The 114340-nt window shown below is 71.6% G+C and carries 99 protein-coding genes and 1 pseudogene (2 of these 100 running past the window's edge); 41 read left to right on the forward strand and 59 right to left on the reverse strand.

Annotation, left to right across the window (positions count from 1 at the left end; genetic code table 11):
• The 4 genes from ACZ4VA_RS29865 to ACZ4VA_RS29880 all read right to left on the reverse strand — a co-directional run.
• A protein-coding gene (locus ACZ4VA_RS29865; RefSeq protein ID WP_355781897.1) for an ABC transporter permease crosses the window boundary here: on the reverse strand, positions 1-71 show its start. The gene continues 862 nt to the left of window position 1, outside the view; the window shows 71 of its 933 coding nt (coding positions 1-71); the start codon lies at positions 69-71; the stop codon falls past the left edge of the window.
• 150 nt (positions 72-221) lie between these two features.
• Positions 222-1847: a peptide ABC transporter substrate-binding protein gene (locus tag ACZ4VA_RS29870; RefSeq protein ID WP_355781900.1), complete on the reverse strand. Its 1626-nt coding sequence runs from the start codon at positions 1845-1847 to the stop codon at positions 222-224.
• Positions 1848-2612: 765 nt separating this feature from the next.
• Positions 2613-4529 (reverse strand): translational GTPase TypA, encoded by a 1917-nt coding sequence (gene typA / locus ACZ4VA_RS29875; RefSeq protein ID WP_355781903.1) that lies wholly within the window; start codon positions 4527-4529, stop codon positions 2613-2615.
• 160 nt (positions 4530-4689) lie between these two features.
• Positions 4690-6930, reverse strand: coding sequence for an ABC transporter family substrate-binding protein (locus tag ACZ4VA_RS29880; RefSeq protein WP_355781906.1), 2241 nt, complete (start codon positions 6928-6930; stop codon positions 4690-4692).
• A gap of 736 nt (positions 6931-7666) precedes the next feature.
• On the opposite strand from ACZ4VA_RS29880, the gene ACZ4VA_RS29885 reads away from it, so the two are divergent.
• The 4 genes from ACZ4VA_RS29885 to ACZ4VA_RS29900 are packed head-to-tail and all read left to right on the forward strand — an operon-like array spanning position 7667 to position 11504.
• Positions 7667-7954 (forward strand): hypothetical protein, encoded by a 288-nt coding sequence (locus ACZ4VA_RS29885; protein ID WP_355789206.1) that lies wholly within the window; start codon positions 7667-7669, stop codon positions 7952-7954.
• A gap of 18 nt (positions 7955-7972) precedes the next feature.
• Positions 7973-8794: a hypothetical protein gene (locus tag ACZ4VA_RS29890; protein ID WP_355789209.1), complete on the forward strand. Its 822-nt coding sequence runs from the start codon at positions 7973-7975 to the stop codon at positions 8792-8794.
• Positions 8794-10737, forward strand: coding sequence for a fumarate reductase/succinate dehydrogenase flavoprotein subunit (locus ACZ4VA_RS29895; protein WP_468083141.1), 1944 nt, complete (start codon positions 8794-8796; stop codon positions 10735-10737). The genes ACZ4VA_RS29890 and ACZ4VA_RS29895 overlap by 1 nt, the downstream gene beginning before the upstream one ends.
• Entirely contained in the window at positions 10734-11504 is a 771-nt protein-coding gene (locus ACZ4VA_RS29900; protein ID WP_468083143.1) for a succinate dehydrogenase/fumarate reductase iron-sulfur subunit, read from the forward strand. Before ACZ4VA_RS29895 ends, ACZ4VA_RS29900 begins: the two co-directional genes overlap by 4 nt.
• 19 nt (positions 11505-11523) lie before the next feature.
• Here the strand turns inward: ACZ4VA_RS29900 and ACZ4VA_RS29905 are convergent, their stop codons facing one another.
• Entirely contained in the window at positions 11524-12774 is a 1251-nt protein-coding gene (locus ACZ4VA_RS29905) for a glycoside hydrolase family 18 protein (RefSeq protein WP_468083145.1), read from the reverse strand.
• Between the two features lie 390 nt (positions 12775-13164).
• Between ACZ4VA_RS29905 and ACZ4VA_RS29910 the strand changes: the two genes are divergently transcribed.
• Positions 13165-13527: a hypothetical protein gene (locus ACZ4VA_RS29910; RefSeq protein ID WP_356171776.1), complete on the forward strand. Its 363-nt coding sequence runs from the start codon at positions 13165-13167 to the stop codon at positions 13525-13527.
• 3 nt (positions 13528-13530) lie between these two features.
• Here the strand turns inward: ACZ4VA_RS29910 and ACZ4VA_RS29915 are convergent, their stop codons facing one another.
• From ACZ4VA_RS29915 to ACZ4VA_RS29940, 6 genes are all read right to left on the reverse strand, one after another.
• The gene (locus ACZ4VA_RS29915) at positions 13531-16143 is read right to left on the reverse strand and encodes a SpoIIE family protein phosphatase (protein ID WP_355787632.1); all 2613 of its coding nucleotides are present in this window, start codon (positions 16141-16143) and stop codon (positions 13531-13533) included.
• Between the two features lie 307 nt (positions 16144-16450).
• Positions 16451-16882 carry an ATP-binding protein gene (locus tag ACZ4VA_RS29920; RefSeq protein WP_355787635.1) on the reverse strand — a complete coding sequence of 144 codons (432 nt, stop codon included), beginning with the start codon at positions 16880-16882 and terminating at the stop codon, positions 16451-16453.
• A 173-nt stretch (positions 16883-17055) separates the two neighbouring features.
• Positions 17056-17463 carry a (deoxy)nucleoside triphosphate pyrophosphohydrolase gene (locus ACZ4VA_RS29925; protein ID WP_355787638.1) on the reverse strand — a complete coding sequence of 136 codons (408 nt, stop codon included), beginning with the start codon at positions 17461-17463 and terminating at the stop codon, positions 17056-17058.
• A gap of 200 nt (positions 17464-17663) precedes the next feature.
• Positions 17664-17846: an SPOR domain-containing protein gene (locus tag ACZ4VA_RS29930; protein ID WP_355787641.1), complete on the reverse strand. Its 183-nt coding sequence runs from the start codon at positions 17844-17846 to the stop codon at positions 17664-17666.
• 643 nt (positions 17847-18489) lie between these two features.
• Positions 18490-19242: a GntR family transcriptional regulator gene (locus ACZ4VA_RS29935; RefSeq protein WP_355787643.1), complete on the reverse strand. Its 753-nt coding sequence runs from the start codon at positions 19240-19242 to the stop codon at positions 18490-18492.
• A gap of 147 nt (positions 19243-19389) precedes the next feature.
• Positions 19390-20565 (reverse strand): DUF4190 domain-containing protein, encoded by a 1176-nt coding sequence (locus ACZ4VA_RS29940; RefSeq protein ID WP_356171771.1) that lies wholly within the window; start codon positions 20563-20565, stop codon positions 19390-19392.
• 91 nt (positions 20566-20656) lie between these two features.
• Between ACZ4VA_RS29940 and ACZ4VA_RS29945 the strand changes: the two genes are divergently transcribed.
• On the forward strand, positions 20657-21856 hold the full coding sequence (locus ACZ4VA_RS29945; RefSeq protein ID WP_468083247.1) for a serpin family protein: 1200 nt from the start codon (positions 20657-20659) through the stop codon (positions 21854-21856).
• 13 nt (positions 21857-21869) lie between these two features.
• On the opposite strand, the gene ACZ4VA_RS29950 is transcribed toward ACZ4VA_RS29945, so the two are convergent.
• On the reverse strand, positions 21870-23432 hold the full coding sequence (locus ACZ4VA_RS29950; RefSeq protein ID WP_355791126.1) for a S8 family peptidase: 1563 nt from the start codon (positions 23430-23432) through the stop codon (positions 21870-21872).
• Positions 23433-23646: 214 nt separating this feature from the next.
• Between ACZ4VA_RS29950 and ACZ4VA_RS29955 the strand changes: the two genes are divergently transcribed.
• Positions 23647-24753: a pyridoxal-phosphate dependent enzyme gene (locus tag ACZ4VA_RS29955; protein WP_355791129.1), complete on the forward strand. Its 1107-nt coding sequence runs from the start codon at positions 23647-23649 to the stop codon at positions 24751-24753.
• 350 nt (positions 24754-25103) lie between these two features.
• On the opposite strand, the gene ACZ4VA_RS29960 is transcribed toward ACZ4VA_RS29955, so the two are convergent.
• Positions 25104-25544: a MarR family winged helix-turn-helix transcriptional regulator gene (locus tag ACZ4VA_RS29960; protein WP_468083151.1), complete on the reverse strand. Its 441-nt coding sequence runs from the start codon at positions 25542-25544 to the stop codon at positions 25104-25106.
• 135 nt (positions 25545-25679) lie between these two features.
• Between ACZ4VA_RS29960 and ACZ4VA_RS29965 the strand changes: the two genes are divergently transcribed.
• Positions 25680-26681 carry an SMP-30/gluconolactonase/LRE family protein gene (locus ACZ4VA_RS29965; RefSeq protein WP_388904229.1) on the forward strand — a complete coding sequence of 334 codons (1002 nt, stop codon included), beginning with the start codon at positions 25680-25682 and terminating at the stop codon, positions 26679-26681.
• A gap of 8 nt (positions 26682-26689) precedes the next feature.
• Here the strand turns inward: ACZ4VA_RS29965 and ACZ4VA_RS29970 are convergent, their stop codons facing one another.
• Positions 26690-29113: a DEAD/DEAH box helicase gene (locus ACZ4VA_RS29970; protein WP_355784603.1), complete on the reverse strand. Its 2424-nt coding sequence runs from the start codon at positions 29111-29113 to the stop codon at positions 26690-26692.
• 323 nt (positions 29114-29436) lie between these two features.
• Between ACZ4VA_RS29970 and ACZ4VA_RS29975 the strand changes: the two genes are divergently transcribed.
• The 3 genes from ACZ4VA_RS29975 to ACZ4VA_RS29985 all read left to right on the forward strand — a co-directional run bounded on the left by ACZ4VA_RS29975 (position 29437) and on the right by ACZ4VA_RS29985 (position 31301).
• Complete coding sequence (locus tag ACZ4VA_RS29975; protein ID WP_355784605.1) at positions 29437-29823, forward strand: CPCC family cysteine-rich protein; 387 nt, start codon at positions 29437-29439, stop codon at positions 29821-29823.
• A complete protein-coding gene (locus tag ACZ4VA_RS29980) occupies positions 29820-30572 on the forward strand; it encodes a HEAT repeat domain-containing protein (protein ID WP_355784608.1) in 753 nt (250 codons plus the stop codon). The genes ACZ4VA_RS29975 and ACZ4VA_RS29980 overlap by 4 nt, the downstream gene beginning before the upstream one ends.
• Positions 30573-30719: 147 nt before the next feature.
• On the forward strand, positions 30720-31301 hold the full coding sequence (locus ACZ4VA_RS29985) for a Uma2 family endonuclease (RefSeq protein ID WP_355784611.1): 582 nt from the start codon (positions 30720-30722) through the stop codon (positions 31299-31301).
• A gap of 108 nt (positions 31302-31409) precedes the next feature.
• Here ACZ4VA_RS29985 and ychF read toward each other — a convergent pair whose 3' ends face one another.
• Complete coding sequence (gene ychF / locus ACZ4VA_RS29990) at positions 31410-32498, reverse strand: redox-regulated ATPase YchF (RefSeq protein ID WP_355784614.1); 1089 nt, start codon at positions 32496-32498, stop codon at positions 31410-31412.
• A gap of 176 nt (positions 32499-32674) precedes the next feature.
• Between ychF and ACZ4VA_RS29995 the strand changes: the two genes are divergently transcribed.
• Positions 32675-33346: a DUF6542 domain-containing protein gene (locus tag ACZ4VA_RS29995; RefSeq protein WP_389390531.1), complete on the forward strand. Its 672-nt coding sequence runs from the start codon at positions 32675-32677 to the stop codon at positions 33344-33346.
• Between the two features lie 455 nt (positions 33347-33801).
• On the opposite strand, the gene ppgK is transcribed toward ACZ4VA_RS29995, so the two are convergent.
• Positions 33802-34548: a polyphosphate--glucose phosphotransferase gene (gene ppgK / locus ACZ4VA_RS30000; protein ID WP_452925119.1), complete on the reverse strand. Its 747-nt coding sequence runs from the start codon at positions 34546-34548 to the stop codon at positions 33802-33804.
• A gap of 61 nt (positions 34549-34609) precedes the next feature.
• Complete coding sequence (locus ACZ4VA_RS30005) at positions 34610-35614, reverse strand: 4-hydroxy-3-methylbut-2-enyl diphosphate reductase (protein WP_355789348.1); 1005 nt, start codon at positions 35612-35614, stop codon at positions 34610-34612.
• Between the two features lie 98 nt (positions 35615-35712).
• On the opposite strand from ACZ4VA_RS30005, the gene ACZ4VA_RS30010 reads away from it, so the two are divergent.
• The 4 genes from ACZ4VA_RS30010 to ACZ4VA_RS30025 all read left to right on the forward strand — a co-directional run bounded on the left by ACZ4VA_RS30010 (position 35713) and on the right by ACZ4VA_RS30025 (position 39342).
• Positions 35713-37092, forward strand: coding sequence for an APC family permease (locus tag ACZ4VA_RS30010; protein WP_468083157.1), 1380 nt, complete (start codon positions 35713-35715; stop codon positions 37090-37092).
• 70 nt (positions 37093-37162) lie between these two features.
• Positions 37163-38371 (forward strand): exodeoxyribonuclease VII large subunit, encoded by a 1209-nt coding sequence (gene xseA / locus ACZ4VA_RS30015; protein ID WP_355780912.1) that lies wholly within the window; start codon positions 37163-37165, stop codon positions 38369-38371.
• A gap of 9 nt (positions 38372-38380) precedes the next feature.
• Complete coding sequence (locus tag ACZ4VA_RS30020; RefSeq protein WP_389390533.1) at positions 38381-38614, forward strand: exodeoxyribonuclease VII small subunit; 234 nt, start codon at positions 38381-38383, stop codon at positions 38612-38614.
• A 137-nt stretch (positions 38615-38751) separates the two neighbouring features.
• Positions 38752-39342 carry a malonic semialdehyde reductase gene (locus ACZ4VA_RS30025; RefSeq protein ID WP_355780917.1) on the forward strand — a complete coding sequence of 197 codons (591 nt, stop codon included), beginning with the start codon at positions 38752-38754 and terminating at the stop codon, positions 39340-39342.
• Positions 39343-39414: 72 nt separating this feature from the next.
• Here the strand turns inward: ACZ4VA_RS30025 and ACZ4VA_RS30030 are convergent, their stop codons facing one another.
• Positions 39415-39933 carry a DUF4245 domain-containing protein gene (locus tag ACZ4VA_RS30030; RefSeq protein WP_355780918.1) on the reverse strand — a complete coding sequence of 173 codons (519 nt, stop codon included), beginning with the start codon at positions 39931-39933 and terminating at the stop codon, positions 39415-39417.
• A 126-nt stretch (positions 39934-40059) separates the two neighbouring features.
• On the opposite strand from ACZ4VA_RS30030, the gene glpX reads away from it, so the two are divergent.
• Positions 40060-41091 carry a class II fructose-bisphosphatase gene (gene glpX / locus ACZ4VA_RS30035; protein ID WP_355780921.1) on the forward strand — a complete coding sequence of 344 codons (1032 nt, stop codon included), beginning with the start codon at positions 40060-40062 and terminating at the stop codon, positions 41089-41091.
• Between the two features lie 96 nt (positions 41092-41187).
• Here the strand turns inward: glpX and ACZ4VA_RS30040 are convergent, their stop codons facing one another.
• Together ACZ4VA_RS30040 and ACZ4VA_RS30045 are read right to left on the reverse strand one after the other, a co-directional pair.
• Complete coding sequence (locus ACZ4VA_RS30040; RefSeq protein WP_355780924.1) at positions 41188-41565, reverse strand: WhiB family transcriptional regulator; 378 nt, start codon at positions 41563-41565, stop codon at positions 41188-41190.
• A 196-nt stretch (positions 41566-41761) separates the two neighbouring features.
• The gene (locus ACZ4VA_RS30045) at positions 41762-42490 is read right to left on the reverse strand and encodes a DUF1707 SHOCT-like domain-containing protein (protein ID WP_388904241.1); all 729 of its coding nucleotides are present in this window, start codon (positions 42488-42490) and stop codon (positions 41762-41764) included.
• A 197-nt stretch (positions 42491-42687) separates the two neighbouring features.
• Here ACZ4VA_RS30045 and ACZ4VA_RS30050 point away from each other — a divergent pair, with 197 nt between their 5' ends.
• The 4 genes from ACZ4VA_RS30050 to ACZ4VA_RS30065 all read left to right on the forward strand — a co-directional run bounded on the left by ACZ4VA_RS30050 (position 42688) and on the right by ACZ4VA_RS30065 (position 49125).
• Complete coding sequence (locus ACZ4VA_RS30050) at positions 42688-44355, forward strand: fumarate hydratase (protein WP_355780927.1); 1668 nt, start codon at positions 42688-42690, stop codon at positions 44353-44355.
• 98 nt (positions 44356-44453) lie between these two features.
• Positions 44454-45839, forward strand: coding sequence for a class II fumarate hydratase (locus ACZ4VA_RS30055; RefSeq protein ID WP_356171740.1), 1386 nt, complete (start codon positions 44454-44456; stop codon positions 45837-45839).
• A gap of 71 nt (positions 45840-45910) precedes the next feature.
• The gene (gene fomD / locus ACZ4VA_RS30060) at positions 45911-46600 is read left to right on the forward strand and encodes a cytidylyl-2-hydroxypropylphosphonate hydrolase (protein WP_355780933.1); all 690 of its coding nucleotides are present in this window, start codon (positions 45911-45913) and stop codon (positions 46598-46600) included.
• A gap of 356 nt (positions 46601-46956) precedes the next feature.
• A complete protein-coding gene (locus tag ACZ4VA_RS30065; RefSeq protein ID WP_468083163.1) occupies positions 46957-49125 on the forward strand; it encodes a SpoIIE family protein phosphatase in 2169 nt (722 codons plus the stop codon).
• A gap of 81 nt (positions 49126-49206) precedes the next feature.
• Here ACZ4VA_RS30065 and ACZ4VA_RS30070 read toward each other — a convergent pair whose 3' ends face one another.
• The gene (locus tag ACZ4VA_RS30070; RefSeq protein ID WP_468083165.1) at positions 49207-51489 is read right to left on the reverse strand and encodes a transglycosylase domain-containing protein; all 2283 of its coding nucleotides are present in this window, start codon (positions 51487-51489) and stop codon (positions 49207-49209) included.
• A gap of 312 nt (positions 51490-51801) precedes the next feature.
• Here ACZ4VA_RS30070 and ACZ4VA_RS30075 point away from each other — a divergent pair, with 312 nt between their 5' ends.
• Together ACZ4VA_RS30075 and ACZ4VA_RS30080 are read left to right on the forward strand one after the other, a co-directional pair.
• The gene (locus ACZ4VA_RS30075; protein WP_356171139.1) at positions 51802-52749 is read left to right on the forward strand and encodes an SPFH domain-containing protein; all 948 of its coding nucleotides are present in this window, start codon (positions 51802-51804) and stop codon (positions 52747-52749) included.
• Positions 52746-53012, forward strand: a complete 267-nt coding sequence (locus ACZ4VA_RS30080; RefSeq protein WP_356171136.1) for a type II toxin-antitoxin system antitoxin — start codon at positions 52746-52748, stop codon at positions 53010-53012. Before ACZ4VA_RS30075 ends, ACZ4VA_RS30080 begins: the two co-directional genes overlap by 4 nt.
• 143 nt (positions 53013-53155) lie before the next feature.
• On the opposite strand, the gene ACZ4VA_RS30085 is transcribed toward ACZ4VA_RS30080, so the two are convergent.
• Positions 53156-54460: a phospholipase D-like domain-containing protein gene (locus ACZ4VA_RS30085; protein WP_355779636.1), complete on the reverse strand. Its 1305-nt coding sequence runs from the start codon at positions 54458-54460 to the stop codon at positions 53156-53158.
• Positions 54461-55204: 744 nt separating this feature from the next.
• Between ACZ4VA_RS30085 and ACZ4VA_RS30090 the strand changes: the two genes are divergently transcribed.
• From ACZ4VA_RS30090 to ACZ4VA_RS30100, 3 genes are read left to right on the forward strand one after another with little or no spacing between them, the layout of a single operon-like run.
• Positions 55205-55729, forward strand: coding sequence for a PadR family transcriptional regulator (locus tag ACZ4VA_RS30090; protein ID WP_355779633.1), 525 nt, complete (start codon positions 55205-55207; stop codon positions 55727-55729).
• Positions 55726-56415 carry an ABC transporter ATP-binding protein gene (locus tag ACZ4VA_RS30095; RefSeq protein ID WP_355779630.1) on the forward strand — a complete coding sequence of 230 codons (690 nt, stop codon included), beginning with the start codon at positions 55726-55728 and terminating at the stop codon, positions 56413-56415. Before ACZ4VA_RS30090 ends, ACZ4VA_RS30095 begins: the two co-directional genes overlap by 4 nt.
• Entirely contained in the window at positions 56412-58751 is a 2340-nt protein-coding gene (locus tag ACZ4VA_RS30100) for an ABC transporter permease (RefSeq protein ID WP_468083169.1), read from the forward strand. Before ACZ4VA_RS30095 ends, ACZ4VA_RS30100 begins: the two co-directional genes overlap by 4 nt.
• Positions 58752-58773: 22 nt before the next feature.
• On the opposite strand, the gene ACZ4VA_RS30105 is transcribed toward ACZ4VA_RS30100, so the two are convergent.
• Positions 58774-59670 carry a LysR substrate-binding domain-containing protein gene (locus ACZ4VA_RS30105; RefSeq protein ID WP_356171165.1) on the reverse strand — a complete coding sequence of 299 codons (897 nt, stop codon included), beginning with the start codon at positions 59668-59670 and terminating at the stop codon, positions 58774-58776.
• A 305-nt stretch (positions 59671-59975) separates the two neighbouring features.
• On the opposite strand from ACZ4VA_RS30105, the gene ACZ4VA_RS30110 reads away from it, so the two are divergent.
• Both ACZ4VA_RS30110 and ACZ4VA_RS30115 read left to right on the forward strand, forming a co-directional pair.
• Positions 59976-60530, forward strand: a complete 555-nt coding sequence (locus ACZ4VA_RS30110; RefSeq protein WP_355792165.1) for a peroxiredoxin — start codon at positions 59976-59978, stop codon at positions 60528-60530.
• Positions 60531-60535: 5 nt separating this feature from the next.
• The gene (locus ACZ4VA_RS30115; protein WP_356171121.1) at positions 60536-61069 is read left to right on the forward strand and encodes an alkyl hydroperoxide reductase; all 534 of its coding nucleotides are present in this window, start codon (positions 60536-60538) and stop codon (positions 61067-61069) included.
• A gap of 26 nt (positions 61070-61095) precedes the next feature.
• Here the strand turns inward: ACZ4VA_RS30115 and ACZ4VA_RS30120 are convergent.
• The 4 genes and pseudogenes from ACZ4VA_RS30120 to ACZ4VA_RS30135 form a co-directional block, all read right to left on the reverse strand.
• A pseudogene (locus ACZ4VA_RS30120) lies at positions 61096-62555 on the reverse strand (AI-2E family transporter).
• 148 nt (positions 62556-62703) lie between these two features.
• Entirely contained in the window at positions 62704-63402 is a 699-nt protein-coding gene (locus ACZ4VA_RS30125; RefSeq protein WP_452922221.1) for an aggregation-promoting factor C-terminal-like domain-containing protein, read from the reverse strand.
• 427 nt (positions 63403-63829) lie between these two features.
• Positions 63830-65155, reverse strand: coding sequence for a PhoH family protein (locus ACZ4VA_RS30130; RefSeq protein ID WP_356171114.1), 1326 nt, complete (start codon positions 65153-65155; stop codon positions 63830-63832).
• Positions 65156-65452: 297 nt separating this feature from the next.
• Positions 65453-66226 (reverse strand): isoprenyl transferase, encoded by a 774-nt coding sequence (locus ACZ4VA_RS30135; protein WP_389390539.1) that lies wholly within the window; start codon positions 66224-66226, stop codon positions 65453-65455.
• A 599-nt stretch (positions 66227-66825) separates the two neighbouring features.
• On the opposite strand from ACZ4VA_RS30135, the gene ACZ4VA_RS30140 reads away from it, so the two are divergent.
• Positions 66826-67179, forward strand: a complete 354-nt coding sequence (locus ACZ4VA_RS30140; protein WP_356171110.1) for a DUF192 domain-containing protein — start codon at positions 66826-66828, stop codon at positions 67177-67179.
• Between the two features lie 223 nt (positions 67180-67402).
• Here ACZ4VA_RS30140 and ACZ4VA_RS30145 read toward each other — a convergent pair whose 3' ends face one another.
• Entirely contained in the window at positions 67403-68173 is a 771-nt protein-coding gene (locus tag ACZ4VA_RS30145) for a class I SAM-dependent methyltransferase (RefSeq protein WP_356238193.1), read from the reverse strand.
• Positions 68174-68304: 131 nt separating this feature from the next.
• On the opposite strand from ACZ4VA_RS30145, the gene ACZ4VA_RS30150 reads away from it, so the two are divergent.
• On the forward strand, positions 68305-68817 hold the full coding sequence (locus ACZ4VA_RS30150) for a DinB family protein (RefSeq protein ID WP_355784534.1): 513 nt from the start codon (positions 68305-68307) through the stop codon (positions 68815-68817).
• Positions 68818-68866: 49 nt separating this feature from the next.
• On the opposite strand, the gene ACZ4VA_RS30155 is transcribed toward ACZ4VA_RS30150, so the two are convergent.
• The 14 genes from ACZ4VA_RS30155 to ACZ4VA_RS30220 all read right to left on the reverse strand — a co-directional run bounded on the left by ACZ4VA_RS30155 (position 68867) and on the right by ACZ4VA_RS30220 (position 81429).
• The gene (locus ACZ4VA_RS30155) at positions 68867-69739 is read right to left on the reverse strand and encodes an LLM class flavin-dependent oxidoreductase (protein ID WP_355784537.1); all 873 of its coding nucleotides are present in this window, start codon (positions 69737-69739) and stop codon (positions 68867-68869) included.
• A gap of 121 nt (positions 69740-69860) precedes the next feature.
• Positions 69861-70505 carry an OmpA family protein gene (locus tag ACZ4VA_RS30160; protein WP_355784540.1) on the reverse strand — a complete coding sequence of 215 codons (645 nt, stop codon included), beginning with the start codon at positions 70503-70505 and terminating at the stop codon, positions 69861-69863.
• A gap of 3 nt (positions 70506-70508) precedes the next feature.
• Positions 70509-71108: a hypothetical protein gene (locus ACZ4VA_RS30165; RefSeq protein WP_468083175.1), complete on the reverse strand. Its 600-nt coding sequence runs from the start codon at positions 71106-71108 to the stop codon at positions 70509-70511.
• A 15-nt stretch (positions 71109-71123) separates the two neighbouring features.
• Positions 71124-71732: a pilus assembly protein TadG-related protein gene (locus tag ACZ4VA_RS30170; RefSeq protein WP_468083249.1), complete on the reverse strand. Its 609-nt coding sequence runs from the start codon at positions 71730-71732 to the stop codon at positions 71124-71126.
• The gene (locus ACZ4VA_RS30175; protein WP_468083251.1) at positions 71729-71929 is read right to left on the reverse strand and encodes a hypothetical protein; all 201 of its coding nucleotides are present in this window, start codon (positions 71927-71929) and stop codon (positions 71729-71731) included. The genes ACZ4VA_RS30170 and ACZ4VA_RS30175 overlap by 4 nt, the downstream gene beginning before the upstream one ends.
• A 102-nt stretch (positions 71930-72031) precedes the next feature.
• Positions 72032-72763, reverse strand: a complete 732-nt coding sequence (locus tag ACZ4VA_RS30180; protein WP_468083177.1) for a response regulator — start codon at positions 72761-72763, stop codon at positions 72032-72034.
• A complete protein-coding gene (locus tag ACZ4VA_RS30185; RefSeq protein WP_468083179.1) occupies positions 72756-74189 on the reverse strand; it encodes a sensor histidine kinase in 1434 nt (477 codons plus the stop codon). The genes ACZ4VA_RS30180 and ACZ4VA_RS30185 overlap by 8 nt, the downstream gene beginning before the upstream one ends.
• Positions 74189-75079, reverse strand: coding sequence for a DUF5936 domain-containing protein (locus tag ACZ4VA_RS30190; protein WP_355785711.1), 891 nt, complete (start codon positions 75077-75079; stop codon positions 74189-74191). The genes ACZ4VA_RS30185 and ACZ4VA_RS30190 overlap by 1 nt, the downstream gene beginning before the upstream one ends.
• A 13-nt stretch (positions 75080-75092) precedes the next feature.
• On the reverse strand, positions 75093-76034 hold the full coding sequence (locus tag ACZ4VA_RS30195) for a type II secretion system F family protein (protein WP_355785709.1): 942 nt from the start codon (positions 76032-76034) through the stop codon (positions 75093-75095).
• 28 nt (positions 76035-76062) lie between these two features.
• Entirely contained in the window at positions 76063-77406 is a 1344-nt protein-coding gene (locus ACZ4VA_RS30200; RefSeq protein ID WP_356171095.1) for a CpaF family protein, read from the reverse strand.
• An 18-nt stretch (positions 77407-77424) separates the two neighbouring features.
• Positions 77425-77748: a TadE/TadG family type IV pilus assembly protein gene (locus tag ACZ4VA_RS30205; RefSeq protein ID WP_356171156.1), complete on the reverse strand. Its 324-nt coding sequence runs from the start codon at positions 77746-77748 to the stop codon at positions 77425-77427.
• A gap of 335 nt (positions 77749-78083) precedes the next feature.
• Positions 78084-79697, reverse strand: coding sequence for an AAA family ATPase (locus tag ACZ4VA_RS30210; RefSeq protein WP_468083182.1), 1614 nt, complete (start codon positions 79695-79697; stop codon positions 78084-78086).
• A gap of 54 nt (positions 79698-79751) precedes the next feature.
• The gene (gene cpaB / locus ACZ4VA_RS30215; protein WP_355788285.1) at positions 79752-80465 is read right to left on the reverse strand and encodes a Flp pilus assembly protein CpaB; all 714 of its coding nucleotides are present in this window, start codon (positions 80463-80465) and stop codon (positions 79752-79754) included.
• 88 nt (positions 80466-80553) lie between these two features.
• Positions 80554-81429: a hypothetical protein gene (locus ACZ4VA_RS30220; RefSeq protein WP_355788282.1), complete on the reverse strand. Its 876-nt coding sequence runs from the start codon at positions 81427-81429 to the stop codon at positions 80554-80556.
• Positions 81430-81811: 382 nt separating this feature from the next.
• Here ACZ4VA_RS30220 and ACZ4VA_RS30225 point away from each other — a divergent pair, with 382 nt between their 5' ends.
• Entirely contained in the window at positions 81812-83503 is a 1692-nt protein-coding gene (locus tag ACZ4VA_RS30225; RefSeq protein ID WP_356171090.1) for a chitinase, read from the forward strand.
• 66 nt (positions 83504-83569) lie between these two features.
• Here ACZ4VA_RS30225 and ACZ4VA_RS30230 read toward each other — a convergent pair whose 3' ends face one another.
• The 3 genes from ACZ4VA_RS30230 to ACZ4VA_RS30240 all read right to left on the reverse strand — a co-directional run bounded on the left by ACZ4VA_RS30230 (position 83570) and on the right by ACZ4VA_RS30240 (position 85426).
• Entirely contained in the window at positions 83570-84139 is a 570-nt protein-coding gene (locus ACZ4VA_RS30230) for a hypothetical protein (RefSeq protein WP_356171087.1), read from the reverse strand.
• Positions 84140-84194: 55 nt separating this feature from the next.
• Positions 84195-84764 (reverse strand): hypothetical protein, encoded by a 570-nt coding sequence (locus ACZ4VA_RS30235; protein ID WP_468083186.1) that lies wholly within the window; start codon positions 84762-84764, stop codon positions 84195-84197.
• A 101-nt stretch (positions 84765-84865) separates the two neighbouring features.
• Positions 84866-85426 (reverse strand): ATP-binding protein, encoded by a 561-nt coding sequence (locus ACZ4VA_RS30240; RefSeq protein ID WP_468083188.1) that lies wholly within the window; start codon positions 85424-85426, stop codon positions 84866-84868.
• 265 nt (positions 85427-85691) lie between these two features.
• Between ACZ4VA_RS30240 and ACZ4VA_RS30245 the strand changes: the two genes are divergently transcribed.
• Positions 85692-86543 carry a helix-turn-helix domain-containing protein gene (locus tag ACZ4VA_RS30245; RefSeq protein WP_355783545.1) on the forward strand — a complete coding sequence of 284 codons (852 nt, stop codon included), beginning with the start codon at positions 85692-85694 and terminating at the stop codon, positions 86541-86543.
• 11 nt (positions 86544-86554) lie between these two features.
• Positions 86555-86746, forward strand: coding sequence for a hypothetical protein (locus ACZ4VA_RS30250; RefSeq protein ID WP_355783548.1), 192 nt, complete (start codon positions 86555-86557; stop codon positions 86744-86746).
• A 15-nt stretch (positions 86747-86761) separates the two neighbouring features.
• On the opposite strand, the gene ACZ4VA_RS30255 is transcribed toward ACZ4VA_RS30250, so the two are convergent.
• A complete protein-coding gene (locus tag ACZ4VA_RS30255) occupies positions 86762-88132 on the reverse strand; it encodes an Nramp family divalent metal transporter (protein WP_468083190.1) in 1371 nt (456 codons plus the stop codon).
• A gap of 387 nt (positions 88133-88519) precedes the next feature.
• Here ACZ4VA_RS30255 and ACZ4VA_RS30260 point away from each other — a divergent pair, with 387 nt between their 5' ends.
• A complete protein-coding gene (locus ACZ4VA_RS30260; protein ID WP_355783554.1) occupies positions 88520-89872 on the forward strand; it encodes a M14 family metallopeptidase in 1353 nt (450 codons plus the stop codon).
• Between the two features lie 7 nt (positions 89873-89879).
• Here the strand turns inward: ACZ4VA_RS30260 and ACZ4VA_RS30265 are convergent, their stop codons facing one another.
• From ACZ4VA_RS30265 to ACZ4VA_RS30285, 5 genes are all read right to left on the reverse strand, one after another.
• Positions 89880-90437, reverse strand: coding sequence for a hypothetical protein (locus ACZ4VA_RS30265; RefSeq protein ID WP_355783557.1), 558 nt, complete (start codon positions 90435-90437; stop codon positions 89880-89882).
• Between the two features lie 64 nt (positions 90438-90501).
• Positions 90502-91986 carry a GntP family permease gene (locus ACZ4VA_RS30270; RefSeq protein WP_355783559.1) on the reverse strand — a complete coding sequence of 495 codons (1485 nt, stop codon included), beginning with the start codon at positions 91984-91986 and terminating at the stop codon, positions 90502-90504.
• A gap of 120 nt (positions 91987-92106) precedes the next feature.
• Positions 92107-92517: a RidA family protein gene (locus ACZ4VA_RS30275; protein ID WP_355783562.1), complete on the reverse strand. Its 411-nt coding sequence runs from the start codon at positions 92515-92517 to the stop codon at positions 92107-92109.
• Positions 92514-93275, reverse strand: coding sequence for an IclR family transcriptional regulator (locus ACZ4VA_RS30280; protein ID WP_355783565.1), 762 nt, complete (start codon positions 93273-93275; stop codon positions 92514-92516). The genes ACZ4VA_RS30275 and ACZ4VA_RS30280 overlap by 4 nt, the downstream gene beginning before the upstream one ends.
• Positions 93272-94342, reverse strand: coding sequence for a sugar kinase (locus ACZ4VA_RS30285; protein ID WP_356238185.1), 1071 nt, complete (start codon positions 94340-94342; stop codon positions 93272-93274). Before ACZ4VA_RS30285 ends, ACZ4VA_RS30280 begins: the two co-directional genes overlap by 4 nt.
• A 134-nt stretch (positions 94343-94476) precedes the next feature.
• Between ACZ4VA_RS30285 and ACZ4VA_RS30290 the strand changes: the two genes are divergently transcribed.
• Positions 94477-95793 carry an amino acid deaminase gene (locus tag ACZ4VA_RS30290; RefSeq protein ID WP_356238184.1) on the forward strand — a complete coding sequence of 439 codons (1317 nt, stop codon included), beginning with the start codon at positions 94477-94479 and terminating at the stop codon, positions 95791-95793.
• 522 nt (positions 95794-96315) lie between these two features.
• Entirely contained in the window at positions 96316-97935 is a 1620-nt protein-coding gene (locus tag ACZ4VA_RS30295; RefSeq protein WP_355793995.1) for an N-acyl-D-amino-acid deacylase family protein, read from the forward strand.
• A 16-nt stretch (positions 97936-97951) separates the two neighbouring features.
• Here the strand turns inward: ACZ4VA_RS30295 and ACZ4VA_RS30300 are convergent, their stop codons facing one another.
• Positions 97952-98836, reverse strand: a complete 885-nt coding sequence (locus ACZ4VA_RS30300) for a S1 family peptidase (protein ID WP_356171067.1) — start codon at positions 98834-98836, stop codon at positions 97952-97954.
• A 156-nt stretch (positions 98837-98992) separates the two neighbouring features.
• Positions 98993-99721, reverse strand: a complete 729-nt coding sequence (locus tag ACZ4VA_RS30305; protein ID WP_468083195.1) for a hypothetical protein — start codon at positions 99719-99721, stop codon at positions 98993-98995.
• A 124-nt stretch (positions 99722-99845) separates the two neighbouring features.
• Between ACZ4VA_RS30305 and ACZ4VA_RS30310 the strand changes: the two genes are divergently transcribed.
• Entirely contained in the window at positions 99846-101057 is a 1212-nt protein-coding gene (locus ACZ4VA_RS30310) for a pyridoxal phosphate-dependent aminotransferase (RefSeq protein ID WP_355793016.1), read from the forward strand.
• A gap of 101 nt (positions 101058-101158) precedes the next feature.
• A complete protein-coding gene (locus ACZ4VA_RS30315) occupies positions 101159-101581 on the forward strand; it encodes an SCO4983 family protein (protein ID WP_355793018.1) in 423 nt (140 codons plus the stop codon).
• Between the two features lie 76 nt (positions 101582-101657).
• On the opposite strand, the gene ACZ4VA_RS30320 is transcribed toward ACZ4VA_RS30315, so the two are convergent.
• Both ACZ4VA_RS30320 and ACZ4VA_RS30325 read right to left on the reverse strand, forming a co-directional pair.
• Positions 101658-103355, reverse strand: coding sequence for a YncE family protein (locus ACZ4VA_RS30320; protein ID WP_468083198.1), 1698 nt, complete (start codon positions 103353-103355; stop codon positions 101658-101660).
• A gap of 313 nt (positions 103356-103668) precedes the next feature.
• Positions 103669-105501, reverse strand: a complete 1833-nt coding sequence (locus ACZ4VA_RS30325) for a phosphoenolpyruvate carboxykinase (GTP) (RefSeq protein WP_356171057.1) — start codon at positions 105499-105501, stop codon at positions 103669-103671.
• A 328-nt stretch (positions 105502-105829) separates the two neighbouring features.
• Here ACZ4VA_RS30325 and trhA point away from each other — a divergent pair, with 328 nt between their 5' ends.
• The 3 genes from trhA to ACZ4VA_RS30340 all read left to right on the forward strand — a co-directional run bounded on the left by trhA (position 105830) and on the right by ACZ4VA_RS30340 (position 108043).
• Positions 105830-106534 (forward strand): PAQR family membrane homeostasis protein TrhA, encoded by a 705-nt coding sequence (gene trhA, locus ACZ4VA_RS30330; protein WP_355784627.1) that lies wholly within the window; start codon positions 105830-105832, stop codon positions 106532-106534.
• A 127-nt stretch (positions 106535-106661) separates the two neighbouring features.
• On the forward strand, positions 106662-107270 hold the full coding sequence (locus ACZ4VA_RS30335) for a TetR/AcrR family transcriptional regulator (RefSeq protein WP_468083201.1): 609 nt from the start codon (positions 106662-106664) through the stop codon (positions 107268-107270).
• A gap of 44 nt (positions 107271-107314) precedes the next feature.
• Positions 107315-108043: a Mut7-C RNAse domain-containing protein gene (locus ACZ4VA_RS30340; RefSeq protein WP_468083203.1), complete on the forward strand. Its 729-nt coding sequence runs from the start codon at positions 107315-107317 to the stop codon at positions 108041-108043.
• A gap of 220 nt (positions 108044-108263) precedes the next feature.
• Here ACZ4VA_RS30340 and ACZ4VA_RS30345 read toward each other — a convergent pair whose 3' ends face one another.
• The 4 genes in view from ACZ4VA_RS30345 to ACZ4VA_RS30360 are tightly spaced (each overlapping or abutting the next) and all read right to left on the reverse strand, a layout consistent with a single transcriptional unit that may run on beyond the window.
• A complete protein-coding gene (locus tag ACZ4VA_RS30345; protein ID WP_468083205.1) occupies positions 108264-110675 on the reverse strand; it encodes a galactose oxidase-like domain-containing protein in 2412 nt (803 codons plus the stop codon).
• Positions 110672-111886 carry a glycosyltransferase gene (locus ACZ4VA_RS30350; RefSeq protein WP_468083207.1) on the reverse strand — a complete coding sequence of 405 codons (1215 nt, stop codon included), beginning with the start codon at positions 111884-111886 and terminating at the stop codon, positions 110672-110674. The genes ACZ4VA_RS30345 and ACZ4VA_RS30350 overlap by 4 nt, the downstream gene beginning before the upstream one ends.
• Positions 111883-113520, reverse strand: a complete 1638-nt coding sequence (locus tag ACZ4VA_RS30355) for an ArnT family glycosyltransferase (protein ID WP_355782616.1) — start codon at positions 113518-113520, stop codon at positions 111883-111885. The genes ACZ4VA_RS30350 and ACZ4VA_RS30355 overlap by 4 nt, the downstream gene beginning before the upstream one ends.
• Positions 113517-114340: the 3' portion of a glycosyltransferase gene (locus ACZ4VA_RS30360; protein WP_355782619.1), read on the reverse strand. 439 nt of this gene lie beyond the right edge of the window; the window shows 824 of its 1263 coding nt (coding positions 440-1263); its start codon lies beyond the right edge, outside the window — the gene reads right to left on this strand; it ends in the stop codon at positions 113517-113519. The genes ACZ4VA_RS30355 and ACZ4VA_RS30360 overlap by 4 nt, the downstream gene beginning before the upstream one ends.

Consider the following 114340-nt stretch of genomic DNA (forward strand, 5'->3'; position numbering starts at 1 on the left):
AAGATCAGCAGGGTTGTCCCGAAGAACACCGGGATCATCTGGAGCAGTCGTCGTGCGACGTAGCGCCCCATCGTGCCTCCATGTCGGTTACAGCGGCAGCCGACGGGCCCTTTCCTCGCGCACCCGTGACTGATGCGTGTGGAAAGGGCCCCCCAGCCGCTGCCGCATGCCGGGCACGGCGCACGAGGCGGCGCCGTACCCGGTTCGCGGACTGATTGCGGTTACTTCTTGACCTGAACGCCGGTCAGGATCGGGTCGCCGTCCTGGGCGTACTCGACGCCGGTGACCTTGTCCGAGTAGCCCGCGTTGACCTTGTAGTACCAGAGCGGAATGCTCGGCATGTACTCCGGGAGCTGCTTCTCGATCTCCTGGTACTTCTTCTCCGAGTCCTCGAGCGACGAGGCGCTGTCAGCGGCAGCGATCTCCTCGTCGATCTTCTTGTTGGAGAAGCCGCTCTGGTTGCCGTCCGACTTGGAGCCGAAGAGGTCCCGGATGAAGTTGGCGTTCATCGGGAAGTCCAGCACCCAGCCACTGCGGTACATGGACTTGACCTCCTGCCCGTCACGGGCGTTGAGGTCGGCCTGGAAGTCGGCCTTGGAGTCGCCCACGCACTTGACGCCCGTGGCCTTGGTGATGGAGTTGCAGACCGCCTCCACCCACTCCTTGTGACCGCCGTCCGCGTTGTACTGGATGGAGATCTTGTTGCCCGGGACGCCGCCACCCTCCTTGATGAGGGACTTGGCCTTGGCGGCGTCGTACTTGAAGACGTCGCCGCCGGCGTTCGGCTCGTAGCCGAGGACGCCCTTGGCGACCCAGCCGGTGGCCGGCTCACGGGTGCCCTGGAGCACGGTCTTCGTGATGGTGTCGCGGTCGATCGCCATCGACAGGCCCTGCAGGACCTTGGGGTCGATGTCCTTCCACTGCTTGGTGTAGAAGGCCGGGGCGATGGTCTGGATCGCGGAGTAGGCCTTGTCCACGGCACGGTCGCCGAGGTCCGTCTTGTAGACGGGCAGGTCCTTGGGCGCGATCTGACGCAGGACGTCGACGTTGCCGGACTTCAGGTCCTCGTAGGCCGTCTCGAGGTTGGTGTAGTTCTTGAAGACCACACCGCCGTTCTTGGCCTTGTCGGGACCCTGGTAGTCCGCGTACTTGGCAACTTCGATCTGCTTCTTGTGCTGCCAGCTGACGAACTTGTAGGGGCCGTTGCCGACCGGCTTCTCGCCCGCGGCCTTCGGGTCCTTGAAGAAGGACTCCGGGAGCGGCGAGAAGGTCTCGTAGCCGAGCTTGTACACGTAGTACGGGATCGGCTTCGAGAGCGTGATGGTGAAGGTGCTGTCGTCGACGACCTTCAGGCCGGACATGCTGTCGGCCTTCGGGGAGCCCTTGGCCGGGGCGACGTCGTCGTAGCCCTTGATGTCCGAGAACCAGAAGCTGTTGGTCTGCTTGTTCTTGATGTTCGCAGACCAGTTCCAGGACTTCACGTAGGAGTCCGCGGTCACCGGGGTGCCGTCGTGGAACTTCCAGCCGGCCTTCAGCTTGACCGTGTAGGTCTTGTTGTCCTTGGTGTCCACCGACTCGGCGTTCACCATGACGATGTTGCCCTTCTCGTCGTAATCGACGAGCTGAGAGAACAGGGCATTGATGACGATGCTGCCGTTGGACTCCATGGTGTTGGCAGGCTGCAGCGGGTTCTGCGGCTCGCCCACCTCGACCGAGAACTTACCGTTCGGGTCGACCGCGGCCTTGTTTTCCTTGCCGCTGTCACCATCGCTACCACCACAGGCGGTCGCGCCCAGCGCCACAACCGCGGCTATCGCGACCCACTTGGCGCTCTTGGCACCGCGCATGGGTTCCTCCTCATGAGTCCATTGGTTCACCGCAAAAGGGAGCACCGGTCACACCACCGACACGTTGGACGGACAAGGTGTTCGTGCTCCCCCGCGCTCGTGAGGTCGGCGCCGGCTGCAGCGCGTGACCCGTTGACCGAGCTCTACGCGCCTAACTATCTGCCATGGGCCAGGAGCCGACCACACTCCCAAGGTCTCGGTTCGATCACACCTGCCGCCTACTTCTTCCAAAATCCGGACAAAGGGTTTGCTGAAAGATCCCTGCGAAACGGACTTGTTACACATCTATCGGTGGCAGGTGTCCGTATTCCGGACGCATGGGCTCGAAAAACCGGTTGCGGCTAACCTGGCCGCTGTGCGTGGGGGGCCATCGGCGTGCCCGCACGCCGCGATCGGCGGTGACCCTGTGCCCGTCACGCGGCCAACGCGCCTGTACGGCCGGGCCGTTCGGTGAACGGGCGATCACGTCCGCGGGAGCGAGCGGCGCCTGATGTGCGCCGTCCGCCCGGACGAGATGCATGTGGTCTGCAGGGTAGTGCGAAGCGGCCGCCTTCAGGGCTTTCTCGCCCACAATGAAGGGTTTTCCCTATCCCTTCTCCAGCCCCCCTCCGTCCCGGCTCGGCTCCCCCAGGTCCCCGCGTCCACCGCGGTCCCGGCTGCGCGGCCGGCACGGCGTGACGTTGCCCACGGCGCCGGGGGCCTCCCGCAACGGCATCGGGCACCCCGCCGAGGCGGGGTGCCCGAGATCTGCTGCCGGGGGCCGGATCAGCCGTGCTTGGCCCGGCTCGCCGAACGGGCGCGCTCACGCGCGTCCAGGTTCACCTTGCGGATGCGGACGGCCTCCGGGGTCACCTCGACGCACTCGTCGTCGCGGCAGAACTCCAGGGACTGCTCCAGGGAGAGCTTGCGCGGCGGGACGATCGCCTCGAAGGAGTCGGCGGCGGCCGAGCGCATGTTGGTGAGCTTCTTCTCCTTGGTGATGTTGACGTCCATGTCGTCGGCGCGGGAGTTCTCGCCGACGATCATGCCCTCGTACACCTCGGTGCCGGGCTCCACGAAGAGGACACCGCGCTCCTGGAGGTTCGTCATCGCGAACGCGGTGACGGCGCCGGAGCGGTCGGCGACCAGCGAACCGTTGTTACGGGTCGTCAGCGGGCCGAACCACGGCTCGTGGCCCTCGTGGATCGAGTGCGCGATGCCCGTGCCGCGCGTACCGGTCAGGAACTCGGTACGGAAGCCGATGAGGCCGCGGGAGGGGACGACGAACTCCAGGCGGACCCAGCCGGACCCGTGGTTCGACATGTTGTCCATCCGGCCCTTGCGGACGCCCATGAGCTGCGTGACCGCGCCCATGTGCTCCTCGGGGACGTCGATCGTCATGCGCTCGACGGGCTCGTGCACCTTGCCGTCGATGACCTGGGTGACCACCTGCGGCTTGCCGATCGTCAGCTCGAAGCCCTCACGGCGCATCTGCTCGACGAGGATCGCCAGCGCCAGCTCACCGCGGCCCTGGACCTCCCAGGCGTCGGGGCGCTCGGTGTCGAGCACGCGCAGCGAGACGTTACCGATCAGCTCGCGGTCCAGACGGTCCTTGACCTGGCGGGCGGTGACCTTGCGGTCCTTGACCGCGGCCTTGTTGTCCGCGCCCTTGCCGGTGGCGCCACGGCCGACCAGCGGCGAGGTGTTCGTGCCGATGGTCATCGAGATGGCCGGCTCGTCGACCGTGATGAGCGGCAGCGCGATCGGGTTCTCGGGGTCGGCGAGGGTCTCGCCGATCATGATGTCCGGGATACCGGCGACGGCGCAGATGTCACCGGGGCCGGCCTTCTCCGCGGGCTTGCGGGTGAGCGCCTCGGTCATCAGCAGCTCGGTGATGCGCACGTTGGACATCGTGCCGTCGCGCTTGATCCACGTGACGGTCTGGCCCTTGCGCAGCTCGCCCTGCTCGACGCGGAGCAGCGCGATACGGCCGAGGAAGTTGTCGGCGTCCAGGTTCGTGACGTGGGCCTGGAGGGGGGCCTCCTCGTCGTACTGCGGAGCCGGGACGTGCGAGAGGATCGTGGAGAAGAAGGGCTCCAGGCTGTCGCTGTCCGCCGGGACGGTGCCGTCCTCCGGCTTGGTCAGCGAGGCGACGCCGTCACGCGCGCAGGCGTAGACGATCGGGAACTCGATCTGCTCCTCGTCCGCGTCCAGGTCCAGGAACAGGTCGTACGTCTCGTTGACGACCTCGTCGATCCGGGAGTCGGGACGGTCCGTCTTGTTGATGCAGAGGATGACGGGCATCCGGGCCTGCAGGGCCTTGCGAAGCACGAAGCGCGTCTGCGGCAGCGGGCCCTCGGAGGCGTCGACCAGCAGCACGACCGCGTCGACCATCGACAGGCCGCGCTCGACCTCACCGCCGAAGTCGGCGTGGCCGGGGGTGTCGATGATGTTGATGGTGATGACGTCGCCGCCATCCTTCGGGTGGTACTTGACCGCCGTGTTCTTGGCCAGGATCGTGATGCCCTTCTCACGCTCCAGGTCGTTCGAGTCCATCATGCGGTCGTCGAGCGACTCGGCGGCGTGCGCGGCGAAGGCACCGGCCTGCTTGAGCATGGCGTCGACCAGAGTGGTCTTGCCGTGGTCGACGTGGGCGACGATGGCGACGTTGCGGATGTCGTGACGCGTTGCAGTCACAGCCATATTGAGGCGCTTCTCCCGGGGTGAGTGGACGGCCTCCGCTGCGCGGGGCCTGCCGGGCTGAACACGCCACGGCCTTACCCCATGGTACGTGGCCCTGACGGAGGAGGCCTCCGCAGGGCCACGGGGGCCCGGCCCGCGCGACGCCCGGCGCCGCCCGGAATCAGCCCTTCGACGGGCCGGCCTGGGGCTTCGCGCCCTTCTTCAGGAACCCCATGTCCTCGTAGACCGGCGTCTGGAAACCGAACGCCCCGGCGTTGGCCAGGTTCACGCGGGCGGCCGTCAGCTGCGGGCGCTGATAGAGAGGAATCGATCCTGCGGCAGCCCAGATACGGGCGTCCGCCTTGCGCACCAGGGCACGCGACTCACCCTCGTCGAGCTCCGCGATGGCCTGGTCGAAGAGCTGGTCGACCTGGTCGGTGCCGACCCGCGTGTAGTTCTGCTCGACGTTGAGCGAACCGTCGGCGGCCGGGACCGGCTTGGCGTAGATGGGCCGGGCGTCGGTGGCCGGGAAGGCGGAGGCGGGCCACGAGTAGAGCGCCAGGTCGTACTGGCCCGACGCGATGTGGTCCTTGAAGTAGCTGTCGTCGGAGACCTTGGAGATCTCCGTGCCGATGCCGACGCGGTCCAGCATCCGGGCGATCCGCTCGCCGACGGCACGCAGCGACTCCGAGCCGGGACCGGAGGGCAGCACGAAGCGCAGGGTCAGTGGCTTGCCGTCCTTGGCCAGCGCGCCGGCCGCGGCGCCCGCCGGGGCGGCCGTCCCCTTGGGCGCGTACGCCCCCGGTGCACCGCCCTGCTTGCCGTGCTCGCGCAGGTACCGGCCGTCCAGACGCCGTGCGGCCTGGTCGTCCGCGTTCCGCCGCTTGTCCATGCCGTGCTTCTTCGCGTGGCTCCCGGCATCCTTCTTCTGCTCCCGGTCGGCCTCGGACAGCACGCCCCGCGGCTTGTCGTCCCTGCCGACGATGTACGTGCCGTCGTCGCCGGAGCCCGCCTCGTCCTCGGGCTTCTTCACCTCGGACCCGGCCGCCTTCTCCGGCTTGCGCTGCTCCTTCACCGGGCCGCCGGGCACCCAGCCCGCGTCGGCGAGCAGCGCCCGGGCCTCCGCGGTGTCCTGGCCGCCGAGGGTGCCGCTGTTGTCGGCGTAGGCGAGCTGACCGGAGAGCGCGAGGTGGCTGCCGACCGGGACGGCGGGCAGGCCGAGCGGCTTGAGGACCACCCGGGCGAGCTCCTCGCGGTCGAGGGCGCGGGCCACGGCACGCCGGACGCGCTCGTCGGCGAGCGGGCCGTCGGAGCCGTTGAGGGCGAGCTGGGTGAACGAGGGTTCGAGCGACTTGCGGACCTCGAACCCGCGCAGGGCCGCCTGCCGTCCGGCGTACTTGGCGACCGCCTTGCGCTGCTTCTTGCGGGCGAGGACCTCCTCGTGGGCGGCCTCCTCGTCCGAGCCGTGGGCGACGGCCCAGGAGCGCAGCGCCTTGGCGGGGGTCACCGCGGCGGCCGGGCCCTGATGCGGGGGGCTGCCGGGGGCGGCGGCCCGGGTGATCCGCCCGGCCTCCTCGGGGTCGATCTCGGCGAGGTCGACCTTCTCGGAGTTCAGGGCGGCGGCGCGCTGGTCGCGCGGCACGGCGCGCAGCACCAGCTCGGAGAGCTTGGTGGGGCGGCCCCACCAGCGCGGGTTGCGGGTGAGGGTGACGTCGCCGTCCTCGCGGTCGATCTTCCCCAGCGCGAAGGGGCCGGCGGTCACCTTCAGCTTGCGGCGGGCGCCGTCGTTGAAGGTGTCGGGGGTCCCCATGACGTCCTTGGGGTACAGCGGGGAGAAGAGCGACTTCCAGTCGGCGTAGGGGCGGCTGAAGGTCACGCGGACCTCCAGGTTGTTGGCGCCGCGCTCGATCTTCTGGATGCGGTCGTAGCCCGCGTTGCGGGCCGTCCAGTACGCGGTGTCCTTGCCGGACAGGGCCCGCCACTGGGCGGTGAAGTCGGCGGCGCCGATCTCGCGGCCGTTGCTCCAGACCGCCTGCTGGTTGAGCTTGTAGAGGACGACCTGCTTGGGCTCGCGCTCGACGATCTTGGCCGACTCCAGGAAGTCGGCGTTCCGTGCGGGGCGGCCCATGGCGTCGGTCCGGTACATGGAGGGCAGGACGGCGCCCGCGATCCGTGAGGTCGCCGCGTCGGCGTCCGCCTGGAAGGTGTTCAGCGTCTCGGGCAGGGCGTCCACCGCCCAGCGCAGGGTGCCGCCGTCGGCCACCCGGTCACGGGACGCGGGCGCGATGTCCTGCCCGGCGACGGGCTTGCCCGCCTGGTCCTCCGCGCTGCACGCGGCCAGGGCGGGCACCGCGAGTGCGCCCGCGGTGAGAAACGCGACCGAGCGCATGACCGCGCGCAGTCCGATGCCGTCGTGGGACATCACTGCAACCTCCGGGTCTCGCCGCGCTGACGCTCCGCCAGGAGGACAGTGCGGATTCTGATCACGTTTGGCGGTATATGGAGCTGATCAGATCTATGCGGCCCACTGAAGGGGAGCGGGGCGGCGTCGGGGCCGCGACACGGCGGTGAGGGGGCCGAAGCCCACCCGTGCGGCGCAATACCCCTGCGGGGGCGGCCCCCGTGGAGGGCGGCCAGTGCGCTGTTCGCCGTCGGTTTCGGGGGCGTGGGGCGCCGTCGGTCCGGTGGGGGCGCATTCGGTCCGGTGGGTGGGCGCATTCCGTCCGGTGGGTGGGGCGGGGCCGTGCCGGTACATCCGGCCGTCGGTAGTTGGTGTCGGCCCCCGTCACCAGCGTTCCTCGGTTGCGTACGTCCCCGTCTCGACGGCCATTTGATGTACCGGCACGGCCCCTCCGGTGCGATGGCGACTGCGGGCCGTGGGGCCGAGCTGCGGGGCAGGCGGGTGCGGTGGCGACTTGCGGTCCGTGGGCGGCTGAGCTGTGGGCAGGCGTGGGCGGGTGCGATGGCGGCTTGTGGTTCGTGGGTGGGCGGGCGTGGTGCTGGGGGTGGTGTCTTGGGCGTGCGCGGGGCGCGTTTGTGGGGTGTGCGCCGGGAATCCGTGCAGATCTCTTCACAGGGGCTCGTGTGACGCGCGACACTCGCAGGCGCATGAACGTTGCCGCCTTGGGCCGCAGAGCCCGTGGAAGTGAGGGCAAGTCATGTCCGTGCACGACGACTTGACGTCAGTCCAGCGCTGCTTAGACGACCTCTCCAGGTCGGTGGGGCGACTGGAACAGCAGATAGGCGCGGGGCTGGAGATGCGCCGCGTGCGCACCGACACCGATCACCTGCGCGAGAGCGTCGCCCTGCTCCGGGAGGCCGCCCCGGCGCTGGCCGCACCCCGGCGACCCGACCTGCTGTCGATCCCCGACACCCCGTACGACAGCTCCCTGTGGACCGATTCGGACGACGAGGGACTCGGCGCCCGCGACCGGCACGCCCCCTGACCCCGACCGGAGCGACAGTTGACCACTGGTACGGAACCCCATCAGGACAGCGGCGGCGTACGGACACCCACGCGTGCCGCCATCGCCGCCCCGCATCTGCGGACCGACCGCTGGTGGCTGGCGCCCGCCGTCACCGCGGCCGGGCTGCTGGCCTTCATCGTCTACTCGACCTGGCGGGCCTTCGCGGACACCGACTACTACTCCGCCCCGTACGTGTCGCCGTTCTACTCGCCCTGTCTGGCCGAGCGGTGCCAGACCATGCACTCCGGACCGAACGCGGACGTCTTCGGGAGCTGGTGGGCGCTCTCGCCCGCCATCATCATCCTGATCTTCCCGCTCGGCTTCCGGCTGACCTGCTACTACTACCGCAAGGCCTACTACCGTGGCTTCTGGGCGAGCCCGCCGGCCTGCGCGGTGGCCGAGCCGCACAAGAAGTACACCGGTGAGACCCGCTTCCCGCTGGTCCTGCAGAACATCCACCGGTACTTCTTCTACGCGGCGATCGTCGTCGCCGGGATCCTCACGTACGACACCGTGCTCGCCTTCCGCGACGAGGACTACGCCTGGGGTCACATGGGCCTCGGCAGCCTGGTCTTCCTCGTGAACATCGTGCTGATCTGGGCGTACACCCTGTCGTGCCACTCGTGCCGGCACATCGTCGGCGGCAAGCTCAAGCACTTCTCCCGGCACCCCGTGCGCTACCGGATGTGGCAGTGGGTCGGCAAGCTGAACGCCCGTCACATGGCGCTGGCCTGGGCCTCGTTGGTGAGTGTCGCGCTCGCCGACTTCTACGTGTACCTGGTCGCGTCCGGCGCCTTCGACGATCCGAGGTTTTTCTGATGTCCGTAGTGGACCGGCAGGAGTGGGACGTCGTGGTGGTCGGCGCCGGCGGCGCCGGGCTCAGGGCCGCCATCGAGGCCCGGGAACGCGGCGCCCGCACGGCCGTGATCTGCAAGTCGCTGTTCGGCAAGGCGCACACGGTGATGGCCGAGGGCGGCATCGCGGCCGCCATGGGCAACGTGAACTCCGGCGACAACTGGCAGGTGCACTTCCGCGACACGATGCGCGGCGGCAAGTTCCTCAACCAGTGGCGAATGGCCGAACTGCACGCGCAGGAGGCCCCGGACCGGGTGTGGGAGCTGGAGACGTGGGGCGCCCTCTTCGACCGCACGGGCGACGGGCGGATCTCGCAGCGCAACTTCGGCGGGCACGAGTACCCGCGCCTCGCGCACGTCGGCGACCGGACCGGCCTCGAACTAATCCGCACGCTTCAGCAGAAGATCGTCTCCCTCCAGCAGGAGGACCACCGGGAGACGGGCGACTACGAGTCCCGCCTGAAGGTCTATCAGGAGTGCACCGTCACACGAATCCTGAAGGACGAGGACCGGGTGTCGGGCGCCTTCTGCTACGAGCGCGAGTCCGGCCGGTTCTTCGTCCTCGAAGCGCCCTCCGTCGTCATCGCGACCGGCGGCATCGGCAAGTCCTTCAAGGTGACGTCGAACTCGTGGGAGTACACCGGCGACGGGCACGCGCTCGCGCTCCTGGCCGGGGCACCCCTGCTGAACATGGAGTTCGTCCAGTTCCACCCGACGGGCATGGTCTGGCCGCCGTCGGTGAAGGGCATCCTCGTGACGGAGTCGGTGCGCGGCGACGGCGGCGTGCTGCGCAACTCCGAGGGCAAGCGCTTCATGTTCGATTACATCCCCGACGTCTTCAAGGAGAAGTACGCCCAGTCCGAGGAGGAGGGCGACCGCTGGTACGAGGACCCGGACCACAACCGCCGGCCCCCCGAGCTGCTGCCCCGCGACGAGGTGGCGCGGGCCATCAACGCGGAGGTCAAGGCGGGCCGCGGCTCCCCGCACGGCGGGGTGTTCCTGGACGTCTCCACGCGCATGCCCGCCGAGGTCATCCGGCGCCGACTGCCCTCCATGTACCACCAGTTCAAGGAGCTGGCCGACGTCGACATCACCGCCGAGGCGATGGAGGTCGGCCCGACCTGTCACTACGTGATGGGTGGCATCGCCGTCGAGTCGGACACAGCGGCGGCCCGCGGGGTACCGGGGCTGTACGCGGCCGGTGAGGTCGCCGGCGGCATGCACGGCTCCAACCGGCTGGGCGGCAACTCCCTCTCCGACCTGCTGGTCTTCGGGCGCCGGGCGGGCCTGCACGCGGCGGAGCACGCCGCCGCGCTCGCCGGCGACCGTCCCGCCGTGGAGGACCTGCAGATCGACGCGGCCGCCGCCGAGGCGCTGCGGCCCTTCTCCGCGGAGGGCCCCGAGCCGGGGCCGGAGAACGGACGCCCGCCGGAGAACCCGTACACCCTCCACCAGGAGCTCCAGCAGACGATGAACGACCTCGTCGGCATCATCCGCCGCGAGGCGGAGATGGAGACCGCGCTGGAGAAACTCGCCGACCTGCGGGTACGCGCGCGGCGCGCCGGAGTCGAGGGCCACCGGCAGTTCAACCCCGGCTGGCACCTCGCCCTGGACCTGCGCAACATGCTCCTCGTCAGCGAGTGCGTGGCACGGGCCGCGCTGGAGCGGACGGAGTCGCGCGGCGGCCATACGCGTGAGGACCACCCGGCGATGGACCGCGCGTGGCGCCGCGTGAACCTGCTGTGCCGGCTCACCGACCCGACCGGCGGGCTGGCGGCCACGGACCCGGTACGCGGCCAGATCGACCTCGTCCGGACCACCACCGAGCCCATCCGCCCCGACCTGCTCGCCCTCTTCGAGAAGGAGGAGCTGGTCAAGTACCTCGCCGAAGAGGAGCTGTACGAGTGAGCAGCTATCAGGCCCGCTTCAAGGTGTGGCGCGGCGACGTCGGCGGCGGTGACCTCCAGGACTTCACGGTCGAGGTCAACGACGGCGAGGTCGTCCTCGACATCGTCCACCGCCTCCAGGCGACGCAGGCCCCCGACCTCGCCGTGCGCTGGAACTGCAAGGCGGGCAAGTGCGGTTCGTGCTCGGCGGAGATCAACGGACGGCCGCGGCTGATGTGCATGACGCGGATGTCCGTGTTCACCCGCGAGGAGACGATCACCGTCACGCCCCTGCGCGCGTTCCCCGTCGTGCGCGACCTGGTGACGGACGTCGGCTTCAACTACATGAAGGCGCGCGAGGTGCCCGCGTTCGTGCCTCCCGCGGGGCTCGGCCCCGGCGAGTACCGGATGCAGCAGCAGGACGTGGACCGCTCGCAGGAGTTCCGCAAGTGCATCGAGTGCTTCCTGTGCCAGGACACCTGCCATGTCGTGCGCGACCACGAGGAGAACAAACCGGCGTTCGCCGGACCGCGCTTCCTGATGCGTGTCGCCGAACTGGACATGCACCCCCTGGACGCCGCCGAGGACAGCGGCCTGGACCGCAAGCGCAGCGCCCAGGACGACCACGGCCTCGGCTACTGCAACATCACCAAGTGCTGCACGGAGGTCTGCCCCGAGAGCATCAAGATCACGGACAACGCCCTGATCCCCCTGAAGGAACGCGCGGCGGACCGCAAGTACGATCCGCTGGTGTGGCTCGGCTCCAAGATCGGCAGGCGGCGGAGCTGAACGTCCGGGCCGCCCGCCGTCATCCGACCCAGCCCTCCCGGTACGCCGTCCAGTCCTCCTCGCGGGCCGCGAAGTCCACGTAGAGGGCCACGCCGAAGCGGGCGCGGGTGCGGTCCGTGCGGGAGAGGCCGAGGCGGGTGCCCCGGACGGCAGCCGCGACCGTCTCCGCGTTCTCGTGGTGGCTCATGTCGTCCTCGTGGAAGAAGGGCAGTCCCATCAGCAGGTCCGTGGACTCGGGGGTGACCTCCAGGGCGAGCGAGGTCTGCTGGGCGACATAGCCGCCGAACAGGCTCTCCAGCGGCAGCGCGGTGTCGTACGTCATGACGGCGATCTGGTCGACCCGTCGCGCGACCTGCCCGAAGAACGCCTGCGACCACCACTTGGGGTGGCCCGTGAGGGTGCCCCGGACGGAGTTGGCCGCCGGGAGCGGGTCGATCTGGTGGGCGGCGACGGACAGCGGCACGCCCCGCGCGCGGGTGACCCGGTGCAGGTCGTCGAGGAGCGCGAGGTAGTTCCGGTCGCCCGAGTGCAGGGGCTCCAGGTCGAAGTGGGCCCCGTCGAAGCCGGCGGTGAGGATCTGCCGGGTGGAGCGCACCACGGCGTCCCTGGTCGCCGCGCGCTCCAGCCGCATCCCGTGCGGCCCCTCGCTCGCGAGCGCGTCGCCCAGCCAGGCCTGGACGCGTACCCCGGGCAGTTCCCGGTGCACGGCCTCGATGAGCCAACGCGCCCTCGGGTAGGCCGACTCGGGCAGCGTCCCGTCGTGCTCCAGCGGCCCGGCGTGCACGTACAGGTCCCGTATGCCGGTGGCGCGCAGCCGTCTCGCCAGCACCTCGACGTCCGCGTCCCGCTTCCGCCCGTCGACCCAGGCGTGCCCGAGCCACAGGGCGTCCCGGTTCCGGGTCTGGGTGCCGGCGGCCGGGTCTCCGGCGTAGTTGACGCGCAGGGCGACACCGGCCGCGAGGGGCGGGAGCAGCAGGACGAGCGCGAGGACGAGGGCGATGCGCTTGGGCCGTCGCAGCGACGGCCGCCGCCACACGTCCCACGCCCGCCTGGCCCACCCGGCCCGGGACCGCGCCCCGTCCCCACCGCCACTTCCGGGCTCCCCACCCGCGCCGGCCGCCGGGCCCGGCTCCCCTGGGCCTCCCGGCTCACCGGTCTCGTCCGTCCCGACGGACGCCTGCGGCTGAGCGGGCGCCTGCGGGTGGGTGAGGGGCTCCTGCTCTTCGGACGCCTGGGGCTGGGCTGGTGCCTGCGGGTGCGTGGGCGGCACCGGCTCCGCACGCTCATCCGACCCCTCGGGCGCCTGCGGCCGGGTGGGGGTCTCCTGCCCTTCGGGCGCCTGCGGGGGCGTGGGTGGCAGCGGCTCCTCCGGCGGCTGTGACTGCCCGGACGGCACCGGCTCGTCGGGCCACTCCGACTGCTCGGGGCGCTCCGGCTCCTCCGGCGGCTTCGTTCTCGCAGAGTTCTCTGAGCGGCCCGGCTGTTCCAAGTCCCCCGGTATGTGCGGCTGTTGCGGCTCCCAGTTCCGCCCCGGCATTCCTCGCCCCGTGTCCATCCCCCACGCCCCTCCGTCGCTCCCCCGAACCCTGCGTACCTTAGGCCTCGCCCCGTGGCGGCGGCCCGCTCGCGTCCTCGCACAGGGGGCCATACGCTCCCAAAGGTGACGACACTGACGAGCCGGAGCCGGGCACGGGCGGCGTACGCCGTCGCCGGGGGGCTGTTGGCGTTGGGCTGGCTGTCGGCGCCGGTCGCGGAGGGAAGCACCGGCGCCCCGGCGGCGGGCGCGACCGCACCCGCGGACCCCGCTCCGGTCGCCGCGGGCCCGCGCGCCGACGAGGACGGCGTCTCCACCGCCGACCTCGTGCTGCCCGTCGTCACGGTGGCCGTCGCGGGGGCGCTGGCCTCGTACGGGTATCTGCGGCGCATACGGCGCGCCCGTACACGTACGACTCCCGGCAGCGCCGCCCGCTCGCACCGGGCCGACCCGTCCGACCGTGCCGATCCGCCGGGACCGGCGGGGTGAGCGTCAGAACAGACTGAGCAGCGCCTCCGCCGGATCCGCGAGGCCCGTCTCCCCGTCGGGGAGCGGCAGTTCGAACCAGACCGTCTTGCCGCGGGGTGTGCGCCGGGACCCCCAGGCCGCGGAGAGCAGCCCGACGAGCTGGAGCCCGCGCCCGCCCTCGTCGGTGTCCCGCGCCCGGCGCCGGCGCGGCTGGACGAGCCCCGCGTCCCAGACCTCGCACACCAGCGTCCGGTCGAGCAGCAGCCGCAGTCTGATCTCGCCCTCGCCGTACCGCAGGGCGTTCGTCACCAGCTCGCTGACCAGCAGTTCCGCCGTGTCGACAAGGGGTTCCAGGTCCCAGGAGAGCAACTGGCCGCGCGCGTACTCACGGGCGCGGCCCACGCTGCGCGGCTCACGCGGCAGCGTCCAGTCACCGACGGACTCGGCGGGCAGGCCCTGGACACGTGCCATCAGCAACGCGATGTCGTCCTCGCCGTGGTGCGTGTCGAGGGTGCTGAGGACGTGGTCGCAGACGTCCTCCAGGGGCCGGGTGGGGTCGGTCAGCGCTCCGACGAAGGCCTGGAGCCCCTCGTCCAGCGGATGGTCGCGCGACTCGACCAGTCCATCCGTGTAGAGCGCGAGCAGAGCGCCCTCCGGGAGTTCCACCTCGACCTCCTCGAACGGCTCGCCGCCGACCCCGAGGGGCATGCCCGGCGGCACGTCGAGCATCAGCGCGCTCTCGCCGGGCTCGACCAGCACCGGGGGCAGGTGGCCCGCGTTGGCGAAGGTGCACCGCCGGGTGACGGAGTCGTAGACCGCGTACACGCAGGTGGCGAGGTAGACCTCGGAGAGGTCGGCGTCACGGGGCTGGCGGGCTGTGCGGGTGGCCTGCTGGACTCCGCCGGGGGTGCCGAGCCCGCGGGCGATCTCGTCCAACGCCGAGAGCACCTCGGCGGGTTCGAGGTCCAGCAGGGCCAGGGTGCGGACGGCGGTGCGCAGTTCACCCATGGCGACGGCGGCGCGCAGACCGCGGCCCATCACGTCGCCGACGACAAGTGCCGTGCGGTGGCCGGGTAGTTCGATGACGTCGAACCAGTCGCCGCCGACCTCGGTGGCCGCGTTGCCCGGGAGGTAGCGGCAGGCGATGTCCAGGCCGGATGCCTCGGGGTCGCCGGGCGGCAGCAGGGACCGTTGCAGCATCAGCGCCCGCTCGTGCTCGCGGCGGTACAGCCGGGCGTTGTCGATGCAGACGGCCGCCCGCGCGGCCAGTTCCACCGCCAGGGCGCGGTCGCGTTCGCCGAACGGCTCGCTGCCCTTCGTACGGGAGAACTGGGCCAGGCCGACGACGGTGTCGTGGGCGACCATCGGGACGGCCAGCGTGGACTGTATGAGGCCGCCTTCCTCGGCGGGGATGTGCTGCGGCCGTGCGGTGCGCAGGGCGTCCGCGCAGGAGGAGTTGAAGGAGTAGTGGTGGACGGCGCCGACGGCGACGGGCGCGGGCCCGCCGGCGAAGGGCGCGTCGGAGACGGCACTGGAGAAGGCGACCCGGCGCAGCTCGGCGCTGCCGTCGGCGAGGCCCGGCGGGGTCTCGTCGCCGGCCAGGAGCCCTTGGTAGAGGTCGACGGTCGCGAGGTCGCAGAAGCCGGGGACGACGACGTCGAGGAGCTCGCGGGCGGTGGTCTCCAGGTCGAGGGAGTTCCCTATCCGGGCGCCGGCCTCGTTCAGCAGGGCCAGGTTGCGCCGGGCGGCGGCGGCCTCGCGGGCGGCGGCGCGGCGGCGGGTGATGTCGGTTCCCAGCCAGGCGATGCCGATGGGGCGGCCGGTGCCGCTGTGCACGCGGTAGAGGTTGACCGACCAGTGCCGGCGCTCGTCGGAGTCGGGCAGTTGGCCCGTGACGTGCATGTCGGTGATGGAGTTGCCGGTCTCCAGGACGCGTCGCAGGGTCGCGGCGACGCGCTCGGCCTCCGAGCGCGGCAGGTAGTCGTGGACGGTCCGGCCGCGGTGGTCGTCGACGCTCCCACCGAACACCGAGGCGAAACGCTCGTTGGCCCGGCGGATCCGCAGGTCGCTGTCGATCAGCAGGAACCCGAAGGGAGATTGACCGAAAATCGCCTGAGAGGCGGCGAGGTCCGTCTCGATCCGGCGCAGGGTGCGCACGTCCACGACGATGCAGACGGCCGCCTGCTCGCCGTGCTCGGTCGTGGTCGGCATCACGTAGACCTCGGCGAGGCCCTCCGTGGCGCCGTCGGCCTCGGCGGGGGCCGGCAGCCGGAAGGGGACCACGCCGGTCCACTCGCGGCCGTCGAGGATCTCCGCCATCTTGCGGTGGCCGCGCTCACGCTGGTCGGAGGCGACGAACGCCTCGATCGGGTCCATGCCGACGGCGCGCTCGGCGGAGATCCCGAAGATCTGCTCGGCGCGCAGGCTCCACTGGTCGACGAGCCCGTCGGGGCCGATGGAGAACGACGCGACCTTGATGTAGTCGTAGATCGAGCCGGGCGGACTGCTCTGCCACATCGCGTCGCCCGCGCCCTCCGCGTCGCCCACCGCGTCTCCGGGCCCGCCGGGCGTGACCTCGCCCGCGGCGCGGTCCGACGGGTCCTCGGACTCCGTGGCCTTCGCTGGTATCTCGCTCACGCGAACCGTCCCCTCCAGCTCACCGCGTCCGGCACCGGTCACCGGGGGCGGCTGCCCGCAGTATCCAGCACTACGGCCCCGCACAACACGGTGTTCACGATCACAGCACGGTCCCGATGGTTTTTGGACCGGCCGCCACATACTTCCAGTCTTCTAACCAGGTGAGGCCCAGTCGAACCAAAGACGGACGTCGGCCTCCCTGGCCGGATCCGTGCGATTCCGCCGCACGCCGCCGCCCGGGGAACCGCGCGCACCGGCCGGGTGCCCGCGCACCGGTCCCCCATGCATGGGGTCCGCCCCGCACCTCTCAACCGGGGACCGCCAGCTCGAACCACACGGTCTTGCCCGCCTCACCTGGCCGCATGCCCCAGCGGCGCGAGGACCCGGCCACCAGCTGGAGACCGCGCCCGCCCTCGTCGTCGGGGTGGGCCGACCGCTCCCGGGGCAGCTCGGGAAGGGGGTCGGAGACCTCGACGAGCAGCGCGTCCGGCATCGCGGCGGGGCGCAGCAGCCGTACCCCGATGGGGCCGGTGGCGTGCCGCAGCGAGTTGGTCACCAGCTCGCTGACCAGCAGGGCGGTGATGTCACCGAGGGAGTCGAGGCCCCAGGTGCGCAGCTGGCCGCGCACGAGGGCACGGGCGGTACGGACGGCGCCGGGCTCCGCGGGAAAGGTCCATTCGACGCATTCGCCTTCGGTGTGGAGCACGCCGATCACTTCCCAGGCCAGAAGCCCACCCATGTCCGGTTTCGTGGGGTTAATGGGCACATACCCGATATCCGTGACGCCTTACCGCGTTCGTCGGCGCACTGTGGCACGAACGGCGTACGGAAGGGCCGGACGGCGGGACCGGGTGCGCCGCGCACCTTCCCCGCCCTACGTGCCGTGCGCGCCGTACGCCCCGCACGCGCCCCTCAGGCCGAGGGGCTCCACCACGGGAGGACGGCGCGGACGGCGGGGACGTCCTGGTCGAGCCAGTCCACGTCGTCGATCTCGTCCGGCGTCAGCCAGCGCAGTGCGTCGTGGTCCTGGAGGGGCTTCGGCTCGGCCGAGTGGGGGAGCAGGCGGGCGGTCCACACGCGCATGACGAGCCCGGGCTTCAGGGGCCACTCCCCCGGGACCCGCTCGCCGGGCTCGGTGTCGACGCCCAGCTCCTCGCGCAGCTCGCGCACGAGGGCGGCTTCGGGAGCCTCGCCGGGCTCGACCTTGCCGCCGGGCAGTTCCCAGCGGCCGGCCAGTTCGGGAGGGGCACTGCGGCGAGCGGCGAGCAGACGCCCTTCGCCCAGCAGAGCGGCCGCGACGACCACGATCCGTTCGGTCATGCGCCGGAGCCTACGGGAGCGGCGGGAAGTCCCGTTCCGGGACGGCGGCGCGAGATCGGCGGGCGACTGCTCCGCTACGGCGGCACGGACCGGCGGGAGAGCGGCGGATCCTACGAAGACCGGGAGCGCGGGCACCGGGAGCACGGAACGCCGTGCGCACCTTCACCTTGAGGCAGCGTGGGTCACCGTGAGGGAGCGGGTCACCTCGCGCCGTTCTGACCGATCCGCTCGACCCAGTAGAGCTGCTTGTGCCCGCGGGCGTCGAGGCTGTCCGCGATCTTCTGCGCCTCGGCGCGGGTCGCGTACCGGCCGACGCGGTAGCGATTGCCGTTGTCGTCCTGCCGTATGACGAGCCAGGGGAGAGTGATCGTGCCGTCGTTCATCGCGCCCCTCCACTTCCCGTCCCCGGCCTGCGCCGCGCCCCGCTCCATAAGGAAACCGCAATCCGCATATGCCCGAGCCTACGCCTAACCTTCACGGAGCGAATACGGGTTTTCACAAAGAGGTACGCAACCGGCCATGACGGAGGGGGCGCACGCCGTCGAATGCGCCGTGGAGCGCCGGTTGAGCCTACGTCGAGCGGCGCCGGAGCAGCGCGCGAGCAGGCCCGGGAACCCGGCCGGGACCCCACGCGCGAGAAAGGCCAGATACCAACTGCCCTGAGGACAGGCACCACTTGACGACCGGCGGCCCCCAGCCCCGCATGAACGCGACCGCCAACGGCTTCCCATCCGTACGCACGTGACCGTCAGCGGGCCCCCGCCCGCGCCGCGCAGGACCACCGACGGACCCCCGTCTGTGCGAACGTGACCGCCGCCGGCCTCCCGCTCCGCACCGCACGAACGTGACCGCCGACGGACCTACGTCCGTACGAACGCTGAAAGGCGCCGGACTCCCGCCTCACGGCGCGGACTTGGGCGACCGTCGGGCTCCCGCCACGCGCCGCACCTGCGCCGCCGGACAGGCAATCTCGCGGCCCTGCCCCTGGGCACGACGACCGCGGCCCTCGCGCCCGGGGAGGGGCGGCTACTTCACCGGCAGGTGGTACGCCACCCGGTAGCGGTCCGCCGGTACGACCACGTCGGCCGTCTCGACCGGCCGCCCCGACGCGTAGTACGTCCGCTGGACGACGAGGACGACGTGGCCGGGGACGCCGCCCAGCGCGAGGAGTTCCTCGGCGAGGCCGGGGCGCGCGCCGACCTCCTCGGTCACGTTGTCCACGATCACGTCGATGGCGGCCATGCGCTCGACGACGCCCATGCCGCCGAGGGGTCCCTCCTCGGGGAGCATGACGGGGGTGCGGCCGGTGACGGCGAGCGGCTCCCACGAGGTGGAGAGCATCATCACCTCGCCGGCGTCCCGGAAGACGTACTTGGTGCACATGACGCGGTCGCCGGGCTTGATGGCGAGCCGCTCGGCGATCGCGCTGTCGGCCTCCGTCTGCTTACTGTGCGACTCCCACGTGCCGCGCGCGGAGGACTCGGCCTGCTCCTGGCGGAAGGGGGTCGCGCCGCTGTCCGGGCGGTACCCGGAGCGGGCGACGCGGCGCGGCACGGGCCGCTCGCGCACATAGGTCCCGGAGCCGGAGCGGCCCTCGACCAGGCCCTCGGCCATCAGCACCTTGCGTGCCTCCAGGGCGACGGTGTCCGAGACGCCGTACTCCTCGCGGATGCGGGCCTGGGAGGGGAGACGGGTGTGCGGGGGAAGTGAACCGTCGACGATCTTCTTACGGAGATCACCCGCGACGCGCAGGTACGCCGGCTGCTCACCGAATGTCACTGGCCGCTCCCATCAGGTTGTACAGACAGCAACAGCGTGGCAACCGTGGGTTCTCTCGTGCAAGCAAAGGCCAGAGAATCACTCGATGTGATGACATGCGGCCCGCGAGGGCTTTACGCAGGCACTTTCTCCCCGCTATGGCAGCGATCACACCTCCGCGTCGTCACCGTCTCCCCCGCCGACCCCGTCGCCGCCGTCCCCCAGGTACTCCGGCGGCGTGGTGTCGAGCCCCAGGGCCTTGCGTGCCGTGACCGTCCGGTGGGGGTCGATCAGCTCGGCCCCCTTGTCGTAGTGCCGTTGGAACGCGTCGGCGTCCCGGGCGCCGGCCGCCTTCGCCCACTCCTTCCGCGCCGCCTCGATGTCGTCGACGAGTGCGGCCACGGGCTTCGCCGCCCCCGGCTCGAAGGTGTGGCCGCGCAGCAGTTCCGCCTGCTCCGTGAGCGCGTCCGACACCCGGTCCGCCCACTTCCGGTGACCGGGCAGGTCGTCCTCGACGTACTCCTCGGGCGCCGTGTCCATCGCCGTGTTGAGCACGCGCGCGGCTTCCAGGTAGGCGAGCTGGTCCGCGTCGAGGGTGGTGGCGTCGTTGCGCAGCGAGCCGGTCAGGCTGCGCTTCTCGTCCATGTTCCCGAACATGCAGGTGATCTCGCGGTCGCCCACGCGCCAGCTCTGCCGGGTGGGCGTGAAGTAGTAGACGTCCACGTCGTCCGGGACGGCCCAGGTGTCCATGGCGTACCGGTCCTGAAGCGCGTAGCACTTGGTGTCGGCGATGTCGTTGATCCTGTCCTCGCCGGGGTAACTCTCCTGCTGCATGGTGAAGTTGGCGAACACCTCCGCGTCGTGCCTGCCCGTGCACGGCACCCGGTCGACGTCGTACGCGTAGCCCTCCAGGGAGCCGTCCGGCGCGTCGAAGCACTCGCCCTCGTCGACGGAGAAGGTGACGCCGGACCCGCCGGCCGCCGCGTCCCTGAACCCCTCCTGGAAGTCCGCCCAGAAGCCGCCGAGGGAGCCCAGCACGATCAGTACGAGACCGAGCGACGACATGACCATGCCGCCCACCGCCAGACCCGTGCCCCGCTCGCCGCGCTTCTTGATCTGGCGGAGCGCGACGATGCCGAGGACCAGTCCCACGGCGGGCAGGAAGCACAGGATGCCCAGCACGAGGGCCGCGATCGCCAGGCCGTTCACGGGCGCCGGACGGTTGTAGGGCGAGTACCCCTGGCCCCAGGTGCGGTACGGCAGCTGCGGGTACGGGCCCTGCGCGTGAGGCGGCGGGTACGGACCCTGCGGCTGCTCGGGCCCGGGCGGCGGGGGTATGGCCACTAGTACCTTGCTCCTCGTGCGGGATGTACGGACGGCCGAGCGCCTGTCGTACGGCTGGGCGAATGGTAAGCGGGACGCGGGCGGGGGCGGTATGCGCACGACGAAGGCGACGATCCGGGCGGTCAACGGCCTCACCGCCCGGTGGGCCGAGACCGTGTCCGGCGCCACGGTGTTCTCCGCGGCCGGGGTCTGGCCCCTGCTGGGGTTCCTCGCCGACGGCGCCGGCGGGGCGGCCCGGGCGGAGCTGTCCGAGGCCGTCGGCCTGCCCGCGGACGAATGCGCGCTCCGGGCCCGGGAGTTGCTGAACGCGCTGGCGGAGGTGCCGGGAGTCGCGGCGGCGCTCGGGCTGTGGACCGACCGCACGCTGGAGCTGCGGGAGGCGTGGGAGGCCGGGCTGCCCGCGGGAACGCACGGGGTCCTCACCGGCGTCGGGGACACCGACCGCGCGGCCCTGGACGCCTGGGCGGCGAAGCGGACCGACGGGCAGATCCGCCGAATGCCCGTCACCCTCACCGACGGTACCGAGTTGGTGCTCGCCGGCGCGCTGACCCTGCGCACCGACTGGTACCGGCCCTTCGAGGAGTCCTTCCTGTGCCCGGAGACGGGGCCGTGGCGCGACCTCGTGCTGAAGGGACTGCGGCGCACCACCGCCCTGCTGGACCGTGTCGGGGTGGCGGACACCCCGCACGGCGCGCTCACCGAGCTGAAGGTCCTCGGCACGACCGGCGTCGACGTCCATCTGCTGCTCGGCGAGGAGGGGACGGCCCCCGGCCGGGTACTGGGCGAGGGGGTGCGCCTGCTCGCGGGCGAGCGGACGGTCGTAACGGGCCACCGGCTGCCGTACGGCGAGGCGGGTCCCGGTGTGCGGGTGGAGCGCGAGTGCTGCGAGACGCCGCGACCGCCGTCACTGGAGGTCGCCACGGTGCCGTTCGCCCTGTCCGGCGAGCACGATCTGCTGCGGCTGCCGGAACTGTTCGGTCTCACGACGGCGCGGGACGAGCGCCAAGGGCACTTCCCCGGGATCAGCGCCCGGCCGCTGTGCGTGGGTTCGGCCCGGCAGTCCGCCACGGCGTCGTTCGGCGCCCTCGGTTTCCGGGCCGCGGCGGTGACCGCCGTGGAGATGCTCGCGGCAGGGGCGCCGTCCACGCCGCGTCACTTCACGACGACCGTCCACGCCGGGTTCGACCGGCCCTTCGGCTTCCTGGCGGTACACCGCCGCTCGCGCCTCGTCCTCGCGGCCGGCTGGGTCGACGACCCGGAACCGTTCCGCGAGGACGAGGAGTGCTACTGAGGCCGGCGAGCCGTCAGAACTGCAGGGCCCAGGCGTCGATCTTCCCGGTGTCCGCAGCCGCGTTGTCGCTCACGCGCAGCTTCCACGTGCCGTTGGCCGCCTCGGAGGAGGCGTTCACCGAGTACGTGGTGTCGATGTTGTCCGAACTGCCGCCCGTCCCGTACGCCTTGAGGGTGTACGCCGAACCGTCGGGGGCGATCAGCTGGACCTGGAGGTCGCCGATGTACGTGTGCACGATGTGCACCTCGACGGACAGCGCGGCGGGCGCGTTGCCCGTGACGCCGCTGACGGTGACCGGGGACTCGACCGTCGTGTTGTCGGCGATCGCGTAGTCACCGGTGTTCTCGAAGCGCGGTCCGGGCGGGGTCGTCGTACCGCCGCCGACGTTCAGGAGGCGGTTGGGCGAGCCGGTGCCGGGGCTGGTGACGACGCCGGTGGAGGCGGCGGCGACGAGGCCCGAGGCGACCTGCGCGGGCGTGGAACCGGGGTGGTCGGCCAGGTAGAGAGCCGCCGCGCCCGTCACGTGCGGGGTCGCCATCGACGTACCGGAGATGGTGTTCGTCGCCGTGTCGCTGGTGTTCCACGAGGAGGTGATCGACGACCCCGGGGCGAAGATGTCCAGCGCGGAACCGTAGTTGGAGAAGCTGGAGCGGGCGTCGGACGACGTGGTCGAACCGACGGTGATGGCCTCGGCGACCCGCGCGGGCGAGTAGTTGGAGGCGTTCGCGTTGTCGTTGCCGGCGGCCACGGCGAAGGTGACGCCGGAGGCGATGGCGTTGCGCACGGCCGTGTCGAGCGCGCTGTCCGCGCCGCCGCCGAGCGACATGTTGGCGACCGAGGGCCCGCTGTGGTTGCGGGCCACCCAGTCGATGCCGGCGACGACCTGGGCGGTCGTCCCGGAGCCCGAGTTGTTGAGCACGCGGACGCCGACGATCTTCGCCTTCTTGGCCACGCCGTACGCGTTGCCGGCCACCGTGCCCGCGACGTGCGTGCCGTGGCCGTTGCCGTCCTGGGCGGTGTTGTCGTTGTCGACGGCGTCGTAGCCGTAGGAGGCACGGCCGCCGAAGTCGCTGTGGGTGATCCGGACGCCCGTGTCGACGATGTAGGCGGTCACACCCTGCCCGGCGCTGTCGGGGTAGGTGTACTTGCTGTCGAGCGGCAGGGCCTTCTGGTCGATGCGGTCCAGGCCCCAGGAGGGCGGGTTGGTCTGGGTCGCGTTGATGTGGAAGGTGCGGTTCTGCACTACGGAGGCCACGGCCGGGTCGGCGGCGAATCGTTTCGCCTCAGCCGGGGTCGCCTCGATGGCGTAGCCGTTCAGGGCCTTGGTGTAGGTCCGCTCGATCTCGGCGCCGTAGGTCCTGGCGAGGGCCTTGCCCCGGGCGGAGGACGACTTCGCGGCCTGCGGGTCCAGGGTCACGATGTAGCTGTTCGCGACCGCGTCGGCGTCGCCGGCGTACTGGATGCGGCCCTCACGGGCGGGGGCGGCGTTCGCGGGGAGCGCCGAGACGATGCCGAGTACGAGGGCCGCGGCTGCCGCGCCGGCCAGTCTTCGGCGGGTGTGACGCATCACTGCCATCTGAGGGTTCCTCTTCGATCGGTGGTGCGCTGGTGGGGGATGGTGCACGAACCGAGACGACAGGGGCATGACAATCTGCTGTGGCTTCCCTGTGCGTCAGCCGAAAGATTGAGGCTTCCACAGGAATTGCACAAGGGTCCTGCAGGGCCGTAACGCGAGTGCCATATGCCCGTCATGACAGACCGTCACCAACCGGTCGATCTAACCTGCGTTCATGACACCCTTGCCGGATTGTTTCTGCCCCACGGACGGCACGCGCGTCCCCGCCGGATCGCTCGCCTGGTGCTGCCCGAGCTGCGGCGGCCCGCTGGATCTGGACTTCTCCCCGACGCCCGCGACCCTCAAGTCCCTTGCCGGACGGGTGAATTCGCTCTGGCGTTACGCGGAGTGCCTGCCGCTGGCCGCGCCGACGGTCAGCCTCGGCGAGGGCCGCACCCCTCTGGTGCCGCTCCGTGACGGCGTCTCGGCCAAGCTCGACTTCCTCATGCCGACCCTGTCGTTCAAGGACCGCGGCGCCGTACTGCTCGCCGAGCTGGCGCTGCGGCTGCGGCCCCGGCGGGTGCTCGCGGACAGCAGCGGCAACGCGGGCACGGCCGTCGCCGCGTACTGCGCGCGGGCCGCGCTGCCCTGCACGGTGTACGTCCCCGCGGCGACCTCGCCGAAGAAGCTGGAGCAGATCGAGGCGCACGGCGCACGGCTGCACGTCGTCGACGGCGACCGCGAGGCCACGGCGGCGGCGGCCCGGGAGGCGGCGGACGACCCGGAGACCTTCTACGCCTCCCACGTCTTCAACCCGTACTTCCTGCACGGCACGAAGACCTACGTCCACGAACTGTGGGAGGCCCTCGACGGACGCCTCCCGGACATCCTGGTCGTGCCGGTCGGCAACGGCACGCTGCTCCTCGGCGCCGCGCTCGCCGTCGCCGAGCTGCACGCGGCGGGCTTCATCGACCGGCGGCCCGCCCTGTACGCGGTCCAGTCCGCCGCGGTGGCGCCGCTCGCCCACGCCTGGGCCGAGGGCGCGGACGACCTGGTCGGCGTCACGGCCGCGGCGCCCACCTTCGCGGAGGGCATCGCGATCCCCCGGCCGCCCCGGGCCCGCCAGATCCTGCGCGCGGTACGGGAGTCGGGCGGGACCTTCCTCACGGTGACCGACGACCAGATCCGGCACGCGCAGACGGACCTGGCGTCACAGGGGCTGTACGTCGAGCCGACGGGGGTCGCGTGCTGGGCGGCCGTACGGGAGGAGCAGCTCGGCGCACGCACGGCGGTGGTGCCGCTGTGCGGGGCGGGGGCGAAGACGGGGCTGGCCCGGGGGTAGGGGGCGGGGGTGAGGGATCCGGTCGCGGGGCGGCTCGCCGGGGGGGGCGGGGGGAAGGCCGGGAGCGGGAGCGCCTGTGGGCGGGGACGCCGAGGGCGGGAGGGCCGGGAGCGGGAGCGCCGGGAGCGGGAGCGCCGAGGGCACGAACGCCTACGGCGGAGGTGGCGAGTGCCCGCGGGCGCGGAGGCTCATGGCCCGTGGGCGGCTACGGACGGCCGGGGCCCGGGGGGGGCGCGGCTACGGACGGCCGAGGGCGCCGGGGGGGCGGGGGCGGCTACGGACGGCCGGGGGCGGGAAGCCCGGGGGCGGGAGCGGCTGCGGCGGAGGCGGTGGGTCCTGGGCCCGGGGGCTCAGGGGCGCTCCTTCTCCAGCAGGTCGACGCAGCGGCCCAGCAGGCCGATCAGCACCTCCCGCTCCTCCTCCGTGAACTCGGCCGCCAGCGCCCGCTCGACGCGTACCGCCCGTACGTCCGCGTCGGCCATGACGGCCCGCCCCTCGTCGGTGAGGCGGGTCTCCAGCACGTTCCGGTGCCACTCGTGCGGGGTGCGCTCGATGTAGCCGCGGTCCTGGAGGTTCTTCAGGACCGTGTTCATCGTGGGCGGGGTGACTCCGCACAGGCGGGCCAGCGCGGCGGCCGAGATACCGGCGTTGGCGCTGAGGTGGAGCAGCGCCCCGTACTGCGCGACGGTGAGGCCGGCCGGCTTGAGGACGGCGGTCTTCGTCGCGTTGAGAGCCTGCTCGGCCCGCTTGATGTGGGAGCCGAGGCGCTCGGCCGCGGGCATGGACGTCATCCCCGCATCGTATCGGCGACACGACGGTAAGCCCCAGGTCAACGCTAAGTACCTTGACGAGCATTAGGGCTCTAATCTAAGTTCGCACTCGTTTCGCAGCGACTTCTTCCCAGACGCCGACCGAGAGGCACCGTCGTGTCCCGTTCGATCCAGCGCCGCACCTTCCTGACCGCCGCCGCGCTCACCGCGGCGGCCACCGCGACCTCCGTACCGTCCGCGGCCACCGCCGCGTCCCGCTCCTCCGCCGCACGCGTGACCACCGCGTACGAGCTCCCGGGTGACCGCGTCTACCCCGAGGGCATCGCCGCCGACCCGCGGACGGGCCACCTGTACGTGGGCTCGTACGCCACCGGCGCCGTCTACCGCACCACACCCGGCCACCGCACGGCCGAGGTCTTCCTCCCCGCCGGCGCCGACGGCCGCACCACGGCCAACGGACTGAAGACCGACCGCGCCGGCCGCCTCTGGGTGACCGACTCCACGACCGGCGTGGACGTCTACGACCTGCGCACCCGGACCCTGCTGGCCCGCTTCGACGTGCCCGGCGACGCCCCGCGCATGGTGAACGACCTCGCGATCACCCCGGACGGCAGCGCCTGGCTGACGGACAGCCTGCGCGAGGTCGTCTACCGCGTGACACCGGCGGAACTGGCACGGGCGACCGCGCACGGCGGGCGCGCGGTGCTGACCACCGCGTACGAACTCGGCGGCGCCCTCACCCCGCACGCCCCCGGCGCCTACACCCTGAACGGCATCGTCGCCGCCGGCCGCTACCTGCTCACGGTCGACATGACGGCGGGCACCCTCCACCGCGTCGACCTCGCCACCGGCGCCATACGCACCGTCGCGCTGTCCGGCGGGGACCTGCGGCACGCCGACGGACTCGAACTGGTCCACGGCACCCTGTGGGCGGCCCACAACGCGAGCAACACCATCACCCGCTGGCGCCTCTCGCGCGACGGCACGGCGGCCCGCCTGGAGCGCAGCGTCACCGACGCCTCGCTCCAGATCCCGACCACCCTCGTACGGCACGACGGCCGCACGCTCGTGGTCCGTTCACAGTTCGACCAGGGCGGTCCGATGGGACCGGGCACACCCAGTACGCCGTTCACCGTGGCCCAGGTGCACGGCATCTGAGCCCGCTGTCAGCCGCCGGTCACGACCGCCAGCCGCTGCTGCTCCTCCTCCACCAGACGGCGGGCGAGCCGGTCGTCCGAGACGTCGACCGCGTCGGGCGTCGCCTCCGCCACGTCACTGCGGCGGGCGTAGGCGTCGAACAGCCGGTCCTTGTTCTTCAGGATCTCCAGCAGCCGCTCGTCCACGCTGTCCGCGGCGAGCAGGCGGTGCACCTGGACCGTGCGCACCTGGCCCATGCGATGGGCGCGGGCCACGGCCTGGTGCTCCAGGGTCGGCTTGACCTGCGGCTCGCACAGGATCACCACGGACGCCGCCTGGAGGTTGAGGCCGACGCCGCCCGCCTCGATCTGGCAGAGCAGCACCGCGTGCCCGTCGGCCGCCGCGAACTCGTCGACCATGAGCTGCCGGCGGCCGGCGGGCACCGACCCGGAGATCGGCCCGAACACGTCCTCGCCCAGGGCGGCGTGGACGGTCGCGAGCACGTCCCGGAAGTACGAGAACACGACGACCTTCAGCCCGTTCTCCGCCGCCTCCGTCACCAGCTCGCGCAGCCGCTGGAGCTTGGCCGACCCCTCCGCGTCGGCGTACGCGGCCCGCCGCATCGCCATGAAGTTCCCCGCCTCGACGGCCTCGCGGTAGGCCCTGCGGTCCGCGGTGCCGAACTCCTCCCACTCGTCCACCTCGACCAGCGCGGGCAGTTCGGTCAGGACGTCCCGCTGGTTGCGGCGGAGGTAGGCGGGCGCGACCGACCTGCGGAACGCGTGCGGTCCCGCGACCGCGTCGCTCGCGTGGATGCCGGGCACCAGCTCGGGCCGCAGATGGCGCACCAGGCTGCGGAACTCCCCCACCCGGTTCTCCATCGGCGTACCCGTCAGGAAGAGGACGCGGTCGCAGTACGCGGTCCAGGCGGCGACGGCCCGGGAGCGGCGGGTCTCGGGGTTCTTCACGTAGTGCGCCTCGTCGACGACGAGCATGCCGGGCCTGGCACCGGCGGGCGTGAGGGCCGGCCGCGCCGCGCCGGGGGCTCCCCCCGACCGCGCCCGGCCCGAACCCCTGGACGGCCGTGGCACCCCGGCGCCCCTGGACCGCGCACCGCCACCCCGCCGTCCGGTCCCGGTCGAGCCGTCCGCCTTCTCCGTCGCCGCCGTGCCGTCCGCCTCCTCCGCCACCGTCACCCCGTCGGCGGCGGTGAGGGTGTGCAGGACGTCGAAGGTGGTGATCGCGACGCCGCCGCGCTCGCACCACTCGGCGTAGGCCTCGCGGCGGTCGGGACCGTGCACCGGCAGGGCGCGCAGGGTGCTGCGCGCGCGGATCTCACGCGTCCAGTTGATCAGCACGCTGGCGGGGCACACCACCAGGAAGTGGCTCTGCCCCCGCGCCGCGAGATGCGCCAGCGCGGCGATCGCCTGGACCGTCTTGCCGAGCCCCATCTCGTCGCCGAGCACGACCCGGCGCTGGGCGAGGGCGAACCGGGCGCCGAAGGACTGGTAGCCGCGCAGCGACACCCGGAGATGGGTGTCGTCCAGCGCCTGGGCGTGCACGCGCTCGGCGACCTCGGACGGCAGGAAGCCCTCGGCCGCCGCGACGTCCGGCGCCTGGTCCGAGACCTCGGCGAGCTGGCTGTAGTAGTCCGCGGAGCGCAGCTCGAAGTCGACCCACGCCTCGATGTCGGTGGCCGGTTCGCGCAGCAGGTCCGTCGACGCCTGGGCGAGCAGCAGCCGCAGACCGCGCGCCCTCGCGTCGGCCGTCAGCTCGCGGAGTTCGGTGATCGCCGCGAGGGCGCTGTCCCGCCCGTGACGCCCGGCGAGCGCCATGCGCAGCCGACCTACCGCGGGGCGGGCGGCGGGCAGCAACGCACCGAGCCGCTCGTCAAGCCGTCCCGCCGCGTCCACGGCCCGCCGCAGCTCCGGGCCCGCCTCGACGAGCCTGCGCAAGGCGACGACCAGGGCGGTGGTGCGGGGCTCGGGACGGTCCACGTCGATGCGTACGGAGACGGTCTCCTCGACCGCCCTGGCGATCTGGCGGGCGGCGGCGAGTGCCTGGTCGGCGGTCTGCGCGCCGACTCCGGGGATCTGCCGCAGCTCGTAGCGGCTCGCCTCGTGCACCGCCCGCACGGAGCCGAGTCCGGCCGCCTCGATCGCCCCGAGGCGCAGCCGGCCCTCGGTGACGTCCTTCAGCCGGGAGACGGGGATGGACTCCAGCTCCCCCGCGACGAGTTCGGCCCGCAGCGGCACCAGGGCCGACCGTACGGCTTCCAGGGCACGGGCGTGATCGGCGAGGACGCCGCGCGCGGCCTCGTACAGCCGCCCGCCCTCGGCGAGCAGTTCCCTGGCCCGGCGCCCCACGGGCGGTTCCGCCCGCTCCTGGGCCCGCGAGCCGCTCGCGCCCAGCACCGCCAAGGGCCCGCCCGCCGCCTCGTCGACACCCGCCATGACGCCCCTCGCACACCGATCCGTCCACCCTGACCGCCCCGACCCGCGCAGTCTTCCACGCCCCACCGACAACGGACCGCCGAAAGGGAACGGGACCGGCACCACGTGGGAAAAGGACCCGACTCCAAGGAGTCGAGCCCTCCCGACCTGCACCCCTGCCACCCCAGCAACCTGGCGGCCACCCGCTACACGTTGAACCGGAACGATCAGCGCAGCGCTCCGACCCGCAGAAACGACCCCCCGGAGTCCCCATCCAGCACCGATCCGGCACTCTGCAGAGAAACCCATGGCGCACCGGCGGGACCTGCCGCGAGACTGCGCAGGTGAGCGACTCCTGCCCCTGTCCCTGCTGCGGGCACCGCGTGCTGGACGCGCTGCCCGGCTCGTACGAGATCTGCCCCGTCTGCTTCTGGGAGGACGACGGGGTCCAGTTCCGCTGGCCGACCATGAGCGGCGGCGCGAACAAGGTCTCCCTGATCGAGGCCCAGCGGAACTACCAGGACTTCCGCGCCTGCGACCAGCGCAGCCGGCAGTACGTCCGCCCGCCGGCTGAGGACGAGCCCCTCGACCCCGTCTGGCGCCCGATCGATCCGGCACGGGACTCCTTCGAGGACTGGGCGGCCGAGGACCGCGCCCCGTGGCCCGACGACCGCTCGGTGCTCTGCTGGTGGCTCCCCACTTTCTGGCGCCGGGACTGCACCGCGTCATGACCTCCCACATCGAGACACTCGTCCAGCAACTCGACGGCCAGGCCGACGAGTCCTACGACGCCCGCGCGGAGCTGATCTGGATCGGCACCGACGCCATATCCGCCGTCATCAAGGGCCTGCCTTCGCTCGGCGGCTTCGGCCAGCTGACCGCCATCGAGGTCTTCGAGGAAATGGGCGACCCCCGTTGCGGCCCCGCCCTCATCGGCCTGCTGGACAGCGACAACCCGACCGTCCGCGAATGGGCGGCCATGGCCCTGGCGAGCCTGGAGATCGACGGCGCGGTCGAACCCCTGCGCCACGCCTACCGCGCCTGCCTGGAACGGGCGACCCCACCGGACTGGAGCGAGCCCGTCGGCATCCGCTGGGCCCTGACCGAACTCGGCGCACGCACCCCTGTCGTCCCACCGCTCACGGCACGCCTACGCCCCACCGCTGCGGACGACGCCCCCGGCTGGCCTTCCGCCCTCTTCGCCGAGATCATCGACGACCTGGCCGACCACGCTCAGGTGATCCTCTACTCCCAGTTCTGGCGAGTGGACGCCGGTCGCACGTACAGCGTCTCCGGCCCCGGCCTGGACTGGGAACTCGACTGGACCGCGCCCTGGGAACACCTGGTCGAGGAGTCCCGCACCTGGTCGCTGCTGGAAGCCTCCGAAGCCCCTGCCGACGACAACATCTTCGTCGCCCCTACCTGGATCGACCGTACGGATTTGTACCCGGAGAGGTGGTGTCCTCCTCGTCCTCGGTGAGTCCACCCATCGCGTCAGGAGCCGGCGTCACTACGCCCGCCTGCCGATCAAGCACGCGGGACCGTGCAGACGGTCTCGGCGGGAAGACTGGTCACCCCCGGTAATGATCTCGTGGCCCCTGCCTCGTCGAGTCGCTACGGTTGGGCCATGACCGCACTGCCCGACTGGATGCGCCCGCCGCGCGCGGAAGGCTGGTTCGCGGAGGACCTGGACCGCCTCCCCGAGGCACCCCGCCACACCGAGCTGATCGACGGAGCCCTCGTCTTCATGATGTCGCCCCAGCGCTCCTGGCATGGCCGCCTCGTCACCGCCCTGACCACCACACTCATGGCGCAGGCACCGGCCGGCTTCGAGGTCGAGCGGGAGATGACGATCCGCCTCGATGCCCGCAACCGCCCCGAGCCGGACCTCCTGCTGACGGACCTGCCCTATGACCCCGACCGAACCTGGTACGCCCCGGAGGACGTGAAGCTCGTCGTGGAGGCGGTCTCCCCCGAGTCCGCGCATCGCGATCGCACAGTAAAGCTCCGCAAGTACGCGGAGGCCGGCATCCCGCACTACTGGTGCATCGAGGACGAAGGCGGCGCTCCCGTCGTCCACGTCTACGAACTCGACGAACCGACCGGCGCCTACGCGCCTGCCGGCATCTTCCGGGGCAGCCTGAAGCGCCCCGTGCCTTTCGAGATCAGCCTGGATCTCGACAAGCTCACCCCGCCGCGGAGCGATTGAAGTCAGCTCCGATTCAGCACGGGAACGCATAAGGGGCCGGGCTCGCCAGAGCCCGGCCCCTTCTGACCTCACGTCTGCCGAAGCACCTGGCGCGCTTCGGTGAACCGATCACACGTTGAAGCGGAACTCCACCACGTCCCCGTCCTGCATGACGTAGTCCTTGCCCTCCATGCGGGCCTTGCCCTTGGCGCGGGCCTCGGCGACCGAGCCGGTCTCGACCAGGTCGTGGAAGGAGATGACCTCCGCCTTGATGAAGCCCTTCTGGAAGTCGGTGTGGATGACTCCGGCGGCCTCGGGGGCGGTGGCGCCCTTCTTGATGGTCCAGGCGCGGGATTCCTTCGGGCCGGCCGTGAGGTAGGTCTGCAGCCCCAGGGTGGCGAAGCCGACCCGGGCCAGGGTGGTGAGACCCGGCTCCTCGGCGCCGACGGACTGGAGGAGCTCCATGGCGTCCTCCTCGTCGAGCTCGGCGAGGTCCTGCTCCAGCTTGGCGTTCAGGAAGATCGCCTCGGCCGGGGCGACCAGCGCGCGCTGCTCGTCCTTGAAGGCGTCGTCGGTCAGCTCGTCCTCGTCCACGTTGAAGACGTAGAGGAACGGCTTGGTGGTCAGCAGGTGCAGGTCGTGCAGGAGCTCCTCGTTGCCGGAGCCCTGGACGATGCCCGCGGAGAAGAGGGTGTCGCCCCGCTCCAGGATCTCCTTGGCCTCCTCGACCGCCTTGACCTTCGGCGCGATGTCCTTCTTGATGCGCGACTCCTTCTGGAGGCGCGGCAGGACCTTCTCGATGGTCTGGAGGTCGGCGAGGATCAGCTCGGTGTTGATCGTCTCGATGTCGTCCTTCGGCGAGACCTTGCCGTCGACGTGGACGACGTTCTCGTCCTTGAAGGCGCGGATGACCTGGCAGATCGCGTCGGACTCACGGATGTTCGCGAGGAACTTGTTGCCCAGGCCCTCGCCCTCCGAGGCGCCCTTCACGATGCCCGCGATGTCGACGAAGTCGACGGTCGCCGGGAGGACGCGCTGCGAGGAGAAGATCTCGGCCAGCTTCGTGAGGCGGGGGTCGGGGACGCCGACCACGCCCACGTTCGGCTCGATCGTGGCGAACGGGTAGTTGGCCGCGAGCACGTCGTTCTTGGTCAGGGCGTTGAACAGGGTCGACTTGCCGACATTGGGCAGACCGACGATTCCGATCGTGAGCGACACGTTGCGACTTCCCGTACGAGAGGATGGGCGGCACGGCCTACGTGGTGAGCGGGCCGATCCACCAGTCTACGGCGTGCGGGGCCTCGCACCGGCGACGTATCGAACGCATGGCCAAGGTCTGTCCGTCGGCGTGTCCCAGGGGCCATTCCACACATAAAACGACCTAAGTTGGTCCGGTGGAGCAACACAGGACGCGCCCCCCGCAGCCCAGGACCCGACGAGGCACGCCCCTGCCCCCGCAGACGGGGCGGGGCGGCTCGGCCGCGGGCCGCCCCGGCCGCACCCCGTCCGCGGGGCGCGGCAACGCCGTACCGAGGGGTGCGGCCGGCGCCCCCCGGGGCGGCAACGGTGTCCAGCGGAGCGCTCCGGGCGCCCGGCGCCCCGTGTCCCCGCTGGTGCACGCGGTACGGCGGATGCCCAACCCGCGTCTCACCGGGCTCGGCAGCGGACTGTTCTGCGGGGCGCTGATGTTCGCGCTCGCCTGCCTCGACCAGCTGCTGTTCGGGGCGTCCCTGACGGTCTACGGCGTGCTGTTCCTGCCGGTGTGCGCGGTGACGGCCGTCTGGGTGCGGCGCGGCGACCTCGTCACGGCGCCGGTCGTCGTGCCGATCGCGTTCGCGTTCGGGCTGCTGCCCGTCGCCGACGGGGGCGGGGGCTTCGGCGGGCACGTGATGGGGCTCGTCACCGCCCTCGCCACGCAGGCCGGCTGGCTGTACGGCGGGACGCTGGTCGCGGGGCTCATCGCGACCGTGCGCAAGGCGCGCCAGATGACCCGCCGGGCCGCCCGGCGCCGTCCCCATGCCCCGCGGGCCACCACCGCCCCGGCCCGCCGCCGCCCCACCGCCTGAACCGCACCCCGGGTGGCCGGGAGCCCGCTCGCGCGCGGACCATCGTCCGCCACAGCCCGCCGCACCCCGGCACAGGGCACGCTCTCATCCGTCGCGGTGCGCGCTCGCGCGCGGTGACCGTCGTCCCCGCAGCCCGACGCACGGCACGTCCTCGTCCCTCGCGGTGCGCGCTCGCGTGGTGATCGTCGTCCGCCACAGCCCGGCGCACGGCACGCCCTCGTCCGCCGCGGACCGCACGCGCACGCGGAGACCGTCGTCCCCGCAGCCCAGCGCACGGCACACCCTCACCCGCCGCGGAGCCCGCTCGCGCACGTGCCCGTGGGCCGCCACAGCCCGGCGCAGCCCAGCGCACGGCACGTCCTCACCCGCCGCGGAGCGCGCTCGCGCGCGGTGACCGTCGGCCGCCGGGCGGGGGACCGTCCGACGCGGACGGTCCCCCGCGCCCGAGGGCGCCGCTACGCGTGCTCGGCCGCCCGCATCGCCGCGCCGACGATGCCCGCGTTGTTCTGCAGGGCCGCCGGGACCATCTCCGCCTTGATGCCCTCGATCAGCGGCAGGAACTTGTGGGCCTTGCGGCTGACGCCGCCGCCGATGATGAAGAGGTCGGGCGAGAAGAGCATCTCGACGTGCGCCAGGTACTTCTGGACGCGGGACGCCCAGTGCTCCCACGTGAGGTCGTTGTCCTCCTTGGCCTTCGTGGAGGCGCGCTTCTCGGCGTCGTGGCCGTGCAGCTCCAGGTGGCCCAGCTCCGTGTTCGGCACGAGGGCGCCGTCGACGAAGAGGGCGCTGCCGATGCCCGTGCCGAAGGTGAGCATGATGACCGTGCCCTGGCGGTCGCGGCCCTGGCCGAAGCGCATCTCGGCGACGCCCGCGGCGTCGGCGTCGTTCAGCACGGTCACCGGGAGGCCGCCCAGCCGCTCGCCCAGCAGGGCGCGCGCGTCCGTGTCGATCCAGCGCTTGTCCACGTTGGCCGCCGTACGGATCGTGGAGCCGCCGGTGACCACCCCGGGGAATGTGATCCCGACGGGGCCGGTCCAGCCGAAGTGGTCCACGACCTCCTTCACGCCGTCCGCCACCGCGTCGGGCGTGGCCGGGTGCGGGGTCAGCACCTTGTAACGCTCTTGGGTCAGCTCGCCCTGATCCAGGTCCACCGGGGCGCCCTTGATCCCGGACCCGCCGATGTCCACACCGAAGATCTGCATGGCTCTACGTTACGTCGTACGACTGACAGTCACTCCTCGGCCCCGGACTTCCCGGGAACCGTCACTTCTGCGCGGTGCGCTCCGCGACGAGGGCGGCGGCCTCCGCGCGCAGGTCGCGGCGCAGCTCCTTCGGCAGCGAGAAGGTGATGGACTCCTCGGCGGCCTTGACCAGCTCGACGTCCTCGAAGCCCTGGCCGGCGAGCCGCTCCAGGACCTGCTCGACCAGCACCTCCGGGACGGACGCGCCCGAGGTGACGCCGACGGTGCTGACGCCTTCCAGCCACGCGTCGTCGATCTCGTCGGCGAAGTCCACCAGGTACGCCTCACGGGCTCCGGCGAGCTTGGCGACCTCGACGAGGCGCTTGGAGTTGGAGGAGTTGCGCGAGCCGACCACGATGACCAGTTCAGCCTCGGCGCCCATCTGCTTCACGGCGAGCTGACGGTTCTGCGTGGCGTAGCAGATGTCGTCGCTGGGCGGCGAGATGAGCTGCGGGAACTTCTCCTTGAGGGCGTCGACGGTCTCCATCGTCTCGTCCACCGACAGCGTGGTCTGGGAGAGCCAGACGACCTTGGACGGGTCGCGGACCTCGACCTTGGCGACGTCCTCGGGGCCGTCGACGAGGGTGATGTGGTCGGGCGCCTCGCCGGAGGTGCCGATGACCTCCTCGTGGCCCTCGTGGCCGATCAGGAGGATGTCGAAGTCCTCGTCGGCGAACCGGACGGCTTCCTTGTGCACCTTGGTGACCAGGGGGCAGGTCGCGTCGATGGTGGCGAGCTTGCCGCGGGCCGCCTCGTCGTGGACGGCCGGGGCCACGCCGTGCGCCGAGAACATGACGATGGAGCCCTCGGGGACCTCGGCCGTCTGTTCGACGAAGATGGCGCCCTTCTTCTCCAGGGTCTGCACCACGTACTTGTTGTGGACGATCTCGTGCCGGACGTAGATGGGGGCCCCGTACTGCTCCAGGGCCTTCTCGACGGCGATCACGGCGCGGTCCACACCCGCGCAGTAGCCACGGGGGGCGGCGAGCAGGACACGGCGGCCAGACGAAGCGGTCATGGAGACCATCGTAAGGCCGCGACCGGCGGGTCGAAGATCGCCTCCGCGGTGACAGCGGGAAAGGATCGGGCGGGGGCGGGACCAGAGGCGACGCTCGGGAGGCACGGATGTCCGACACGCAGACCACGGCCGGCGCGACGGGTGACGCCGGGGAGGAACGCGGGCTGCGGCGCAGTCTGGGCTTCCGGGACCTGGTGGTCTACGGGCTGCTGTTCATCGCCCCGATGGCGCCGGTCGGTGTCTTCGGCACGCTCGACGCCCGGTCGCACGGCGCGGTCGCGCTGGTGTACGTCGTCGCGACCGTCGCGATGGCGTTCACCGCTTTCAGCTACGCCCAGATGGTGCGCGTGGTCCCCCAGGCGGGTTCCGTGTTCGCCTACGCGCGCGCGGGGCTCGGCAGCGGGGCGGGCTTCGTCGCCGGATGGATGGCGATGCTGGACTACCTGCTGATCCCGGCGGTGGCGTACCTCTTCTCGGGGATCGCGATGAACGCGCTGGTCCCGGACGTCTCCCGGTGGGTGTGGACCGCTCTCGCCGTGGTCGTCACGACCCTGTTGAACCTGTGGGGCGTACGGACCGCGGCTCGGGTGGGCTTCCTGGTGCTGGCTATGGAGGTCGTGGTCCTCCTCGTCTTCGTCGTGTCGGCGGTCGTCGTCCTCGCGCGCGACGGGGCCCAGCGCGGCTGGCTGTCCCCGCTGACCGGCGACGGTTCCCAGGGCGCGTTCACGCTGTCGGCGGTCATCGGCGCCGTGTCCATCGCCGTGCTGTCGTACCTGGGCTTCGACGCGATCGCCTCCTTCGCGGAGGAGGTCACGGGCGGTGCGCACAAGGTCGCCCGCGCGGTGCTGCTCTGTCTGGCGCTCGCGGGTGTGCTCTTCGTGGCGCAGACGTACCTGGTGGCGCTGCTGGAGCCGGTGTCGTCCGCCGAGCTGGCCGCAGATCCGGTCAAGCAGGGGTCCGCCTTCTACGACGCCGTCGACTCCTCGGTGGGCGGCTGGCTGCACAACCTGGTGGCCGTGAGCAAGGCGATCGGGGCGGCGTTCGCGGCGCTCGCCGGACAGGCGGCGGCGGGCCGGCTGCTGTTCGCGATGTCCCGCGACCGGCGGCTGCCGCGGGCGCTGTCGAGGACCGACGACGGGGTGCCGCGGGCGGCGCTGCTGTGCGCGGCCGTCATCACGCTGATCGCGGCGGTGTGGGCGGCGCGGCGCGACGACGGCCTGGACCGCCTGGTGTCGGTGGTCGACATCGGGGCGCTGACCGCGTTCACGCTGCTGCACGCGAGCGTGGTGGGCTGGTTCGCGCTGCGCGGCAGCGGGCCGGTCATCTGGTGGCGACACGTCCTGATGCCGGCGATCGGCGCCGCGATCACCGTCGCGGTGATCGTCGAGGCGTCCGGTACGGCACAGGTGGTGGGCGCGATCTGGCTGGTGATCGGGCTGGTGGTGCTGGTCGCCCAGCGCGGCAGGACACCGGCGCCCCGCGGGTGACCGGGCCGGGACGGGGCACGGGCCGGTGAGGCCGCCGGCGTTGTCGGTCCCGGCCGTTACGCTCGGGCGCATGGCTCTGAACACGTCCGCGGACGCCCCGCTGCCCGTCGGTGAGGTGTCGCGGCTCATCGGAGGGTGGATCGACCGGCTCGGCGCGGTGTGGGTCGAGGGGCAGATCACCCAGCTGTCGCGACGCCCCGGCGCGGGCGTCGTCTTCCTGACGCTGCGCGACCCCTCGCACGACATCTCGGTGGGCGTCACCTGCTACCGGCAGGTGTTCGACTCTGTGGCCGACGTGGTGAGCGAGGGCGCGCGCGTGGTCGTCCTCGCCAAGCCGGAGTGGTACGCGCCGCGGGGCCAGCTGTCGCTGCGGGCCACCGAGATCAAGCCGGTGGGGGTCGGCGAGCTGCTGGCCAGGCTGGAGCAGCTGAAGAAGTCCCTGGCGGCCGAGGGCCTGTTCGCGGCCGGGCGCAAGAAGCCGCTGCCGTTCCTGCCGCAGCTCGTCGGGCTCGTCTGCGGGCGTGCCTCGGCGGCCGAGCGGGACGTCCTGGAGAACGCCCGGCACCGCTGGCCCGCCGTCCGCTTCGAGGTGCGCAACGTCCCCGTGCAGGGGGTGCACGCGGTGCCGCAGGTCGTCCAGGCGGTGAAGGAGCTGGACGCGCTGGACGACGTGGACGTGATCATCGTGGCGCGGGGCGGCGGCAGCGTGGAGGACCTGCTGCCCTTCTCGGACGAGCAGCTGGTGCGGGCGGTGGCGTCCTGCCGTACGCCCGTGGTGTCCGCGATCGGGCACGAGCCCGACACTCCCCTGCTGGACTACGTGGCCGACCTGCGCGCGTCCACGCCGACCGACGCGGCCAAGAAGGTCGTCCCGGACGTCGGCGAGGAGTACGAGCGGGTGCGGTTCCTGCGGGACCGGGCGCGGCGGGCCGTGCAGTCCTTCGTCGACCGCGAGGAGCGCGGCCTGGCGCACGCGCTGGCCCGCCCGTCGATAGAGGATCCGCACCGGATGGTGGACGAGCGCGCGGACCAGGTGGGTTCGCTGCTGGACCGCGGCCGGCGCTGCCTCGGGCACCAGCTGGACCGGGCGGACTCCGAGCTGACGCACACGCACGCGCGCGTGGTGGGCCTCTCCCCCGCCGCCACCCTCAAGCGGGGCTACGCGGTGCTCCAGAAGTCCGACGGCCACGTGGTGCGCGCGCCGCAGGAGGTCGCCGCGGACGAGCCGCTGCGGGCGCGGGTCGCCGAGGGTGAATTCACGGTACGAGTCGATGCATAGGGTGGGCGCATGACCAGCAAGGTGGACGAGGCTCTCGGGTACGAGCAGGCGCGGGACGAGCTGATCGAGGTCGTACGGCGCCTGGAGGCGGGCGGGACGACGCTCGAGGAGTCCCTGGCGCTGTGGGAGCGGGGCGAGGAGCTGGCGAAGGTGTGCCGGCGCTGGCTGGACGGGGCGCGGGCGCGTCTGGACGCCGCGCTCGCCGAGGAGGACGGCCCCGAGGACGGGGCGGACGGGGAGTAGTCCCCTCATCACTCCGTGGTTGTGAGGCGGATCACCACGGACCCGTTTTTGTTGAACCTTGAACTTCTTCCGCGTACTGTCGGAGACGTCAGCCGATCCGACGGATCCGACGCACGTCTCGAAAAGGTTCTTCTTTCATGTCTCTCGTTCTTGACCCCGCCGCCCAGGACCTGCTGTTCCGCGAGGCCCGCACCGCGAACACCTTCACCGACGAGCCGGTGACCGAGGAGCAGGTCCAGGCGATCTACGACCTGGTCAAGTACGGCCCGACCGCCTTCAACCAGTCGCCGCTGCGCATCACCCTGGTCCGCTCCGCCGAGGCCCGCGCCCGCCTGGTCCCGCTCATGGCCGAGGGCAACCAGCCGAAGACCGCCACCGCCCCGCTGGTCGCGATCCTCGCCGCGGACAACGAGTTCCACGAGGAGCTGCCGCAGCTCTTCCCGCACTTCCCGCAGGCCAAGGACGCGTTCTTCTCCGAGCGCCCGGCCCGTGAGGGTGCCGCCGCGCTGAACGCCGCCCTCCAGGCCGCGTACTTCATCATCGGCGTCCGCGCCGCCGGCCTGGCCGCGGGCCCGATGACCGGCTTCGACTTCGCCGGCGTCCAGAAGGAGTTCCTGGACGACGACCACACCCCGCTGATGATCGTCAACATCGGCAAGCCGGGCGACGACGCCTGGTTCCCGCGCTCCCCGCGCCTGACGGCCGAAGAGGTCATCACGACCGTCTGATCCGTCCCGCGTACGCGAAGGGCCCCCGGCGACGCGCCGGGGGCCCTTTCCGTGTCCGGAGCCGGACCGAGGTCAGGACGTGCGCAGGGCCCCGGCCATCTTCGCGAGCCCGGTGAACGACGCCGTGCCGGTCACCACCGTCGTGGAGCCCTTCTCCTTCAGCACGAGCGCGTCGTAGTGGTCGCCCTCGTACCGCTGCCACGTCCGGTCGCCGATGCGCTGCGTCTTCGGCGTCTCCTCGGCACCCTGGCTGGCGTCGTCGATGAAGGCGGCCGGCCGCTGCGTGGACTGCTCGACCGCCACGTACTCGCCGTCCGGGGCGTGGTAGCCGAGGTGCCAGGCGTCGAACTTCTCGCCGTCGAACCGCACGGACGTCGCCTTCCAGGCCGTCGGCAGGCCCTGGGGCGCCGCCACCGGGTAGGCGGCGGCGCGGCGGGCCGTGCTCAGCTCGACGGTGTAGTCGACGCGCTTGACCGGGGGCTCGGAGTCGTCGTGCGGGACGAAGACGTAGATGAAGCCCGCGACCAGACCGATGAAGCCCAGGGACAGAACCATGTCCCGGACCGTCTGCTTGCCTTTCATACCTGCCACGCCCCCTATCGTCGCAGGTGCAGTGGTCTGCTCATCCGTGGGCCCCCCTGCTCATTTTGTCTGCCTGACGATAGAGTCGGGGCACACCCTCATCCGGCCGTCGTCGTATCAGAAAGGTGCGCTCCGATGACCGAGCATCACTTGCCGTCCGAACTCGAGGTCCCCTCAGAGGCCCCCGACCGCAACCTCGCCCTGGAACTCGTCCGGGTCACCGAAGCAGCCGCGATGGCCGCGGGCCGCTGGGTCGGCCGCGGTGACAAGAACGGCGCCGACGGCGCCGCCGTACGGGCCATGCGGACCCTCGTCTCCACCGTCTCCATGAACGGCGTCGTCGTCATCGGCGAGGGGGAGAAGGACGAGGCCCCGATGCTCTTCAACGGGGAGCAGGTCGGCGACGGGACGGGCCCCGAGTGCGACATCGCCGTCGACCCGATCGACGGCACCACCCTGACCGCGAAGGGCATGAGCAACGCCATCGCGGTGCTGGCCGCCGCCGACCGCGGCACCATGTTCGACCCGTCCGCGGTCTTCTACATGGACAAGCTCGTCACCGGTCCGGAGGCCGCCGACTTCGTCGACATCAACGCCCCCGTCTCGGTGAACATCCGCCGCGTCGCGAAGGCCAAGCGCTCCACGCCCGAGGACGTCACGGTCGTCATCCTGGACCGGCCGCGGCACGCCGGGATCATCGACGAGATCCGCGAGACCGGCGCCCGCATCAAGCTGATCTCCGACGGCGACGTCGCGGGCTCGATCCTGGCGCTGCGCGAGGGCACCGGCATCGACCTGCTGCTCGGCATCGGCGGCACGCCCGAGGGCATCATCTCGGCCTGCGCCGTGAAGTGCCTGGGCGGCACCATCCAGGGCAAGCTGTGGCCCAAGGACGACGAGGAGCGCAGCCGCGCCGTCGACGCGGGCCACGACCTCGACCGGGTCCTCTACACCGACGACCTGGTGTCCGGCGAGAACGTCTTCTTCGTCGCGACCGGCATCACGGACGGCGAGCTGCTGCGCGGGGTGCGGTACCGCGCGGAGACGGCCACGACCGAGTCGATCGTGATGCGCTCCAAGTCGGGCACGGTCCGCCAGATCACCTCGGAGCACCGGCTGAGCAAGCTGCGGGCGTACAGCGCGATCGACTTCGACCGCGCCAAGTAGCGGGCCCGCGCGGCCCGTTGGACCCGCGGCCGTGACGTACGTCGGAGGGGCGCCCCCCGTGCGGGGAGGGCGCCCCTCTCGCGTCTGGTCCGCCGGTCAGCCGGCGGCGGCTATCGTCCCCGAGGCGCGGGCGGCCTTCTTCAGCTCGACGTCGCGCCGGCGGCGCCGGGCGAGCACCACGCGGCGCTCGGCGGCGGTGAGGCCGCCCCACACCCCGTACGGCTCGGGCTGGAGGAGGGCGTGCTCCCGGCACTCGACCATGACGGGGCAGCGTGCGCACACCCGCTTCGCCGCCTCCTCGCGGGACAGCCGGGCCGCGGTGGGTTCCTTGGAGGGTGCGAAGAACAGGCCCGCCTCGTCACGCCGGCACACGGCCTCCGTGTGCCACGGGGCTTCCTGATCCCTGTCCCGCACTGGCGCCCGCTGGGCCGGAACGGCAGCTACCTGCAGGGTCTGATGCGGCGGTTGCAGCACGGTCTACTCCTGACGACGGCTTCGCGAGCGTGCCGGGCGCCGCGGACCTTTTCGCAGCGCCCTCCGAGAGACGATGCAGCAAGGCCTACCCGCTGTGCGCGCGCCTATGCACTGCGTTCCGAAGCGCGGCGTTTCTCCGTCCCCGGCACGCCGCGCGGGCGGACCGGTCCGCTCCGCGCCGCCGGATTCACGAGCGTCAATGCCCCAGGTGTTTGCGCAAACCGCGGTCCACCCGCCCCGACACGTGCTGCGCCACCCGGTCGAGGATGTCGGCGACGAGCTTGCCGCGCTTGGGCTTCGCCTCCACGTTCCCCAGGACGGCGATGCCGTCGACGTAGATCACGGGGGCGTCCGGGTCGTCCGCGTCCAAGGTGGCCACCTCGAAGTTGCCGAGGACACCGCCGCCGCTGCCGCGCAGCGACACGTTCTCCGGGACGCGGACCTCCACGTTGCCGAAGACCGAGACCGCCTTGATCACGACCTGCTGGTACTCGAAGACCGCCTCGCTGAGGTCGATCTCCACGTTGCCGAAGATCGCGTACGCGTGCATGCGGCGGCCGGCGCGCCAGCGGCCCTTGCGGACCGCGGTGCTGAACACCGCCACCACGTTCTCGTCGGCGTCCACCGGGATCGCGCCCTCTGTGGGGCGGTTCGGCGCGGGCGCGAAGGCGGGGGCCGGGCGGCGCCCGTGGGCTGCGGGCAGGTCCCGCACGAACACGTCGAGCTGCCCCACCGTCTTGGCGCTCAGCACGCCCTCCACGCGCTCCGCGTGCTCGTCCGGGGTGAGGCGGCCCTCGGCCAGGGCGTCGCGCAGGAGGTCCGCGATCCGGTCGCGGTCGGCGTCGGAGCAGCGCAGCTCGGTCGGCGTGACGGGCCGGCTGTCCGGCCTGTCGTCGGTCGGGGCGGGGCTCTTGTGAAGGTCCACGGCAGCAGCGTACCCAAACGCGATAGATCGCGACTACCCCCTGTCGCGACCTGTGGAGAACTCCGGCGCCCGGCACCGTCCCGTCCGGCCGCCCGACTGAGCCCTACCTCACAGGCGGGCCGCTTCCGCCAGGTCCTACGCTGGTGGACGCTGCCAACGGAGGCCAGCCGCTGTCTGTCGAGTGAGGAATGGGCGAGATGCCTGAGTTCGCGTACACCGATCTGCTCCCCCAGGGAGAGGACACCACCCCCTACCGGCTGGTGACCTCCGAGGGTGTCTCCACCTTCGAGGCCGACGGGCGGACCTTCCTCAAGGTGGAGCCGGAGGCGCTGCGCAAGCTGGCCGCGGAGGCCATCCACGACATCCAGCACTACCTGCGCCCGGCCCACCTCGCGCAGCTGCGCCGGATCATCGACGACCCGGAGGCGTCGGCCAACGACAAGTTCGTCGCCCTCGACCTGCTGAAGAACGCGAACATCGCCGCCGCGGGCGTCCTGCCGATGTGCCAGGACACCGGCACGGCGATCGTGATGGGCAAGCGCGGCCAGAACGTCCTCACCGAGGGCGGCGACGAGGCGGCCCTCTCGCGCGGCATCTACGACGCGTACAAGAACCTCAACCTGCGCTACTCCCAGATGGCCCCGCTGACCATGTGGGACGAGAAGAACACCGGCTCGAACCTGCCGGCCCAGATCGAGCTGTACGCGACCGACGGCGGCGCCTACAAGTTCCTCTTCATGGCCAAGGGCGGCGGCTCGGCCAACAAGTCGTTCCTCTACCAGGAGACGAAGGCCGTCCTGAACGAGGCCTCCATGATGAAGTTCCTGGAGGAGAAGATCCGTTCGCTCGGCACGGCCGCCTGCCCGCCGTACCACCTGGCGATCGTCGTCGGCGGCACCAGCGCCGAGTACGCGCTGAAGACCGCCAAGTACGCCTCCGCGCACTACCTGGACGAGATCCCGGCCGAGGGCTCCGAGCTCGGGCACGGCTTCCGGGACAAGGAGCTGGAGGAGAAGGTCTTCGAGCTGACGCAGCGGATCGGGATCGGCGCGCAGTTCGGCGGCAAGTACTTCTGCCACGACGTGCGCGTGGTCCGCCTGCCCCGGCACGGCGCGTCCTGCCCGGTCGCGATCGCGGTGTCCTGCTCCGCCGACCGCCAGGCCGTCGCGAAGATCACCGCCGAGGGCGTCTTCCTGGAGCAGCTGGAGACCGACCCGGCGCGCTTCCTGCCCGACACGACCGACGAGCACCTCGACGAGGCCGCCGACGTGGTCAGGATCGACCTCAACCAGCCGATGGACGACATCCTCGCCGAGCTGACCAAGTACCCGGTCAAGACCCGGCTCTCGCTCTCCGGGCCGCTCGTCGTCGCGCGCGACATCGCGCACGCCAAGATCAAGGAGCGCCTGGACGCGGGCGAGGAGATGCCGCAGTACCTGAAGGACCACCCGGTGTACTACGCCGGTCCCGCGAAGACGCCCGAGGGGTACGCGTCCGGTTCCTTCGGGCCGACCACCGCCGGGCGGATGGACTCCTACGTCGAGCAGTTCCAGGCGGCGGGCGGCTCCAAGGTGATGCTCGCCAAGGGCAACCGGTCCCAGCAGGTCACCGACGCGTGCGGATCGCACGGCGGTTTCTACCTCGGGTCGATCGGCGGTCCGGCCGCGCGGCTCGCGCAGGACTGCATCAAGAAGGTCGAGGTCGTCGAGTACGAGGAGCTCGGCATGGAGGCCGTCTGGAAGATCGAGGTCGAGGACTTCCCGGCGTTCATCGTCGTCGACGACAAGGGCAACGACTTCTTCAAGGACCCGGCGCCCGCGCCGACGTTCACGACGATCCCGGTGCGGGGCCCCGGACTCGGCTAGCCACGGGCGGGGGGCCGTTTCCGGCCGCCGCGGCCCGACGGTGACCACGGATGGGCGGACGGGGGAACATCCCCCGTCCGCCCCACGCTGTACCGGGTATGAGCGACTACCGCATCGAGCACGACTCCATGGGCGAGGTCCGCGTCCCCGCGCACGCCAAGTGGCGGGCCCAGACGCAGCGCGCCGTGGAGAACTTCCCCGTCTCCGGGCAGCACCTGGAGCGCGCCCACATCGAGGCCCTCGCCCGGATCAAGGCGGCCGCCGCGAAGGTGAACGCCGAACTGGGGGTGCTCGACAAGGACGTGGCCCAGGCCATCGGGGACGCCGCCGCCGAGGTGGCCGAGGGACGCTGGGACGAGCACTTCCCAGTGGACGTCTTCCAGACGGGCTCCGGGACCTCGTCCAACATGAACACCAACGAGGTCATCGCCACCCTCGCGACCGAGCGGCTCGGCCGGGACGTCCACCCGAACGACCACGTGAACGCCTCGCAGTCGTCCAACGACGTCTTCCCCTCCAGCATCCACATCGCCGCCACCGCCGCCGTCACCCGCGACCTCGTCCCCGCCCTGGAGCACCTCGCCGCCTCCCTGGAGCGCAAGTCCGAGGAGTTCGCCGACGTGGTGAAGTCCGGGCGCACGCACCTCATGGACGCGACGCCGGTGACGCTGGGCCAGGAGTTCGGCGGATACGCGGCGCAGGTGCGGTACGGCGTCGAGCGGCTGCGGTCCTCGCTGCCGCGACTGGCCGAACTGCCCCTCGGGGGAACGGCGGTGGGCACCGGGATCAACACCCCGGCCGGGTTCGCCGCCGCCGTGATCGAGGAGGTCGCCCGCACCACGGGGCTGCCGCTCACCGAGGCGCGCGACCACTTCGAGGCACAGGGCGCGCGGGACGGGATCGTCGAGACGAGCGGGCAGCTGCGGACCATCGCGGTCGGGCTGACGAAGATCGCCAACGACCTGCGGTGGATGGCGTCCGGACCGCGCACCGGGCTCGCCGAGATCAACCTGCCCGACCTCCAGCCGGGTTCCTCGATCATGCCGGGCAAGGTGAATCCGGTCATTCCCGAGGCCGTGCTGATGGTCGCCGCCCAGGTGACGGGGAACGACGCGACCGTGGCCGTCGCGGGCGCCGCCGGCAACTTCGAGCTCAACGTCATGCTCCCGGTCATCGCCAAGAACGTGCTGGAGTCCGTCCGGCTGCTCACCAACGTGACGCGCCTGCTCGCCGACCGGACCGTCGACGGCATCACCGCCAACCGCGAACGGGCGCGCGAGTACGCCGAGTCGTCGCCGTCCGTCGTGACCCCGCTGAACAAGTACATCGGGTACGAGGAGGCCGCCAAGGTCGCCAAGAAGGCCCTCGCGGAACAGAAGACGATCCGTCAGGTCGTGCTGGAGTCCGGCTATGTGGAGCGCGGCGACCTCACGAGCGGGCAGCTCGACGAGGCCCTGGACGTCCTGCGGATGACGCACCCGTGACTCAGCCCGCCCGCGCGCGAACCGTGACGCGCGCCGCAGCGTCGTATGCCTGTGGCACCTAATATCTGTTCATGGCGGACGGTGGAGCGGTGAGGCGCGAAGAGGGCGGATCGACGGCGCGCTGGGCCCCCGGCGACCGCATCCTGTGGCGGTACCGGGAGAACGCGGGCGAGCGCGTGCACATCTGCCGTCCCGTGACCGTCGTGCGCGACGACGACGAACTGCTCGCGGTGTGGATGGCTCCCGGCACGGAGTGCGTGAAGCCGGTGCTCGCCGACGGAACGCCGGTGCACTCCGAGCCGCTGGAGTCGCGGTACACCAAGCCGCGCGCGGTGCGCCGCGACCGCTGGTCCGGCACCGGCGTACTGAAGTTGGCGCGGCCGGGCGAGCCGTGGTCGGTGTGGCTCTTCTGGGAGCCGGGCTGGCGGTTCAAGAACTGGTACGTGAACCTGGAGGATCCGCTGGTCCGCTGGTCCGGCGGCGTCGACTCCCGGGACCACTTCCTGGACATCTCGGTCCATCCGGACCGGACGTGGCGTTGGCTGGATGAGGACGAGTTCGCACAGGCGCAGGCGGCCGGTCTGATGGATACTCAACTGGCGGAACGGGTACGGGAAGCGGGCCGCTCCGCCGTGGAGGTGATCCGTGCCTGGGGGCCGCCGTTCTCGGAAGGATGGCAGCACTGGCGCCCGGATCCGTCGTGGGGCGTACCGTCGTTGCCGGACGACTGGGACCGTACGCCCGCGCACGTGTCCACGTGAGACCCTTGATGCGCCCCCGTGGTACAAACGTAGGATCGTCCTCCGCATCAGATCGGGTCAAGGCCGGTGCACGGCACCGACGTTGAGGGGTGGTGGCCGGGTGACGGGAGGGCGCACAGCAGCAACTCCCGCAGCAAGCGCTGGGCTTGGCCAGACGTCACCGAGGGGCGGCAGGACGTGAGCGAGGGGTACGAGGGCCACACGGGTACGGCCCGGCACCGGCGGGACGGGCTGTCCGCGCCGATCGCGGGCCGGTCCGAGGCTCATGACGCGGAAATTCCGTTCCCGGGACACGTATTCCGGGTATCGGCACTTCTGCGGGACGAACTGCACGCACGGCGCGCAGCCCCGGACGGATGGATTCGACACGCGTGACGGAGCACCCGACCTCGCACGAGCGCCACCGGCCCAGTGCCGGACGGCCGCCCACCCCCGCGGACCCCCGCGGGGCGCTCCTGCATACCCCGGAGCAGGTGAGCACTCCCCCGGCCGCGGCGGCGTTCGACCGCGGCGACCCCCACGGCCCCGTGGCGTTACCCGCTCAGGCGCGCACCGGCGACGCCCCGGCAGGTCCGGGCACGACCGCCCAGTGCGCCAAGCAGGGACCCCCCGCCGGCCAGGGCACGGGCACGCCCGCGCCCGGCACGGGTGCGTCCGCCTCGCCCGGCCCCGAGCACACGCAGCCGACGGCCGCCGAGCAGGACCCGCACCGGCCGCGCCCCGCGGAGAGCATCCCGGTCCAGCCGGGCGGCGAGCAGGAACGGACCTCCGCCGGCAAGGACCGGCGCACCGGCCAGGGGCTGCCGCCGAGCGGCCCGATGCCGATGCGCCGCGACGGCGACCGGCTGCGCTTCGTGGGCGCCGCGACCCGGCGGATCGCCCGCGGCATAGACCTGGACGAGATCGTCATGGGCCTGTGCCGGGCCACCGTGCCGACCTTCTCCGACGCGATCCTCGTCTATCTGCGCGACCCGCTGCCCGTGGGCGACGAGCGGCCCACCGGGCCCGTCGTGCTGCGGCTGCGGCGCACCGACCGGATCCCCGAGGAGCGGGACACCGAGGGCGGCTTCATCGCCGCGCTCCAGCCCGAACCGAGCGACCTGTCGACGATGACCGCCGAGCTGTGCGAGGTCCGCCCCGGCGGCGCGCTCGCCGAGGTGCTGCGCGGGGTGCGGCCCGTCTTCGCGGACGCGCCCGCCGCCCGGGCCGCGCTGCCGGAGCTGCTCGGCGACGACCTCTCCGTGCCGGGCGGCCAGCGCGCCATCCTGGCCCCGCTGCGGGGCCGGCGCCGGGTCATCGGCGCGGCGCTCTTCCTGCGCCGGCCCGAGCGCATGGCCTTCGAGACCGACGACCTGCTGGTGGCCGCCCAGCTCGCCACGCACAGCGCGCTCGGCATCGACAAGGCGGTGCTGTACGGCCGCGAGGCGTACATCGCCGACGAGCTCCAGCGCACGATGCTGCCCGAGACGCTGCCGCGCCCCACCGGCGTACGGCTGGCGTCCCGCTACCTGCCGGCCGCCGAGACCGCGCGCGTGGGCGGCGACTGGTACGACGCGATCCCGCTGCCGGGCAGCCGTGTCGCCCTCGTCGTCGGTGACGTCATGGGCCACTCGATGACGTCCGCGGCCATCATGGGCCAGCTGCGCACCACCGCGCAGACCCTCGCCGGGCTCGACCTGCCGCCGCAGGAGGTGCTGCACCACCTGGACGAGCAGGCCCAGCGGCTGGGCACCGACCGCATGGCGACCTGCCTGTACGCCGTCTACGACCCGGTCGCGCACCGCATCACGATCGCCAACGCGGGCCACCCGCCGCCCGTCCTGCTGCACCTGGGCGGCCGGGCCGAGGTGCTGCGGGTGCCGCCGGGCGCCCCGATCGGCGTGGGCGGGGTCGACTTCGAGGCCGTCGAGCTGGACGCGCCCGCCGGAGCCACCCTGCTCCTCTACACCGACGGCCTGGTGGAGTCCCGGCTGCGGGACGTGTGGACCGGGATAGAGCAGCTGCGGGAGCGTCTCGCGGCCACCGCGCAGCTGACCGGGCCCGACCATCCGCCGCCGCTCGAAGCCCTCTGCGACGAGGTGCTCGACATGCTCGGCCCGGGCGACCGGGACGACGACATCGCCCTGCTCGCCGCCCGGTTCGACGGGATCGCGCCGAGCGACGTCGCGTACTGGACCCTGGAGCCCGAGGACTCGGCACCCGGGCGGGCCCGGCGGCTCGCGCGCCGCGCGCTGTCCCGCTGGGGTCTGGAGGACATGAGCGACTCCGTGGAACTGCTCGTCAGCGAGGTCGTGACCAACGCCGTGCGCTACGCCTCGCGGCCGGTCACCCTGCGCCTGCTGCGCACGGACGTGCTGCGCTGCGAGGTCGGCGACGACGTGCCGCAGCTGCCGAGGCTGCGCCAGGCACGCGCCACGGACGAGGGCGGGCGCGGCCTGTACCTGGTGAACCGGCTGGCGCGGCGGTGGGGCGCGACCAGGCTGAGCACCGGCAAGGTCGTCTGGTTCGAGCTGAACCGCAGCTGACGCACCGCCCCGCGGACCGCGGGGACCCCGCACGAACTTGGAGGGCGCCCGGCCGGTCGGCCGGGCGCCCTCCTCGTGTGGTCAGCGTTCCTCGCCGCCGGGACGCAACGGGTCCTCGGGCAGCCCGCCGCTCGCCGACGGGCTCGGCGTGACCGACGGCTTCGTCGGCGGCTTCGTCGTCGGCTTGGTCGAGGGCGTCTCGCTGTCGCTCGTCGGCGGCTCGGTCGTCGGCTCCTTGGTCGTCGGCGTCGACGAGGGGGTCTCGCTCGGGGTCGGCGTCGCCGACGGGGTCTCGGTCGGCCCGACCGCCGCGCCCTGGGTGGTCTCCAGGTCGAACCGGGTGACCTTGCCCATGGCGTCGAAGGTGTACGAGGCCCAGATCTGGGCGGGGTACCCGCCGCCGTTGATGCGGCCGCTGCCCGGGACGAGTCCCGTTGCGCCCTTCAGGGAGACCTGCGTGTGCTTCTTGGCGTCCTCGCCGAAGAGGCCCACCGAGGTGACGAGGTTCGGCGTGTAGCCGGTGAACCAGGCCGACTTGTTGTTGTCGGACGTACCGGTCTTGCCGGCGACCTGCTGGCCGTTGCGGTGCACCGCCTGCGCCACCGACACCCGGGCCGTACCGTCGTCGACCACGCCGGTCAGCACGGAGGTGACGGTGTCGGCGGCCTCGCGGCTGATGACCCGCTCGCCGACCGCGTCCGGGAACTCGACGTCGTAGTCCTTGTGCTCGGCCGTCTTGACCACGGCCGGGGTGACCTTCTTGCCGTGGTTGTCGAGGGTGGCGTAGACGCCGGCCATCTCCAGCGGGCTGGCCCCCATGGTGCCGAGGGTCTGCGCGGGCACCGCCTGCAGGCCCTCGGTGTCCATGCCGAGGTCGCCCGCGGTCTTGAGGACCTCGTCCATGCCGACGTCGACGCCCATCTGCGCGAAGACGGAGTTGACGGACTTGTTCATCGCGGTCTGGACGGTGACGTCGCCGTAGCTCTGGTTGTCCTCGTTCGGCGGCGCGAACCCGACCTTGGCGCCCCGGTCCACGACCGGGCGCCTGCTGGTGCCGTCGTAGACCGTGCTCGCGTTGATCGGCTTGCCGTCCTGCGTGGTGGCGCCCTGGTCGAGGGCGGCGGCGAGGATCAGCGGCTTGAAGGTGGACGCCGGCTGGTAGTCGCGCCGGGTCGCGTTGTTCACGAAGTGCTTGACGTAGTTCTTGCCGCCGTACAGCGCGAGGACCTTGCCCGTCTTCGGGTCCACGGACGCGGCGCCCGCCTGGACGTCGCCGTCGACCGGACGCTTCTTCGCGTTCAGCTTGCTGGTCAGCTGGGTCTTGACCGCGTCCTCCAGCTGCTCCTGCTTCTTCTTGTCGATGTTCAGGGTGAGCGTCCAGCCGCCCGCCTCGACCTTCGCCTCGGCGTCCTCCAGGCTGCTGGCGGAGCCCTGCGCGACGAGCTGCCTCATGAGCGCCTTGTTGGCCGCGTCGACGAGGTAGCCGGTCTGGCCCTCCATGCCCGGCGCGCCCTTGGGGTCCTTCGGCACGGGGAACGTCATGCCCTGGCGCTCGCCCGCGTCCAGCCAGCCCTGCTCGACCATGTTGTCGAGCGTGTAGTTCCAGCGGTTCCTGACCAGCTTCTTGCCGGTGTCCGTGGCGACCGCCCAGTCGTACTGGCTCGGGGCCTGGAGGAGCGAGGCGAGGTAGGCGCCCTGCTCGACCGACAGGCGCTTGGCGTCCACCTGGTAGTAGGCCTGCGCCGCCGCCTGGATGCCGTAGGCGCCGCGGCCGTAGTAGCTGGTGTTGATGTAGCCCGCGAGGATGGCCTCCTTGGACTTCTGGCGGTCCACCTTGAGCGAGATGACCAGTTCCTTCAGCTTGCGCGTGACGGTCTGGTCCTGCGTGAGGTAGTAGTTCTTCACGTACTGCTGCGTGATCGTCGAGCCGCCCTGCTTGCCCTTGCCGGAGAGGGTGTTGACCAGACCGCGGGCGGTGCCCTTGAGGTCGACGCCCGAGTCGCTGTAGAAGGACTTGTTCTCGGCGGCGACGAAGGTCCGCTGGACCTTCTTGGGCACCTTCGCGAGGTCGACGATCTCGCGGTTGACGTCGCCCGTGCGGGCCAGGACCGAGCCGTCCTCGTACTCGTAGACGTTGCTCTGGAGCTTCGCGGCCGCGTTGCCCTCGGGGACGTCGACGACCAGGTACAGCACGACGAACGCGCCCATGACGAGGAGGCACAGGCCGAAGAACGTGCCGACGATCTTCTTCCAGGTGAAGAAGCGGCGTATGCCCCCGCGGCTGCCCTTGGCCCCGGTCGAGCTCCGGGGCGCCGCGCGGCGGCCACCACGCTGCCGCGCTCGTCTCTCTTCCGCTCGTCCCATGGGTCCGATCCGCTCCGCTTCGGTCTCGTGGCGTGTGGTCGTGCCGCGCTCGTGTGGCGCGTCCACTCTCGTGCGTCACACAGGTTCGTCGCTCAGGTCAGCTCAGAAAGCTAACACCGCGCGGTATGACAAAGCGCTGCCGATCCGGTCTTTTACGGACGTGAGAATCAGCACCCGCTTCTCACTCAACCGACGATCCAGGGATGCGGAAGGTTGCCGGGCGCGATAAAGTGATATCACTTAGCTAGAACAAGGCTTTCACACCAGTGCCGTACGGCCAGGGCCGCGCGGCACGAGACAGGGGGGACGACCATGTCCGCACACGACACCGCACAGGGCGCGCCGGCCGAGGCCGACCTGCCGGACATGCCCGCGCCGCGGGTCCGGGAGTTCGCCGCGCACAGCATCGGCGGCGGGCTGGCCCTGCTGCTGGGACTGCTCGGGCTGGTGGCGGGCGCCGGGGCCGTCGCCGCCGGAGCCTCGGTCACGGACACCGGCTTCAAGGCCGTGCTGATCACCGGCGGCATCCTGATCGGCATCGCGGCCTTCTTCGCCATGTGCGGCCTGAACACGGTGGCGCCGGGCGAGGCCCGGGTGGTCCAGCTCTTCGGGCGCTACCGGGGGACCATCCGGCAGGACGGGCTGCGCTGGGTGAACCCGCTGACGTCCAGGACCAAGATCTCCACGCGGGTGCGCAACCACGAGACGGCCGTCCTCAAGGTCAACGACGCGTACGGCAACCCGATCGAGCTCGCCGCGGTCGTGGTGTGGCGGGTCGAGGACACCGCGCAGGCGAGCTTCGAGGTGGACGACTTCCTGGAGTTCGTCGCCACCCAGACCGAGGCGGCCGTCCGGCACATCGCCATCGAGTACCCCTACGACGCCCACGAGGAGGGCGGCCTGTCACTGCGGGGCAACGCGGAGGAGATCACCGAGAAGCTCGCCGTCGAGCTGCACGCGCGCGTGGAGGCCGCCGGCGTGCAGATCATCGAGTCGCGCTTCACGCACCTCGCGTACGCTCCCGAGATCGCGTCGGCGATGCTCCAGCGCCAGCAGGCGGGAGCGGTCGTGGCGGCGCGCCGGCAGATCGTCGACGGCGCCGTCGGGATGGTCGAGGCGGCGATCGCCAGGATCAGCGAAAGGGACATCGTGGAGCTGGACTCCGAGCGGAAGGCGGCGATGGTGTCGAACCTGATGGTGGTGCTCTGCGGGGACCGCGCGGCGCAGCCCGTCCTGAACACCGGGTCCCTCTACCAGTGACGGCTCCCACGGAAGGCACCCCCGGGGAGGGGGCGCCCCGGCGTCGGCCGCAGCAGCGCAAGCAGGTGCTGCTGCGGCTGGACCCGCTCGTCCACGACGCGCTGGCCCGCTGGGCGGGCGACGAGCTGCGGTCCGCCAACGCCCAGATCGAGTTCCTGCTGCGGCGGGCGCTGGCCGAGGCCGGGCGCCTGCCGGGGGCCGCGGGGCCGATCCCCCGCCGGGGCCGGCCGCCGGCCTCCACGGAGGAGCGCCCGGAGGACTAGGGCTTGTCCGACGGATCATGCCGGAGACACGGGGGCTGCAAGGCACTGCCGATTTCCTCCGACTTGATCCGTCGGACAAGCCCTAGGTGCGGTTCGAAGAACTCACCGTGCGGTACCCCCAGGTCACGAGCGGCGGGGAATGCCTACTCCTTGACCTGCTTCGGGTCGATCGGAATCTCGCGTGCCGTGTTCTCGGCGCGCTCCTCGGCGCCCAGCTTCAGCGTTGCGGTCCCGCAGCAGCGGTCGTACTGGTCCTGCCAGTCCGTCATGAACGCGTCATAGCTGGACTGGCCGACCAGCTTCAGGTCCGACTCGTCGTTGTGCCAGACGCCGTTGCTCGTCCAGTTCGCGGAGCCGACGAACACGATTCTGGAGTCGACCGCACCCGCGTAGCCGCCGCTGACCATCATGTACTTGTCGTGTGTGTAGTGCAGGGCGTTGCCGTTCGCGTCGGTTCCGCGGGTGGTGTCGTGCACGGAGATGTTCGGCCGGTCCTTCAGGTAGTTCTGCACGCTGCTGTCGACCTGGCCGGCGGTGAGGAGTACGCGGATCTTGACGCCGGTCTGTGCCAGGCTCACCAGCTTCTTCGGCAGTTCGAGATAGTTCCGGTCGCCCGGCTGCCCGTGAGAGGTCCACTCGAACATGGCTATGTTGATCGTGGCCGGCGCCTTGACGTTGTTCAGGAAGTCGACCCAGGTGTCGCTCTTGGAGCGCGCCTTGGGCCACTGGTAGGAGGGCGGGGACAGTGTCCTGGCGGCCTGGCCGTCGGTGGAGCTGTAGTAGTCGGGCATCAGCGGGCCCGGACCGTTGAGCGCCCCCTTGGCCATGGCGGTGAAGTAGCGGGCGTAGAGGTTGTACAGGTCGACGTTGCCCTTGACGGTGGCGCTGCTGTTCCACGCGGTATTGGCCTGGGCGGGCGTGGGGTTGGCGCTGCTGACGGTCACGGTCCTGTTCGCGTCGCTCCCGCCGCTGAACATGTAGTACTTCGCGTGCAGGGCGGAGCCGGAATAGTGGGTCAGGCAGCCGCCCGGGCACAGCGCGGCGAAGCTGGAGGCCCGCGGATCGTTGCCCAGCTCGGTGACCAACGACTGCCAGACCGCGTTGTCGCTGTGCACGTCCATCAGCGCCTTGACGATGACGCCGCGCTGGTGCGCGGCGATCAGGGCGTTGGCGAAGTCCGGGCCCGGCTGCGTGCCGCCGATCGAGTACATGGCGACGCGTATGGTCTGCCCGCAACCGGCGCTGTTGATCGATTCGATGATCGGGCCCATGACGTTCATCCGGGCGTCGGGGTCCTCCGGGTCGTTGAAGCGAGGACCCGGTGTCGAGGTGAACGTCCGGGACTCGCAACTGAGAGGAGTCTTGGCCTTCTTGACCGCGGCGTGCGCCGCGGTCGGCGACAGCGCGGTGACGGCCAGTGCACTGATCAACGTGAGCGTTCGCTTCATGGACGGGCCTTTCGCTGGGCTGTTGCCGATGACGAGTCGGGCGTTGCTGTACTGATCGCCCCATGGGTGGTCGCCGAGGCGAGCCCGGCAGCCGGGGTTCGCCCAGCACGTCGCACAGCCCTCCCCGTCGATCTCCGCCGTGCGGTCGCGCCGGAGTGGGCCGCGCCGGCCGAGCCGCCGACGCGGTGAGGAGGCCGCCGGTCAGCGGCGCTGCCGCGACGTTCGCGGCAAGGACGTGTACGCGTGTCGGGAGCGGGGCCGGGAATGCGCCTGTGCTCGGCCATGCGCGATGGGATCGGGACATCCGGCGGAGATCCCGGTCGATGAAGTGCTGGTCCGTCGGTGTCTGCTCGAAGTTGTTCCATGTATGACCCACTGATCCTGTCCGGCAATCAGGAGACTCGCGATGGCGTCGAAGGGTTGCACGAGGAGACAGGAAAGCAGGCACGCAGGCAGGGGAGTTGGAAGTGGGGACGGGCCACGGGAGCGGTGCCCTCCACCAGCGCATGGGGCAGGCCGACTGCGGCATGGGACGGATAAGCCCCGCCGCGCCCCGGCCGGCCTCCATCGCAGCCTCCCCGAGAGGGCGGGCCCCAGGAAGCGGCAGGCAGCGGTCCCGGGCAGGGGCCGGCGTTCTTACAGAACCGTGACAACCCGCTCCGACCTGCGGGGCGCCACGTTGCGCCATGATCTATTCGCGGTGTGTATACGCGGGGTGTATACGCCCTGTGTAGAGTGCTCCGCATGTCCATCGGTCACACACTCCTGGGACTCCTCGAGTCCGGGCCCCGCCACGGCTACGACCTCAAGCGGGCCTTCGACGAAAAGTTCGGTCACGACCGGTCGCTGCACTACGGCCAGGTCTACTCCACGATGTCCCGCCTGCTGAAGAACGGCCTCGTGGAGGTCGACGGGATCGAGGCGGGCGGCGGGCCGGAGCGCAAGCGGTACGCGATCACCGAGGCCGGCATCACCGACGTCCAGCGCTGGCTCGCGACCCCCGAACCGCCCGAGCCGTACCTCCAGTCGACCCTGTACACGAAGGTCGTCCTGGCCCTGCTCACCCACCGCGACGCGGCCGAGATCCTCGACACGCAGCGCGCCGAGCACCTGCGCATGATGCGCATCCTGACCGACCGCAAGCGCAAGGGCGACCTCGCGGACCAGCTGATCTGCGACCACGCCCTCTTCCATCTGGAGGCCGACCTGCGGTGGCTCGAACTCACCGCCGCGCGCCTCGACAAGCTCGCCGAGGTGGTGACCCGATGACTCCTCCCCCCGGTTCCCTGCTGACGGCGACGGAACTGCGCAAGACGTACGGCCCGACCGCCGCCCTGGACGGCGCCGAGTTCTCCATCCACCCGGGCGAGGTCGTCGCCGTGATGGGCCCCTCCGGCTCCGGCAAGTCCACCCTGCTGCACTGCCTCGCCGGCATCGTCCCGCCCGACTCCGGCTCGATCATGTACGACGGCCGGGAGATGGCCGGCATGAGCGACGCCGAACGCAGCTCCCTGCGGCGCAGCGACTTCGGGTTCGTCTTCCAGTTCGGCCAGCTCGTCCCCGAGCTGACCTGCGTCGAGAACGTGGCCCTCCCCCTGCGGCTGAACGGCACCGGTCGCAAGGAGGCCGAGCGCACCGCCCTGTCCTGGATGGAGCGCCTGGAGGTCGACGACCTGGCGGGCAAGCGCCCCGGCGAGGTCTCCGGCGGTCAGGGGCAGCGCGTCGCCGTCGCCCGCTCGCTGGTCACCAGCCCGCGGGTGCTGTTCGCCGACGAGCCGACGGGCGCGCTCGACTCGCTCAACGGCGAGCGCGTGATGGAACTGCTCACGGACGCGGCCCGGTCGACCAACGCCGCCGTCGTCCTCGTCACGCACGAGGCACGCGTGGCCGCCTACTCCGACCGGGAGATCGTCGTCCGCGACGGCAGGTCCCGCGACATGGAGCGCGTCGTATGAGCGCCCGCCAGTGGTCCCGGGACCTGGCCATGGGCGCCAGGTTCGCGGTCACGGGCGGCCGCGAGGGCTGGGGGCGCGTCCTCCTGACGGCCGTCGGCGTGGGACTCGGCGTGGCGCTGCTGCTGCTCACGACGGCCCTGCCGAGCGCCCTCGGCGCCCGGCACGACCGGGAGCGCGCCCGCAACGACATGACGTACAGCTCGCTGGTCGCGAAGAAGAGCGACCGGACGCTGCTCGTGGGCACCGCCGACACCACCTTCCGCTCCGACGACGTGCGCGGACGGCTGCTCCAGCCCGAGGGCGCACACGCGCCCCTGCCGCCAGGCGTGCGGAAGTTCCCCGCGGCCGGCGAGATGGTCGTCTCCCCCGGCCTGGAGCGGCTGCTGAAGTCCGACGAGGGCCGGCTGCTGCGCGAACGGCTGCCGTACCGGATCACGGGGACGGTCGGCGACGCCGGGCTGGTCGGACCGCACGAACTCGTCTTCTACGCCGGCTCCCGGGACCTGGCCGGGGCGGACCGCACGAGCGGTGTCCGCATCGAGCGCATCAAGTCCTTCGGGTCGACGGACCAGAACGGCGAACAGCTCGACCCCGTACTGCTGTTGCTCATCCTGATCGTCTTCGTGGTGCTGCTGATGCCGGTCGGCGTCTTCATCGCCGCGGCGGTGCGGTTCGGCGGCGAGCGGCGCGACCGCAGGCTGGCGGCGCTGCGCCTGGTCGGCGCCGACGGGCGGATGACCCGCAGGATCGCGGCCGGTGAGGCTCTGGCGGGCGCGCTCGTCGGGCTCGTCCTCGGCGCCGGGTTTTTCCTGGCCGGCCGCGAACTCGCCGGGATGCTGGAGCTGTTCCAGATCAGCGTGTTCCCCGGCGACCTCAACCCGACGCCCGCGCTGGTGGCGCTGGTCGCCGTCGCCGTCCCGGCCGCCGCGGTCGCGGTGACCCTCTTCGCGCTGCGCGGGGTGGTCATCGAGCCGCTGGGCGTCGTCCGCACGGCCCGGCCCGCACGGCGTCGGTTGTGGTGGCGGCTGCTGGTGCCGCTCGGCGGACTGGCGCTGCTCTACCCGATGGTCGGGCAGGGGCGGGACGACGGGAACTTCAACCAGTACATGGTGGTCGGCGGTGTCATCCTGCTGCTGGTCGGCGTCACCGCGCTGCTTCCCTGGGTGGTCGAGTCCGTCGTGGCCCGGCTCGACTCCGGCGGGGTGGCCTGGCAATTGGCCGTACGCAGGCTCCAGTTGAGCAGCGGCAGCGCGGCGCGCATGGTCAACGGCATCGCGGTGGCGGTGGCGGGTGCGATCGCCCTGCAGATGCTGTTCGCGGGGGTCGAGGGCGACTACACCAAGGAGTCCCGCAACGACCTCTCGCGGGCGCAGATGCAGGTGACCGTGCAGCACGGCGTCCCGGTGGCCGAGGCCGCCGGGCGGCTGGAGCGGACCGAGGGCGTACGGCACGTGACGCCGTTGTCCTACGCCACCGTCGGCGAGCGCGCCAAGGACCCCGAGGCGTCCGTGAACCTGACCGTCGGCGACTGCGCGTCGCTGCGCGAGGTGGCGCGGCTGTCCTCGTGCCGGGACGGTGACGTCTTCGCCGTGCAGGGCGCCGCGTACGACGGCGGGACCGCCGACCTGGGCAAGCCCGGCAGGAAGCTCTACATCGACCCCTCCTACGACGGCAGCCCCAAGCGCCACCAGATCGCCTGGACCGTGCCGAAGGACCTCAGGAAGGCGGGGTCGCGTGAGGACCCGACGGGCTGGGAGCGCGGCGGGATCCTGATCACCACGGGCGCCCTGCCGGCGAACGCGGCGGCGGCCGTGGAGGGCCAGCTCTTCCTCAGGATCGACGGGACGGTGCCGGACGTCCGCGAGCACGTCCGCAACACCGCTGCGACGCTCGGACCGCTGACCAACGCCAACTCCTGGTCGTCGATGGAGCGTTCGGGACGCTTCACCTCCATCCGCACGGGTCTGTTCGTCGGCGCGACCTGCGTCCTCTTCCTGATCGGCGCGAGCCTGCTGGTCTCGCAGCTGGAGCAGTTGCGCGAGCGCAAGAAGCTGCTGTCGGCGCTGGTCGCCTTCGGCACCCGGCGCCGGACGTTGAGCCTGTCGGTGCTGTGGCAGACCGCGATCCCGATCACCCTGGGCCTGCTGCTCGCCACCACGGTGGGCCTGACCCTCGGCACCGTCCTGCTGAAGATGACGGACACCTCGGTGACGGTGGACTGGTCGAGCGTGCTGTCGATGGCGGGCGTCGGCGCGGGCGTCGTCCTGCTGGTGACGGCGCTGAGCCTGCCGCCGTTGCTGCGGCTGATGCGGCCGGACGGCCTGCGCACGGAGTAGCCCGGCCGGGCCCGTCCGGGGGTCAGAGCACCCGGACGGGCAGCGGCCGCAGCGCGTCCCGGAGCGCCCCGGCCAGCTCCTCGTACTCGGCGCCCCGCGCGGCACCGGCGCGCATGGCGAGCGCGATCCGCCGGGTGGGCGCCGGGTCCTCGAAGTACCCGGTGAGGAGCTGGTTGCTGCGGCTCGTCTCGACCTTGACGGCGGTGCGCGGCAGCAGGGTCACACCGAGGCCGCCGGCCACCAGCTGGACCAGCGTGGAGAGTCCGGCGGCGGTCGTGGTGACGGGCGCGTCCGCGCGTCCGGCCTCCCGGCAGATGTCGAGCGCCTGGTCGCGCAGGCAGTGGCCCTCGTCCAGGAGCAGCAGGTTCAGCTCGCGCAGCGCCTGGCGGGGGATGCCCTCCCGGCCGCCGAGCCAGTGGTCGAGCGGGGTGACGAGCACGAAGTCCTCGTCGAAGAGCGGGAGTTCGACGACGCCGGGCACGCCGAGCGGCACAGCGAGCAGCAGCAGGTCCAGCCGTCCCACGGCCAGGCCCTCCAGCAGGTTGGCCGTCTGCTCCTCGTGGACCTGGAGGTCGAGGTCGGGATAGCGGTCGTGCACCAGCTTCAGGACGGTCGGCAGCAGGTACGGCGCCACGGTGGGGATCACCCCGAGCCGGAGCACGCCGGTGAACGGGGCCCGTACCGCCTCGGCCTCCTCCATCAGCGCCCCGACCGCGTCCAGCACGGCCTTGGCGCGTACGGCGAGACGCTCGCCCTCGGGTGACAGGAGCACCTTGCGGGTCGTGCGCTCCAGCAGCGTCACCCCGAGGGTCTCCTCCAGGGCCGACACCGCGCCGGACAGGGCGGGCTGGCTCATGCCGATCGCGGCGGCGGCGTCCCGGAAGTGCAGGTGCTCGGCGACGGCGGCGAAGGCCCGCAGCTGCGCGAGACTGGGCTGCCGCCGCCCGTTGCCCTTGGCTCCGAGGGCGCCCTTGGCCCCCAGGGAGCCCTTGGCGCCCAGTGCCCCCGCGGGACCGGCCGGACCGCCGAGGACTCCGGGACCCGTCGAACTCCTGGCGCCCGCCATGGCCATACCCCTTACTCATTGCTACTGATAGCCCACACCGATCAACACGACCGAGTGTAGCTATTTCACTAATCAATGCAGCCTGTGCCAACATCATCAGCGTCCAACCCATGGGAAAGGCCCCCAAAAGGGGCGTTTCCTCGCTGCAAGGAGAGCGCGTGCTCACTGTCGGTGACAAGTTCCCCGAGTTCGACCTGACCGCCTGCGTCTCGCTGGAGAAGGGCGAGGAGTTCCAGCAGATCAACCACAAGACCTACGAGGGTCAGTGGAAGGTCATCTTCGCGTGGCCCAAGGACTTCACCTTCGTGTGCCCGACCGAGATCGCCGCCTTCGGCAAGCTGAACAGCGAGTTCGCCGACCGTGACGCCCAGGTCCTCGGCTTCTCCGGCGACTCCGAGTTCGTGCACCACGCCTGGCGCAAGGACCACGACGACCTGCGCGACCTGCCGTTCCCGATGATGGCGGACTCCAAGCACGAGCTCATGCGCGACCTCGGCATCGAGGGCGAGGACGGCTTCGCCAAGCGCGCCGTCTTCATCGTCGACCAGAACAACGAGATCCAGTTCTCCATGGTGACCGCCGGCTCCGTCGGCCGTAACCCCAAGGAGGTCCTGCGGGTCCTGGACGCCCTCCAGACGGACGAGCTGTGCCCGTGCAACTGGACCAAGGGCGAGAACACCCTCGACCCGGTCGCGCTGCTGGCCGGTGAGTGACCCCCATGGCCCTCGATGAACTGAAGTCCGCCATACCGGACTACGCCAAGGACCTCCGCCTGAACCTCGGTTCGGTGATCGGCAACTCCGAGCTCCCGCAGCAGCAGCTGTGGGGCACGGTGCTCGCCTGCGCCATCGCGTCCCGCTCACCGCGTGTGCTGCGCGAGCTGGAGCCCGAGGCGAAGGCGAACCTCTCGCCGGAGGCGTACACGGCCGCCAAGTCGGCCGCCGCGATCATGGCGATGAACAACGTCTTCTACCGGACGCGGCACCTGCTCTCCGACCCGGAGTACGGGACGCTGCGGGCGGGTCTGCGGATGAACGTCATCGGCAACCCCGGTGTCGAGAAGGTCGACTTCGAGCTGTGGTCGCTGGCCGTCTCGGCCGTCAACGGCTGCGGGCAGTGCCTCGACTCGCACGAGCAGGTGCTGCGCAAGGCCGGCGTCGACCGCGAGACGATCCAGGAGGCGTTCAAGATCGCCTCGGTGATCCAGGCGGTCGGCACGACGCTCGACGCCGAGGCCGTCCTCGCCGAGTAGTCCCTCCCCCGGCTCAGGAGCCCCGCTCACCTCTGTGGTGGGCGGGGCTCCGGCCGTTCTCGCGGTTGTGCTCCGCCGGGCCCGTCCGCGGGCCCCGCGGACGGGCTCAGGCGTCCGGCGGAGGCGGCGGCGCCTGGCGCAGGGCCGTCTCCTCGGCGTACGAACGGAGGTAGCCGACCACGGTGTTGGTCACGGCGACCAGGGGCACCGCGACGACCGCGCCGCCGATTCCGGCGATCATCCCGCCCGCGGCGACGGACAGCACGACGGCCAGCGGATGCACCCGCACCGCGCGGCCGAGGATGAACGGCTGGAGGATGTGGCCCTCGATCTGCTGCACGGCGAGGACCACGGCCAGCACCATGACGGCCGCGAACACGCCCTGGGTGACGAGCGCGACGACGACGGCGAGCGCTCCCGACACCACCGCGCCCACCAGCGGGATGAACGCGAAGAGGAAGATGAAGACGGCGAGCGGCACGGCCATCGGCACGTCGAGGAAGTAGATGCCGAGGCCGATGAAGATGGCGTCGATGAGCGCGACGATCACCGTGCCGCGGACGTAGGCCGTGAGCGTGCGCCAGGCGCGCGGTCCGGCGCCGGCGACACCCGGACGGGCGGCGGCCGGGACGAGCTTGAGCGACCACTCCCAGATCCGCTTGCCGTCGTACAGCAGGAACAGCGTCGAGAACATCGTCAGCAGGATCCCGGTCAGGCCTTCGACGATGACCGTGACGCCCTCCAGCCCGGCGGAGGTGATCTGGTCGGTGTTGGCGCCGACCGCCTCGCGCAGGTTCTTGGCGATCTCGTTGATCTGCTTGTCCGTCACGTGGAACGGGCTGTTGAGGAGCCACTTGCGCAGCTCGTCGATGCCGTCCTGGATCTGGCTGGAGAGGTTGTCGATGTTCTCCATCACCTGCCAGACCACGAACCAGCCGACCAGGCCCATGACGACGAAGCCGAGGATCGCGGTGAGCGCCGTGGCCAGTCCGCGCGGGACGCCGTGCCGGCGCAGCCGCGCCACGGTGGGCTGGAGCAGCGCGGTGACGAGCAGCGCCGTCACGAAGGCGAGCACCACCAGCTGTACGGCGCTGATGACCCGCATCAGCACCCAGACGGTGCCCGCGAGGACGAGCAGCCGCCAGCCGGCCTCGGCCGCGACGCGTACCCCCCACGGCACGGCCGCGGCGGGGTCGGGGCGGGCGGCCACGGCGGGGGCGTACTGCGGGGGCGCGGGGACCTGCTCGGGAGCGGAGTCCTCGGAGTCCTCCGCCCCGGGAGCGGTGGACTCCTCATCGTCGGCCGCCGCCGGGCGTCCCCGGCCGGCCTCGCGGACGCCGGCGGGCACCACGGCGGCACGGGGGACGCCCGTGTCGGCCTCCCCCTGCGTCTCGCGCTCGACCTCGGCGCGGCGCTCGTCCAACCGCTCCCCCAGCTCGGTCAGTTCCGCGCCGATCCGACCGAGCCATCTGGGCACTTGCGACATGATCCGTCCTCTTCCCCCGTTGCTCCCCACCACTCCCCCGGAGTCGTTCCGTCCGACCGTACATGGCGGGGCCACGGCACGGCCGAAGCCCCTCACCCAAGGACGGTGAGGGGCTTCGTGAGGTTGAGCCGCCGTATGCGGCCACCGGCTAGTACCAGTGGTTGGCCTGCCAGAAGGACCAGGCCTCGCACGGGCTGCCGTAGCGGCTGTCCATGTAGTTGAGGCCCCACTTGATCTGGGTGGCCGGGTTCGTCTGCCAGTCGGAACCGACGGACGACATCTTCGAACCGGGCAGTGCCTGGAAGAGACCGTAGGCACCGGAGGAGGCGTTGACCGCCTTGTAGTTCCAGCTGGACTCGTGGTCCACGATGTTGCTGAAGCACTGGAACTGCCCGCTCGGCACCACCTGCCGCGCCATCGCCTGGATCTGCGCGACGGTGTACGAGCTCTGCACGGAGAAGGTGCTGACGTCCCGCGTGGCCGAACGGCTGGCCTTGGCCTCGGCCTCCTTGCGGTCCTTCGCTTCCTGCTCGGCCTTCTCCGCGGCCTTCTGCTTGGCGATCGCGTCCTCGGCGGCCTGCTTGCGAGCCGCTTCCTCCGCGTCCTTCTTGGCGCTGGCGTCCGCGGCGATGGCCTGTGCGTCGGCCTGCTGCGTCAGGGAGGCGGTCTGCACCTGAGCCTGCTGACCCGCGGGTATGTCCGCGAGGAGCGTCGCGTCGCTGGCCGTCGCCTCGGCGTCGTTGGGGGACTGCGCGGTGCTGCCCGCGGCAACACCGGTGACGGCGCCAACAGCGGTGACCGCGGTGGCAGAAGCCACTGCGAATCCCCGGACCGAAATCCGGCTCACTCGGTTTCCTTCCAGCATCGCCCGCTTAGGTGACCCTCGCGGACGCAATCGTGCCCCTCGGCACTGGCCTCCCAACTGCGGGGTCACGGGAGGCGCGGGCCCGGTGGGCAACTCCCTTGCGGGGAGCGCCGCGTGGTGCTCGGGCGGCATACGACGGCTCTATGGAGTTCTGATGTTTCCTGTTGTGCCGTACCGCTGGGGGTACACGTGTGTCGTATGCGGGGCCTGACAGGAGTGAGACTCTGCCGTACCCCGATGCCGCAAGGCAATTCTCTCTTGCGTGTGAAAGCTCACACCTCGTTTGCCCCACGAGTTTCCCGGAAACGTGCACGCGCCAAGACGCCGCCCGGCTAGGCTCTTGGCCTTTGCCGGACGGCGCCAACTGACATGCTCTCGCCCCGGGTTGGGTGCCATGGGGCACCAGACCCTAGATGTGTCCGTCCTCCAGCATTTCGGTCACAAGGGCCGCAATCTGGGACCTCTCGGACCGGTTCAGGGTGACGTGCGCGAAGAGCGGATGGCCCTTCAGTTTCTCGACGACGGCGACCACTCCGTCGTACCGGCCGACCCGCAGATTGTCCCGCTGTGCCACGTCATGGGTCAGTACGACCCGCGAGTTGGCGCCGATACGGGACAGAACGGTCAGCAGCACGTTCCGTTCCAGCGACTGTGCCTCGTCCACGATCACGAAGGCGTCGTGGAGGGAGCGGCCGCGGATGTGCGTGAGCGGCAGCACCTCCAGCATCCCGCGTGCGGTGACCTCCTCGATGACCTCGCGGCTGGTGACCGCGGAGAGCGTGTCGAAGACCGCCTGCGCCCAGGGGCTCATCTTCTCGGACTCGGAGCCGGGCAGATAGCCGAGCTCCTGCCCGCCGACCGCGTACAGCGGCCGGAAGACCATGACCTTCTGGTGCTGGCGCCGCTCCAGTACGGCCTCCAGACCGGCGCAGAGCGCGAGCGCGGACTTGCCGGTGCCGGCCCGGCCGCCCATCGACACGATCCCGATGTCCGGATCGAGCAGGAGGTCGAGAGCGATGCGCTGCTCGGCGCTCCTCCCCTTGATCCCGAAGGCCTCGCGATCGCCGCGGACGAGCCGGACGTTGCCCTCGGGCGTGACGCGCCCGAGTGCCTTGCCGCGCTCGGACTGGATCGTCAGGCCCGTGTGCACCGGCAGCTCGGCCGCCTCGGGTACGTAGGCGTGCCCCTCCTCGAAGAGGACGTCCACCTGCTCGCCCGGGAGCGTCAGCTCGGCCATCCCGGTCCAGCCGGACGAGCCCGTGATGGCGAGCTCCGCCCGGTACTCCTCGGCCAGGAGCCCGACCGAGGACGCCTTGATCCTCAGCGGCAGGTCCTTCGACACGACGGTGACGTCGTAGCCCTCGGCCTGGAGGTTGCGAGCGACCGCGAGGATGCGGGAGTCGTTGTCCCCCAGGCGGTAGCCGCTGGGCAGGATGCTGGGGTCCGAGTGGTTGAGCTCGACACGTACGGTCCCGCCGAGATCCCCGACCGGGATCGGGGCGTCGAGCCGGCCGTGCCGGACCCGGAACTCGTCGAGCAGCCGCAGGGCCTGCCGGGCGAAGTAGCCGAGCTCGGGATGGTGCCGCTTGGCCTCCAGTTCCGTGACCACGACGATCGGCAGCACGACTTCGTGCTCGTCGAAGCGGTTCATCGCGTGCGGATCGGCCAGCAGGACGCTGGTGTCGAGAACGTAGGTGCGCCGGTCTGGCTTGTGGCGCTTTGCGCTGGTCACCACGGAAGGACGTACCCCCTCGGATGAGGTCGGGGAGCGACGAAGGAGATCTGGACCGGTCTCGGCCACGCTGCGCGGGCCGGGAACCGGCCCTCCGCTTCGTCCGTGCTGACCACACGGTCGGGCTGGTGCAAAGGGCCTCCCGGGCGGACGGCCCCGTGCCGCCCGCTGAGATCCGACACCCGTGGTTCGGGCGTCGACCTGGAAGCTTTATGCCCTGTAACGAGCGCCGCCATGCCAAAGGGCATGACGGCGCGTTCGTTAACTCCTGGTGACGTACGTCCCTGGCGTGCTCCCGGGTCAGCCGCCGTAACGGCGATGTCGCGCCGCGTAGTCGCGCAGGGCGCGCAGGAAATCGACCTTGCGGAAGGCCGGCCAGAAGACCTCACAGAAGTAGTACTCCGAGTGGGCCGTCTGCCACAGCATGAACCCGGACAGGCGCTGCTCGCCGCTGGTGCGGATCACCAGGTCCGGATCGGGCTGGTCACCCGTGTAGAGGTGCTTGCCGATGAGGTCGACGTCGACGGAGTCGGCGAGGTCGGTGAGGGCGGTGCCCTGGTCGGCGGCCTCCAGGAGCATGGAGCGCACGGCGTCCGCGATCTCCTGGCGTCCGCCGTAGCCGATGGCGACGTTGACCACTATCCCGTCGACGTGCGCCGTGGTCTCCTCGGCCTCCTTGAGGACCGTCTGCATCTGCGAGGGCAGGATGTCGGGCGTACCCACGTGGTGGACGCGCCAGCGGCCGTCGGCGGCCAGGGTGCGGACGACGCCCTCGATGATCTCCAGGAGCGGGACCAGCTCCTCCTTCGGACGGTCGAAGTTGTCCGTGGAGAGCAGCCAGAGGGTGACGACCTCGACGTCGGTCTCGGAGCACCAGCCGAGGAACTCCTCGATCTTGTCGGCTCCGGCGCGGTGGCCGTGGGCGGCGGTGCTGCCCGCGGCCTTCGCCCACCGGCGGTTGCCGTCCATGATGACGCCGATGTGCTTGGGCACCTGGTCGTGGTCGAGGTGGCCTTCCACCCTGCGTGTGTAGAACCTGACCAGCAGACGGCGCAGGTTGTCGCGCAAGGTCACGTGTTGTCAGCCCCTCCGTGCGGATCAGACAGGCGCGAGCGGGCGCAATCCCTGTCCATATGGCGGTCCCCGGAGGCGAAGCCTACCCCCGTGCAACTGGGGCCCGGCCCATGGGTGTCAGCGCCCGGCCACGGGAGGCGGGCCCCGGGCACGCCCGGTCCGGTGGCGCAAGTCGCCCGATGCGGGCAGGGGGTGGGGGCCGGGGCGTCCGGTGTACGGAGGGGGCCGGGGGGCGTCGCGGTCCCCGGGGGCGGGGCCGCCGCGCGAGGGCACAAAAAACGGGCCGGTCCGTGGGGGGGAGACGGACCGGCCCGAGGGGGGGTTTCCACCATAACCCTTCGTAAGTGATGCTGCGTGCATCGGCGTGCCACAACTACTCTCCGGAGTCGCCCAGCAACGCGGCGATAATCGCGGAACCCCTCATTCAGGGGCCGTGCATGGCCGGATCACAGCGGATTCCAAGGTAATGGAGGGGAATCCATGGAGGTTTCGGAGGTCCGAGGGCACCTGTGAGGCACCTGGTGCCCGGAGGGCGCCGTACTCCGGGTGGGTGACGCGCGTGGCGACGTCCGCTTGACGCCGCCGCTACCTTCACGGCCATGGCGACCTTCACGACCCCTCTCACGCCCGCACCCGTACCCCTGGAGCGCGCGGAGTCGGCGCGGGCGAGACGGCGGGGGCTGCTCGGCCGGGACGGGATCGCGGGGGCGCTGCTGCTGAGCCCGGCGAACTCGGTGCACACCGTGGGGATGCGGTTCGCGATCGACGTCGCCTATCTGGACCGGACGTTGCGCGTGATCGCGGTGCGGACGATGCGTCCGGGCCGGGTGGGGCTGCCGCGCCCACGGGCCCGGCACGTCCTGGAGGCCGAGGCCGGGGCGATGGAGCGCTGGGGCGTACGTCGCGGGGTACGGGTCGCCGTCCAGGAGGATCGGTCCGGGGCGCCCGGCTGAGGCCGGAAAACGGGGTCGGCACCGCGCAGCCCCCTCCACCGCGCGGTGCCACGCGCGCAGCTTTGCTCACGCGAATTACCTTGGTCCGAACTTACGTGAGACGAGCAACCGGGCGCGAGCAGCCCCGGATAACGATGTGGAAAACCTGTGAGGGAATCCGGGATGTGGACGGGCGTCTCGCACAACGGGCGTCCGGGCCACGGTCCCGCTACCCCCGGGGCTCTCAGCGCTCCGGCATGCGCGCCTCGATGAGGTAGCGGGTGCTGTGCGCGACGAAGGGGCCGTTGCCCACGATCTCTTCGTGCAGGGCCAGCAGCCGGTCCCGGTACCGGTCGACCGTGAACCCGGGGACCATCCAGATCACCTTGCGCAGGAAGTGGACCACGGCCCCGATGTCGAGGAACTCGATGCGCAGCCGGGCCGTGCGCAGGTCCACGACCTCAAGTCCGGCTGCCTCGGCGGCGGCGCGGGCGCGGTCGGGATGCCGGGCCTCCCTGGTCTCCCGCGGCTGCCGTCCCACGAAGTACTCGACGAGCTCGAAGACGCTGGCGGGGCCGACCTGTTGGGAGAAGTACGTGCCGCCGGGACGCAGTACGCGCGCGATCTCCGCCCAGTGCGTCGATACGGGATGGCGGCTGGTGACCAGGTCGAAAGCGGCGTCCGCGAAGGGCAGCGGCGCGTCCTCCGGCGAGGCGACGACGACGGCGCCGCGCGGGTGCAGGAGTGCGGTCGCCTTCGCGACGTTCGGCGGCCAGCCCTCGGTTGCGACCGTGAGGCGGGGCAACCGGGGCGCGGAGGCGAGGACTTCGCCGCCGCCGGTCTGCAGGTCGAGTGCGGACGCGGCGCGCGCGAGGCGCCGGCCCATGGCCCGCGCGTACCCCCAGGGCGGGCGCTCCTCGGTGGCCCGGCCCTCGAACCAGGAGAAGTCCCAGCCTTCGACGGGGGCGGCGTCCGCCTCGGCGACGAGCTCTTCGAAGGAACGGTCCGTGGTCATGCGCCGATCCTGCCAAGCGGGGGCCGCGTCGGCGACCGGGTTTTCGCGGCGACGGCGGAGACCGCGAGGCGGCGGGGACGGTGGGGCGGCGGGGGCCGTCGACTGTCGGTGCCCGCTGCTACGTTCCGGGAATGACGACCGAATCGGGTGCCGTACCGGTGCCGTACACCGCCGGCGAGAAGGACATCCTGCGCGCGAGCCTCGACCGGCACCGGGACGCGGTCCTGTGGAAGCTGGCCGGACTGGACGACGAGCAGGTGCGGCGGGTGATGACGCCCTCGGGCACCAGCCTGCTCGGTCTGGTGAAGCACCTGGCGTCCGTGGAGTACGGCTGGTTCTGCCGGACCTTCGGGCGGGAGGTCGAGCCGCTGTGGTTCGACCCGTACACCGACGAGGACATGAGCGCGGCGCCCGGCGAGACGACGGAGCGGATCACCGACTTCTACGGCCGGGCCCGCGCCGCCGCCGACCGCACGATCGCGGAGCTGTCGCCGGACGACGTGGGCACGTCGTGGAACGGCACGACCGTCTCCCTGCGCTGGGTCCTGGTCCACATGGTCGAGGAGACGGCACGGCACGCGGGCCACATGGACATCCTGCGCGAACTCATCGACGGCGGCACGGGAGACCACCCGCCCGCCTGACCGGACCCGCGCGGGCCTCGCGCACTCCGGAGCCCCGGGGAGGCGACTCTCAGGAGACCAGGGGCCGTACCTCGGTCGCGGCGAAGCGCAGGAAGCCCTCGGGGTCGGGCTCGTCGGCGGTGGGCTGGAGGACGACGGTGTCGGCGCCGGCGTCCGCGAGGCGCCGCACGGCCTCGGCCACGGCGGACGCGTCCCCGGCGACGCCGTGCTCCGGGACGGTGTCCTCGCCGTTCGCCTCGATCTCGGCCCGCAGCCGGGCGGCGGCGCCCGGACCGGTCGCCGTGTGCAAATTGACGACGATCCGGTGCGGGTCGGTCCGGCCGGCCGCCGCGCGGCCCTCGTCGATCAACAGTCGCGCCCGCCGGACGCCGTCCGGGGCGGTGGCGGCGGTCAGGACGGTGCCGTCGGCGGCCTCGCCGGACAGGCGCAGGGACCGGGGTCCGGTGACACCGGCCAGTACGGGCACCCCGGGCGCGGGCGGCCAGTCGAGGGCGACACCGTCCAGCTTGACGTAGCGGCCGTCGGTCGTGACCCGCTCCCCGCCGAGCAGTGCGCGCAGGGCGGCCAGGTACTCGCGGAGCAGCGTCACCGGGGACTCGGCTCGCGCCCCGACCTGGCCCATCCAGTCCTGCACCCCGTGCCCGACGGCCAGTACGGCCCGCCCGGGGAAGAGGCGGTGCAGGGTGGCGGCCTCCATCGCGGTGAGGGCGACGTTGCGCAGCGGTACGGGCAGCAGGCCCACGCCGACCCGCAGCCGCTCGGTCCAGGCGAGTGCCGCCGCCGCGGTGGAGATGCCCCCTTCTAGGAAGCAGTCCTCCCAGAGCCACAGCTCGTCGAGCCCGGCGTCGTCCGCCAGACGGGCCAGGGCGCGGAGGCGCTCGGGAGGAAGCTGGGGACGGAAGACGGCGCCGAGGACGGTCATGACCGTCTTCCTACCGGCCGTCCCCCGGAGCGGCAACCGCTTTACAGGAGCGCCGAGTTGTCGCCCCGCGGTGTACCCGGTGCCGCGTCCGGCGCCCGGGCCGCCGGGCCGCGTACAGGGGTCAGCTCTGCTTGCCCGACTCCGTGGACCCGCTCCTCGGGAACGACACCTCCACCCGGCGGTTCTTGCGCCGCCCCTGCTCGGAGGTGTTGTCGGCGATCGGATAGTCCTCGCTGTACCCGCGCACCTCGAACGTGACGTCGCCTCCGAGGTCGCCCGCCAGTTCGTCGTGGACCACCTCGGCGCGCTTCTTGGAGAGGGTCAGGCCGTGCGCGTACGAGCCGAGGTTGTCGGTGAAGCCGAACACCCGCACGTTCGTGGCGTTCTGCGCCTTGATCTCGTCCGCGATCGCCTGGATACGGGAGCGGGCCTCGGGGTTCAGCTTCGAGCTGTCCTTGGGGAACAGCACCTCCGCCTGGAGCGCGAACGTCACGTTCTCGTTCGTGTCCTCCCGGCGCTCCTCACCTCCGAGGTCCTCCACGACCGACTTGATGTCCAGGACCTTGGCGGGGGCGAGGGTGGCGCCGTCCCCCAGCTTCAGGCCCGGGCTGTTGGCGTCCACCTCGGGAGGCGGGGACGTCGTCACACTGCCCGGCGGCGCACTCGGATCCTCGTCGTCCGCGTGAGCCGGCCCGGGAAGCCCGAGGGTGACCAGCACGACCAGGGCCGTGAACGTCGTCGCGGTGGTGCGGTTGGGGAGCGGCATGGGTCACTCGCCCTCGGAGAGTTCGACGGTGGCGGGAGGCATGGCACCGACCTGGAAGCTGACCTTGGTGGTCCCGTCGGGCGGGGCGGGGAATTGGGCGTACCAGTCGGCGGTCGCGCCTTCACGAACGCCGCCCGTGAACTTCGTGCACAGGCAGCGGCCCGAGGTGTCCCGGAGGATGAGGTACTTCTTCTTGCCCTTCTGGTCGACCAGGCTGGCCCCGGCGATGGAACCGCCGTTCTTGACCAACTCGCGCTCGTCCCCGCGCCAGTTGGCCGCGACCCAGAGAGTCCCCGTGTTGTTCGTGACCGTTCCCTCGACGGTGACGAAGCCTCCGTCGTCACGCTTTGCCGCGGTGACGGCGAGCACCAGACCGTTCTCACCCTTGACCTCAGCGAGTGCCGGGGAGGACTCCGGCGATTCCGACTCCGGCTTGTCACCCCCGCTGCTGCTGCGCGCGGAGGTGGGCGAGGACGCCGTCTCCTTGTCGGACTTCCCGTCGTCATCACCCCCGCCGCAACCGGCCACCGTGAGGAGCAGCCCAGTCGTGATCGCCACCGCGCTCAGCGCCCTGCGGCCCTTCATGGTGTGCCGGAGATCCATCGGTAAGGCTTCCTCTCACTCGGCCAGATGCACAGAGAACATCACGGACGCGTCGGGAAGGTCGTCCGGATCGAAATCTTCGGGGTCGATGTTCACGTTCTCGCCATCGCAGTCCAGTTCCACGGGCTTCTCGGGATCCGCTTCGGGGTCGAAGTCGCAACGGGGCTCGATGACGGCTGTCGCATCGGCCTTGGCCTGCATGCTCTCCGTTCCGGGGATGATCGAGTCGCCGACCGTGTAGTTGGTCTCGATCTCGGCCTCGTACCCCGGGTACCCGTTCACCACGGTGGGCTGGACGCCCAGAAGGGCCGAGTCGTTCTCGGCGGCCAGTTGTTGGGCCGCGGCGGTGGCTCCCGCACCGGGCGGAGGGTTGTCACCGAGCCAGTTCAGCCAGTCGCCGCCCTCACCGATGGCCAACAGCAGCTCGTCGATCATCTCGTCCCTGGCATCCTGCGCCGCCGCCAACGCCGCAGCGTCCGCCGCGGATTGTGCTCCATTGCGGGCGGACGCTGCCTGGGCGAACGCGAAGAAGGCGAATGCGGCAAAGAGCAGAATTCCCGTAAGCCAGATGTAGACGGGAAGGGTCTGCCCGCGGTCGTTCGTCAGGAGGCGGGGTGCGGTCAGCCGCCGATGACGTTGTTGACCGCGGTCATGATGGCTCCGGAGATCGCACCGTCCAGACCCAACCCGTCGATCATGGTGAAGATCCCCGCGATGATGATCATCAACCCCGCGTACTCCACGAACCCCGCGCCCGCGTCCCGGTGTTCGTCCCGCGTTCGGGAGATCACGGTCCGCTTCCAGTCGTCGAACCTGCTCATCGTCACTGCCCTCCCACCCGACGCCACTTCCGACCCGAGCACCGTACGTGAGAACACGCCTACTCCGGGTGGGCCCAGGGGCCCAACTTCGCGTCGACGCGGTCACCGGCTCCACCCCCCGGGGGCGGTGCCCAGCCAGTGGGCGATCGCTTCGCTGCGCGAAGAACTGTGCAGCTTCGCGAAGATCCGGTTGATGTGGTTCTTCACGGTCTTCTCGCTGATGAAGCAGGCGGCGGCGATCTGCTGGTTGTTCATGCCGGACGCGATGAGATCCATGACCTCCACCTCCCGTGAACTCAGGCCGTGTCGGGGCCGGTCGGGGCCGCGGCGGAACGGTCCGGCCGGAGCCGCGGTCCGCACCTCCGACGAATGTGCCACAACCGGTTGCATCTGCGAAGAGCTTTCGTCCGGTTCGTAGGAAACACCGAGCGATTCCGTGACGGTGGCCCGTCCGTGCCTCATGTCGCGTACGGCGGTGATCAGTTCGGCCGCGGTGAACTCCCCGTGGACGAGGTAGCCGACCGCGCCCCGGCGCAGCGCCTCGGCCACGACCTCGGGTTCCCTGCTGTACGTCAGCATCATCACCGGGGCCAGGCGGGCCAGCCGGGGCAGTGCGGTGAGGCCGTCGGTGCCCGGCATGCGGACGTCGAGCAGGACCACGTCCGGGCCGTGCAGGCTCGCGGCGGTCACGGCTTCCCGGCCGTCCGCGGCCTGCGCGACGACGTCGATGTCCGGATGCGCGCCCAGCAGGGCGGTCAGTCCGGCGCGTACGACCGGGTTGTCGTCGGCCACGAGCACACGCAGGGGCCGTCCGGAGAGTGCCTGGTCAGGCATGGGCTGCCTCCTCTCGGGGGATGGGGCGGGCCGGCGCGGGGAGCGGGCAGGTGAGGGCGATCTCGGTGCCGCCGTGGGCGGGGACGGACAGGTGCAGGCGCCCGCCGAGCGAGGCGGCCCGCTCCACCATGCCGAGCAGGCCGAAGTGGCCGGATTCCGTCAGTTCGTCGAGGACGGCGGTGGGGGGCAGACCGACTCCGTCGTCCCGGACGGACAGCCGCAGGACCCCGGCGGAGGTGTCGGCGTCGAGGCAGAGGACGACACGGCCGGCGCGTGCGTGCCGGTGGGCGTTCTCCAGCGCCTCCGAGACGATCGCCAGGAGGTGCTGTGCCGTCGCGCGCGGCAGTACGGGCACGGCGCCGGTGCGGCGCAGCTCCGCCGTGATGGCCGTACGGGCCTCGAAGTCGGCGACGCGCCGGTCGAGTTCGGCGGCGAGGTCGCGGCGTGCCGTGCTCAGGTCCGTGTGGCGGCGCAGGTCCGACAGGAGTTCGCGGGACTCCGTCGCGGCCCGGCGTGCGGCGCCCGCCACCAGGGTCGCCTGGCGCTCCAGGGTGGCGGGGTCGCAGGAGTCGGCGGACGCGGCCAGCGCCTCCGCCGCGAGGGCGAGGCCGTGCAGGGTCTTGGCGACCGAGTCGTGCATCTCCCGTGCCAGGCGCGCCCGTTCGGACTCCACGGCCTCCGCCACCGCGAGGCGTGAGGTCGCCTCGGACAGCGCCTGGCTCGCCGTGCCGAAGCGGAACATGAGGTTGCGCAGGGTGACGCCGATGATGCCGGCGCCGACGCAGAATCCGGCGACGAGCAGGGTGCTGGCGCCGGTGCCGGGCCGGTGCTCCCAGGCCCGGAACACCGTGAGCAGGACGACCAGTTGGAGCCCGGTGAAGATGCCGGAGCCGCGCCAGCCGTACAGCAGGCCCGCGAGGAGCGGGGTGCAGACGGTCGCGTAGGCGAGCGGCGAGGCCGGGGACGCGGTGAGGAGCAGGACCGCGCCGAAGACGAGGTCGACGGCCAGCAGGCTCGGGTGGGCCAGGAGCCGGGGGCCGAACCGGTCCCAGTCGCGGAGCATGGCGTACGAGCCCATGACGCCCAGTACGGCGGCGGCGAGGACGGTGTACCGGGCGGGGCCGTCCGTGGCGTTGGCCATGGCGAAGGGCGCCCCGATGGCCACGGCGGCGAGGCGTACGGCGAACGCCTGGCGGCACAGGGCCTGCAGGGCGCTCAGCTGGAGGCGGACGCTGCCGGGGGCGGGGGCGTCGTCGGCCAGGTACCCGGCGCCGGTGCCCCGCGTCCAGCCCGCCCCCTGTGTCCTGGCCGTGGGCTCGCCGGGGCTGGTGTCCGCGTCGGGGTCGGCGGGACGGCGCCGCACCCGGTCGTACCACCCGCCGGGGTGTGCCCGCCCGGGGCCGCGTCCGAGCCGGAGGCTTCTCATCAGCGGCCCAGGATCGAGCCGAAGTTCGTGCCGGACCCGAGGAACATCCCGGTCGCGATGAGGATCATCGTCGCGGGGAGCATGAAGACGAGGGTCACCATCGTCGCCTTGGGGATGGTCTTCGCGGCGCGGCGGCGGGCGTTCTGCGCGTCGGTCCTGCGCATGTCGGTGGCGAGCTGGATGAGGGTCTCGGCGATCGGGGAGCCGAGTTCCTCGCCCTGCTGGAGCGCGGAGACGAACTGGGCGACGGACTCGGAGGAGTTGCGGCGGCGCAGCTCGTCGAAGGCCTGGCGGCGGCTGACGCCCATGTCCATCTGGCGCAACGTGATGCGCAGTTCGTCGGCCCAGGGGCCCTCGTACTTCTCGGCGACCCGGTCCAGGGCCTGCCGGAAGCCGAGGCCGGCCGAGACCACGACGGCCAGTACGTCGAGGAAGTCGGGCAGGGTGCGGTCGATGACGTCCTTGCGCTCCCGGATGGCCTGCCAGATCAGCGCGTCGGCGGCCAGCAGCCCGAAGGCCAGGGTCGCCACGGCGAAGAGGGTCCGCCCGTTGGAGAGGAAGACCAGGCCGAGTACGAGGCCGAAGGCGCCGTAGACCGCGCGGCGGGCCGCGTAGCGGTTGAGGGTGAGGCCGCCGGGGTTGCCCGCCATGTCGATGCGCCGGCGTTTGGCGTCGACGCGGCGGGGGCCCATCAGGCGCAGGACGACGGGCGCGAAGCGCATGCCGAGGCGGTCGACGGCCGAGTCCGCCTTGGAGACCCGGGTCGCGCCGACCTCCAGGGCGAGGACGAGGTCGCTGGGGAGCTTGGCGTCGGCGCGGATCATGCGGACGCCGAGGAGGACGCCCGCGACGGCCGCGCCCATCGCGACGGCGAGCAGCAGGGCTTGCAATGGAATCTCCCCCTCACACTTCGATCTTGCCGAGGCGGCGGATGACGAAGAAGCCGACGGTGTAGAGGCCGAGCGAGACCAGGACGAGGGCCTGGCCGAGCGGGGAGCCGGTGACGCGGGCCAGGGCGCCCTCGTTCGAGGAGTTGATCAGGAGCAGTGAGCCGAGGCCGAGCAGCGGGACCGTGAAGGCGGTGGCGTTGACCTCGGAGAGCATGGTGCGGACCTCGCGGCGGGTCTCCTTGCGGTCCTCCAGCGTCTGGGTGAGGTTGCGCAGCGAGCTGACGACCGAGCCGCCCGCCTTGTTGGCGAGGACGAGGGTGGTGACGAGGACGACGAGTTCGCGGGAGGGGAGGCGTTCGGCGAGCTCGCCGAGCGCGTCGTCGATGGACCTGCCCAGGGTCAGATGGTCGGCGACCCGGGCCAGCTCCTCGCCCGCCGGTGCCTCCAGTTCCTCGGCGGCCATCGCGAGCGCGGTGCGCAGGGCGAGCCCGGCGGCGGTGGCGTTGGCCAGCAGCCGTGCCACGTCGGGGAGTTGGTTGATGAACGCCTCGATGCGTTTCTGGCGCTGCCAGTTGAGGAAGATGGCCGCGCTCCAGACGCCGACGAGTCCGGCGATCGGGCCGAAGAACGGGGCCAGGGTCGCGGCGGCGATCAGCCACAGAGCGACGACGACGGCGGTGACGTAGGTGAAGAACTCGCCGGCGGTCAGGTCGAGTCCGGTCGCCGACAGCCGCAGGTGGATGGTGCGGCCGAGCCGGGTGCGGCGCAGCCTGCGGTCGACGGCGGCGAAGCGGCGGACGCGGCCGGCCGCCGTACGGACGGGTCCGCCGCCGGAGAGGCGGTCCACGAGGGCCTGGCGCTGGGCGCGGCCGGTGGCGTAGGCGTGCACGCCCGCGACGGCGAGGGTGCCGCACAGGACGGTGGCGCCGAGGGCCAGCAGGGCCGGGTTGTTCATTCCTGCCTCCCGTGCGGGGTGGGGGCGCTCATCCGATGGCCTGCCTCGTATTCAGGACGTCGATGGCCTCGGCGACGCCGAAGGCGGGCGGCAGCGGTTCGCCCGCGACGTACAGCTTCTCGGCGATCTGGCGGGGCAGCGGCAGGTGCTCGAAGCGGCCGTGGACGACACGGTCGGGGCCGGTGGGGCGGGGGACGAAGCGGGAGACGGTCGCGATGCGGAACTGCTCGCGGCCGTGCGAGACGAGCAGGGCGATCTCGGCGATCTTGCGGGAGCCGTCGGCGTGCCGGGAGAGCTGCACGACGACCTCGACGGCCGAGTTGATCTGGTCCTTGAGCGCCTCGAAGGGGATCTGCACCTCGGACATCGAGCCGAGGGTCTGGAGCCGCATCAGGGCGTCCTCGGCGGAGTTGGCGTGGACGGTGGCCAGGGAGCCGTCGTGGCCCGTCGACATCGCCTGGAGCATGTCGAGGGTCTCCCCGCCGCGGACCTCGCCGACGATGATGCGGTCGGGGCGCATGCGCAGCGAGTTGCGGACCAGGTCGCGGATGGTGATCTGGCCCTTGCCCTCGACGTTCGGGGGCCGGGACTCCAGGCGGATCACGTGCTCCTGCTGGAGCTGGAGTTCGGCGGAGTCCTCGATGGTGATGATGCGCTCGTGGGCCGGGATGAGTCCGGAGAGCGCGTTGAGCAGGGTCGTCTTGCCGGTGCCGGTGCCGCCGCTGACGATGACGTTGAAGCGGGCGCGGACGAAGGCCGCCAGCAGCATCAGCATCTGCTCGTCCAGGGAGCCGAGGTCGATGAGCTCGGGGAGCGTGTAGGCGCGCGGGAAGCGGCGGATGGTGAGGGTCGGGCCGGTCAGGGCGAGCGGCGGGATGATGACGTTGACGCGCTCGCCGGTGGGCAGGCGGGCGTCGACCATCGGGTTGGACTCGTCGACCCGGCGGTTCACCGTGGAGACGATGCGCTCGATGGTCTGCATGAGCTGTTCGGTGGAGGCGAAGCGCAGCGGGAGCTGTTCGACGCGGCCGGCCCGCTCCACGAAGATCGAGTCGGGGCCGTTGACCATGATCTCGGTGATGGACGCGTCGGCGAGGAGGGGTTCGAGGACGCCGAGGCCGAGCGCTTCGTCCACGACCCGCCGGATCAGCTGGGAGCGCTCGGCGGAGGACAGGACGGGTCCCTCGCGGCTGATGATGTGGCCGAGGACGCGCTCCAGCCGGGCCCGCCGTTCGGTGGCGGCCAGGCTCGACATCTCCGCGAGGTCGATCTCCTCCAGGAGCTTGGCACGGTAGACGGCGACGAGGTGTCCGTCCTCGCGGGCGGGGCCCCCCTCCTCGGGGGCGGCGGCGATACGGGAACGCAGGCTCATGTCTTCGGCTCCTCCCGGTCAGTCGTCCTGGTCGTTCGGCATGGTGGCCCGGCGTTCCGCGGTGAAGCCGTCCATGAAGGGGATGACCGAGGGGATCTCGACCTGCACGGTGGCCACCACGGTGTCTCCCCCGCCGCCGACCGAGACGCTCGCGCCGAACCGGCCGTCCATCGCGGCCTGGCCCGCCGCCTGGCCCGCCCCGGCGTCCTTCTGGGCGGCGACCCGGGCCGCCGCCCGCGCCCCGGACCCGGCCTGGTTGATGCCGTAGCCGACCAGGCCGAGCTGGATGGCGGCCATGCCGATGACCAGCAGGATGGGCAGGAATCCGGCGAACTCCAGCATGGAGACGCCCCGGTCGCCCCAGCGGCGGGCCCGCTCGGGACGGGAGCCGGACACGCCGGCACGGCGGCGCGCCCGGGCGGCGGCCTCCTGCCGGTGTCCGGGCCGGTCCGACGGCCCCCGCCGGCCGGGCCCGGGACGTGCGGACGCCCGGTGCGCGGGCCAGGGCCGCCACCGGTGTGCCCCAGGACGTGACGCCTGCTCGTGCGCGGAAGACGGCCGCCGGCGGTCCACCGCCGGGTGCGCGGACGGCGAGTGCGCCCGCGGCGTCCGGGGCGGGGCCGTCGGCCGCCGTAGGCGGGGGCGTCCCGGCACCCGGTGCGGGAGTACGAACAGGCTCATCCCTCGTCCCCCTCCACCGCGGCACCCGCCTCACCGTCGACCTGCCAGCCGGCGTCGAACCAGGGGAAGAACAGCGGCACTTGGGCGGTGACGCGGGCCTTCCACACGTCGCCTTCGAGGGTGCAGCCGATGTCCGCGCCCTGCCAGGCCCCCGGCAGGTGTTCCGCCCCGGCCGACTGGCAGGCGCCGGCCGCGTCGCCGTCCACCGCGTACGCCGCCGTCGCCGCCCGGGCCGCCTCGTCGGCCGCGTTCCCGGCGAGGGACCAGGTGTAGCCGTAGAGCACGCACTGCCACAGGATCGTCATCACGACGAGCAGCAGCGGGAACATCCCGGCGAATTCGAGGGTCACCGCACCCCGGTCGCCGCCCTTGCGCCGCAGGGCCAGCGCGCCGCGCTCCGGGGCCGGTTTGCGGCGGCGGCCTCCCCCGCCCTCCGGCGCCGGGACGGCGAGGCCCAGTTCGCCGGTGAGGGCCCACAGGGCCTGCTTCACCGTGGAGCGGGCGTCGAGGTCCTGGAGCCGGCCGGCGTCGACCACGGACTGCAGTTCCTTGAAGGCGGCGGGCACCGTGGAGCGGGCGACCCGGGTTCCGGTGACGCGCTCGACCAGCGACGGCTGGATCTCCGTACCGCGCGAGTGCCGGTTGACGACCGTCGTCGTCTCCTCCGCCTTGCGGATCTGGAGGCGGTCCCACATCCGCACCATGCGCTTGGCGGCGCGGACGGCGACCACGTCGGGGGTGACGAGGAGCAGCGCCTGGTCGGCCATCTCCACGGCGGCGGCCGTCGCGGAGGTCATCTGGGAGCCGCAGTCCACGACCACCACGTCGTGGCGGGAGCGCAGGGCGGCGACGACCTGGCGGGCGACCCGGTCGGTGACCTCCTCGCCGCGTTCGCCCTCGGCGGGGGCGAGCAGCAGGCCGACGCCGCTGTCGTGGGTGTAGACGGCGTCCTGGAGGACGCGCGGGTTGATGTCGCTGATCCCGGCGAGGTCGGCGACCGAGCGGCGGAACTGGACATCCAGATAGGAGGCGACGTCCCCGGACTGGAGGTCCAGGTCGAGCAGGGCGACCGTACGCCCGGACGCCTGCGCGGCGAGGGCGAGGTGCACGGCGGTGACGGTGGCGCCGACGCCGCCCTTGGCGCCGGTGACCGTGACGACGGTGCCGCCGGGGCCGGTGTACAGCTCGGGTGTGCTGCCGAGGTGGCGGCGCATGCCGACCGACCAGGCGGCGGCGGCCTGGACGCGCTCGGCGAGGGCGTCGTAGCCGAGCGGCAGGCCGACGATGCCGCGGGCGCCGGAGTCCATGGCGGCGGTCAGCACGCCGTTGCCGGTGTCGGCGGTGATGAGGACGACGCCGACCGCCGGGAAGCGCATGACGACGTCGCGGATCAGGTCGAGGGCCGGCACCGGGCCGATCCGCTCGTGCACGAGGACGACCTCGGGCAGCTCGTCCAGGGACTCCGCCGCGAGGCGCGCGAGGGTGTCGAGGAGGGCCGTCGAGTCGGGTACGGGCGGGGCGGGCTCGGTGTCGGCGAGCTGGCTCAGCAGCGTGGTGAGCGCGCGGGCCGAGTCGATGTCACCGACGGCGGGAAGGATGCGGACGGTCATCGGCGGCACCTTCCGCGACGGGTCCCAGCGGCAGCGGTCGACATGCGCGGCCTCCTACTTGTCCTCGTCGAGGGTGTACGTGCGGTCGCCGGGGGCGACGGCCGTGTCGGAGCCGCCCGCGACCAGGGCGAGGCGGACGTGGGTCGCGAACGACTCGGCGTACGCGACCCGTTGGGCGTCGGCGGTGTCGAGCGCGAAGGTGATGGGGACGGCCTCGCTCGCGGTGCGGCGCCGGTCGTCGCTCGACTGGCCGGGTTCGAGGGCGGTGAGCTTGCCGACGTCGATGACGCGCGCGTTCGCGACGATGACCTTGGACTGGTTCTTTCCCTTGTCGTTCTCCGCCTTGAAGGTGGCGTAGATGTTGACCCGGGCGCCCGGGTTGATCTTTCCGGCGACGCCGGTCGCCGCGTCGATCATGATGGCGATCTCCTGCTGGCCGGCCTCCAGCGAGGGCCGGTCCACGATCATGTCGGCCTGGAGGAGCGAGCCCTTCTCCAGCCGGGTGACCGCGATCTTGCCGCGGATCTGGGAGAGGTCCGTGACGGCGGTGGACGACAGCCAGCGCTCGGGCATCGAGACCTTCTCGAACTGGTCGGCCGACAGCTCCCTGTAGGGGGCGACGTCGCTCTTGAGGCGGTACGCCGCCACCTCGGGGCCCACCTTGGAGTTCACGTCGCGGATCACCGAGAGGACTCCGGCGAAGGCGCCCAGGGCGCACAGGACCGAGAGGACCAGCAGGATGACGCCGCGGCGCTGGCGTGAGTTCATGACGCGGACAACCTCGATCGGGGGCGGGGACAGCGGGGTCGGGCGGTCGTGCCTGGTTCTCCGTGCTGTGCGGTGGTGCCGGCGGTGCCTAGGTGACGCCCGGGGGCAGGGCGCGTACGGAAGAGGCTGCCCGCGCGGGGGCGCCGGGAAGCTCCCCGGGCGGCGGCAGCGCGGCGGCGCAGAACCCGCAGCGGTCGCCGATGAGTTCGAGGCCGCACCAGTGGCAGGTCTCGCGCCGGACGGAGGAGACGAGCTGGTAGAGCACGGACACGTCGTACAGCCCGGCGGCGAACTCGGCGAGTCTCGCGGTCCCCCACCAGCGGGCGGACTGCTCGGGCAGCGGGACGGTCGCGACGCCCTGCACCTGCCAGGCGGGGGCGAGTGTCGCCGTGACCCAGTCGGAGGGCGGCTGTTCGGCCGCGACGAGCAGCCGGGTGCCGAACTCGGGCCCCGTCAGGTCCTCCTGGCCGACCCGGACGAGCTGCGGGCGCGGGTTGGCGAGGACGGCGAACTGGGCACCGGGCACCCAGGACTTGGCGTGCGACTTCAGGGACACGGGGACCCGGTCGAGCTTGGCGACGGAGCCGAGCAGGGCGCCCGCGTAGATGTAGTGGGCGAGGAGCCGGGCGGAGGAGGCGAGGACGCCGGGGCTGAAGTCGCAGACGGACAGCTGGCGCAACTGCTGCGCCAGCAGGGCGATTCCGAGCGGCGGCAGGTCGATGCCGAGCAGCGCGATGCGGTCGCTCTCCAGGACCGAGCGGACGGTGTGCAGCCGCCGGGCGAGCTCGCCGGGGGCGGCGGACGGGTACAGGGAGATCACGTACCCGTGCTGCTCGATGAGCGCGTGCATCCCGGTGAGGGAGCTCTCCAGGGTCTCCAGCGGCTGGATCACGGCGGGCGGTGTCTGCCGGTCGTGCGGCGGCAGCACCAGGTCGGGACTGGTGACGGCTATCGCGGTCGGCACGCTGGACACCACCCCGTTCACCGGGGCGGGATGGTCGGTCGCCGCCCTCGGATCGCCCCTGTTTCGCCATGGACCGTCACAGATGGCCACACATCGTCACTGTGACGCCCTCCTGCATCTGCACCATATCCACGGCATGCCCCGCTCAACACCGACTTCGGCAGATCAACTCACCGAAGGTACGGGCTTGATCCACACAGAGTGAAACGCATATGCCGCAACTCCGCGCCGCCACACGGATGTTGGGACGAGCCGGACGCCGACAGAGGTCTTGACAACCGTATTGGTCTGGACCACCTTGGACCTCCAGCGGTGGCCACCGTTCCGCAACCTCCCCGCCCTCTCCCCCTCACCGGAGGCACCAGTGGACCGCGTACCAGGCATGCCCAGACGCAGACGGACGTGGGCGGGATTCCTCGCCGCCGCACTGGGGGCGTCGGCCCTCACCCTCACCGGACTCGCCACCGAGGCGCAGGCCGCGGACGTCAACAACGCCAGGAACGGCGGCTACGAGTCCGGCCTCGGCAACTGGACCTGTTCCGCGGGCAGCGGTACGACGGTGTCCTCGCCGGTGCACGGCGGCTCGGCCGCGCTGAAGGCGACGCCTGCCGGCCAGGACAACGCCAAGTGCACGCAGACCGTCGCGGTCAAGCCCAACTCGACGTACACGCTGAGCGCCTGGGTGCAGGGCGGCTACGCCTACCTCGGCGCGAGCGGCACGGGGACGACGGACGTCTCCACGTGGACGCCGGACTCCTCCTCCTGGAAGCAGCTGACGACCAGCTTCACCACGGGCTCCTCGACGACCTCGGTGACGGTCTACACCCACGGCTGGTACGGGCAGGCCGCCTACTACGCCGACGACCTGTCGGTGTTCGGCCCCGACGGCGGAGGCGGCACCGACCCCGCGCCCACCGTCCCGGCGGCCCCGGCCGGCCTGAAGGTCGCCTCCACCACGTCCTCGTCGGCGTCCCTCGCCTGGAACACGGTCTCGGGCGCGACCGGCTACAACGTCTACCGGGACGGTACGAAGGTGACGGCGGTGTCCGGCACCTCGGCGACCGTGACCGGTCTGGCCGCCTCGACCTCGTACTCCTTCCAGGTCACCGCGACCAACGCGGCCGGTGAGTCCGTGAAGTCGGCGGCGGTCACCGGCACGACGGCGGCCTCGGGCGGCGGGGGCGGCGGGACGGTGCCCGCGCACGCCCTGACCGGCTACTGGCAGAACTTCAACAACGGCGCCAAGGTCCAGAAGCTCTCCGAGGTCCAGTCGCAGTACGACATCATCGCCGTCGCCTTCGCGGACGCCACCGGCACGCCGGGCGCGGTGACCTTCAACCTCGACTCGGCCGGGCTCGGCGGCTACACCGTCGACCAGTTCAAGGCCGACGTCCGGGCCAAGCAGGCCGCGGGCAAGAAGGTCATCATCTCCATCGGCGGCGAGAAGGGCACGATCTCCGTCAACGACGCCTCGTCCGCGACGAACTTCGCCAACTCCGTCTACTCCCTGATGCAGACGTACGGCTTCGACGGCGTCGACATCGACCTGGAGAACGGTCTCAACGCCACGTACATGACGCAGGCGCTGCGGTCCCTGTCGGCGAAGGCGGGCTCGTCCCTCGTCATCACGATGGCCCCGCAGACCATCGACATGCAGTCCACCTCGAACACGTACTTCCAGACGGCCCTGAACATCAAGGACATCCTCACGGTCGTCAACATGCAGTACTACAACAGCGGTTCGATGCTGGGCTGCGACGGCAAGGTCTACAGCCAGGGCACGGTGGACTTCCTGACCGCCCTCGCCTGCATCCAGCTGGAGGGCGGGCTCGCCCCGTCCCAGGTGGGCCTCGGCGTCCCGGCCTCCACCAGCGGCGCGGGCAGCGGCTACGTCTCCCCCACCGTCGTGAACAACGCCCTCGACTGCCTGGCCAAGGGCACGAACTGCGGCACGTTCAAGCCGTCCAGGACCTACCCGGCCCTGCGCGGCGCGATGACCTGGTCCACGAACTGGGACGCGTCGGCAGGCAACGCCTGGTCCAACGCGGTCGGCCCCCACGTACACGGCCTCTGACCCCGGCCCACACGGACGCCCTCCTCCGGGACTTCCGGGGGAGGGCGTTCGGGGTACGCGTACACATCATTTCGGGTCGAAGGACCAGACCATGCCGACATCCGTCTCGGACACGAGGACCAGACCGAGATCCCAGTCGTACGAGGAGACGGTCGAACAGCCCGAGATGCGCTGGTAGTAGTCCGGATTACGGCTGTCCCGCCCGGTGTTGGCGTAGAAGACCGACCCTTCCGGGAACCGCGACAGGATGACATCGGCCTTCCCTTCCAGCTCCGCCCTGCCTTCCTCGAAATCCGAAGTGTCCTCGACATTGAGCCACAACGTGGACAGGACCACGATGAGCTGCCTGGCCGAGGTCCGCGAGATCTCCGAGACCCGGCTCCTGAAGCCCTCGGCCCCGGCACCGTCCACCGGGACCTCGATGAACGGGTAGAAGGGATCATCGAGCCTCTCGAACTCCTCCGCGAAGAAATCGATGACGCGCCAGCCGCGAGCGTCCGGCACGTCCCCCCGCATCAGAGTGCCTACGTCGAGCGCCCAGTCCTCGTGCTCTCTGCGCGTCACCTTGGCGATGCTGCACCTGCGGGCGTACATGCTCAGGGCGTCGGCCCACGCCCCCTCGTGGAGAGCTGCCATCGATCTCTCCTCGCTCGTCGTCCGGTCGTGGGCGTCGCGACGGCTCTGCGTCCGGTCACCAGGCGTGGAACGACCACACCATGCCGACCTCGGTCTCGGAGACCAGGATCAGGCCGAGATCCCAGATGTGGACCGAGATCGTGTTGCACCCGGAGATCCGCTTGTAATAGTCGAGGTCTCTACTGTGGTGCCCGGTGTTTGCGAAGAAGCGGGAACCGACCGGAAAGCGAGACAGGATGACCTCGGCCTTCTCCTCCAGGCCCGGCCTGCGTGCCTCGAAGTTGTCCTCCTTCTCGACATTGAGCCAGATCGTCGAGAGCGCCACGAGGAACCGCTTGGCGGAGGAGCGCGGGATCTCGTCCAAACGCGCCCTCCAAGCGCCCGTCGCAGCGGGGTCGTCCGGTCTCAGGGCGAAGGGGTAATACGCATCGTCCAGCCGCTCCGGCTCGCCCAGCAGAGAGTCCTTCGTACTCCAGCCTCGGTTGTCAGCCGTGTCGCCGTGCATCAACGTGTTGACGTCGAGCGCCCAGTCCTCGTGCTCTCTGCTCGTCACCTTGGCGACGGTGTACCTGCGGGCGTACATGCCGACGGCCTCGGACCACGACCGCTCGGTGAGCTCGGCCACCCCTGTCTCCTCACACTTCCGCTGACATGCGCGTCGATACGAAGAACGGCACGCGAGGCAGCGCCCGTCCACGTTCCGGTAGTTGCACCGGGGTCACCTTGTCACTGGCCGAAGGCATCCGGCACCTGAGTTAGGCGCCGCCGCTCCGGCAGTGGCCCCCTGATCCGGGCGAGCGGCCCCTGCGCCTCCCCGTACGCCGTCGCGCCGGCCCTCGGCAGCGTCGCCCACATGCGGGTTCCGCCGCCCGGTTCGCGGGCCTTGCCGAAGCCCCAGTCGCCGTCGCAGGCCCGGCAGACGCAGGCCAGGACGCGCAGGGCCGCCCGGCGGCGCGTGGCGCACTCCTCCGCCAGCCGGGGGTGCGCGTGCGGCGGGTGGCTGTCGTAGACGATCACGCGCAGCGCCTCGGCCCGATAGCGGAGCGCCAGGTAGAACTCCACCGACTCCGTGAACTGGCATGCCACAGCCGTCAGTTCACCGACCGCCTGGAGGCCCGCGTCCATCATCCGGTGCAGATCGTGTGCGGCCAGGAAGGCCCGCGTCGCCGCCCTCGCGAGCTTCGGGCTGGCCAGGGCCGCCGGCAGGGTGAGGCTGTAGGCCAAGGTCTCCGGGCTCGGGGCGGTCGGGTCGGCGGGATAGGCGGTCGCCAGCGGGCAGCGGGACATACGGGCTCCTGTGGTCGTACGCGGATGTCGTCACCTCGGCAGCAGTGGCCTGTCCCCCTGGCGTGGGCCCGCCCCTCCCAGGGGAGGAGTACGCGGGCAGGCTCACGCGATGCACTTCCGGCTGCCGTGAGTAGCGGTGGCAATACATAGGGTACGCACGGTAGGGGCCTAATTTGGCCCTCAATGGTGAAAGATGCACCCTCTGGAGGCCCTGGCGCACACAAAAGCGGCAGACTGCACCCGACCGCACGCGGAGGGGACCGGCATGGCAGCGAGGACGTCGCCCACTGAGCGCCAGAAGCGCCTGGGGGCCGAGGTACGCAGGATGCGCACGTCAGCGGGGGTGTCCGCGGAGTACGCCGCCGGGCTGCTCGGTGTGGACCGGGGCAAGATCTCCAACATCGAGTCCGGCGTCCGCGCCATCAGCCCCGAGCGCCTGCGCACCCTCGCCTGCAACTGCGACTGCCGGGACGAGCGATACGTCGCCGCGCTGGCCGAGATGGCCAGGACCACACGTCGGGGCTGGTGGGAGAAGTACCGTGGCTCCCTGCCTCAAGGGCTGCTCGACATCGCCGAGTTGGAGGAGCACGCCGTACGCATGCGCGCCGCATACTCCATGCACGTCCCCGGCCTGCTGCAGACCTCCGATCACGCGCTCGCCGTCTTCCGCGTAGTCATCCCGCACTTGCCGGACCACGAGGTGGCTCTCAGGCTCGCCCTTCGCGTGGAACGGCAGAACGTACTCGACCGGGAGCACCCGCCCGAGTTCGTCGGCATCGTGCACGAAGCCGCCCTGCGCATGCGGTTCGGCGGGCGTTCGGCCGCCCGCGCGCAACTCGAACACCTGTTGAAGAAGTCCGAGCAGCCCAACATCACGCTGCTGGTGATCCCCTTCGAAGCCGGTGCGTTCCCAGGTGCCGGGCAGACCGTCCTCTACGCGGAGGGACCCGTGCCGCAACTGGACACCGTGCAGATCGACAACTCCCACGGGCCCGATTTCCTTCACGCGGAGAGCCAGTTGGCGAAGTACCGTGCCCACCTGGACTGGATGGAGCGCATCGCCCTGTCACCAGCGGCGTCACGCGACTTCATCCGCGGTATCGCCAACGAGCTCTGAGGAGAGGTCCAATGGACGACATCACGTGGGAGGAGCCGTTCTGCGGTGAGGGAAACTCCTGCTTCCGCCTCGGCACCGACGAGGACGACAACGCCTACATCGCCATAGCCGGGGCCGAGGACGCCTACCTCACCGACTCCCGCGAAGCTCTCCGTACGCTGATCCGGGACATCAAGGCCGGGAAGGCCGACCACCTGCTCTGAGCCGGGCGGCCGGGGTCAGAAGAACTCCGACCACGGCTGGTCCCAGATCTGCTTCACGCACAGGACGAGGAAGAGCAGGCCGGCGACGGCGAGCATGGCGTTGCTCAGCATGCCGTTGCGCCATTCGGCGGGCGTGCGGGCGGAGTTGAGCAGCCACATCAGGGTCAGGGCGAGGAAGGGAAGGAACGCGGCGCCCAGCACCCCGTACAGGATGATCAGGCGGAAGGGCTGGCCTTCGAAGAGCAGCACCATCGGCGGGAAGGTCAGCCAGAGGAGGTAGGCGCGGAAGGGCCAGGACTTCTCCCGGGCGCCGGACGCCACCTCCTCGCCGGAGGCCGGGGACGCCAGGGAGGCCGGGGACGCCGCGGAGGTCCCGGCGCCGGGGGCCGGCCCTGCCGCGCGGTCCTTGCGGAAGCGTTCCACGAAGTCCGCGAACATCAGGCTCACCCCGTGCCAGACGCCGATCAGCGAGGTGAACGACGTGGCGAAGAAGCCGATCAGGAAGAACTTGGCCGTCGCGGTCCCGTACTCGTCCTCCAGGATGTCGCTGAGCTGGACCAGCCCCTTGTCGCCGGAGGCGATGGCCACGTTCGCGGAGTGCAGCAGTTCCGCGCCGACGAAGAGCATCGCGACGACGAAGATGCCAGTGGTGATGTATGCGACGCGGTTGTCGAGGCGCATCACCTTCATCCAGCCGGTGTTGGTCCACCCCTTGGCGTTGACCCAGTAGCCGTACGCGGCGAGCGTGATCGTGCCGCCGACGCCGCCGATCAGGCCGAGGGTGTTGAGGACCGAGTCCTTCTCGTCGGGCAGGACCGGCAGCAGGCCGGCGAACGCGTCGCCCAGGTTCGGGGTGACGCGGACCGCCAGGTAGACGGTGACGACGAACATGACGCCGACCAGGACCGTCATGACCTTCTCGAACACGGCGTACTTGTTGAACCAGACGAAGACGAGGCCGACCAGCCCGGTGAGGATGGCCCACCACTTGAGGTCCATGACGTCGGGGAACAGCGCCTGGAGCGGCAGTCCCGACGAGGACATCGCCGCGGCGCCGTAGACGAAGCCCCAGATCACGACGTAGACGACGAAGAACCAGGACGTCCAGCGGCCGAGGCTCGCCCAGCCGTCGAAGAGGGTGCGGCCGGTGGACAGGTGCCAGCGGCCCGCCGCCTCGGCCAGCGAGATCTTGACCAGGCAGCCGACGACGGCGGCCCACAGGAGTGTGTAGCCGAAGTTGCTGCCCGCGATGAGGGTGGCGACGAGGTCACCGGCGCCCACGCCGGTCGCGGCGACGACGATGCCGGGTCCGATGTACTTCCAACTCGACTTCCGGGGGCGGGAGATGACCTCGCCTGACGCTGACTTCCCAGTGGTCTCCGACATGACGTTCAAGGAAGCGTAAAGCGGCCGGGGGCACAAGGGGGCGTGCTGTGAAGAGACCCGGTCGAGCGTGTGCGGTGGCCGGGCCGCCGCGGTGCCGTCCGGCGCCGACAGTACGGGGTGCCGCCGGGCGCCGTCCGGCCCGGTCCCGCCTGCGTCGCCCGGTCGGCCCGCGCGCGTACGGTCCCGGGCCGAGCGGGCCCCCGCGTACAGTGCCCGGCTGATTTTCGGCCGGTTCCCGCCGCCGACCCCTCGGCCCTGCTTGACCTGACCATGCCAGACGCTCACGATGAGCGCCACACCCGCACCAGGCACGTCGCCATGGACCACCCCCCGCTCCACTCCCCACATCCGGCGACCCCGGATTCCCTGGAGAAACTAGGAGACTTCATGCGACTTCGCATACGAGGCAGCGGCGGCAGAAGCGGCCGGCGCAGCGCGGCACTCGCCACCCTCCTCGCCCTCGCGCTCGCCGCCCCCATCACCGCCACGGCCACCGACGCCACGGCCACCGGCGGGCGGGCCGCAGCCCCCTCGGCGGACGACATCCGCCAGTACGAGATCCACCAGGGCACGACGCCGGTGACCCGGACGGCGATCCAGCGCACCGGCGTGACCGTGGACGAGGCCGACGAGGAGACCGTCGTCGTCTCGGGCCGCGCGGACCAGATCAAGAAGCTGCGGCAACTGGGCTACGACGTCTCGCTCCTGGGTTCGGCGCCCGACCGGACCGACGGCTCGGACGTGCGGCTGCTCGACTTCCCCTCGGCGGACTCGAAGTACCACAACTACGCCGAGATGAACACGGAGATCAACCAGCGGCTCGCCGCCTACCCGGGCATCATGAGCAAACGGGTGATCGGCAAGTCCTACCAGGGCCGGGACATCGTCGCCATCAAGGTCAGCGACAACGTCGCGAGCGACGAGGCCGAGCCCGAGGTGCTGTTCACCTTCCACCAGCACGCGCGCGAGCACCTGACCGTCGAGATGGCGCTCTACCTGCTGCGCGAACTCGGCGCGGGCTACGGCTCCGACTCCCGCGTGACGAACATGGTGAACAACCGCGAGATCTGGATCGTCCCGGACCTCAACCCGGACGGCGGCGAGTACGACATCGCGTCCGGCTCGTACCGCTCCTGGCGCAAGAACCGCCAGCCCAACAGCGGCAGTTCGTACGTCGGCACCGACCTGAACCGCAACTGGAACTACAAGTGGGGCTGCTGCGGCGGCTCCTCGGGCTCCACCTCGTCCGAGACCTACCGCGGTTCCGCGCCCGAGTCGGCTCCCGAGGTGAAGGTGGTCGCCGACTTCGTACGCGGCCGGGTCGTCGGCGGCAAGCAGCAGATCACCGCCGGGATCGACTTCCACACCTACAGCGAGCTGGTCCTGTGGCCCTTCGGGTGGACCTACTCGGACACCGCGACGGGCATGACGGCGGACGACCGCAACGCCTTCGCGGCCGTCGGCCAGAAGATGGGCGCCAGCAACGGCTACACGGCCGAGCAGTCCAGCGACCTCTACATCACCGACGGCTCGATCGACGACTACCTCTGGGGCAGCCAGAAGATCTTCGCGTACACCTTCGAGATGTACCCGAGGTCCGGTGGCGGCGGCTTCTACCCGCCCGACGAGGTCATCGAGCGGGAGACGTCGCGCAACCGGGACGCGGTACTGCAACTCCTGGAGAACGCCGACTGCATGTACCGCTCGATCGGCAAGCAGGCGCAGTACTGCGCGAGCTGACCGGCCGTCACTCCTGGAAGTAGGCGTCCAGGACGGCGTCGAGCTGCTTCTCCCACTCCGGGAAGCGCGCCCGGGACGCCGCGTCGATCTCGAGCGGGTACCAGCGGCGGTCCGGCGTGTGCACGGTGACGGTGAACCGACGTCCCCAGCGCGGCGACTCGGTCTCGACGGCGCCGATCTCGTCCCAGCGGAACTCGGCCTCCTGGTCGTCCAGCCGCAGCACCACGCCGCGGCGGTCGGCCCGGACCGAGGCGCGCCGGTCGGAGGCCTCGAAGACGGGGCCTCCGGCCTCCCCGTCCTCGTCGGCGGGGGCGTCGCCCGGCGTCTGCACCCCGGCAGCCGGGGCGTCCTCGGGGGCCGTCTCCTCGGGAGCGGCCTCCTCGGACTCCTGCTCGGGCGTCGCGTCGACGGGGTCCGTCCCGGCCTCATCGGCCGGGTCCTCGGACGTCACGGGCGCGGGTGACGTGATCCCGGGGACGTACGCCGGATCGACCGCGGCGGCGGGGACGACGGGCACGACGGGCACGTCCGGGGACTGGCTGCTCGAACCTATGCGCTGCTCCACAGCGGGCAGTATGGTCGAAGATCCTGTGCCGGGCACAGCCAGCCCCCGTTTAGCTGCACGGCTGTTATACGAAGAGGCTGAGAACCGCCGCCACCGCGAAGCCGGCCACCGACAGCACGGACTCCAGCACCGTCCACGACTTGAGGGTGTCGCGCTCGGTGATGCCGAAGTACTTGGCGACCATCCAGAAGCCGCCGTCGTTCACGTGCGAGGCGAAGATGGAGCCCGCCGAGATGGCCATGATGACCAGCGCGACGAACGCCTGCGAGTGGTCGCCCTCGGCGAGCAGCGGTGCCACGATGCCGGCCGTGGTGACGATGGCGACGGTCGCCGAGCCCTGCGCCACCCGCAGCACCACGGAGATCAGGTACGCGAGGAACACCACCGGCAGACCCACGTCGTTGAAGGTGTCCGACAGCGCCTGGGCGACGCCGCTCGCCTTCAGCACGGCACCGAAGACGCCGCCCGCGCCGACCACCAGCAGGATGTTGCCGACCGGCTTCAGGGACGAGGTCGACACCCGCTCCAGGGACTTGCGGGACCAGCCGCGCCGGATGCCCAGCAGGTAGTAGGCGAGCAGCAGGGCGATGGTGAGAGCGACGAACGGGCTGCCGAAGAACTCGACGACCGAGCGGCCGGTGGACGGGTCGAACGCGATCGAGGAGAACGTCGCGGCGAGGATCAGCACCAGCGGCGTACCGATGATGCCGAGGACCGTGCCGAGCGGTACGGGCTTCTCCTGCGGCTCGACGCCCGCGGCGCGCTGCTCCTCCGCGACGGCCCGCTTGGCCTCGTCCGCGGCCTCCACCATGTCCTGCGGTACGGCGACGAAGATGCGCCGGCCGATCCAGGCCGAGAAGACCCAGGCGGCGAGGACGGCCGGGATGCCGCAGACGATGCCCATCAGGATGACCCAGCCGAGCTGGACGTGCAGCAGTCCCGCGGCGGCCACCGGGCCGGGGTGCGGGGGCAGGAACGCGTGGGTCATCGACAGGCCGGCGAGCAGCGGCATGCAGTAGAGCAGGATCGACTTGCCGGAGCGCTTGGCGGCGGCGTAGACGATCGGCGCGAGGACGAAGATGCCGACGTCGAAGAAGACCGGGATGCCGAAGATGAGGCCGGTCAGGCCCATGGCCAGGGGCGCCCGCTTCTCCCCGAAGAGGTTCAGCAGCCGGGACGCCAACACCTCGGCGCCGCCCGAGACTTCGAGGATCGCGCCGAGCATGGTGCCGAGCCCGATGATGATCGCGACATGGCCGAGGATGCCGCCCATCCCGGACTCGATGACCGAGACGGCCGTGGACTTCTGGACGGTGCCGAAGAGTTCGGTGACGGACAGTCCGGCGGCGAGGCCGACGGCTATGGAGACGGCGAGCAGGGCGACGAACGGCTGGAGTCTGACCTTGATGATCAGCAGCAGCAGGAGGGCGATGCCGAGGGCGGCGACCGTGAGCAGGCCGGCGGTGCCGTCGAGGAGCAGGAGCAGGCCACCGGTGTGGGGTGGGATCTCGGGAGCGGGAGGTGCGGCGGCGAGCAGGGGGGACGACATGGTGGTCCTCTGTTTCGTAAGTGCATGAGGCTTTCGGGCAGGGGGTATCGCGGTGCGGCGCCCCGGGATGACGGGCGCCGCACCGTGACGACGTACGGTGTGCGGGGAGTTGAGGGAGCGTCAGCCGAGGACGGCGAGCGCGTCGATCTCGACGAGGAGTCCGGCCGGCAGTCCGACGTAGACCGTCGTGCGGGCGGCGGGGGGCGCGGTGAGGCCCTGCTCCTCGAAGTAGGTGTTGTAGATGCCGTTCATCTCGGCGAAGTGGTCCACGTCGGTGAGGTAGACGCGGATCATCATCACGTCGTCCCAGCTCGCGCCGCCCTCTTCGAGGATGGCCTTGACGTTGTCGAGGGTCTGCAGGGTCTGCTCGCGCAGGCCCGGGCCGACGGGCGTCGGGGGCTGCCCCTCGACGGCGGGCAGGAAGCCGACCTGTCCGGCGACCTGGAGGATGTTCCCCTTGCGGACGCCGTGCGAGAACCTGGCGGGCGGCGTGGTGTGGGTCTTCGGGGTGAGCGCGGTCTTCTCGGTCATGCGGGGTCCTTTGCTGGGGTCTTGCCGGAGTACTCGCGGCTGATGGCGTCCGCGGTACGGCGCACCAGCGGGAGCAGCGTGAGGAGTTCGTCGGCGGTGACGACGACGTTCGGGGCGGACACCGACATCGCGGCGACGACGCGTCCGTCGGCACCCCTGATGGGGGCGCCCACGCAGTTGATGGACTCCTCGTGGCCACCGAGGTCGGTGGCCCAGCCCTGTTCGCGCACCGTCGCCAGCTCCTTGAGGAAGGCGGGCGCGCTGGGGGTCGAACGGGCCGTGTACATGGGGTAGTCGAACTTCTCCGCGAGGGCGCGGCGTTCGGCCTCGGGCAGGTCGGCGAGGAGCAGCTTGGCCACGGCGGCGACGGTGATGGCCACCGGCTTGCCGATCCGCGAGTACATGCGCACCGGGTAGCGGCTCTCCACCTTGTCGATGTAGAGCACCTCGCTCTCCTCGTACACCGCGAGGTGGACGGTGTGCCCGCAGGTCTCGTTCAGTCCGACCAGGTGGGGGTGGGCGATCTCCCGGATGTCCAGGTTCTCCACGGCCTCCTGCGCGAGCGCGAAGAGGCGGGCGCCCAGGCGGTAGCGCTGGTCGGACTGGCGGTAGACCAGCCCGTGCTCGTGCAGGGTGCGCAGCAGCCGCAGGGCCGTGGACTTGTGGACGCCGAGGCGCTCGGCGACCTGCCCGAGGTCGGCGGGTCCCTCGGCGAGCAGCGGCAGGATGCTCAGCGCTCGGTCGACGGTCTGGCTCATGGGGTGCGTACCTCCTCGTCGGCCCACGCGACGGCTTCGGTCCAGCCGGGGCCGAGTCGAAGTGTCTCCCACGCCCGGTCGTCCAGGGCGGCCAGCCGGTCCGCGTCCGCGCGGGCGCAGGGCGCGGCGAGGTCGCCGGGGACGGTGAGGGCGGCGGCGGCCGTCAGGTGGCCGTGGCGCAGCCGCTCGCGGGCGGGCAGTCCGCGCAGGGTCGCGGAGAGGAACCCGGCGGCGAAGGCGTCGCCGGCGCCGACGGGGGCGACCACGTCGACGTGCAGGGAGGGGACGAAGGCGGCGGTGTCGCCGTCGAAGAAGGTGGCGCCGCGCTCGCCCTGCTTCACGACCAGGGCGGCGGGCTCGGGCAGCGCGGCGCGTACGGCGGCGGGTCCGCCGGTGACGCCCCAGGCGGCCTCGGCCTCGTCCTCCCCGACGAAGACGAGGTCGCTGCCGCGGGCGAGGTCCAGCAGGACGGCGCCGGCCTCCTGCCCCTGCCACAGGTGGACGCGGTGGTTGACGTCGAAGGAGACGAGGGGGCGGCCGGGGCGGGGCGCGGTCAGTTCGCGGAGCAGGGCCAGGCAGTCGCCGGAGAGCGCGGCGGTGATGCCGGAGAGGTGGAGCACCCGGCCCGAGCGGACGGCGTCCAGGTCCACGGTGTCGACGGCCATCGCGGAGGCGGCGGACCCGGCCCGGTAGTACGCCACCTCGTGGGCGTCGGTGGCCCGGTCGCCGGCGGTGCGGAAGTAGATGCCGGTGGGGCGCTCGGGGTCGCGCCGTACGGCGGAGGTGTCGACGCCGTAGGAGGTGACGGCCTCGACCAGGTGATCGCCGAAGCCGTCGGCGCCGACCCGGCTGACCCAGCGGGTACGGTGCCCGGCCGAGGCGAGGACGCAGGCGACGTTGGACTCGGCGCCGCCGATCCCCCGCTCGAAGGAGGGGACGTCGGCGAGGCGTCCCGGGCGGGACGGCAGGAACGTGACCATGGACTCGCCGAGGGCGACCACCTCGGCCGGGCCGTCGAGGCCGTCGGCGGCGCGGTGCCCGGTGGTTGCCGGTCCGTTGGTGGTCACGTGGGATCAGACTCCTCGCATGCTCCGGGTCCACGGCACCGTTGACCCTGCGTTGGCTGGGATGTTAGACAGCAGTAAGCGACATACGCAATGACCGTTGCACATAGCGCAACGGAACCCGAGGAGGAGGCTCCATGGCCGCCGACACCACCGCCGCCGAAGCCGTCGCCCGCCTGGCGGCGGAGCGCGTCGACCACCGCTTCAAAGGCCTCCCCCCGGACGCCGAGGGCCTGACCGTCGGCGAGCTGGCAGCCCAGCGCCGCAACCTCTTCACCGGCGGCTTCACCACCCCCGTCCTCGCCCTCTCCGCCGAGCGCCTGCGCCACAACCTCGCGCTGATGGAGACGTACGCCGCCCGCCACGGCCTGGCCTTCGCCCCGCACGGCAAGACCTCCATGGCCCCCCAGCTCTTCCAGCGGCAGATCGAGCACGGCGCCTGGGGCATCACCCTCGCGGTGCCCCACCAGGTGCGCGTGGCACGGGAGTTCGGCGTCCGGCGGATCTTCCTCGCCAACGAACTGGTCGACGCGTCCGCCCTGCGCTGGATCGCCGCCGAGCTCGCCGCCGACCCGTCCTTCCGCTTCGTCTGCTACGTCGACTCGGTGCGCGGCGTCGAGCTGATGGACGCCGCGCTGCGGGGTACGGCGCGTCCCGTGGACGTCGTGGTCGAACTCGCCGCCGGGGAGGGCGCCCGCACCGGCGCCCGCACGGAGGCGGACTGCGCCGCGGTCGCCGACGCGGTGGCCGCCACCGCCACGCTGCGGCTGGTCGGCGTGGCGGGTTACGAGGGCGAGGTCCCGGACGCGACCCCGGACCGCGTGCACGCGTGGCTGCGCCGGCTCACCTCGCTGGCGGCGGACTTCGACCGGGCGGGCCGCTTCAAGGACCTGGCCGCGGACCGCGGCACCACCGGCGACGGCGACTCCGACGGGATCATCGTCAGCGCCGGGGGCAGCGCCTGGTTCGACGCCGTGGCGGACGTGTTCGCGCAGCTCCCCGAACTGTCCCTGCCGGTGCTCAAGCTGCTGCGCTCCGGCGCGTACGTCTCCCACGACGACGGCCACTACAGCAGGCTCACCCCCTTCACCCGGGTCCCCGAGGAGGGCGCGCTCCAGCCCGCGTTCCGTCTCTGGGCGCAGGTCGTCTCCCGCCCCTCCTCGGAGCAGGCGTTCGCCAACGCGGGCAAGCGCGACGCCGCCTACGACCTGGACCTCCCGGCGGCCCAGGTGGTCCACCGCGACGGCACCGAGCACCCGGCCACCGGCGTCACGGTCACCGGCCTCTCCGACCAGCACACGTGGCTCACCACGACCCCGGAGGCGGACCTGCGCGTCGGCGACTGGCTCGCCATGGGCCTCTCCCACCCGTGCACGTCCTTCGACAAGTGGCAACTGATCCCGGTCACGGAGGAGGACGGCACGGTGACGGAGTACGTACGGACGTTCTTCTGACGGCCGCCGGGCACGGGGGCGCGCCGAGCCCACCGACAGCACCGCGCGAAGCAGGTCCGGTGGGCCGAGCCGCGCCCTTCGACAGCACCGCGCGAAACGCCCGACGGGCCGAGACGGAGCAGCACCGCACGAAGCAGGTCCGGTGGGCCGAGACGGAGCCCACCGACAGCACCACGCGAAGCACGCCAGACAGGCCGAGCCGGAGCCCTTCGACAGCACCGCGCGAAGCAGGTCCGGTAGGCCGAGCCGGCGCCCTTCGACAGCACCGCGCGAAGCGCGCCATACGGGCCGAGACGGGTGGTCGTGGGTGGGCAGGCACCGCGCGGAGCGCGGGAAAGAAGCGGCACGGGCGAAGCCCGGAAATCCGCGCCGCAGGCGCGTGAACACACGGCACGGGCGAAGCCCGGAGACTCGCGCCGCAGGCGCGTGAACACACGGCACGGGTGAAGCCCGGAGACTCGCGCCGCAGGCGCGTGAACACACGGCACGGGCGAAGCCCGGAGAGGGAAGGAGACGCCCACCATGGACCTGGTGATCAGAGACGCCACCGTCGTGGACGGCACGGCCACACCCCCGTACAGAGCAGACGTAGGCATCCACGAAGGCCGCATCACAGAGATCCACAGAACCGGCACCGGCACCCGCACCCCCCTCCCCGGGGGAACCAGAACCCTGGACGCGTCCGGCCTCGCCCTCTCCCCCGGCTTCATCGACATGCACGCGCACAGCGACCTCGCCCTCCTGACGGACCCGGACCACAGCGCGAAGGCCGCCCAGGGCGTCACCCTGGAGGTCATCGGCCAGGACGGCCTGTCGTACGCCCCCGTCGACGACCGCACCCTCGCCGAGGTCCGCCGCGCGATCACCGGCTGGAACGGCCCCGGCGACGACGTCGACTTCAGCTGGCGCTCGGTCGGCGAGTACCTGGACCGCCTCGACCACGGCTTCGGCGGCGAGGGCATCGCCGTCAACGCCGCGTACCTGATCCCGCAGGGCACGGTCCGGATGCTCGCCGTCGGCTGGGGCGACCGGGAGGCCACCCCCGGCGAGCTGGACCGCATGCGGCGGCTGGTGGCCGACGGCATGCGGGAGGGCGCGGTCGGCATGTCCTCCGGGCTGACGTACACCCCCGGCATGTACGCGAAGGACGCCGAACTCACCGAGCTGTGCCGGGTGGTGGCCGAGCACGGCGGCTACTACTGCCCCCACCACCGCTCGTACGGCGCGGGCGCCCTCGCCGCGTACGAGGAGATGGTGGCCCTCACCCGCGAGGCCGGCTGCCCGCTCCATCTCGCGCACGCCACCATGAACTTCGGCGTGAACAAGGGCAAGGCCCCGGACCTGCTGGCCCTGTTGGACGACGCGCTCGCCGCGGGCGCGGACATCAGCCTGGACACGTACCCCTACACCCCCGGCTGCACGACCCTCGTGGCGATGCTGCCGAGCTGGGCGAGCGAGGGCGGCCCGGCGGCGACCCTCGCCCGGCTGGCGGACGACGCGACGGCGGCGCGGATCCGGCACGCCGTGGAGGTGGTGGGCTCCGACGGCTGTCACGGGGTCCCCATCGAGTGGGACACGATCGAGATCTCGGGGGTGAGCGACCCCGCCCTCGCGCCGTACGTCGGCAGCACCGTCCAGCAGTCCGCCGACCGGCTCGGCGAGGAACCCTGGACCACGGCCCGCCGGCTCCTCGTCGCCGACGGTCTCGGCCCGACGATCCTCCAGCACGTCGGCCACGAGGAGAACGTCCGCGCGATCATGCGGCACCGGGTGCACACGGGCGGCTCCGACGGCATCCTGCGGGGCGACAAACCGCACCCGCGCGCGTACGGCACCTTCCCGCACTATCTGGGCCACTACGTGCGGGAGTTGGGCGTCCTCTCGCTGGAGGAGTGCGTCGCCCACCTCACCGCGCGGCCCGCCGCCCGGCTGCGGCTGCCCGACCGCGGCCTCGTACGCGAGGGCTACCGGGCGGACCTGGTCCTCTTCGACCCGGACACGGTCGCCGCGGGGTCCACCTTCGAGGCGCCGCGCACGCTGCCGACCGGCATCCCGCACGTCCTGGTAGACGGCCGCTTCGTGATCGAGGACGGCCGGCGCACCGACGTCCTGGCGGGGCGGGCGGTCCGCCGTACGGCCTGAACCGCCCGCCGGTCGCCTACGGCCTGGGCAGCGTGCACCCGCTGCGGCTCAGGTCGATCTTGTTGTCGATGCCGACGCACGGCACGATCTGGTAGGTCTCCTGGCCGTAGTTGATGCCCTGCCGGACGGTGACGTTGCCGCTCGCGTCCACCTCGCACGGGTTGTTGTCCGTGCAGCGGGCGCCGTCCTCGTTGCCGGTGTTGTTGACGGCGACGACCTTGCCGGTGGCGCTGTCCACGACGGGCGAGCCCGACGTGCCGCCGATGGTGTTGCAGGCGGAGGTGTAGCGAACCGAGTCCTTCCAGGTCCACTGCCCCTCCTTGAGGCGGTAGGCGAACCCGTCGATGTTGCAGGTGTAGATCCGCTTCCAGTAACCGGACACCACCTTGATCGCGGTCCCGGCGACCGGGTGCGCGGCGTCGAGGGTCAGCGCGCCGATCCCGTACGAGCTCCTGATCTGCGCGTAGGTGCGGGTGAGCTGGTAGATCGAGATGTCCGTGTCGGTCATCGTCGCGTACGCGATCTTGCTCGCGCGCAGGGTCGCGACCCGAGTGCCCGCGGAGTTGAGGAGGCTGAAGGTGCGGCTGGACGGCCGGTCGACGAGGACCTCGCCGGCCGCCGGGAAGCCGGTCTCCAGGCAGTGGCCGTTGGAGAGCACGAGCGCGGGGTCGTCGTCCTCGGACCCGGGCGTCCGCACGACGGAGCCGGAGCAGTTGCTGAGCGCGACGGTGCCGGCGAAGTCGACCGCCTGCACGGCCGGCGCCGGTGCGGCCTGCGCCGGGGCGGTGGGTGCCGCCGCCGTCCGCCCGGCCGGTACGGGCGCGGGCGCCGCGACCGCGGGTGCCACGCCCGTCCCGGCGATGACCAGGGCGAAGAGCGCGGCGACGAGAGGCTTTCTCATGTGGGGGTCCCCTCTGTTTTCTGTTGTCCCGACAGACGGGCGACCGGAGGTCTTCCGGCCGTCTCCGTTTGTCATGCGCATTGTGAAGGGACCCCCGCCGGGGCGACAAGGAGCTGTTTCCGGCCGCCGCCCGGCGCATTCCGGCTACCCGGCCGCCTACTTCGGGCGCTTGGTGGAACCGGGTCCGCGGCCGGGCTTGCCGTCCTCGCTCCGGGTCGGCTCGGCCGTGGCGGAGGAGGCCGTGGGCGTCGCCGGGGCCGTCTGTACGGGCGCCTTCGGCTCCGTCGCCTTCGTGGCACCCGCGGAGGGGCTCGTGGTCGTGGTCGTGGTCGCCGTGGACCCGGACGGCGAGGCCGAGGGCGACCGGTCGGCGGCGGAGGGGCGCTCCGAGGAGGAGCCGGCGGGCTCGGCCGCCTCGCGCGTACCGGTGTTTTTACCCTCACCGTGCGGCCGCCGCGGAGCCGGCGAGGAACCGGAGTCGAAGGCCCCGGCGAGCACCGCCGCCAGCAGCACGGCGCAGCCCGCGCCGGCGCCGATCGCCGCCCGGCGCAGCGTCCGGGTGCGGCGGCGCCGCAGCAGGCGGGCGTGGCGGCCCGGCTCCTCGGCGGGCTCGTCGAGGACCGAGGCGTCGTACAGCTCCACCGCCGTACCCGGCCCGTCGTACGGGTCCCCGTCCCCGTACCCGTCGTACGGACCCGCGTCGCCGTACGGATCCGCGCCCGCGTGCGCGTCGTGGGCCCCGTCACCCCCGTGGGCGTAGGAGTCCTGCCAGCCGTGCGCCGCGGCCGGATCCGCGTACGCCTCGTATGCGGGCGTCGCGTCCGCGTCGCCCTGCGGGAGGTACACGTTCGGTGGACTCTCCGGTCCGCCGCTCTGCCATGACATGGCCGCGCATTGTAGAGACCGCAAGGGCTTGCGGCGTAGTGGAGCGACAAATCGACCGAAGCCGGACGTCTCACGTGGTGGAAAACACCCCCCACGACCCGTTACGCGGCCGTAAGCTCACCGCATGCAGGTGATCCAGTCCACGAAGCTCGCCAACGTCTGTTACGAGATCCGGGGCCCGGTTCTCGAGGAGGCGATGCGGCTGGAAGCGGCAGGCCATCGCATCCTCAAGCTGAACACCGGCAATCCGGCGGCGTTCGGCTTCGAGTGCCCGCCCGAGATCCTGGAGGACATCCTCCGCAACGTCTCCTCGGCGCACGGCTACGGCGACGCCAAGGGCCTGCTCGCCGCCCGCCGGGCCGTGGTGATGCACAACCAGACCCTGGGCATCGAGACGGACGTCGAGCACGTCTTCATCGGCAACGGCGTCTCCGAGCTGATCGTGATGGCGATGCAGGGCCTGCTGGACGACGGCGACGAGGTCCTCGTGCCGGCGCCGGACTACCCGCTGTGGACCGCCGCCGTGTCCCTGTCCGGCGGTACGGCCGTCCACTACCACTGCGACGAGCAGTCGGACTGGATGCCCGACCTCGCCGACGTGGAGCGCAAGGTCACCGACCGCACCAAGGCGATCGTCATCATCAACCCGAACAACCCGACGGGCGCGGTGTACGACGAGGCGGTGCTGCGCGGGCTGACCGACATCGCCCGCCGCCACAACCTGCTGGTCTGCTCCGACGAGATCTACGACAAGATCCTCTACGACGGCGCCACGCACACCCCGACCGCCGCCGTCGCCCCCGACCTGCTGACCCTCACCTTCAACGGGATGTCCAAGTCCTACCGGGTGGCGGGCTACCGGGTCGGCTGGATGTCGATCTCGGGACCGCGGGCGCACGCCGACTCGTACATCGAGGGCCTGACGATCCTGGCCAACATGCGCCTGTGCGCGAACATGCCGGGCCAGCACGGCGTGGTCGCCGCGCTGAGCGGACGCCAGACGATCAACGAACTGGTGCTGCCCGGCGGGCGGCTGAAGGAACAGCGGGACGTGGCGTACGAGCTGCTCACACAGATCCCCGGGGTGAGCTGCGTCAAGCCGAAGGGCGCGCTGTACCTCTTCCCGCGCCTGGACCCCAAGGTCTTCAAGATCAAGGACGACCGGCGGATGGTCCTGGACCTGCTGCGCCAGGAGAAGATCATGGTCGTCCAGGGGACGGGCTTCAACTGGCCCGAGCCCGACCACTTCCGGGTGGTCACCCTGCCGTCGGTCGCGGACCTGACCTCGGCGGTGACCCGGATCGGCACGTTCCTGGACGGCTACGGCCAGATCTGACGCTCACACCCTGTGCCCGTCCGTCCGGTCTCCGTGAACCGACTCAACTTTAGACGAAATCCAAGCTAGGATGGTTTCCTGACAGCACAGGAGGCCTTCCCATGTACGAACCGATCCGCACCAAGTCGGTCCACAGCACGGCTGACGGCCCCAACCCCGACTTCCCGCACCGCTCCCGCGAGGAGGAGCTGGACATCCAGCTCGCCGGCCATCTCGGCGCGCTGCTCGCGGTGACGGACGACCTGCGCGCGCTGGCCCCCTCCGCCGATCTCGACCAGGCGGCCGAGCGGCTCGCCGCGCAGGTGGCCCGGCTGCGCCGCGGCCAGGCGCCCGTGCGCGCCTCGGTGGCCGCCGCGGTCCACGAACCGCACCTGGTGATGCTCCACCAGCGGGCGCACGCGCTCGCCGGACGCGCCCTCGTCGTCGCCGCCTCGCGCGCCGACACGGCCGCGGCGATCCTGGCGGCCGAGCGGATGGACGCCCACGCGGCGGCCGTCGGCCCCCGCGAGCTCGCCTCCCACTGAGCCCTCCCGGCTCCCCCGATCGGCCCCGGTCCGCGCGCACCCGCAGCGACGTGCGGACCGGGCGCCACCTTCCCCGTCAGCGTCGGCGCACCTCGACCCGCGCCGACGCGGTCGCCCCCTCGTGCAGCGCGTCACCCGCGTAGCTCAGGGTGTAGGTGACCGTCCGCGTGGTCCGCGGCAGGTCCTTGACGGTGAACGTGCCGTCGGCCCCGACCGCGACGGACGACAGCGCGCCGGAACCGAGCCGGTCGGTGCGCTCCACCCGCACCGTCGCGCCGGGTTCCAACGCCGGTCCCTGCCGGCCCAGCGTGCCGGTGATCTCGACCCCGCCGCCGAGAGTCGCCTCGTCCGGAGCCGTCAGCGTGAGCGTCGTCGACGCCTTGGCCACCGGGACCGTCAGGCTGACGTCCTCGGCCGGCCGGTGCGTGAGGTCGCCCAGGTAGGACACGGTGTACGTCGCCTCCCCCACCGCGTCCGGCTCGTCCAGGACCGTGAAGGTGCCGTCGGCCCTGGCCTCCACAGAGGCCAGCCGGTGCGTCCCGGACGCGTCCGTGCGTACCGCGGAGACCTTCACCGGATCGACCGGGGCGGTGCCGTCCAGGGTGAGGCGGCCCCGGACGGCGAGCGCCTCGCCGACCACGGCCCTGCTCGGCGAGTGACTCAGTCCGCCGGTGAAGCGGGAGTCGTACTGGGCGGCGGGCGGCTGGATGACGTGCAGCCAGTACTCGCTGCCGGACGCGTTGGTGGTGACGGCGAACAGCCGCGTCCCGTCCTTCGACCAGCCGAGTCCGCGCGGCGCGACCCGGTCGCCGTCGAGGCTGCCCTCGAAGGCGAACTCCAGCGGCGCGGCCGCGCTCCCCGGGTCCGCCTTCTGCACGAGCAGGTCGGCCGTACTGCCGGAGGCGGAGGCACCGCGGGCGAGGTAGGTGCCGTCACCGCTGAACGCCACCGCCGACGCCGTCGCCCCGGATGGCAGCGGCGCGTAGGAGCCGTCCGCGTCGGAGAGGTCGGCGGTGTTCAGCAGGCGCGTCCCGTAGCCGGCGTCGGCGACCGCGAGCAGCTTGCCGTCCGCCGAGACCGACATGTCCTTGAAGTCCAGGGCGCCCTTGCCGTCGGCGTCCGCGAACCGCCGGGCGGCGCCGCGCACCAGGGTGTCGCCGCCGGTGTCGAACGAGGTCAGGAAGGGGTCCTTCTCCGCGCCGCTCGGTGGCTGCCCCATGAAGAGCCGGTTCGGGGCGCCGTCCCCGGTCGCCAGCTGGAGCCGTCCGGCGGCGGACCACTTGGTGTCGTAGGCGGAGCCCCCGGCGACCCCGTAGAGGGTGTTCGTGTACGAGTAGCAGTCGCCGGTGTTGAAGTTCTGCGTGTACCAGACCTTGCCGCCGGAGTGCGCGACCTGGCGCCCGCAGTAGGCGTACCAGGGGGTGTACGCGTGGACGCTCCTGGTCAGCGTCTGCGTGTCGTACGCCGCGATCATCTCGTAGTTCGACGCGTAGAGCGTGCCGCTGTCCTCGCTGAGCGCCATTCCCGAGACCGGGCCGCTGGAGGTGAGCGTGGCCACCTTGCGGCCGTCGAAGTCGTAGACCTGGATGGCGCCGTCGGTGCTGCTCCGGCTGTCCTCGGTGACGTAGACGCGCTCGTGCGCCGAGTCGATCACCATCGCCGCGTACGAGGAGATCGGCAGCTTGGCCACGGAGTCCGTCGCGGCGACCGCCGCGGGCGCGGCACCCACCGTCAGACCGGCCCCCGCCATCCCGAGCGCGGCCAGCGTGGCCACCGTCCGTCCACGGCTGTGTGCGGTTGTCAACTGTGCCCCCCACAGGCTGAGTCGAGCGCCCCGCTCGTCGAGCGGGGCGCCTGTAAGGGCATGAAACAACTGTGCGGATCCGCTGGGCAAGGGGCCCGTGGGGCGTGTCGCCGTCCGGCCGGGAACCGGTGGACCCGCGTGTCGCGGTCCGGCCGGGAACCGCAGGACCCGCGTGTCGTCGTGCGGGCCCGGGGACCCGTCCGGGGTGCCGTCGTCACCGCGGCCGGCCTCGACGACGTCGCTGGTCAGGGCAACAGGCCGGCCGCGGAGCGGGGGGCGGGACTCAGCCCAGGCGCTGCACCAGCGCGCGGTACTCGTCCCACAGCTCCTTGGGCGCGTGGTCGCCGAAGGTGTTGAGGTGCTCGGGCACCAGCGACGCCTCCTCGCGCCACACCTCCTTGTCCACGGTGAGCAGGAAGTCGAGGTCGGACTCGGCCAGGTCGAGGCCCTTGGTGTCCAGCGAGCCCTTGGCGGGCAGCACGCCGATCGGCGTCTCGACACCGGCCGCCGTGCCCTCCAGACGCTCGACGATCCACTTGAGCACGCGGCTGTTCTCGCCGAAACCGGGCCACACGAACTTGCCCTCGTCGTTCTTGCGGAACCAGTTCACGTAGTAGATCTTCGGGAGCTTCGACTGGTCCTTGCCCTTGGCCACGTCGACCCAGTGCCCCATGTAGTCGCCCATGTTGTAGCCGCAGAACGGCAGCATGGCGAAGGGGTCGCGGCGCAGCTCGCCGACCTTGCCCTCGGCGGCGGCGGTCTTCTCGGAGGCGACGTTGGCGCCCAGGAAGACGCCGTGGTTCCAGTCGAAGGACTCGGTGACCAGCGGCACGGCGGAGGCGCGGCGCCCGCCGAAGAGGATCGCGGAGATCGGCACGCCCTTGGGGTCCTCCCACTCGGGCGCGATGATCGGGCACTGCGCGGCGGGGGTGGTGAAGCGCGCGTTCGGGTGGGCGGCCGGGGTCCCGGACTCCGGCGTCCAGTCGTTGCCCTTCCAGTCCGTCAGGTGGGCCGGGGTCTCCTCCGTCATGCCCTCCCACCAGACGTCGTTGTCGTCGGTGAGCGCCACGTTCGTGAAGACCGAGTTGCCCCACAGGGTCTTCATCGCGTTGGCGTTGGTGTGCTCACCGGTGCCGGGCGCGACGCCGAAGAAGCCGGCCTCGGGGTTGATGGCGTACAGGCGGCCGTCCTCGCCGAAGCGCATCCAGGCGATGTCGTCGCCGATCGTCTCGACGGTCCAGCCGGAGATCGTCGGCTCCAGCATGGCGAGGTTCGTCTTGCCGCAGGCGCTCGGGAAGGCGGCGGCGACGTACTTCGACTCACCCTGCGGCGGCGTCAGCTTGAGGATCAGCATGTGCTCGGCGAGCCAGCCCTCGTCGCGCGCCATGACGGAGGCGATGCGCAGGGCGTAGCACTTCTTGCCGAGCAGGGCGTTGCCGCCGTAGCCCGAGCCGTAGGACCAGATCTCGCGGGACTCGGGGAAGTGCGAGATGTACTTCGTGGAGTTGCACGGCCACGGCACGTCCTCCTGGCCCTCCTCCAGCGGCGCTCCGAGCGTGTGCACGGCACGCACGAAGAAGCCGTCGGAGCCGAGCTCGTCCAGGACCGGCTGACCCATGCGGGTCATGGTGCGCATGGACACGGCGACGTAGGCCGAGTCGGTGATCTCGACGCCGATGGCGGAAAGGTCGGAGCCGAGCGGGCCCATGCAGAAGGGGACGACGTACATCGTCCGGCCGCGCATGGAGCCGCGGAAGAGGCCGCCCTCGCCGCCCTGCCCCTGGAAGATCTCCCGCATCTCGGCGGGCGCCTTCCAGTGGTTCGTCGGGCCGGCGTCCTCCTCCTTCTCGGAGCAGATGAACGTCCGGTCCTCGACCCGCGCGACATCGGTCGGGTCGGAGGCGGCGTAGTAGGAGTTCGGGCGCTTGATCGGGTCGAGCTTGCGGAAGGTGCCCTTGCGGACGAGCTCCTCGCTCAGCCGCTCGTACTCCGCCTCGGATCCGTCACACCAGACCACGCTGTCCGGCTGGGTCAGTTCGGCGATCTCGTTCACCCACGAGATCAGTTCCTGGTGAGAGGTGGGGACGACGGTGGGAGCCGCGATGTCGCGCGCCACGATTGCTCCTAAATGAGGGGTTTTGTTGTTGAATGCCCCGTGGGGGCCGCGACCCGGATGCTTCACGGTGATGGATCATGGGCGCTCATCCGGTGCCGACCGCACTCATTTGATCATCCGACGCATCCGCCCATATGTCCAGAGGGCCTCACACCTGAGCGGCGTGAGCATCACCACTCGCACGAGGGTTTCCCCGCGGACTTTCGGGGTTCCCCTGAAGGACCCCCGCGACGGTGTCCGCGACATCACGTGAGACGCTGGCCACTATCGACCCGCGGCTGGGTACTGCTGACGCGTAACTTACGGTTCCGTAGGTACGATTGCCCGCATGACTGCGCCCGTCCCCGACGCGCCCACGGACTCGCCGGCCGCCGGCCGCGGGCCCGTCGAGCTCTCCCTGCCGCACCCCGTCAAACCCAAGCTCCGCGGCTGGCTCCACCTCGGCATGTTCCCCGCCGTACTCGTCGCGGGCCTGCTGCTCACCGCGCTCGCCGACACCGGCCGCGGACGGCTCGCCTGCGGGATCTACACGCTGACGGCCTGCCTCCTGTTCGGAGTGAGCGCCGTCTACCACCGCGGCAACTGGAGCCCGCGCATGGACGGTGTCCTGCGCAGACTCGACCACGCGAACATCTTCCTGATCATCGCCGGCACCTACACACCGCTGACGATGCTCCTGCTGCCCGAAGCCAAGGGCCGGTGGCTCCTGTGGGGCATCTGGGGCGCCGCCGTGGCCGGCATCCTCTTCCGGGTGTTCTGGGTCGGGGCGCCGCGCTGGCTCTACACCCCCTGCTACATCGCCATGGGCTGGGCCGCCGTGTTCTTCCTGCCCGACTTCATGCGCGCCGGCGGGGTCGCCGTCCTCGTCCTGGTCGTCGTCGGCGGTCTGCTCTACAGCGCCGGCGGCGTGATCTACGCGCTCAAGCGCCCCAACCCGTCACCGCAGTACTTCGGCTTCCACGAGGTCTTCCACTCCCTCACCCTGGCCGCGTTCATCGCGCACTACGTCGGCATCTCGCTGGTGGCCTACTAGCGACGAAACTCCCCAGCGCTCCGGGGCCGCGGCCGTCCGCCGCGGCCCTCTCGCGTGTCCGGGCCCGGACGCCGGAGCCGCCCAGGGAGCCGGTGCCCGCCGTCGCCGGTGGCGGAGAATGAACCCCATGGCCGCCACCGCACACAGCTCCACCACCGCCGAGCCCCGGCCGGGGCTGCGCGAGCGGAAGAAGACGAAGACCCGGCTCGCGATCCGCGAGGCGGCCTACCGGCTGATCCAGGAGCAGGGCTACGAGGCGGCCTCCGTCGAGCGGATCGCCGCGGCGGCCGAGGTCTCCCCCTCCACGGTCCTGCGCTACTTCCCGGCCAGGGAGGACATCGTGCTCCCGGACGGAGGCGACCGGGAGACCGAGGAGCGGCTGCGGTCACGGCCCGCCGGCGAACCCTGGCCGGAGTCCCTGCGGCACGTGCTCGGGCACATCCTCGCCGGGCGGCCCGAGGTGCTGCGGCTGCGCACCCGGCTGATGGCCGAGGTGCCCGCCGTGCGGTCCCGCACGAGGGAACGCCTGACCGGCACCGGCCGCATGCTGTGCCGGGTCATCGGTGAGCGCACCGGCCGGGACCCGGACGCCCTCGACGTGCGCGTGTACGCCGCGGCGCTGACCGGCGCCCTGCTGGAGACCGCCGTGTACTGGGCCGAGGGCGGTCACCGCGAGGACCTCGCCGCGCTCCTCGACCGCACCCTGGACCTCCTGGAACACGGCCCCGCCCGCTGAAAACCCGGAGGCCGCCGCCCCGGCCGCCGTGGCATCCTGACCCGGTGAACGGACCGGAGATCCACGTCGAGTTCGCCCCCGAGCTGGGCCTGTTCGTCCCGCCCGCACGGCGGGCCGCCGCCACCGGGGTCGCCACCGACGGCGCCTCCACCCTCGGCCACGTCGTCGAGTCGCTCGGCGTCCCGCTGACCGAGGTCGGCGCCCTGGTCGTGGACGGCCGCGAGGTGCCCGTGTCGCACATCCCCGCCGCGGGCGAGTCCGTCCGGGTGCGCGCCGTCCGGCGCCCGCAGTCCGTACCCGGGGCGCCGCTGCGCTTCCTGCTCGACGTCCACCTCGGGACGCTGGCCCGCCGTATGCGGCTGCTCGGCGTCGACACGGCGTACGAGTCCACCGACATCGGCGACCCGGCCCTCGCCGCGCGCTCGGCGGCCGAGCGGCGGGTCCTGCTCAGCCGCGACCGCGGGCTGCTGCGCCGCCGCGAACTGTGGGCGGGCGCCTTCGTGTACAGCACCCAGCCCGACGACCAACTCCGCGACGTGCTCGGGCGGTTCGCACCCGAGCTGAAGCCGTGGACGCGGTGCACCGCGTGCAACGGGCTGCTCAGGGAGGCCACCAAGGAGGAACTGGCAGACCGGCTCGAAGGCGGCACGAGCCGGTCGTACGACGTCTTCGCCCAGTGCGCCGCGTGCGGGCGCGCCTACTGGAGGGGCGCGCACCACGACCGCCTGGAGGCGATCGTGGGACGCGCCCTCGCGGAGTTCGGAAGCCACTGAGGGCGCGGCCCCCAGCAGCCCCGCCGGGCCCGGACGGCCCGCACCAGGTCGTGTCCGCAAAGTCCCGTCGTCCGCCCGTAGGGCGGGTTCCGCGGCGTCTGGTGCGTGCTCTCGGTGGGCCGGGCGGAGTCCCTCGTACTGGACGTACTCGGGGCTTCGCCCGGTGCGGCGAGAGTGCGTGCCAGGCGTCGCGGAACAGGCGGGACTTTGCGGACACGACCTAGGACCTCCGCACGTCCCCCTTCCCGCAGGCCCGGCCGTCCCGGTCGCGGTCGAGGCCCAGCGGATCGTCCTTGCCGTTGACCCGCAGGCGGCCGTAGTCGTGGGTCTTCAGCCAGGCGCACCGGGCCGCCGCCGTCTCCTTCACTCCGTCCGGGAAGACCGTCGGCACGCACACGTTGACCGATCCGTAGTGCGGGTCGCAGCCGGAGACCGTCGGGCTCACCGGCTGCGAGGTCCGCTTCCTCCCCGGCCCGCTCGTCTTCCCGTCCGGCGATTCGGCGAAGGCGTGGACGTGCGGCGAGGCGGCGTCCGCGGCCAGTGCGGACGGCCCCTGGAGGTGCACCCACTCGGCCACCGACGGCACGCCGTTGGCGTCGACCGCGAAGAGCATGTACCAGCCGGGCGGGGCCAGGTTGGGGTTGCTCGTCACGTTCAGGTCGACGTTGTTCCCGTCCACGCTCAGGGGCAGGTCCACGAACCGCTGGTTCGGGTCGGAGGAGTGCGTCACCGCGGCCGGCCTGATCAACTCCGCCTTGGCGACGGGCCGGTCGACGGTGATGCGCTGGGTGTCGCCGTAGACCCACTCGGTGTCGATGACCGAAGTGATCGCCGGGCGGGGGCCCTTGAGGAGATACGGCGGGGTGTAGACGGACACGTCGTGGTTCCAGGTGCCGTTGCCCGGGTTGTCGCCGGTCGTCATCACCCGGCCGTCGGGCAGCAGGAACGCGGACGAGTGGTAGCCGCGCTCCTCCGGGTCGGGCGCCACGGGGTCGAAGGTCGAGGTCGCCGGGTCGAAGAGCGACGACTCGTACACCGGGTTCGCGCGGTTGTGCAGGGCGCCGCCGGTCTCCAGGACCTTGCCGTCGGGCAGCAGCACGGCGGACACGTACATCTTCCCCTGGCCGCCGGTCTGGGCCACCTTGCCGTTGCCGAGGTCCACCTCGCCCTGCGGGACCGGCGGCCCCGCGACGTACGACGGGGAGGGCGACTTGAGGTCGATGAGGTCCGTGAGCCCGTTCGCCTCCGGGTTGGAGTCGATGTTGCCGCCGCCGAGCGTCAGCACCCGCTGGTCCTGGGCCGGCGGCAGCAGCACGCTCGCCGACTGGTCCCGCTGGTCCTTGTTCCGCAGTCCCGGGACCGCGGTGGTGGTGTTGGCGTCGTAGTCGTAGATCGCCGAGCCCGTGCCCGGGGTGCCGTTGCCGAAGACGTGGCTGCCCGAGTAGAAGAGGCGGCCGTCCTGCATCAGGATCATCGACGGGTACAGACCCCAGTACGACCAGGTCTGGTTGACCTTCCACAGCGGCTGCCACCGCTGCTCGGCGTCCGACCAGAGCTCGGCGGTCACCGAACCCGTCGAGTCCTCGCGCAGCCCGCCGAACGAGATCACGTCACCGTTGCCGAGGACGGTCGCCGACGGATACCAGTGGCCGTCGTTCATGTCGTTGGTCTTGCCGTACGTCTCGGTGACCGGGTCGAAGACGTACGAGTCCTTGTACCCCTCGTAGCCGTGGCCGCCCGCGACCGGGAACGCCTTGTTGCCGCTCATCACCAGCACGCGCCCGTCCGACAGCTGCACGTGCCCCGCGCAGAACATGTCCTTGGGCGTCGGGATCTGCTTGTACGTCCCCCGCACCGGGTCGTAGACCGCCGAGGTGAACGTGCCCGCCGCGAACATCTCCTCGCTGTTGCCGGAGCCCGCGATGAGCAGCACCTTGCCGTTGTTGAGCACGACGGAGTGCATGGACCGGACCGGGTTCCGCGTGGGCAGCACGGTCCACTTGCCGTTGGCGCACTCGTCGGCCGTGCCGGTGCACCGGACGGGCGGCACGGGGTCGGCGACCTCGTCCATCGTGTAGTCGTCGGTGGTCGCGGAGCCGGTGCCGTAGACGGAGACGCCCCAGCTGACGCGGTCGGTGCCGGCCGGTACCGCGGGGGTGCGCACCGACGCCTGCGTCCAACCGCTCGTCATCTCCAGCGTCTTGAGGTCGGTCCAGTACTGCCAGCCGGCCGTCGCGTCGTGCCGGAACAGGGTGAGGGAGGTGTCCGGGGTCGTCGACTTGTACCAGAGCCCCAGGTCGTACTGCTTGCCCGGCGTGACCACCGGGGCGCAGGCCGCGCTCTCGGTGACCAGCGCCTTGCGGTCGCCGTCCACGCGGCGGGTCAGCTCGACCTTCATCGCCTTCGTGCCCGTGTGGGCGCCGGCGACGGTGGAGAACGTGAAGTCGTTGTCGCCCCAGCCGGACTTCTCCCAGCAGTACGGCATGCCGTCGGTGCCCGCCGTCTCGAAGCCTGGGTTCTTGACGAGGTTCGCGGCGGCGGCGGGCTGCGGCGAGACCAGGAGCAGCCCGGCGGCGAGGCCCGCCACGGCCAGCAGGGAGGTTCTCCGCCGGGGTCTGAGGTGGAAGCTCACGCGGCTCTCCTTTCCGTGCGACCGCGGTCGCGGCTCGCGCGCCGGGGTCCGGCGGCCCTGCGCGGCAGGTAGACCAGCGCCTCCGTCCCCGCGAACCGCAGGACGAAGGTCGTCACCAGGGCGAGCGCGGTGGCCGACAGGGGGCCCATCCCGAGCTCGCGCACGAACAGCGCGATCAGCGGGATGCGCAGCACCAGGTCGGCGTTGGCGAGCAGCGCGAACCGGCCCGCGCGGTCCCACCGGTTGCGGTGCCTGCGGCGCTCACGGAACAGCAGGTGCTCGATGAGCAGGAAGTTCCACGCCACCCCGAACTGGTTGGCGACGATCTCGGCCGGCAGGTAGTGCACCCCGGCGGCCGTGAGCGCCCACAGGCCCAGCAGGTTCGGCAGGAACCCGGTGACGCCGATCAGCCCGAAGGCGACCATCCGGGCCACCGGCGAGGCGGTGCGCAGCCCGGCCAGGTGGCGCAGGAAACGGAACCCCTCCTGCGCCGTCGACTTGGACTCGCCCGCGTACCGGTCCTGGAAGACGAAGGGCACCTCGGTGACCTGCCGGGGGCGGCTGCGCACCGCGAGTTCGAGGAGGATCTTGTAGCCGAGCGGCTGGAGGACATCGGCGGTGACCGCGCTGCGCCGGATGGCGAAGAAGCCGCTCATCGGGTCGCTGATGCCGCGCAGCTTGCGCGGGAACAGCGTCTTGGTGAGCCAGGTCGCGCCGCGCGAGACGGCGACGCGGTAGCCGCCCGCGAGTCCTTCGCGGCTGCCGCCCTTGATGTAGCGGCTGGCGACGACGAGCCCGGCGGACGCCCGCTCGCCCGTGGACACCAGCTCCGGCACCAGGGACGGCGGGTGCTGGAGGTCTCCGTCCATGACGACGATCCAGTCGGAGGCCGCGGCTTTGAGTCCTTCGACGACGGCGCCGCCGAGGCCGCCCACGGGCTCCTCGCGGTGCAGCACGGTGACCGGGAAGGGGCAGTCCTGCGCCGCCCGCGCGATCACCTCGGGGGTGTCGTCGGTGGAGTCGTCCACGAAGACGACCTCGCAGGGCAGCCGGGCGGGCACCGACTCGGTGATCCGGCGCAGCAGCTCCCGGACGTTCGCGGACTCGTTGAAGGTCGGTACGACGATGGTGACGGCGCCCGGCTCGGCTACCTCCGCGGCGTGTACCGCCGGGTCGCCGAGCTCCTCGGGAACGGTGGACTCGTGACTCATCGGGAGCCTCCCTCGGTCTGGATCCGGCGGATCTCGACGCGGTCCTCGCCGGTGCCGAAGACGGCGACCGGGGTGGAGTGGCGCATCGCGGCCCTGACGTTGGGCAGGTCGGCCGCGTCGCGCCGGACCGTGGGCGAGGCGACCACGTAGTCGAGGTCGCGCCAGCCGCGCGGCATCGTCTTCGTCACCGCCGGGTCCAGGTCCGCCTTGTAGAACCAGATGACGCCGGGTCCGGGCCGGTACCCGTGGTGCACGAGGTCGAGCCAGAGCGCGTCGTCGACGAGGACCCGGGTGCCCGCGGGGTCCTCCACCCGCGTGGTGAGCCAGTGCGACGCGGCCCGGTAGGGGGCGTTCGCGTCGGCGGTCAGGGCGGTGCGGTCGCCGTCGTACCAGCGGGGCACGACGTAGAGGGCCGCCGCAGTCACGAGCAGGGCCGCGGTCGCCCGGCGCCCCCAGGTGACGTACGGCCGCTCCCGCGTGCTCCGCGACCGGCGCAGCACCGCGTGCGCCACGCTCGCGGTGCCCCCGGCGAGCACCAGCGCGAGGAAGGGCAGCGCCTGGATGACGTACATGGCGGGCAGGTAGCCGTTCGGGCGCAGTGCGACCAGGGCGAGGATGCCGACGGTGAGGGCCGGTCCGGCCAGCGCGCGTGCCGTCACCGACCAGCGCCAGGTGAGCAGGAGCAGCACGGCGCCCGCCAGTCCGCCGAGGGGCAGGACGCGGTCGTAGTACAGCCAGGACCGCAGCACGGCGTGCGAGCCGGAGCCGGGGTCGAGGACGAAGCCGGAGCCGGGGCGGCTCATCTGGTAGGTGATGCCGTCCCACAGCGACACGTGCCCGGAGCCGGGCAGCAGCTCGCCCTTGAGCAGCGCGAACAGCGGGTACGCCAGGCCGATCAGCACGCAGGCGGTGACGGCTCCGGTGAGGGCGAACTTGCGGGTGTCGCGGTGTCCGTGGCGCCACATGGTGACCACGAGCGCGGGCAGGACGACGAGCATCGTCTCCTTGGTGAGCACCGCCGCGGCGGCCGCGACGCCGGCCGCGAAGTGGTGCCAGAGGTGCCGGTTCGGCGAGGCGGCCAGGCAGAACGCCAGCAGCGTCCACATCACCGCGATGTTGTCCAGGAAGATCTCGCGCTGGAGCACGACCGACAGCGGCGAGAGCCCGAAGATCGCCATGGCCAGGCCCGCCGCCCAGCGCGGCAGCCGGAGCCTGCGCGCGAGGACGTACAGCAGGACCGCGCTCGCGGCGCCGACCAGCAGCATGGTCACGCGCATCGGGCCGACGGTCATCAGGGACGGGCTGATCTTCGCGGGGAGCCAGGTCAGCGCCGCCAGCTGGATCCAGCCGAGGGGCGGGTGGTCGTACCAGTAGGTGTAGTGGGCGAGTCCGTCGCCCTGCTGCACGGCCCAGGCCTGGGCCAGGTAGGTGCCCTCGTCGTCGCTGAGGGCCGGGTAGTCGGTGATGTTCCAGCCCTGCACGACCATGATCGCCACGAGCAGCAGTCCACACAGGACCAGGTCGGAGCGCGAGCTGCGGAAACGCGGGACGGGACGGACGGCGGGCGCGTTTGCGGGCGCACGGTGCCGCTGCGCGGGGACCGTGGTGGCCGCCGCGGGGAGAGTGGAGGTCACGCGGGAACGTCCTCTCGGATCGTCTCGGTGAGGTGCGCGCCGACGTGACTGGTCAACTCCCAGTCCGTGCGGCCTCGTTGCTCGCGCCACACCGCGCGAACGGCCGCGCCCGCGAGGAGCACCTGGTAGAGGGGCCCGCCGGCGACGAGCTTGAGGTAGTGCACGAAGCGGACGCGCAGTCCGTACTGCTTGCCGAAGTCGTGCAGTCCGACCAGTTCGAAGACGAAGGTGACCAGGGCGGTGACGGCCGGCAGGAAGGTGATGAAGGCGATGCCGACCGGCACGTCGAGGAAGAGCGCGACGGCCACGTTGAGCGGGATGATCACGCCGGAGACGGCCTGGAGATACGGCGTCATCAGGGTGTAGCGGGCCAGCAACCGTTGCCCGAACGTGGGCAGTTGCCGCCAGTCCCGCTTGCGGTAGACCTGGAGGAAGCCCTGGTTCCAGCGGGTGCGCTGCTTCATCAGGGACACCAGGCTGCCCGGCGTCTCCTCGCGGGTCACCATGTCGGAGTCGTAGGCGACGACGACCTTCTTGCCGACGCTGGACAGCCGCACCCCGAGGTCGCAGTCCTCCGCCAGGCAGTCCGGGTCCCAGCCGCCGGCCGCGCGCAGCACCTCGGTGCGGACGAAGACGGTGTTGCCGCCGAGCGGAATGAAACCTTTCTGCGCGTGCAGGTGGAGCCGCGAGCGGAACCAGAAGAAGTACTCCAGGCAGTTGCGCAGGCTGTACCAGCTGGAGTGGAAGTTGATGAGCTGCACACCGCCCTGCACCACGTCCGCGCCCGTCGTGCGGAAGGCGTGGTCGACGTGGGCGAGCA

It is taken from the genome of Streptomyces sp. NPDC028308 (genome assembly GCF_055565855.1).

Bases quoted from the DNA above. Each gene is read 5' to 3' on its own strand.
- ACZ4VA_RS29870 (WP_355781900.1), bottom strand. From the start codon at position 1,847: ATGCGCGGTGCCAAGAGCGCCAAGTGGGTCGCGATAGCCGCGGTTGTG.
- typA (WP_355781903.1), bottom strand. From the start codon at position 4,529: ATGGCTGTGACTGCAACGCGTCACGACATCCGCAACGTCGCCATCGTC.
- ACZ4VA_RS29880 (WP_355781906.1), bottom strand. From the start codon at position 6,930: ATGTCCCACGACGGCATCGGACTGCGCGCGGTCATGCGCTCGGTCGCG.
- ACZ4VA_RS29885 (WP_355789206.1), top strand. From the start codon at position 7,667: ATGTCCGTGCACGACGACTTGACGTCAGTCCAGCGCTGCTTAGACGAC.
- ACZ4VA_RS29895 (WP_468083141.1), top strand. From the start codon at position 8,794: ATGTCCGTAGTGGACCGGCAGGAGTGGGACGTCGTGGTGGTCGGCGCC.
- ACZ4VA_RS29920 (WP_355787635.1), bottom strand. From the start codon at position 16,882: ATGGGTGGGCTTCTGGCCTGGGAAGTGATCGGCGTGCTCCACACCGAA.
- ACZ4VA_RS29925 (WP_355787638.1), bottom strand. From the start codon at position 17,463: ATGACCGAACGGATCGTGGTCGTCGCGGCCGCTCTGCTGGGCGAAGGG.
- ACZ4VA_RS29930 (WP_355787641.1), bottom strand. From the start codon at position 17,846: ATGAACGACGGCACGATCACTCTCCCCTGGCTCGTCATACGGCAGGAC.
- ACZ4VA_RS29945 (WP_468083247.1), top strand. From the start codon at position 20,657: ATGCGCACGACGAAGGCGACGATCCGGGCGGTCAACGGCCTCACCGCC.
- ACZ4VA_RS29950 (WP_355791126.1), bottom strand. From the start codon at position 23,432: ATGGCAGTGATGCGTCACACCCGCCGAAGACTGGCCGGCGCGGCAGCC.
- ACZ4VA_RS29955 (WP_355791129.1), top strand. From the start codon at position 23,647: ATGACACCCTTGCCGGATTGTTTCTGCCCCACGGACGGCACGCGCGTC.
- ACZ4VA_RS29960 (WP_468083151.1), bottom strand. From the start codon at position 25,544: ATGACGTCCATGCCCGCGGCCGAGCGCCTCGGCTCCCACATCAAGCGG.
- ACZ4VA_RS29970 (WP_355784603.1), bottom strand. From the start codon at position 29,113: ATGGCGGGTGTCGACGAGGCGGCGGGCGGGCCCTTGGCGGTGCTGGGC.
- ACZ4VA_RS29980 (WP_355784608.1), top strand. From the start codon at position 29,820: ATGACCTCCCACATCGAGACACTCGTCCAGCAACTCGACGGCCAGGCC.
- ACZ4VA_RS29985 (WP_355784611.1), top strand. From the start codon at position 30,720: ATGACCGCACTGCCCGACTGGATGCGCCCGCCGCGCGCGGAAGGCTGG.
- ppgK (WP_452925119.1), bottom strand. From the start codon at position 34,548: ATGCAGATCTTCGGTGTGGACATCGGCGGGTCCGGGATCAAGGGCGCC.
- ACZ4VA_RS30005 (WP_355789348.1), bottom strand. From the start codon at position 35,614: ATGGTCTCCATGACCGCTTCGTCTGGCCGCCGTGTCCTGCTCGCCGCC.
- ACZ4VA_RS30010 (WP_468083157.1), top strand. From the start codon at position 35,713: ATGTCCGACACGCAGACCACGGCCGGCGCGACGGGTGACGCCGGGGAG.
- xseA (WP_355780912.1), top strand. From the start codon at position 37,163: ATGGCTCTGAACACGTCCGCGGACGCCCCGCTGCCCGTCGGTGAGGTG.
- ACZ4VA_RS30020 (WP_389390533.1), top strand. From the start codon at position 38,381: ATGACCAGCAAGGTGGACGAGGCTCTCGGGTACGAGCAGGCGCGGGAC.
- ACZ4VA_RS30025 (WP_355780917.1), top strand. From the start codon at position 38,752: ATGTCTCTCGTTCTTGACCCCGCCGCCCAGGACCTGCTGTTCCGCGAG.
- glpX (WP_355780921.1), top strand. From the start codon at position 40,060: ATGACCGAGCATCACTTGCCGTCCGAACTCGAGGTCCCCTCAGAGGCC.
- ACZ4VA_RS30050 (WP_355780927.1), top strand. From the start codon at position 42,688: ATGCCTGAGTTCGCGTACACCGATCTGCTCCCCCAGGGAGAGGACACC.
- ACZ4VA_RS30055 (WP_356171740.1), top strand. From the start codon at position 44,454: ATGAGCGACTACCGCATCGAGCACGACTCCATGGGCGAGGTCCGCGTC.
- fomD (WP_355780933.1), top strand. From the start codon at position 45,911: ATGGCGGACGGTGGAGCGGTGAGGCGCGAAGAGGGCGGATCGACGGCG.
- ACZ4VA_RS30065 (WP_468083163.1), top strand. From the start codon at position 46,957: ATGGATTCGACACGCGTGACGGAGCACCCGACCTCGCACGAGCGCCAC.
- ACZ4VA_RS30070 (WP_468083165.1), bottom strand. From the start codon at position 51,489: ATGGGACGAGCGGAAGAGAGACGAGCGCGGCAGCGTGGTGGCCGCCGC.
- ACZ4VA_RS30075 (WP_356171139.1), top strand. From the start codon at position 51,802: ATGTCCGCACACGACACCGCACAGGGCGCGCCGGCCGAGGCCGACCTG.
- ACZ4VA_RS30085 (WP_355779636.1), bottom strand. From the start codon at position 54,460: ATGAAGCGAACGCTCACGTTGATCAGTGCACTGGCCGTCACCGCGCTG.
- ACZ4VA_RS30090 (WP_355779633.1), top strand. From the start codon at position 55,205: ATGTCCATCGGTCACACACTCCTGGGACTCCTCGAGTCCGGGCCCCGC.
- ACZ4VA_RS30095 (WP_355779630.1), top strand. From the start codon at position 55,726: ATGACTCCTCCCCCCGGTTCCCTGCTGACGGCGACGGAACTGCGCAAG.
- ACZ4VA_RS30100 (WP_468083169.1), top strand. From the start codon at position 56,412: ATGAGCGCCCGCCAGTGGTCCCGGGACCTGGCCATGGGCGCCAGGTTC.
- ACZ4VA_RS30115 (WP_356171121.1), top strand. From the start codon at position 60,536: ATGGCCCTCGATGAACTGAAGTCCGCCATACCGGACTACGCCAAGGAC.
- ACZ4VA_RS30140 (WP_356171110.1), top strand. From the start codon at position 66,826: ATGGCGACCTTCACGACCCCTCTCACGCCCGCACCCGTACCCCTGGAG.
- ACZ4VA_RS30145 (WP_356238193.1), bottom strand. From the start codon at position 68,173: ATGACCACGGACCGTTCCTTCGAAGAGCTCGTCGCCGAGGCGGACGCC.
- ACZ4VA_RS30150 (WP_355784534.1), top strand. From the start codon at position 68,305: ATGACGACCGAATCGGGTGCCGTACCGGTGCCGTACACCGCCGGCGAG.
- ACZ4VA_RS30155 (WP_355784537.1), bottom strand. From the start codon at position 69,739: ATGACCGTCCTCGGCGCCGTCTTCCGTCCCCAGCTTCCTCCCGAGCGC.
- ACZ4VA_RS30160 (WP_355784540.1), bottom strand. From the start codon at position 70,505: ATGCCGCTCCCCAACCGCACCACCGCGACGACGTTCACGGCCCTGGTC.
- ACZ4VA_RS30165 (WP_468083175.1), bottom strand. From the start codon at position 71,108: ATGGATCTCCGGCACACCATGAAGGGCCGCAGGGCGCTGAGCGCGGTG.
- ACZ4VA_RS30175 (WP_468083251.1), bottom strand. From the start codon at position 71,929: ATGAGCAGGTTCGACGACTGGAAGCGGACCGTGATCTCCCGAACGCGG.
- ACZ4VA_RS30180 (WP_468083177.1), bottom strand. From the start codon at position 72,763: ATGCCTGACCAGGCACTCTCCGGACGGCCCCTGCGTGTGCTCGTGGCC.
- ACZ4VA_RS30185 (WP_468083179.1), bottom strand. From the start codon at position 74,189: ATGAGAAGCCTCCGGCTCGGACGCGGCCCCGGGCGGGCACACCCCGGC.
- ACZ4VA_RS30195 (WP_355785709.1), bottom strand. From the start codon at position 76,034: ATGAACAACCCGGCCCTGCTGGCCCTCGGCGCCACCGTCCTGTGCGGC.
- ACZ4VA_RS30200 (WP_356171095.1), bottom strand. From the start codon at position 77,406: ATGAGCCTGCGTTCCCGTATCGCCGCCGCCCCCGAGGAGGGGGGCCCC.
- ACZ4VA_RS30205 (WP_356171156.1), bottom strand. From the start codon at position 77,748: ATGCTGGAGTTCGCCGGATTCCTGCCCATCCTGCTGGTCATCGGCATG.
- ACZ4VA_RS30210 (WP_468083182.1), bottom strand. From the start codon at position 79,697: ATGACCGTCCGCATCCTTCCCGCCGTCGGTGACATCGACTCGGCCCGC.
- cpaB (WP_355788285.1), bottom strand. From the start codon at position 80,465: ATGAACTCACGCCAGCGCCGCGGCGTCATCCTGCTGGTCCTCTCGGTC.
- ACZ4VA_RS30225 (WP_356171090.1), top strand. From the start codon at position 81,812: ATGCCCAGACGCAGACGGACGTGGGCGGGATTCCTCGCCGCCGCACTG.
- ACZ4VA_RS30230 (WP_356171087.1), bottom strand. From the start codon at position 84,139: ATGGCAGCTCTCCACGAGGGGGCGTGGGCCGACGCCCTGAGCATGTAC.
- ACZ4VA_RS30240 (WP_468083188.1), bottom strand. From the start codon at position 85,426: ATGTCCCGCTGCCCGCTGGCGACCGCCTATCCCGCCGACCCGACCGCC.
- ACZ4VA_RS30245 (WP_355783545.1), top strand. From the start codon at position 85,692: ATGGCAGCGAGGACGTCGCCCACTGAGCGCCAGAAGCGCCTGGGGGCC.
- ACZ4VA_RS30250 (WP_355783548.1), top strand. From the start codon at position 86,555: ATGGACGACATCACGTGGGAGGAGCCGTTCTGCGGTGAGGGAAACTCC.
- ACZ4VA_RS30255 (WP_468083190.1), bottom strand. From the start codon at position 88,132: ATGTCGGAGACCACTGGGAAGTCAGCGTCAGGCGAGGTCATCTCCCGC.
- ACZ4VA_RS30260 (WP_355783554.1), top strand. From the start codon at position 88,520: ATGCGACTTCGCATACGAGGCAGCGGCGGCAGAAGCGGCCGGCGCAGC.
- ACZ4VA_RS30270 (WP_355783559.1), bottom strand. From the start codon at position 91,986: ATGTCGTCCCCCCTGCTCGCCGCCGCACCTCCCGCTCCCGAGATCCCA.
- ACZ4VA_RS30275 (WP_355783562.1), bottom strand. From the start codon at position 92,517: ATGACCGAGAAGACCGCGCTCACCCCGAAGACCCACACCACGCCGCCC.
- ACZ4VA_RS30280 (WP_355783565.1), bottom strand. From the start codon at position 93,275: ATGAGCCAGACCGTCGACCGAGCGCTGAGCATCCTGCCGCTGCTCGCC.
- ACZ4VA_RS30290 (WP_356238184.1), top strand. From the start codon at position 94,477: ATGGCCGCCGACACCACCGCCGCCGAAGCCGTCGCCCGCCTGGCGGCG.
- ACZ4VA_RS30295 (WP_355793995.1), top strand. From the start codon at position 96,316: ATGGACCTGGTGATCAGAGACGCCACCGTCGTGGACGGCACGGCCACA.
- ACZ4VA_RS30300 (WP_356171067.1), bottom strand. From the start codon at position 98,836: ATGAGAAAGCCTCTCGTCGCCGCGCTCTTCGCCCTGGTCATCGCCGGG.
- ACZ4VA_RS30305 (WP_468083195.1), bottom strand. From the start codon at position 99,721: ATGTCATGGCAGAGCGGCGGACCGGAGAGTCCACCGAACGTGTACCTC.
- ACZ4VA_RS30310 (WP_355793016.1), top strand. From the start codon at position 99,846: ATGCAGGTGATCCAGTCCACGAAGCTCGCCAACGTCTGTTACGAGATC.
- ACZ4VA_RS30315 (WP_355793018.1), top strand. From the start codon at position 101,159: ATGTACGAACCGATCCGCACCAAGTCGGTCCACAGCACGGCTGACGGC.
- trhA (WP_355784627.1), top strand. From the start codon at position 105,830: ATGACTGCGCCCGTCCCCGACGCGCCCACGGACTCGCCGGCCGCCGGC.
- ACZ4VA_RS30335 (WP_468083201.1), top strand. From the start codon at position 106,662: ATGGCCGCCACCGCACACAGCTCCACCACCGCCGAGCCCCGGCCGGGG.
- ACZ4VA_RS30350 (WP_468083207.1), bottom strand. From the start codon at position 111,886: ATGAGTCACGAGTCCACCGTTCCCGAGGAGCTCGGCGACCCGGCGGTA.